We start from the raw sequence: 111,665 nt of genomic DNA, 5'->3' as shown, positions 1-111,665 counted from the left end.
TCGCTGGCCGGCGCCGGCTCCTCCTTGATCACCTCTACCACCTCCTCCGGCTGCGAGTTGTGGTTGAACAGGCTGCTGATGCCCTGCGCCAGCAACACACCACCCGCCACACCGGCTGCAGTCTGCATTGCGCCGCCGAGGAAGCTGCTGGCACCACTGCGTGCCGGTGCAGCGCCAAAGCCAGGCTGCTGCGCTTGTGGCTGGGAAAAGCCCGGCGCCGAGGGCTCACGCCAGCCCCCGCCAGATGCCACGGGGGCTGCAGCGGGACGCTGCGGTTGCACGGCCGGGGCCGCATTGCGCCCAGACGAACCAAAGATGCTGGACAGGAAACCACCACCGCCATTGCTCGGCGCGCTGCCGGCACGGGCGGCCTCGGCCTGGGCATGGGCCTGCTTCAGTTCGGCTTCCAGTTGCTTGTTCTGCTCGTCGAGGCGCTTGATCGCTGCCTCCTGCACCAGGATCGCCTGGGCCATGTAATAAGGCGCCGCCGGCTGCTGACGCACATGTTCCTCGATGCATGCCTGGGCCTGCGCATCACGTGGCTGGCTCGGGTCCTCGGCTTGCTTGAGGCGGCCGAACAGGCCGTCGATCAGGGTTTGTTCTTCAGTATTCATGGGGCGACCTCGTGGGGTAGCGGACAACGGACAGCGTCAAAGATGGGGCGTACAGGCGTGGGATTCAATCACCGGCGGCGTGAAACTTTTTTCAGCAAGTGACAGCCCCAGGCCTGCTTTGGGCTAAAGTTATGCCCCTGTTTTTACTGCCATGCGATGTAGACCGATGAACCCGCTGAGCGTCCTGCGCGACTCCCTGTACTTCTTCCGCCGCCACCTGCCGAACATCCTCCAGCTGTGCCTGCCGCTGGTGGTGCTGGAAGCCTTGCTCACCCAGCTGCTGTACCGGCAGATGGGCGATCAGGCATCGCCGGCCTACGGCATGCTGGTCAGCCTGCTGTTCTACCCGCTGTACAGCGCCGCGCTGATCCTGTACCTCGACACCCGCAGCAACGGCCAGGATATCGCCAAGCGCGACCTGTTCGCCCGCGCCCTGCAACTGTGGCCACAGCTGGCCCTGCTGATCCTGATCAGCTCGCTGCTGATCATGGCCGGCCTGGCGCTGTTCATCTTCCCGGGCGTGTGGATCATGATCAACCTGGTGTTCGCCGAGTACCTCCTGGTACTGCGCGGCCGGCCGGTGGTGCAGTCGATGCGCGACAGCGCAAGCATGACCACCGGGCACTTCATGCGCATCATGATCTGTGTCGTAGGTGTGCTGGCACCGATCTGGCTGATCGACGGCCTGCTGCTGATGGCCTTCCCAGAGCCATCGCCCGGTATGGAGCTGGCCATGGACAGCCTCAGCGGCTTCCTGCAATTGTTCAGCACCGTGGTGCTGTACCGCCTGTTCATGTTGCTGGAAGGCGAAGCCGGGGCGTGATGCCCAGGCTCATCGCTTGACCGGAAAACGCTGTTGTCACGTCCCTCGAGGCTTGGCCCGAGCGGTGGCTTCGGCCACAAGCGGATCATCCGGCCAGTAATGCTTCGGATAACGCCCCTTCAGATCCTTCTTCACCTCGGCATAGGTCGTACGCCAGAAGTTGGCCAGGTCCTGGGTCACCTGCACCGGGCGGCGTGCCGGTGACAGCAGGTGCAGCTTGACCTGCTGGCGGCCATTGGCGATGCGTGGAGTGTCGGCCAGGCCGAACAGCTCTTGCAGGCGCACCGCGAGGATCGGCGGGTTTTCGCTGTAATCCAGGCGGATGTTCGAGCCGGACGGCACCGCCAGGTGCGCGGGGGCCTGCTCTTCCAGGCGCTGCGGCAGCGGCCAGGGCAACAGGTTGCGCAGCATCGACGGCAAGTCCAGTGCGGCGAAATGGCTGAGGCGCGACACCTTGCCCAGGTAGGGCTGCAACCAGTCTTCCAGGCTGGCGAGCAAGGCCTCGTCAGCCAGGTCGGGCCATTCGCTGTGGCCGTCCTTGGCCAGGTCCAGCTGACGCAGCAAGGCCACGCGCGCCTGCCATTGCCGCAGCTCGGGGGTCCAGGTCAGCAGGTTCAGGCCTTTGCGCCGGACCAGCCCAAGCAGAGCGCGAGCCCGCGCTTCGTCATCCAGGCCGGGCAGCGGTTCGCGGCTGAGCACCAGCTCGCCGACCTTGGTCTGGCGCTCGGCGCGCAACACCTGCTCGCGTTCGTCCCAATCGAGGATATCGACCCGCTCGACCTGCTCGGCCAGCACGCCCTCAAGCAGAGCCGGGTCGAACTCGGCGGCCAGATAGATGCGTTCTTCGCGCTGGCCCTGGCGGCTGCCCAGGTCGGCGATCACCAGCCACGGGCACTTCATCAGTGCATCGACTTCGGCAAACAGCGCCGCACGGCCGTTGGCCAGCCGGTATTCCGCACCGCCTTCGCGGCGCTGCTGGGCGACGCGGTCGGGGTAGGCCAGCGCCAGCAGCGCGCCCAGCCAGCGCGGGTGATCGGGGTCCGCAACCGGCGCGCCTGGTTTGCCACGCAGCAGGCCACGGTACTGGCGAGCCAGTTGGCGCGCACGCTGCACCCCGCCGTGGCTGCCACGGGCAGCTTTGCTTTCGCCACTGACCAGCGCCAGCCGGCTGTGCAAATCGGCACCACCACCGCGCTGGATATCCCGCTCGCCCAACAGCGCAGCCACATCGCAGGCCATCTGTGCCAGGCCCAGGTCCTGGCCGCGCAACAGCAGATGCGCGATACGCGGATGCGCCGGCAACTCGGCCATGGCCTGGCCGTGTTCGCTGAGGTTGTCACGGCTGCCGGGCTTGAAAGCGTTGAGCCGCGCCAGCAGGTCCTGGGCCTGGGCGAAGGCGGCCGTGGGAGGCTGGTCGAGCCAGCGCAACTGCTCGGGCGTCACACCCCAGCGCGCCAGTTGCAGGGCCAGACCGGCCAGGTCGGCCTGCATGATCTCGGCGCTGCCGTGTGCGGCCAGCTGGTCATGCTGGGCCTCGGACCACAGGCGGTAACACACGCCGGGCTCCAGGCGGCCGGCACGGCCGGCGCGCTGAGTGGCACTGGCGCGAGAGATGCGTTGGGTGTCCAGACGAGTCATGCCGCTGCCAGGGTCGAAACGCGGTACCCGGGTCAGGCCTGCGTCGATCACCACGCGCACGCCGTCGATGGTCAGGCTGGTCTCGGCGATGTTGGTGGCCAGCACCACTTTGCGCAGGCCCTTGGGCGCCGGGTCGATGGCCGCACGCTGGGCGTCGAGATCGAGCTCGCCATGCAGCGGGCAAAGCAGGACCTCGGGGCGCTCGCCCAGCGCTTCCTGCAGGCTCTGGTGCACCCGGCGGATCTCGGCCTGACCTGGCAGGAATACCAGCACACTGCCAGTCTGGTCAGCCAGTGCCTGCAACACGCTATCCACTACCCGTGGCTCGATGAACTCACCCGGCTGGAAAGGCCGCCCCCAACGGATGTCGACGGGGTGCATGCGGCCTTCGCTGCTGACCACCGGGGCATCATCCAGCAGCCGCGAAAGGCGCTCGCCCTCCAGGGTCGCGGACATCAGCAAAACCTTCAGTGGCGGGTCGTCCCGCAGCAACTCCCGGCCATTCAGGCTCAATGCCAGGGCCAGGTCGGCATCAAGGCTGCGCTCGTGAAATTCGTCGAAGATCACCAGCCCCACCCCCTCCAGCGCCGGGTCGGCCTGCAGGCGGCGGGTGAGGATGCCTTCGGTCACTACCTCGATGCGGGTTTTCGGCCCGACCTTGCTGTCCAGGCGGATGCGATAGCCCACGGTTTCGCCGACCTTTTCGCCCAGCTCGCTGGCCAGGCGCTCGGCCGCAGCCCGCGCTGCCAGGCGCCGGGGTTCGAGCATGAGAATGCTCTGCCCAGCCAGCCACGGCTCATTGAGCAGCGCCAGCGGCACGCGGGTGGTCTTGCCGGCGCCAGGTGGCGCCTCGAGCACCGCTTCGTCACGGTTTTCCAGGGCCTGGCGCAGGGCGGGCAAGACAGCATCGATCGGTAATGAAATCATGGTGGTCCTCGAACAGTCCCGCGAGTATAACGGCGAACCCAGCCTGCTCTATCATGGTCTTAGCTTCAGGTGCAGGCGCTTCGCTTGCCCTGCTGGATACCTTTTCGGAGATTTACATGCGCATCCCAACCCGCGTCATCGGTGGCGCCCTCATCGTCACCTTGCTGACCCAACTGACCGCCTGCGGCACCATTCTCTACCCGGAACGGCGCGGCCAGATCGGCGGCAAGATTGACCCTGTGGTTGCCGCAATGGATGCCATCGGCATCCTGTTCTACGTGATCCCGGGGCTGATCGCCTTCGGTATCGACTTCGCCACGGGCGCCATTTATTACTCAGGCGGGCGATCCGCTCAGGTCGACCCGGTCAAACTGCGCGAGGCCGTGAGCCCCGATGGCAAGGTCGACAACCTGAAGTTGCAGGCCATTCTGGAAAGCGAACTGGGCCAGCGCCTGCCGCTGAACGACCCACGGCTGATCCAGCATCGCGGCAGCATCGAGCAGTTGGCCAGCCTGGGCCTGGTACCTGCAGCCTGAAGTACAAGGACACTACCCACGGATGATGACCACCCCGGCTGAACACCAGCGCCTGCTACGCCTGGCCACTCGCGCATCGCTGGCGGTAGCCAGCATCCTGGTCCTGAGCAAGGCGCTGGCCTGGTGGCTGAGCGGCTCGGTCAGCCTGCTGGCCGGGCTGACCGACTCGGCACTGGATGCCGTTGCCTCGTTCCTCAACCTGCTCGCCGTGCACTACGCCCTGCGCCCGGCCGACAACGACCACCGTTTCGGCCATGGCAAGGCCGAGGCCCTGGCCGGTATGGCGCAGGCGCTGTTCATCGGGGTCAGTGCGGTGCTGATCGGGGTGCAGGCGGTTGAACGCCTGCACACCCCGCAACCCTTGGGCGATACCGCCGTCGGTATCGGGGTAATGCTGCTGTCGCTGGTGCTGACCCTTGCCCTGCTGGCACTGCAACACAAGGTCATCCGCCTGACCGGCTCCACGGCGGTGCGGGCCGACTCCCTGCACTACCGCTCGGACCTGCTGCTCAACGGCAGCATCCTGCTGGCCCTGCTGCTGGCACGCTTTGGCTGGCCGCAGCTGGATGCGCTGTTCGGCCTGGGCATCGCTGTCTATATCCTCTGGAGCGCGCTGCAGATTGCCCGGGAGAGTACGGCCATCCTGATGGACCAGGAACTGCCCGGCGATGTTGGCGAGGACATGGCTGCGCTGGTGCTGGCCATTCCCGGGGTCAAAGGCGTGCACGACCTGCGTACGCGGGTGTCGGGCAACCAGTGGTTCGTGCAGTTGCATCTGGAGATGCCGGGGCAATTGCCGCTAAATGAAGCGCATGCCTTGTGCGTGGAGGCCTCGAGGGTGATCCGCCAGCGTTATCCACAGGCGGATGTGATGGTGCATGCGGATCCGGTGTGAACCTGCAAGGGCCCTATCGCCGGCAAGCCAGCTCCCACAGGCACTACACATGACTTCAGGCCGGTGCGGTTCCTGTGGGAGCTGGCTTGCCGGCGATAGGGCCGGGACAGGCAGCACATCTGGCTCAGTTGATACTGTAGCCTCGGCCACTGAAGCACGCGCCCAGCGCCCGCCGGTAGTTGTCCGCCACATTGGCCGGCGGCGCATAAGTCGCTGTCGCCGGGTCGAACCCTGACTGGCTCACCGCCCAGCGGTGGCACTGGTAACGGTCCTGGTCCTGCTGTTCCTGCCCTTGTCCATACATCGGGTAGGCCACCACGTCATACCCACCGCCTACAGGTGCCGGCGCGGCAACCGGCGGGTTGACCACCACGTACTCGCGGCTGTCGGCCAGGTACTGGTAATAGGTATCTGCCACCAGGAAGAACAGCGCCCCGCCCAGCCAGACTTCCCGCGCATAGGGCGGCAGGTAGTCGACCCGCACGCCTTGGGGTGGGGTCACCACGACATAGCGGCCACCATGGGGGCGATACCAGTAACCACCGGAGTAGAAGTAGTCATCGCCGCGGTAGGGTACTTTCCAGTAGCGGTCCGGGAAATGATCGATGGTGTGCCCCGGGCGATACTGCGGCCCCGGCCCCCAGCCATTGCCATGACCATCCGGGCGCCCCTGCCAGTCACCGCCAGGCCGTTGCCCCGGGCCACCGGCTTCCCAATGGCGGTTATCGCCATGGCGGCGGGGAATGTCCTGGTAATAGCCCTGGCGTGGCGGCTGGGTCTGCTGCACTTCGTCACGCGAATTGAGCGAGCGGCCCGGCGCCCCCTCGCCCGGCCCTTCGGCCATGGCCCCGAGGCTGATGCTCAACCCCAACACACCAACACCTGCCAACTGCCAGATGCGCGACTTCATGCTGTTCCTCTCGGTAGAAAATACGGCAACCACAGCCAGTCTACCGCGCCTGTCACGCACGCCAATTAAATTTCCGGACATGAAAAAAGGGAGGCCGCTGGGCCTCCCTTCAGGAATTGTCGTCCGTGCTCGGCACTTGTGGCGCCGGCTCACCTCACACCGTCTTCTGGAAGGTGTGTAGCCCGGGGGCCTGCAGATCCTGTTGGATGGCTGGCCGCGACCGCCCGCCTAGGGCGCGTCGCCGTGGACTGATGTCCGGGCAGTGATTCTGTGGATAAAGATACCGGACAGGTTGCGGCAGATGATTGCGAAGATTGCTCGGATAAATAGCACTTGCGCAATTTTTCACCCTGGATTGATAATTCACCGCAATCCGAACAGAAAAGGCATAAACCATGAGCAAACTTGACCGCTACGACCTGAGCATCCTCGCCGAATTGCAGCGCGATGCGCGCATTTCCAACCAGGAACTGGCCGAACGCATCGGCCTGTCGCCTTCGCCATGCTCGCGTCGGGTCAAGCAACTGGAGGACGATGGCTACATCTCGCGCCAGGTGGCCCTGCTCGACCGCAAGAAGCTGGGCCTGAGCCTGACTGCCTATGTGCTGATCGGCATGGACCGCCACACCCCGGAGCGTTTCGAAACCTTCGAGGCGGCCATCCGCAACCTGCCACAGGTGCTCGAATGCAGCCTGGTCACCGGCATGGATGCCGACTACCAGCTGAAGGTGGTGGTGCCCGACATGGACCACTACCAGAAACTGCTGCTAGGCAGCCTGACCCGCATTGAAGGCGTCACCAGCGTACGTTCGAGCTTCGTGCTGAACCAGGTGCTGGCCAGCACCGAGCTGCCCTTGACCCACCTGCGTTAATTGCCTGCGCCAGCAAGCGTATAATCGGACGCTCAACCCGCCTGGAGAACACCGATGGATCCCGCCGTATTCGAAGAGTGGATGATGATCATCCTGGTCACCGTGTTGATCGGTTTCATGGGTTTCATCGTCTGGGACCTGGCGAAAAAGTCCAAGGCCGGGCGGTTCGGGACGCTGATCCTGTTCTTCGTGCTGGGGCTGGGGGTGTTGGCCTTTATCATCAAGAGCGTGGTGGTGGGGTTTCTCGAAGGGGTGTAGAAAATTCAGGGCCATTCGCGGGCACGCCCGCTCCCACAGGTCTGGCGCTGCACTTGAGGGCTGCACTATACCTGTGGGAGCGGGCGTGCCCGCGAATGGCCCTTGAACTGGACTAAAGCTTGGCGGCCACTTCGCGCCAGCCCCCCTGCTCCAACCCATCCAGCGCCCAGTCGCCAATCCGCACCCGCACCAGGCGCAAGGTCGGCAACCCCACCGCCGCCGTCATCCGCCGCACCTGGCGGTTACGCCCTTCGCGAATCACCAGCTCCAGCCAGTTGGTCGGCACGCTCTTGCGAAAACGCACCGGCGGGTTGCGCGGCCACAGCGCCGGCTCGTCCAGGCGCCGCGCCTCGGCCGGCAAGGTCGGCCCATCGTTCAGTTCCACGCCATCGCGCAAGCGCTGCAACTGCTCCTCGCTCGGCTCCCCCTCCACCTGAACCCAGTAAGTCTTGGCCAGCTTGTGCTTCGGGTCGGCAATGCGCGCCTGCAGGCCGCCATCGTTGGTCAGCAGCAACAGGCCTTCACTGTCGCGGTCCAGCCGCCCGGCCGGGTACACGCCGGGGATGTCGATGTAGTCCTTGAGCGTCGCGCGCCCGTCGCCGTCGCTGAACTGGGTCAGCACGTCGAACGGTTTGTTGAACAGGATCAGGCGCGGCTCGGCCGGTGGCGCCTTGGGCTGGCGACGCGGGCCGGTGGCAGGCCGCGCCTGGGGGCGGCGCGGCTTGGAACGGGTTGGCAGTGACATGGATCCTCAGCGGAACGGCGGCTCATCAAAGCTGCGCAGTTTACGCGAGTGCAGCGAGTTGAGCTCGGTGCGCAGCAGGTCCAGGGCGGCAATGCCGATCTTCAGATGCTGGCTGACCGCCCGGTTATAGAAGGCGTTGGCCGAACCCGGGAGTTTGATCTCGCTGTGCAGCGGCTTGTCGGACACACACAGCAAGGTGCCGTACGGCACGCGCAAGCGGTAACCCTGGGCGGCAATGGTACCGCTTTCCATGTCCACCGCCACGGCACGCGAGAGGTTGATCAGCGGCCGCTCCTGGGCCCAGCGCAGCTCCCAGTTGCGGTCGTCGTAGGTCAGCACAGTGCCGGTGCGCAGGCGCTTCTTCAGCTGTTCACCACGCTCGCCGGTGACCTGCGCAGCGGCTTCCTGCAAGGCCAACTGCACCTCGGCCAGGGCCGGAATCGGAATGTTCGGCGGCACTACCCGGTCGAGAATACCGTCACGGCGCATGTAGGCGTGTGCCAGCACATAATCGCCGATAGTCTGCGACTGCCGCAGGCCGCCGCAGTGGCCGATCATCAGCCAGCAGTGCGGGCGCAGCACGGCCAGGTGGTCGGTGATGTTCTTGGCATTGGACGGGCCGACACCGATGTTGACCAGCGTGACGCCGTCGCCGTCGGCGGCGATCAGGTGATAAGCCGGCATCTGGTAGCGGTGCCAGACCACGCTGGCCACCAGGGCCTGGGTTTCACCGTGGTCCATGCCCTTTTCGATCACCACATTGCCTGGCAGGACCATGCGCACGAAGCGAGGGTCGTCACGCAATTGGTCGAGGCCGTGGCTGATGAACTGGTCGACATAGCGATGGTAGTTGGTCAGCAGGATCCACGGCTGTACATGGCGCCAGTCGCTGCCGGTGTAGTGCACCAGACGGCGCAGCGAGAAGTCGACCCGCGCGGCATCGAACAGCGCCAGCGGCAGAGTCTCGGCACTGCCCCAGTCATACAGGCCGTCGGCGATGTTGTCGGTCGCAGCCGACAGGTCGGTGCTGGGGAACACCCGCGCCAGCTGCGCGGCGGTGATGCCGCTGCCGGCCAGTTCGTCGCCCTGGTCGACCACGTAGGGGTAAGGGATGTTCTGTTCACTGACGCCGACCTCTACAGTGACGGTGTAGTCGTGCATCAGCGGGCGCAGTTGCTCCAGCAGGTAGCCACGAAAAGCAGCCGGCTGGGTGATGGTGACGCTGTAGGTACCTGCCACCTGAACCTTGGCGTAGGCCCGCGTGGTGGCGGCGACTTCACCATGGCTGTAATAGGTCAGGCGCAGCGCCGGGTAGCGGAACAGGTCGCGCTCTTCGGCGCCCGGCTCGGTACGGTCCTTCAGGTAACGCTTGAGGGCCTGGCTAAGGGCCCCGGTGGCCTGGTCATGCAGGGCCGCCAGACGGTCGACGGCCTGTTCGGGGGTATCAACGACTACAAAAGCTTGGCTCACACTGTGCTTCCTGTCTGGACATGCATGTGAACCATCTTGCCTGCCTTCTTGGCTAAATACACCCCCATTGATCGGTGTTGCATCCATTCGCGGGCACGCCCGCTACCACAGGATCTTCACTGCCCTCAAGCACGACGCAGTACCTGTGGGAGCGGGCGTGCCCGCGAAGAAGCCAGCTCAGTTCGCCCAGGCTGGCGTAGCCCTGGCCACCAATGCCTCCACATCCACACCCCGCGGCAACGCCCCGTACACGCGCCCGCCCCCCGTCAAGCGGCTGTCGATAAACGCATCACTGACCACCGCATTGCCCGCCTCCAGCAATAGTTTGGCCTGCAGCGCCAGGGCAATATCCTCGGTCAGCTGCCGCGCGCGGTACTGCATGTCGCCAGTGTCGGCAAACGCCCCCTTGAGGTTGCCGATGTGCGCCGCCAGGCGCGGGTCCCCGTGCCCATCGCCCAGCTCGGCAAACAGCGCATCGAGCACCCCCGGCTCCTTGGACAAGGCCCGCAGCACGTCCAGGCACTGCACATTGCCCGAGCCTTCCCAGGTGGAGTTGACCGGCGCTTCGCGGTACAGCCGTGGCAGGATGCTGTCTTCCACATAACCCGCCCCGCCCAGGCACTCGGCGGCCTCGTTGATCATGGCCGGGGCGCGCTTGCAGATCCAGTACTTGCCCACCGCCGTGACCAGCCGGGCGAAATGCGCCTGCTGCGGGTCTTCCAGCTGCTCCAGCGCCTGCCCCATGCGCAGGCTCAGGGCCAGCGCGGCCTCGCTTTCCAACGCCAGGTCGGCCAGCACGTTCTGCATCAACGGCTGCTCGCTCAGCAGCCGCCCGCCGACCTTGCGGTGCGCGCAATGGTGGGCCGCCTGGGTCAGCGCCTGGCGCATCAGGGCGCTGGAGCCGACCATGCAGTCGAAGCGGGTCATGGCCACCATTTCGATGATGGTCGGCACGCCCCGCCCTTCTTCCCCGACCATCCATGCCAGGGCACCGCGGAATTCCACCTCGCTGGAGGCGTTGGAACTGTTGCCCAGCTTGTTCTTCAGGCGCTGGATATAGAACTGGTTGCGACTGTCATCCGGGCGGTGACGCGGCAGCAGGAAGCAGCTCAGGCCTTTTTCGGTCTGGGCCAGGGTCAGAAAAGCATCGCACATGGGCGCCGAGCAGAACCACTTGTGCCCGACCAGTTCGTAGGGCTGCCCCGGGCCCGCGGCGCCGACTGGATAAGCCCGGGTAGTGTTGGCCCGTACATCGGTGCCGCCCTGCTTCTCGGTCATGGCCATGCCCAAGGTGACCCCGGCCTTGTGACGGTCGCCGACGTTACGCGGGTCGTACTCGCAGGCGAGGATTTTCGGCAGCCAGTATTCGGCCAGTTCGGGTTGCAGCCGCAGCGCTGGCACAGCGGCGAAGGTCATGGTCAGCGGGCAGCCGGTACCGGCCTCGGCCTGGCTGTGCAGGTAGGTCATCGAAGCCCGAGCCACATGGGCGCCTGGGCGGGGTTCGGCCCATGGCAGCGAAGGCAGGCCGTGCTCGACGGCGGTGCGCATCAGTTCGTGGTAGGCGGGGTGGAACTCGACCAGGTCGATGCGATGGCCGTAGCGGTCGTGGCTGCTGAACTCCGGCTTGTGCGCATTGGCCAGGAAGCCCGCCTGCATCAGCGGGCCGCCGGCCAGGGCACCGTAGGCATCGATCCGCGATTCGGCCCAACCCGCACCGAAACGCCGCGACCATTCCTGTAGCGGCAGGTCGAGGCGGTAAAGGTTGGCACCGTCGAGGGGCGGTGGCTGGTTGGTGACTTCGTGGGTTTCAGCGTACTGGTGCAGGTTCATCGGGGGACTCCTGGATCCGGGTAGGCTTGAGAGACCCAGTGAAGCACTCCCTGTGAGTCAGTCAAAGTGACATTAATGACTAAACATGTGGTGGGGGGCGCATATGTTGAGGATGCAGCGGGGATGAGAGGTGTTTGCCACAACCAAATGCCATGCCTTCACAGCGACTGCCGCGCCTGCAGTATGTGCGGGCTCATCTGCACCTGCGCAATAGCCATGTTCAAACTCAACTCGAAGCGGCTGCCCAACCCCCGCGTCGACTCATGCGACAACTTCGCCCCCAGCAACTCCCCCATCTGCCGACAAATCGACAAACCAATCCCCAGCCCGCCATAACGCCGGGTCATCGAGCCATCGACCTGGAAGAAGCGCTGGTACAGGGTCGCCTGATCGAGGTCATCGAAGCCGATACCGCTGTCGCTGACCATGAAGGTCAGCGACAGGTCGTCAGGCCCCACCCGGCGCCCGCGCACCTGGATCATCACCCCGCCCTGGTGGGTGAACTTCAAACCGTTGTCCACCAGACACCCCAGGCAGCGGGCCAGCTTCTGAGCATCGCCCAGCAACCCGTCCGGCACATCGGCCGGGATGTCCAGGCTCAGGTACAAGCCTTTGCCCAAAGCCTGCCCGGCATAACCGGCACGTACGCCCTGCAGCAGGTCACGCAGGCTGAATGGCGCCGGCTGCGCGCGCAGGCGGCCGGCCTGCAGTTCGGACAGGGTCAGGATGGCATCGACCATATCCATCATGCCCTGGGCCGAGCCCACCGCCGTGCGGTGGTACTGGGCCATCTCGGCCTCCATCGGCAGGGTATGCATCAGCTCCAGCGAGCCGATCACGCCATTCATCGGTGTGCGCAGTTCATGGGTCACGCTGGCCAGGAATTCATCTTTCAGCCGGTTGCTCCTGGCCAGTTGCAGGTTCAGTTGTTCAAGCGTGCGCCCGGTGTCGCGCAAGGTCTGCGCCTGCTGCTCGCGCAGGCTGTTGATGCGGTCGGCCAGCGCCAGCGACAACAAGGCCACCTCCAGCGCCGACCCCAGCTGGCTGGCATACATGGTGATGAACACGTTAGGCAGGTAGCCCAGCACCATCAGGGTGTTGACCAGGCCACCGAGCAGGAATGCCGTCCAGGCGATGATGAACCAGCGAGCCACGCGCAAGCCACGCCACCAGGCGTACAGCCCGGCAGCGAAGATGCTCACGGTAAACAGCAACGCCAGCACGGTGGCCATGCGCAGGGCGACGCCGTAGGGCATGCTCACCGCCAGCACCATGACCAGCGCGCCACCCAGCATCAGCAGCTGCAGCAGCCGGTCGAAACCACGGCTGATGCTGCCCAGTTGCAGGAAGTGCCGGGCGAACTGGCAGCCGAACAGGCCAGCTGCCCCGATGAACAACGGCGTCGAAGCATTCGCCCACCACGGGCTGTCCGGCCAGAAGTAGGCCACACCGGCGCCATTCACCGACACCTGGTAAAAGCCGAACGAGGCGATATAGAGGATGTAGTAGAGGTAGCTGACGTCGCGCACGCTGAGGTAGATGAACAGGTTGTACACCAGCATCACCAACAGCACGCCGTAGATCATCCCCAGCACATACAGGCGCGTGGGCTGCTCCTCCATGTAGGCCTGGGCGGACCACAGCGCCAGCGGCGCCTGCACCGAACCCTGGCTGTGCAGACGCAGGTAGGCGGTGGTCACCTGGCCAGGCGGCAGCTGCAGTTCGAACAGGTAGTTGTTCTGCAGGATCTGCCGGCTTTGGTAGGGCAAGGCGTCGCCGGTGCGCCGGGCCAGGCGGTAACTGCCACTGCTGTCGGGCAGGTACAGCTCGAGGTGGTCCAGCGGCGGATAGGCCAGTTCCAGCAGCCATTGCCGTGGGGCGGCGCCGGGAGCGGCGATAGGGCGCAGTTCGACCTTGAGCCAGAACACCGAGGTGGAATAACCGGCGTTCAGCACGTCTTCGTGGTGGGGGCGAAAATGCTTGGCGAACCCAGGGGCACTGACCTGGGCGATGCTGGCGCTGCCATCGAGGTCTTCATAAACCTGCATGGCCTTGCCCAGCGGAAGATGCCGCGTAGCGTCGTCGAAATCGACCGCCCCGGCCAGCACGGGCAGCAAGCCCAGAAGCACAATCAGCAAATAGCGCATACAGCCCCAGCATGGCCTGTCCGGTCGAGTCGCGGTTGCCTCCCATCCGTTTGAGACGACACGATCCGGCAGAACCCGTTTGTAGAGTTATCCGAGCACTCTAGCATAGCTTCGCAACCTGGCAATCGACCATATCCAATCACAAAGAAAAGGCTCTAAATCAATGCTTTCAGAAATTAAACCAGCAAAAAACTGACCTTACGATCAACAAAACTCGTTTGTAGGACGATCCGCCCAAACAGGATTGGTGGTAAGCTCGCCGACCATGAATACCTACAGCTCCCGCCCCGTTGTCCTCTGTCTCTCCGGCCACGACCCCAGTGGCGGCGCCGGCCTGCAGGCAGATATCGAAGCCCTGATCGCCCAAGGCTGTCACGCAGCGCCCGCAGTGACCGCCCTGACCGTGCAGGATACCGTCAACGTTTCCGACTTCCGCGTGCTCGACCGCGAGTGGGTGCTGGCCCAGGCCAACGCCGTGCTGGCCGACTCCACGGTGGCCGCCGTCAAGCTCGGCATGCTCGGTTCGATCGAAATGGTCGACACCGTCGCCGAACTGCTGGCCGCCCACCCGCACCTGCCACTGGTCTGCGACCCGGTGCTGCGTGCCGGTGGTGGTGGCCGCCTGGGCAAGGACGAAGTGGGCTACGCCCTGCGCGAACGCCTGCTGCCGCTGGCGACCATCGCCACGCCGAACCTGCCCGAAGCCCGCATCCTTGCCGAATTGCCCGAAGGCACCGCCGACGAGTGTGCCGAGAAACTGTTGCCGTTCTGTAGACACCTGCTGATTACCGGCGGTCACGGCGACGAAGACGAAATTCACAACCGCCTGTACAGCCGCGACGGCCAGCACCACACCTGGACCTGCCAGCGCCTGCCGGGCAGCTACCACGGCTCGGGCTGCACCCTGGCCAGCGCCCTGGCCGGCCGCCTGGCCCTCGGCGAGCAGCTGGAAAGCGCCGTCCGCAGCGCCCTGGACTACACCTGGCGCACCCTGCGTGACGCCGAACAGCTGGGCAAGGGCCAGTTCGTGCCGCGCCGCCTGCCGCTGGATTTCTGCTCCTGACACGAGGCCTCCAATGAAGCTACGCGGTCTGTACGCCATCACCGACAGCCAGCTGCTCGCTGGCCGTTTCCTGTCCCATGTCGAGGCGGCACTGGAAGGCGGCGTATGCCTGCTGCAGTACCGCGACAAAAGTGACGACGCGGCACGCCGCCTGCGCGAAGCTGAAGGGCTGATGCAGCTCTGCGAGCGCTACGGCACTCAGCTGATCATCAACGACGACGCCGAACTGGCCGCGCGCCTGGGCGTCGGCGTGCACCTGGGCCAGACCGACGGCCCGCTGACCCCGGCCCGCGCATTGCTCGGACGCCAGGCAATCATCGGCTCCACCTGCCACGCCAGCCTCGAGCTGGCCGCGCAGGCTGCCAGCGAAGGCGCCAGCTACGTGGCCTTTGGCCGCTTCTTCAATTCTGTCACCAAGCCGGGTGCACCCGCTGCCAACATCGAATTGCTGGAGCAGGCCCGCGCCCAGGTGAAACTGCCGATCGCGGTGATCGGCGGCATTACCCTCGACAACGCCGCCCCGCTGGTCGCCCATGGCGCCGACTTGCTGGCGGTGATCCACGGCCTGTTCGGTGCCGACAGCGCTCAGGAAGTCACCCGCCGCGCCCGCGCCTTCAACGCCTTGTTCGCATCCTGATTCGAGAGAACCCCCATGTCCCGTTCCGAAGCCCTGTTCGCCCAAGCCCAGAAGCACATCCCCGGTGGCGTCAACTCACCGGTCCGCGCTTTCAAGAGCGTTGGCGGCACGCCGCTGTTCTTCAAGCATGCCGAAGGCGCCTACGTCGTTGACGAGGATGACAAGCGCTACGTCGACTACGTCGGCTCCTGGGGCCCGATGATCCTCGGCCACGGCCACCCGGAGGTACTGGACTCGGTACGCAGGCAGCTGGAGCACGGCCTGTCCTATGGCGCCCCGACCGCCATGGAAACCGAGATGGCCGACCTGGTCTGCTCGCTGGTGCCATCCATGGAGATGGTGCGCATGGTCAGCTCGGGCACCGAAGCCACCATGAGCGCCATCCGCCTGGCCCGTGGCTACACCGGCCGTGACGCCATCATCAAGTTCGAAGGCTGCTACCACGGCCACTCCGACAGCCTGCTGGTAAAAGCAGGCTCCGGCCTGCTGACCCAGGGTGTGCCGAGCTCGGCGGGCGTGCCGGCGGACTTCGCCAAACACACTCTGACCCTGCCGTTCAACGACATCGCCGCCGTCGAGAAGACCCTGGCCGAAGTCGGCCAGACCGTAGCCTGCATCATCGTCGAGCCGGTAGCCGGCAACATGAACTGCGTACCGCCGGCGCCAGGCTTCCTCGAAGGCCTGCGCGAGCAGTGCGACAAGCACGGCGTGGTGTTGATCTTCGACGAAGTGATGACCGGTTTCCGCGTTTCGCTCGGCGGCGCCCAGGGCCACTACGGCATCAAGCCGGACCTGTCGACCTTCGGCAAGATCGTCGGTGGCGGCATGCCGGTCGGCTGCTTCGGCGGCAAGCGTGAAATCATGGGCTGCATCGCCCCGCTCGGCCCGGTCTACCAGGCCGGTACCCTGTCGGGTAACCCGCTGGCCATGGCCGCCGGCCTGACCACCCTGAAGCTGATCAGCCGCCCGGGCTTCCACGCCGAGCTGACCGACTACACCAGCCGCATGCTCGACGGCCTGCAACAGCGCGCCGATGCCGCTGGCGTGCCGTTCGTCACCACCCAGGCCGGTGCCATGTTCGGCCTGTACTTCAGCGGCGCCGACGACATCGTCACCTTCGAAGACGTGATGGCCAGCGATGCCGAGCGCTTCAAGCGCTTCTTCCACCTGATGCTCGATGGTGGCGTGTACCTGGCGCCGAGCGCGTTCGAGGCCGGCTTTACCTCCATCGCCCATGGGGACAAGGAGCTGCAGATCACCCTGGATGCGGCTGAAAAGGCTTTTGCAGCCCTGAAGTAATTGTCAGCCTGTCCCGGCCCTTTCGCGGGCACGCCCGCTCCCACAGGTTCTGCACCAACCTTGAAAATGGTGCGATCCCTGTGGGGGCGGGCGTGCCCGCGAAGAGGCCGGGACAGGCAACAAAAGACCCTGCACAATCAGCTGACTTCCCCAACCAAGCAGAAATTCGAGTAAAACTTTGTAAGGTTGGCGCTGCTTATCCCATAATGTGCCACCAGAGACATTGGCCGCAGCTTTGCAGAGGTAAGTCGATCCCCATGAACCGCACCGGCCGCGCCCTGACCCTGGGCTGCCTGTTGCTTCTTCAGCCCCTGCTGGCTCTGGCGGAGGGCGGTAACTCGTTGCTGATTCCGGCGACGGGCCGCTGCACCTTGAATGTCCAGCCTGAAGACCTGGCAAACGCCCTCAAGGCTTGTGAGCAGACGGCAACGGCGGGGGATGCCCAGGCGCAATTCGAACTGGGCGAGTACTACTACACGCAAACGCCGAAAAACCTGGGCAAAGCCCTGAACTGGTTCGAAAAGGCCTCGCTGCAAGGCCATGCAGAGGCCCAGTACCGCCTGGGCGCCATGTTCTTCCGTGGCGAAGGGGTCAAGGCCAACAATGTGCAGGCCTACATCCTGCTGAAGATGGCCGCGGTCAACGGCGCCGAGGATGCGCTGGACATGGCCGACGAAGTGACCGAGCAAATGCCCCGCGACGAACTGGAGCATGCCACCCAGGTGCTCGGCCAGATCTTCCGCAAGTACCTGCTGGAACTACAGAACGCCGAAGGGCGCACGCCGTTCTCGCCACTCCCCTGAGGGTTACTTTTCCGGCATCGGCATGGGGAACGGCATCACGTTGCCGCCGCCCTTGGCTTCGCTGATCTTCGCCGTGCCCAGGCGCTCCACCTCGTCGATGCGCACGATCGAGTGCATCGGCACGAAGCTGCGGATCACCCCATCGAACTGGCTCTTGAGCTTCTCCTCGCTCGGGTCCACCACCAGCTGCGAACGCTCGCCGAACACGAACTCCTCGATTTCCAGGAACCCCCACAGGTCGCTCTGGTAGATCTGCTTGGCATACATCTCGAAGACCTGCCCCTGGTTGAGGAAGATCACTTTATAGATGGCAGGTTCGCGTTTGCTCATGTTCGTCGGGATAACACATGCGTAAGAAAAGGCGGGCATCATACCTGTACCGGCCCCTTCGCGGGCAAGCCCGCTCCCACAGGTATTGCGCCCACCTTCGAAGCGGTGCGGTACCTGTGGGAGCGGGCGTGCCCGCGAAGAGGCCGGAACAGGCCATACATACCGTTGAACGTTTCAGTGCTTTCGCCACTGCCATTCAAGGGTTATTCTTGAGTTCACATCCATTGCCGTCGAGCGGCTAAAAACGACCTTGAACGCACCCATACAACCCCATCGCTTCATCCTCGAACCCTTCGAGGCCCACCGTTTCGCCAACTTGTGCGGCCAGTTCGACGAGCACCTGCGCCTGATCGAACAGCGCCTGGCCATCGAGATCCGCAACCGCGGCAATCAGTTCGAACTGATCGGCGAACCCAAGACCACCTCCGCTGCCGAACAACTGCTGCGCCGTCTCTACCGCGAGACAAAGGCCAGCGACCTGTCGCCGGAAACCGTGCATCTGTACCTGCAGGAATCGACCGTCGAGAACATCGACAACCCGGCCGTCAACGAGGTCAGCGTGTCGCTGCGCACGCGAAAGGGCAACATCCGCCCGCGCGGGGTTAACCAGCAACGCTACGTCAAGGAAATCCTGGCCAACGACATCAACTTCGGCATCGGCCCGGCCGGTACCGGCAAGACCTACCTGGCCGTGGCCTGCGCCGTGGACGCGCTGGAACGCGAACAGGTGCGCCGGATCCTGCTGGTGCGACCTGCGGTAGAGGCGGGCGAAAAGCTCGGCTTCCTGCCCGGCGACCTGGCCCAGAAGATCGACCCGTACCTGCGCCCGCTGTACGACGCCCTGTACGAAATGCTCGGCTTCGAACATGTGGCCAAGCTGATCGAGCGCCAGGTGATCGAGATCGCGCCGCTGGCCTACATGCGTGGCCGCACCCTGAACAACAGCTTCATCATCCTCGACGAGAGCCAGAACACCACGCTGGAACAGATGAAGATGTTCCTTACCCGTATCGGCTTTGGCTCCACCGCGGTCATCACCGGTGACATCACCCAGGTTGACCTGCCCCGCGGCACCAAGTCAGGTCTGGCACACGTCATCGAGGTGCTGAAGGACGTTCCGGGTATCAGCTTCACCCACTTCCAACCCAAAGATGTGGTTCGTCACCCACTGGTGCAGCGCATTGTCGAGGCCTACGACCGCTTCGATGCCCGCCAGGCCAAGCCCGAGGCGCCCGGCAAAGATGCTTGAACTCGATATTCAACGGGCCACGGATGCTGCCGCCCCGGATGACAACGCCTTTCGCCGCTGGTGCGAACTGGCCCTGCGCCAGCGCAGCGCCGATTCGGAAATGACCATTCGCCTGGTCGACGAAGCCGAAGGCCGCGAGCTGAACCACACCTACCGGCACAAGGACTACGCGACCAATGTGCTGTCGTTCCCGGCCGACGTCCCCGACGACCTGCTCGATATCCCGTTGCTGGGCGACCTGGTGATCTGCGTGCCAGTGGTCGAGCGCGAAGCCGCCGATCAAGGCAAGTCGCTGGAAGCGCACTGGGCACACCTGGTCATACACGGTTGCCTGCACCTGCTCGGCTACGACCACATCGAGGATGAGGAAGCCGAGGAAATGGAAGGCCTGGAACGGGAATTGCTGGCAGAACTGGGTCATCCCGACCCGTACGCCGACGATGAAACCGACACCATCACACACTGAAACACGAAGGATCACGAGAACCGCCATGAGCGAAGATCGATCGAGCAACGGGCAGAAGTCCTGGCTGGGTAAACTGACCCAGGCTTTTGCCCATGAGCCGAAAAACCGCCAGCAACTCCTTGAACTGCTGCGCGAAGCCCATCAGAACAAACTGCTGGACAGCGAAGCGCTGACCATCGTCGAAGGCGCCATCCAGGTGGCCGACCTGCAGGTTCGCGACATCATGGTGCCGCGTTCGCAGATGATCAGCATCAAGGCCAGCCAGTCGCCCCGCGAGTTCCTGCCGGCGGTGATCGACGCCGCGCACTCGCGCTACCCGGTGATCGGCGAAAGCCACGACGATGTGCTCGGGATCCTGCTCGCCAAGGACCTGCTGCCGCTGATCCTCAAGGAGAATGGCGACAGCTTCAACATCAAGGACCTGCTGCGCCCGGCCACTTTCGTGCCCGAGTCCAAGCGCCTGAACGTGCTGCTGCGCGAGTTCCGCGCCAACCATAACCACATGGCCATCGTCATCGACGAGTACGGCGGCGTGGCCGGCCTGGTCACCATCGAGGACGTGCTGGAGCAGATCGTCGGCGACATCGAGGACGAGCACGACGTCGAGGAAGACAGCTACATCAAACCGCTGCCCAGCGGTGACTTCCTGGTCAAGGCGCTTACCCCGATCGAAAACTTCAACGAGTTCTTCGACAGCGAATTCTCCGATGACGAGTTCGACACTGTCGGCGGCCTGGTAATGAGCGCCTTCGGTCACCTGCCCAAGCGCAACGAGACCACCGAGATCGGCCCTTACAAGTTCCGTATTCTCAATGCCGACAGCCGGCGGATACACTTGCTGCGCCTGACACCGATCACCCGTTAAGGACAAACATGCGTTGGATCACCCGCCCCGGCTGGCCCGGTAACCTGCTGGCCCTGGCGGCCGGTGCCTCCACCCTCCTGGCCCTGGCGCCTTTCGACATCTGGCCCTTGGCCGTATTGTCCATCGCCCTGCTCTACCTCGGCCTGCGCGAGCTCAGCCCGCGCCAGGCCATGTGGCGCGGCTGGTGGTTCGGCTTCGGCCTGTACGGTGCCGGTACCTGGTGGATCTACGTCAGCATGAACACCTACGGCGGCGCCTCGCCGCTGCTGGCGATCCTGCTGCTGCTGGCCTTCTTCGCCGCCCTGGCCTGGTTCTTCGCCCTGCCCACCTGGCTGTGGGCACGCTGGCTGCGCCGCACCGAAGCACCACTGGCCGACGCCTTGTGCTTTGCCGCCCTGTGGCTGCTGCAAGAGGCCTTCCGCGGCTGGTTCCTGACCGGCTTCCCCTGGCTCTACGCCGGCTACAGCCAGCTGGACGGCCCGCTGGCCGGCCTGGCACCGCTGGGTGGCGTGTGGCTGATTTCCTTCGCACTGGCCCTGACCGCTGCCCTGTTGTGCAACGTGCACCGCCTGCGCGCCCGCCCCTCGTTCCTCGCGGTGGGCTGTCTGCTGTTGCTGGCCCCGTGGGTGCTGGGCCTGGCGCTCAAGGGCCATGCCTGGACCAAGCCGGCGGGCGACCCACTGAAAGTGGCGGCCATCCAGGGCAACGTCGAGCAGGACCTGAAATGGGACCCGGCGCACATCGATGCGCAACTGGCGCTGTACCGTGACCTGAGCTTCAGCTCCAGGCCGGTAGACCTGCTGGTGTGGCCGGAAACCGCGGTCCCGGTGCTCAAGGACCAGGCCCAAGGCTATATCGACGTGATGGGCCGGTTTGCCGCCGAGCGGCATTCGGCGCTGATTACCGGCGTGCCGGTGCGTGAAGTGGTGCATCACCAGCGCCGCTACTACAACGGCATCACCGTCACCGGTGAAGGCGATGGCACCTACCTCAAGCAGAAGCTGGTGCCGTTTGGCGAGTATGTGCCGCTGCAGGACATGCTGCGCGGCCTGATCGAGTTCTTCAACCTGCCCATGTCGGACTTCGCCCGCGGGCCGGAAGACCAGCCGCTGCTGCAGGCCAAGGGCTACCAGATTGCGCCTTACATCTGCTACGAAGTGGTCTACCCCGAATTCGCCGCTGGCCTGGCGGCCCGCAGCGACCTGCTGCTGACCATCAGCAACGACACCTGGTTCGGCACCTCGATCGGCCCGTTGCAGCACCTGCAGATGGCGCAGATGCGCGCGCTGGAAGCCGGCCGCTGGATGATCCGCGCCACCAACAACGGCGTGACCGCGCTGATCGACCCGTTTGGCCGCATTACCACGCAGGTACCGCAGTTCCAGCAGGCGGTGCTGTATGGCGAAGTGGTGCCGATGCAGAAACTGACCCCGTACCTGCAATGGCGGTCGTGGCCGCTGGCGATAGTCTGTGCATTGCTGCTGGGTTGGGCGTTGCTGGCCGGGCGCATTGCCAAAACTGTCTAACCAGGTGACACAGATCGCTGTAGGAGCGGCCTTGTGTCGCGATAGGGCCGCAAAGCGGCCCCGGCATTCCCGGCATAGAAGCTGAAATCTGGGGCTGCCATGCAGCCCATCGCGACACAAGGCCGCTCCTACAAGGGATCACGTAAGCCGGTAAATCAGTAGAACAGCCGATACCCCACCAGCCCCGCCACTTCATTGAGCAACTGCCCGCTCTGCCACATCGCCCGGCTCTCCGGCAGCAACCCGCCGAACGGCCGCGCATGATCGCGCCCGAGGAACCCGACTGGCGCCGGCACCACCTCGAACCCCGCCTGCTCGAAGCTCCAGCGCGAGCGCTGCATGTGCCAGGCCTGGGTCACCACGACCACCCGGCGAATCCCCAACGGCTGCAGCACCTTGGCCGTCAGCCGGGCATTTTCCCAGGTCGTGCGGCTGCCCTCCTCTCGCCATTTCACCTCGACACCGAAATCTTCACGCAGGCGATCAGCCATCAACTGCGCCTCGCTCGGCGGCGAGCCATAGTGCAACCCGCCACTGGTCAACACCGGCAAGCCAGAAGCCTTGGCCAGCCGTGCGGCAAAGCGCATGCGCTCCAGCGCCGTGGCTGTGGGCTGGTCGCCACCACCCCAGGCCGGGTCACCCCGCTCACGCCCCGCGCCCAGTACCACAATGGCATCTGCCCGGCTTGCCAGGCCTGTCCAATCGCTTACCGCCAGTGGCGCTTCTGTCTCGAGCACACGAGCGATTTCCTGCACCACCAGCGGCAGGCTCATCAGCCACAGGCCACCAAGGCCCACGGCAAAGCACAGCGCTGCCAGCCTGGGCCGGCGGCGACGCAGCCACCACGCCACAAGCAGCAGCAGGAACAGGACGCCTGGCGGCATCAGCCATTGTTTGACGAAGAATCGGATCGGCATTGGCCACACCTCCTTGGCAGGCGTGCAGCCTAGAAGGATCGACGCCGGTCAACAAGGGTGCGGCCGGCGCCGATCGTGAGCTGTGCAAAATTTAAGAACCGGCGCGCGATAGCCTGCGCCTGGCGTCCTGAACGGCTAGCGATGTGGCAGCGTCCTGGATCTCGCCGTGCTGGCGGGGCGTTTCTTGTCCTTGAGCCAGATGATCTTGGCCGATGTCGGCTCCGCTTGTGGGTAACTGCCGACACAGGCATTGTGGCGCTCCGGGAGGGAATCCAGGTAGGCCTTGATCAGTTCGAACTCTGCGTGGCTCAGGCCACGCAACTCCAGCTCGGCTGGCATTTCGTCGCGCAATCGCACCGAGGTCCTGGCCACTTCCAGCGCCAGGCCAAGCCGGTCGATCAGGCGTTCGTATAGCTCCGGTCTGATTGCGGGTAGCTGCGTCTCTCCCATCCGTTCACCTCATTGAAGATAAGAATATCTCCCCCCACACCTGAGCTTAGCGTCGTTGAAAAAAGCAGCCGTGTGCCGCGACCAGCGGGCATTCGCAACGAAGGTTTCCCACGATGCGCGGCGCTGCTGTATGCTACGGCGTTCACTCTAAACGACACCGGAGTGCCGGACGCAGCGAGGTTCCGCTGCCTGGAACAAGGTCTCTTCCCTCTCAGCAAAAAGTAGCCATGCACGAACAATACACGCCCCGTGATATCGAAGCCGCCGCCCAGAAGTTCTGGGACGAGCAACAATCGTTCGCTGTTACCGAACAGCCAGGCAAGGACACCTACTACTGCCTGTCGATGTTCCCGTACCCGAGCGGCAAGCTACACATGGGCCACGTGCGCAACTACACCATCGGTGACGTGATTGCCCGCTACCAGCGCATGCTGGGCAAGAACGTCCTGCAGCCGATGGGCTGGGACGCATTCGGTATGCCCGCGGAAAACGCGGCGATGAAGAACAACGTCGCCCCGGCCAAGTGGACGTACGAAAACATCGACTACATGAAGACCCAGCTCAAGAGCCTGGGCCTGGCCATCGACTGGGCACGTGAAGTCACCACCTGCAAGCCCGACTACTACCGTTGGGAGCAGTGGCTGTTCACCCGCCTGTTCGAGAAAGGCATCATCTACCGCAAGAACGGTACCGTGAACTGGGACCCGGCGGACCAGACCGTACTGGCCAACGAGCAGGTCATCGACGGCCGTGGCTGGCGTTCGGGCGCGCTGATCGAGAAGCGCGAAATCCCGATGTACTATTTCCGCATCACCGACTACGCAGACGAGCTGCTGGAAAGCCTGGACGAGCTGCCGGGCTGGCCTGAGCAGGTCAAGACCATGCAGCGCAACTGGATCGGCAAGTCGCGCGGCATGGAAGTGCAGTTCCCGTTCGACCTGGCCAGCATCGGCCACGAAGGCACCCTCAAGGTCTTCACCACCCGTCCCGACACGTTGATGGGCGCCACCTACGTCGCCGTCGCCGCCGAACACCCGCTGGCCACCCAGGCCGCCCAGGGCAACCCGGCGCTGCAGGCGTTCATCGACGAGTGCAAGAGCGGCAGCGTTGCCGAAGCCGACATGGCCACCCAGGAGAAGAAGGGCATGGCCACTTCCCTGCTGGTCGAGCACCCGCTGACCGGCGAGAAGCTGCCGGTATGGGTCGCCAACTACGTGCTGATGCACTACGGCGATGGCGCCGTCATGGCCGTGCCGGCCCACGACGAGCGCGACTTCGAGTTCGCCCACAAGTACAACCTGCCGGTCAAGGCGGTGGTGCGCACCAGCGCTGGCGATGAAGTCGGCAACGAGTGGCTGGCCGCCTATGGCGAGCACGGCCAGCTGATCAACTCCGGCGAATTCGACGGCCTGGACTTCGCCGGTGCCTTCGACGCCATCGAAGCCGCCCTGATCCGCAAGGAGCTGGGCAAATCGCGTACCCAGTTCCGCCTGCGTGACTGGGGTATCAGCCGCCAGCGCTACTGGGGCTGCCCGATCCCGATCATCCACTGCCCGTCCTGCGGCGACGTACCGGTGCCGGAAGACCAGCTGCCGGTCACCCTGCCGGAGAACGTGGTGCCGGACGGTGCCGGTTCGCCACTGGCGCGCATGCCTGAATTCTACGAGTGCAGCTGCCCGAAATGCGGCACCGCGGCCAAGCGCGAAACCGACACCATGGACACCTTCGTCGAGTCGTCCTGGTACTTCGCCCGCTACGCCTCGCCGAACTACGAAGGTGGCATGGTCGACCCGAAAGCGGCCAACCACTGGCTGCCGGTCGACCAGTACATCGGCGGTATCGAGCACGCCATCCTGCACCTGCTGTACGCGCGCTTCTTCCACAAGCTGATGCGTGACGAAGGCCTGGTCACCTCGAACGAGCCGTTCAAGAACCTGCTGACCCAGGGCATGGTGGTCGCCGAAACCTACTACCGTGTGGCCAGCAACGGCGGCAAGGACTGGTTCAACCCGGCCGATGTCGAAGTCGAGCGCGATGCCAAGGCCAAGATCATTGGCGCCCGCCTGAAGACCGATGGCCTGCCGGTGGAAATCGGTGGCACCGAGAAGATGTCGAAGTCGAAGAACAACGGCGTCGACCCGCAATCGATGATCGACCAGTACGGCGCCGACACCTGCCGCCTGTTCATGATGTTCGCCTCGCCGCCCGACATGAGCCTGGAATGGTCCGACTCCGGCGTCGAAGGCGCCAGCCGCTTCCTGCGCCGCGTCTGGCGCCTGGCCCAGGCCCACGTGGCCCAAGGCCTGCCGGGCAAGCTGGATGTCGCCGCCCTGGACGACGCGCAAAAGGTCATCCGCCGCGCCATCCACGCCGCCATCAAGCAGGCCAGCACCGACGTGGGCCAGTTCCACAAGTTCAACACCGCCATCGCCCAGGTGATGACCGTGATGAACGTGCTGGAAAAAGCCCCACAGGCCACTGAGCAGGACCGTGCCCTGCTGCAGGAAGGCCTCGAGGCCGTTACCCTGCTGCTGGCTCCGATCACCCCGCACATCTCCCACGAGCTGTGGCAACAGCTGGGCCACCAGCAAGCAGTCATCGACGCCAACTGGCCAGCCGTCGACGAGGCAGCCTTGGTACAGGACACCGTCACCCTGGTGGTGCAGGTCAACGGCAAGCTGCGTGGACAGGTCGAAATGCCGGCCGCCGCCAGCCGCGAAGAAATCGAAGCCGCGGCGCGCAGCAACGAGAACGTCCTGCGCTTCATCGATGGCCTGACCATCCGCAAGGTCATCGTGGTTCCGGGCAAGCTGGTCAACATCGTCGCCAACTGATGGCAACGCCCGCCCGCAGGCACTGCGGGCGGGCGAACAGGCCCACAAGGGAGCAACAACATGATCAAACGCAATTTGCTGGTAATTGGCCTGGCGGTCATGCTCAGCGCCTGCGGTTTCCAGCTGCGCGGCACCGGCTCTACCGAACTGAGCGTGAAGGAAATGGACGTAAGCGCACGCAACGCCTACGGCCCGACCGTGGTCCAGCTGCGTGAAGTACTGCAGCGTAGCGGTGTCAACGTGCACGCTGGCGCACCGTACCGCCTGGTGCTGACCAACGAGCAGGAGCGCGAGCGCTCGGCGACCTACAACAGTGGCAACCGTACCGCCGAGTACGAGCTGACCACCGTGCTGAACTACAGCATCCAGGGCCTGAACAACCTGGAGCTGATGAGCGACAAGCTGGAAGTGCGCAAGATCTACTTGCGTGACGGCTCGAACATCACCGGCTCCGAGCAGGAAGCCGTCCGCGCCCGCGAAGAAATGCGTCGCGCCCTGGTCAACGCCATGGTCGTTCGCCTGCAGTTGCTGACCCCGTCCCAGCTGGACGAGCTGCAGCGTCAAGCCGACGAACGTGCCAAGGCCGAAGCCGCTGCGCTGGAGGCCGCTCGCCGCCAGCAGGCCGAAACGCCTCAGCAGTCGCCACTGGAAGTACCGGGCAACTAAGCCCGAGCGGGGTGCCTTCGGGTGCCCCGCCTGTTTCCCATGAAGCTCGCCCCCGCCCAACTCAACAAGCACCTGCAAGGCGCCCTGGCACCGGTCTACGTGGTCAGCGGCGACGACCCGCTGCTGTGCCAGGAAGCCGCCGACGCCATCCGCAACGCCGCGCGCCAGCAGGGCTTCGACGAACGCCAGGTATTCAGTGCCGACGCCAATTTCGACTGGGGCACCCTGCTCCAGGCTGGCGCCAGCCTGTCCCTGTTCGCCCAGCGCCGCCTGCTGGAATTGCGCCTGCCCTCGGGCAAGCCCGGTGACAAGGGCGCTGCTGCGCTGATGGAATACTGCGCCAACCCTGCCGAAGACACCCTGCTGCTGGTCAGCCTGCCCAAGCTCGACGGCAGTGCACAGAAGACCAAGTGGGGCAAGGCGCTGATCGAAGGCGCCCACTGCCAGTTCATCCAGATCTGGCCGGTGGATGTGCACCAGCTGCCGCAGTGGATCAACCAGCGCCTGCAGCAGGCCGGCCTGTCGGCACAGCGTGACGCCGTCGACCTGATCGCCGCACGCGTTGAAGGCAACCTGCTGGCTGCAGCGCAGGAAATCGAAAAGCTCAAGCTGCTTGCCGAAGGTAACCAGATCACCGTGGAGACCGTGCAGGCCGCCGTCGCCGACAGCGCCCGCTTCGATGTCTTCGGCCTGGTCGATGCCATTCTCAACGGCGAAGCCGCGCATGCCTTGCGCATGCTCGAAGGCTTGCGCGGTGAAGGCGTTGAGCCACCAGTGATTCTCTGGGCCCTGGCCCGTGAGCTGCGCCAGCTGGCCGGGCTGGCCCAGCAGTTCAGCCAAGGTGTACCGCTGGACAAGGCCTTCAGCCAGGCCCGCCCGCCGATCTGGGACAAACGCCGGCCACTGGTCAGCAAGGCCCTGCAGCGCCTGTCGGCGCAGCGCTGGGCGCAGTTGCTGCAAGATGCCCAGCGTATCGATGCACAGATCAAGGGCCAGGCCGAGGGCTCGCCGTGGACCGGCCTGGCGCGCTTGTCGCTGCTGATGGCCGGCCAGCGCCTGGCACTGCCTCCCGAGTAACTGGGGCCGCTGTGGGAGCGGGCATGCCCGCGAATCAGGCGACACGGTGGATGGCACCGGCTTCGCCGGTGTTCGCGGGCACGCCCGCTCCCACAGGGCTGCAATGCCCCAGCATCTCGACCATAAACACAATCAATTGGCCCCACCCTGCCCCAAGCCCTACAGTGCGCCGCGAAACCCACCCAACCCGGGAACCCCGCCATGAGCAAAAAGCCGAAAAAGCACGGCCCCAACAAGGCCAAGTCGATCATCGCCCAACCGCTGTTCCGCTGCCGCCAGGAACAGCCGAACAAGGGCAAAGGCAGCTACCGCCGCGAAGCCTTCCAATCGAGAGATTGGGAGGCTTCCTACTTTTTGGCTGCATGAAAGCATCGAAAGCGCAGGCATGGTATGGTCATCACCTGACCTGCAATTCTGGATCTGTGAATGCTCCTCAGTCTTCTCCCCCGCTGGAAAACCCGTCAGCTGATCGCGGCCTCCAGTTTCATCCTGCTCGTGGCCTGCGCAGAAAAGCCCACCGCCGCAGATGCCTTGCCGCTGGCCCCCGCCCCGCCCACCCCTGTGGTGACCCTGCCCGGCACGACGCCCGACACCAGCACTGAAATCCAGCCTCTGCAAACCTTCGCGCAATGGCAAGCAGGCTTTCGCCAGCAAGCCCTGCAAGCCGGCATTTCGCAGGATACGTTCGACCGCGCCTTCCTCGGCGTCACCCCCGACATGGACGTGATCAAGGCCGATCGCAGCCAGCCGGAGTTCACCCGCCCCGTATGGGAATACCTCGAAGGCGCCCTGTCGCCTCTGCGCGTGCGCAACGGCAAGAAGCTGCTGGAGCAGAACGCCGAACTGCTGACCCGCATCGAGCAAAGCTATGGTGTCGATCGCCAGGTGCTGGTCGCGGTATGGGGCATGGAAAGCAACTTCGGCCAGTTTCAGGGCAACAAGTCGGTGATCCGCTCGTTGGCTACCCTGGCCTATGAGGGCCGACGCCCGCAGTTCGCCCAGGACCAGCTGATCGCCGCGCTGCAGATCATTCAGCACGGCGACATCCAGCCTGAGGCCATGCGTGGTTCGTGGGCCGGTGCCATGGGCCAGACCCAGTTCATCCCGACCACCTACAACACCCATGCCGTGGACTTCGACGGCGATGGCCGACGCGACATCTGGAACAGCACGCCAGACGCCCTGGCCTCGACCGCGCACTATCTGCAGAGCTCGGGCTGGAAACGTGGCCAGCCGTGGGGCTTCGAGGTCCAGGTGCCGCCTGGCTTCGATTACTGGCAGGCCGATGGCGCCCTGCGCAAGCCGGTGAGCGAGTGGCTGGCGATGGGCGTGAAACTGCCTGCCGGTACCCAGCTGCCAGTGGGCAGCAACCAGCTGTCTGCCGCCCTGCTGCTGCCAGCGGGCGCGCGTGGCCCGGCGTTCCTGGTGCTGGACAACTTCCGCGCCATCCTCAAGTACAACAACTCGTCATCCTACGCGCTGGCGGTAAGCCTGCTGGGTGATCGCTTCACGGGCTGGGGCTTCATTGCCGGCAGCTGGCCGAAAGAAGACCTGCCGCTCAGCCGCAGCGAGCGCATGGAGCTGCAGAACCTGCTGAACAGCAATGGGCACGAAGCCGGCAATGCCGATGGCATCATTGGCGCCAATACCCGCAAGGCGATCCGCAATGCCCAGCAGGGGCTGGGGTGGCCGGCGGATGGGTATCCGACGCACAAGCTGCTCGAGAGCCTGCGTCAGCAGTGAGCATTTTGGGGCCGCTGCGCGGCCCATCGCGACACAAGGCCGCTCCTACAAGCGATCGCGAACCATCGGGGTAACGCGGTCTCCTGTAGGAGCGGCCTTGTGTCGCGATGGGCTGCAAAGCAGCCCCGACAATCTCAAGCCTGGAAAAGATCCTGCTCCAGCACCAGTGTCTGCTGAATACTGTCCAGCCTTACGCGAGCCCCCAAAGGCAAGCACACATTCGGGTCACAATGCCCACTGCGCCACCCGGCCAGCACCGGCACACCCAGCGGCGCGAAGATGTCCTCCAGCAGGGGCGTCAACGCCGCAGTGGTAATCCCGGCAAAGTCCCCCACCAGCACACCCTTCACCCCCTCCAGCTTGCCCGCCAGGCGCAGTTGGGTCAGCAAGCGATCCACCCGGTACAGCGGCTCGTTGACGTCCTCGATGAACAGGATGCAACCCTGCGTATCCAGCTCGGCAATCGTCCCCAGCGTCGCGCCCAGCATCGACAGGTTGCCGCCCAGCAGCGGCCCGCTGGCCACCCCATGCAGCACGCTGCTCAGGGCGAAGTCAGCAGGGTGCACGATCTGCTCCCCTGCCCGCACATGCCCACCCAGCTGCGCCAGCAACGAAGTCTCGGTTGGCGGCAACTTGGCCCCCAGCAGGTCGGCATTGAGCATCCCGCCATGGAAGGTGAGCAGCCCGGTATGCCGGTAGATCGCCGTGTGCAGCGCGGTGATGTCGCTGTAGCCGATCAGCGGCTTGGGGTTGCGCCGGATCAGTTCGAAATCGAGCTGGTCGAGCAGGCGCATGCTGCCGTACCCCCCACGCATGCACAGAATGGCATCGATGGCCGGGTCGGCAAAGGCATCATGCAGGTCCTGTAACCGCTGCCGGTCCGGCCCCGCCAGATAGCCCTGGGCCTGAAGGGCACCCGGGTAGATGCGGCAACTGTAGCCTCGATCAACGAACCACTGGTTGACCTTGTGCGTATCCAGCCGCGCCGCGCCCGCCGGGGCGACAATGGCAAAACAGGCATCACGCGGCAGCGCGGCGGGCAGGCTGGGTTGGAAGGTTTCGGCGCAATTCATCGCGGCTCCTTGCAGCGCGTGTGGCATAAACAAAAATGCCGATGCGGCCCTTCGGCGCGCATCGGCATACGTGGCTCTGTGCTTGGCTCAGAGCTTGATCTTGGCTTCGTGAGCCTGCTGGTCAGCGTGGTACGAAGAACGCACCAGCGGGCCGGAAGCGACGTTCTTGAAGCCCATCTTGTAACCTTCCTCGGCGAACCAGGCGAAGGTGTCCGGGTGGACGAAACGCTGCACCGGCAGGTGGCTGCGCGACGGCTGAAGGTACTGGCCGAGGGTGAGCATGTCGATGTCATGCTCGCGCATGCGGTGCATCACTTCGATCACTTCCTCGTCGGTTTCGCCCAGGCCGAGCATCAGGCCCGACTTGGTCGGTACGTGCGGCACCAGCTGCTTGAACTTCTGCAGCAGGTCCAGCGACCAGTCGTAGTCCGAACCCGGGCGTGCGGCCTTGTACAGGCGCGGTACGGTCTCGAGGTTGTGGTTGAACACATCCGGCGGCTCTTGCGCGGTGATCTCCAGGGCAATATCCATGCGCCCACGGTAGTCCGGCACCAGGGTTTCCAGCTGTACGCCCGGCGACAGCGCACGGATTTCGCGGATGCAGTCGGCAAAGTGCTGGGCACCACCGTCACGCAGGTCGTCGCGGTCCACCGAGGTGATCACCACGTACTTCAGGCGCAGGTCGGCGATGGCGATGGCCAGGTTCTTCGGCTCGTCCAGGTCCAGCGGTTTCGGCCGGCCGTGGCCAACGTCGCAGAACGGGCAACGACGGGTGCAGATGTCACCCATGATCATGAAGGTGGCGGTACCACCGGAGAAGCACTCGCCCAGGTTCGGGCAGGATGCCTCCTCGCATACGCTGTGCAGCTTGTGCTTGCGCAGCAACTGCTTGATGCGGTCTACCTCGGGCGACACCGGGATACGCACGCGGATCCAGTCGGGCTTCTTCGGCAGCTCTTCGGTGGGGATGATCTTCACCGGAATGCGCGCCACCTTTTCGGCACCACGCAGCTTGACCCCGGCTTCCACCTTCTTCGGCGCTGGGCGCGGGGTGGCATCCTGGGTAGGTATCAGGTTCGGCACGGCTTCTTGCACAGTTGTCATATTCAGTCGATTCCGCCCGTGAGGGTCGTCTGCTCAGCGTAGTCGAGGTGCTTGACCAGCTGTCCGCGCAGCCTTGTCCTGACCTCGTCGAGTTCGATCGGACCTGCCAGGTCGCGCAGCTGGGTCATCGCCAGCCCCGCATAGCCGCAGGGGTTGATTCGGCGGAATGGCGCGAGGTCCATGTCCACGTTCAGGGCAAGGCCGTGGAACGAACGGCCGTTGCGGATTCGCAGGCCGAGGGAGGCGATTTTCGCTCCGTCGACATAGACGCCCGGGGCATCGGGCTTGGCCGCGGCCTGGACATCGTAACTGGCGAGCAGGTCGATGAGGGTCTGCTCGATACGGCTGACCAGCTCACGCACGCCAAAGCCCAGCCGGCGCACATCCAGCAGCAGGTAGGCCACCAGCTGCCCGGGGCCATGGTAGGTCACCTGGCCACCGCGATCGGTCTGCACCACCGGGATGTCGCCCGGCACCAGCAGGTGCTCGGCCTTGCCGGCCTGGCCCTGGGTGAAGACCGCGGGGTGCTCGACCAGCCAGACTTCATCCTGGCTGTCCGTGCTGCGCTGCTCGGTGAAGCGACGCATGGCCTCCAGCACCGGTTCGTAGGGCTGCAGGCCAAGCTCGCGAAAACCGAGGCAGGCGGACATCAGAGCACCATTTTCACGATGCCGGTAGCGCGCAGGGCGCTGTTGATATCGTGAAGCTGGTTCTCGCTTTCGGCAACGATGTGCAATTGCACGGTGGTGTACTTGCCTTCCTTGCTCTGGCGCTCGGCCAGGGTGGAAAGGTCGACCTTGGCGTGCTTGCTCAGGATCTCGATCACCGTGTCCTTGAAGCCGACAACGGTGTCACCGATGACCTTGATCGGGTAATCGTCGCAGGGGAATTCGATCTTGTGCGACTTGACGTCTGGTTCGCTCATGGCGGAAACGGCCTCGTAAGCCGTGGCAACAACAACGCCCCCGCAGGATACGCGGGGGCATGCAGGTCACGTATCAGTTGAACAACCCGTAGAAGAATAGACGGATGCTATCCCACATACGGCGGAAGAAACCACCTTCCTCGACGCCATCGAGGGCGATCAGGTCGGCACTGTGAACCACTTTCTCGTCCAGTTTGACTTCCACTTTGCCGATCACGTCACCTTTGGCGATTGGCGCGGTGAGCTGCGGGTTCATGGTCATCGAAGCCTGAAGGCGCTTCAATTGGCCTTTAGGCATAGTCAGGGTCAGGTCGTTGGCCAGGCCGGCTTTCACTTCGCCAGTCGCGCCCTTCCAGACCGGCGACTTGGTCAGCTCGGTACCCTTCTGGTAGAAGGTCTGGGTTTCGAAGAAGCGGAAGCCGTAGGTCAGCAGCTTCTGGGTCTCGGCAGCACGCGACTGCTCGCTGTTGGTGCCGAACACCACGGCGATCAGGCGCTGGCCATCGCGAACGGCCGAAGCCACCATGCAGTAGCCGGCTTCGTCGGTGTGGCCGGTCTTCAGGCCGTCGACGGTCTTGTCACGCCACAGCAGCAGGTTGCGGTTTGGCTGCTTGATGTTGTTCCAGAAGAACTCTTTCTGCGAGTAGATGGCGTAGTGGGCCGGGTCGACGTTGATGATCGCACGGGCCAGGGTAGCCATGTCGTGGGCCGACGAGTAGTGCTCCGGGTGCGGCAGGCCGGTCGGGTTCATGAAGTGGCTGTTGCCCATGCCCAGGTCGGCAGCGGTCTTGTTCATCATGTCGGCGAAGGCGTCTTCGCTGCCGGCGATGTGCTCGGCCAGGGCGACCGAGGCGTCGTTGCCGGACTGGATGATGATGCCGTGCAGCAGGTCGCTGACGGTCACCTGGCTGCCCACCTTGATGAACATGCGCGAACCGCCGGTACGCCAGGCGTTTTCGCTGACGGTAACCGGGTCGTTTTCACCGATCTGGCCGCGACGGATGTCCAGGGTGGCGATGTAGGCCGTCATCAGCTTGGTCAGGCTGGCTGGCGGCAGGCGCTCGTCACCGTTGTTCTCGACCAGCACGTTGCCGCTGGACGCATCCATGAGTACGTAGGACTTGGCTGCCAGTTGCGGTGGCGCCGGCGTCATCTGCTCAGCCGCGAAGGCGGCAGGCGTGATCATCAGCAGTACGGGCAGGCAAAGTCGTTTGGCAAGGTTGGTGATGTTCATCCGTCTCTCGAAAATCGCTAATGGTCTGATGTTCCCTGGGCAAGATCATGTGCCCAGCGCCAGTCAGTCTAGTTTTTGTGGCCGTAGGCCAGGCTCGCAAAGTGCGGCTTTATGTCGCTGCGAGCAAAAGCCGACATTGTACATGCCCGCGCCCGGCAATTCATGACAAAACCGACAGTTTAACGGTTGCCTTGAATGGGAACGCGGTCATTGTAGGAGCGGCCTTGTGTCGCGATCGGGCTGCAAAGCAGCCCCAGCCACTTTTGCATTCATGCAGAAATCCTGGGGCCGCTGCGCGGCCCTCTCGCGACACAAGGCCGCTCCTACAGAAAGCGCATCAAGGCTGGAGCTCCACTGTCAGTCAGCTGTGACCAGCTTGGCCTGCCCAAGGTTCGCCAGGCGGATGCTGTCCTGCGCTTGCTGGATCTCGCCCTGGCTGTTGATCGGCCCAAGGCGCACGCGGTGCAGGGTCTGCTGGTTGCGCACGATCGAGCTGATGAACACTGGCGCGCTGACCATGCTGCTGAGCTTGGAGCGCAGCAGTTCGGCGGCGTCCGGGTTGGCGAAGGCGCCCACCTGCAGGAAGCTGCCGCCACTGCCGGCCGGCACGTTGTTGCCAGCCACCTGCACCGGCACCACCGGCGCCGCATGCTGCTGGGGCGGCGGGGTCCATTGCTCGACGCGCCCGGTACTGGCCGGGATTGCCTGGGTCTGGGCCACCTGCGGCTCTTTCAGCACCATCGGCGGCGTCTGGCCACGCTGGGCCCACCATTGCTGCGGGTCGATGCCTTCGACGCGCACGTGCGCGGTACCGATCTCGGCATAACCGAGCTTTTTCGCCGCGGCATAGGACAGGTCGATGATGCGGTCCGAATAGAACGGCCCACGGTCGTTCACCCGCAGGATCACGCTGCGGCCGTTGGCCAGGTTGGTCACCCGCACGTAGGCCGGCAGCGGCAGGGTCTTGTGCGCCGCGCTCATGCCGTACAGGTCATACAGCTCGCCGTTGGCGGTGTTCTGGCCGTGGAACTTGGTGCCGTACCACGACGCGGTGCCCTCCGCGCGATAGTTGCGCGAGTCCTGCATCGGGTAGTAGGTCTTGCCCAGCACCGTGTACGGGTTGGCCTTGTAGTTGCCGGTGTGCACGGTTGGCGTGGCGTCGGGGATCTTGTTCACATCCACATCCCACCACGGCGCGCCGTCCTTGTGCGCCCGGTTGATGTCCAGGCCCGGCTGGGTGCGCACCACGTTGCCACTGCTTTGCTGGGACGGGCGGTTGGACGAACAGCTGGCCAGCACCACGCCGACGGCAAGGCAGGTGAGCAGCTTGAAAGAGTTGCCAGAGAAGATTGCGCGCATTACTTGACGCCCCGTGCTTGAACCAGCTGTTCCGATAGCTGATGCACCGCCATGGCATACATCACGCTGCGGTTGTAGCGAGTGATCGCGTAGAAGTTCTTCAGGCCCATCCAGTACTCGGGGCCATTGTCGCCCTCGAGACGGAAGGCGGTAACCGGCAGATCATCGCGCAGCGAATCATGGACCGACCAGCCAAGCGTGCGCAACTCCCCAACGGTTTTTACCGGTTCGATGCCGGTAGTCAGGCCTTCGTCGGCGCGCCCACCGTCCACCCAGGCGCGGCTGACCACACCTTCGCCGGCCACCCAGCCGTGGCGCTTGAAGTAGCTGGCCACGCTGCCGATGGCATCGTCCGGGTTGTTCCAGATATTGATGTGGCCGTCGCCGTCGAAGTCCACCGCGAAGTTGCGGAAGCTGCTCGGCATGAACTGCGGCAGGCCCATGGCGCCGGCGTAAGAGCCCTTGAGCGTCAGCGGGTCGAGCTGCTCCTCACGGGCCAGCAGCAGGAACTCGCGCAGCTCCTTGCGGAAGAATTCGGCCCGTGGCGGGTAGTCGAAGCCCAGTGTCGACAAGGCATCGATCACCCGGTAGTTGCCGGTGTTGCGGCCAAAGAAGGTTTCCACGCCGATGATGGCGACGATGTACTGCGCCGGTACGCCGTATTCCTGCTCGGCACGGGCCAGCACCGCCTCGTGCTGGCGCCAGAAGTCCACACCGCGGGCGATGCGCGCGTCGGTGATGAACATCGGCCGGTATTCCTTCCACGGCTTTACCCGTTCGGCCGGGCGCGAAATGGCGTCGAGGATCGACTGTTTGCGCTGCACCTCACTGAACACACCCATCAGCTGCTCAGGGGCAAAGCCATGGTCGCGGCTCATTTCGCCAACGAACTGGGCCACCTGGGGCGAGCCTTGGTAATCGCCGGCATGGGCCAGCTGTACAGCGCCGAACAGGCCCACCGCGCCGATCCACGGCGCACAACGGGCAGCCCAGTTACGCACTGCTTGCATGAAATTCTTCACCTTATTCAAACCTGAGCGATCCATTTGCGGTGCGTGTGGATCGACATCAGAACGCCAAACGCTGACAGCAGCGTCACCAACGAAGTTCCGCCATAGCTGATGAAGGGCAGCGGCACGCCCACCACGGGCAGAAGGCCGCTGACCATACCGATATTGACGAACACGTATACAAAGAAGGTCATGGTCAGGCTGCCCGCCAGCAGCTTGCCGAACAGGGTCTGCGCCTGGGCGGTGATCATCAGGCCACGGCCGATCAGCAGCAGGTAGACGATCAGCAGCAGGCAGATGCCGACCAGGCCGAATTCCTCGCCGAGCACGGCAATGATGAAGTCGGTGTGGCTTTCCGGCAGGAAGTCCAGGTGCGACTGGGTGCCGAGCAGCCAGCCCTTGCCGAACACACCGCCCGAGCCGATCGCCGCCTTCGACTGGATGATGTTCCAGCCAGTGCCCAACGGGTCGCTTTCCGGGTCGAGGAAGGTCAGTACCCGCTGCTTCTGGTAGTCGTGCATGACGAAGAACCACATCGCCACCGCCACTGGCACCGCAGCCGCCAGCACGCTGAGGATCCAGCGCCAGCGCAGGCCGCCCATGAACAGCACGAAAGCCCCGGAGGCGAGGATTAGCAGCGCCGTGCCCAGGTCGGGCTGGCGCACGATCAGGATGAACGGCACACCGATCAGCACCAGGCTGATCGCCACATGCTTCAGATGCGGCGGCAACGTGCGCTTGGACAGGTACCAGGCGATGGTCGCCGGCATGATGATCTTCATGAACTCCGAGGGCTGGAAGCGGATCACCCCGGGGATGTTGATCCAGCGCGTGGCGCCCATGGCGTTGTGGCCCATCACGTCCACCACCACCAGCAACAGCACCCCGGCCAGGTAGGCCAGCGGCACCCAACGGGCCATGAAGCGCGGCTCCAGCTGGGCGATGATGAACATCGACACCAGGCCGATGCCGAACGAGGTGGCCTGCTTGAGCAGCAGGTCCCAGTTCTTGCCACTGGCCGAGTACAGGACAAACAGGCTGCCGGCCGCGAGGGTCAGCAGAATGATCAGCAAAGGGCCGTCGACGTGGATGCGCTGCAGAAAGCTGGCGCGCCGACGCATCACATCCTCGCTGGAGAGCATGCGATCGAAATTGTTCATCACAGGGCTGATTCCTGGGTAACGGTGGCAGGCGCGAACTCGGGCTTGAGCCGGCCGTTTTCGTCAAGCAGCCAGGCGTCCATCACCTGACGCACCACCGGGGCGGCGACGCCCGAGCCGGACTCACCGTTCTCGACCATCACCGAAACCACGATCTTCGGGTCCTCGGCCGGGGCGAAGGCGACGAACAGGGCGTGGTCGCGGTGGCGCTCCTGGAGCTTGTTGCGGTCGTACTTCTCGCCCTGCTTGATCGCCACCACCTGGGCGGTACCGCTCTTGCCGGCAATGCGGTACTGCGAGCCGATGGCCGCCTTGCGTGCGGTACCGCGGGCGTTGTGCATCACCTGCTCCATGCCATGGGTGACCTTGGCCCAGTCGGACTTGTCACGCAGCACGATGTTTTCCATGGGGTTGTCGTCTACCGGCGGCTGGCCTTCGATGGTCTTGGCCAGGTGCGGGCGGTTCCACACGCCCTTGTTGGCGATCAGCGCAGTGGCCTGGGCCAGTTGCAGCGGCGTGGTCTGCATGTAGCCCTGGCCGATGCCGAGGATCAGGGTTTCGCCGGGGAACCAGGCCTGGCGGCGAGTGGCGCGCTTCCATTCGCGCGACGGCATCAACCCGGCAGACTCCTCGAACATGTCGAGGGAAACCCGCTGGCCGATGCCGAACTTGTTCATGTAGCTGGACAGCCGATCGATGCCCATCTTGTGGGCAAGGTCGTAGAAGTAGGTGTCGTTGGAGCGCATGATCGCGGTGTCCAGGTCGACCCAGCCATCGCCCGAGCGGTTCCAGTTACGGTATTTGTGGTCATAGTTGGGCAGCTGGTAGTAGCCCGGGTCGAACACCCGGCTGCCGGCATTGACCACGCCGCTGTCCAGGCCGGCGATGGCCACCGCCGGCTTGATGGTCGAACCTGGCGGGTACAGGCCGCGCAGCACGCGGTTGAACAGCGGTCGGTCGATCGAGTCGCGCAGTTCGGCATAGGCCTTGAAGCCGATGCCGGTGACGAACAGGTTGGGGTCGAAGCTGGGCTGGCTGACCATCGCCAGCACCTCGCCGGTACGCGGGTCGAGCGCCACCACCGCGCCACGCCGGCCACCCAGGGCGGCCTCGGCGGCCTCCTGCAGCTTGATGTCCAGGCTCAGCACGATGTCCTTGCCCGGTTTCGGGTCGGTACGCTTGAGCACCCGCAGCACACGGCCACGGGCGTTGGTCTCGACTTCCTCGTAGCCCACCTGGCCATGCAGGTCGGCTTCGTAGAAGCGTTCGATGCCGGTCTTGCCGATGTGGTGGGTGCCGCTGTAGTTCACCGGGTCGAGGGTTTTCAGCTCTTTCTCGTTGATCCGCCCCACATACCCCACCGAATGGGCGAAGTGTGCGCCCTGCGGGTAATGGCGCACCAATTGGGCCACCACTTCCACGCCCGGCAGGCGGAACTGGTTCACCGCCACGCGGGCGATCTGCTCTTCGTTGAGTTCGAACAGGATCGGCACCGGCTCGAACGGCCGGCGGCCCTGGCGCATGCGCTTCTCGAACAGGGCGCGGTCGTCGGGCGTCAGTTCCAGCACTTCGACGATGGTATCCAGCACTTCCTGCCAGTTACCCGCACGTTCGCGGGTCATCGAAAGGCTGAAGCTGGGCCGGTTGTCGGCGACGATCACCCCGTTGCGGTCGAAGATCAGCCCGCGGGTCGGCGGGATCGGCTGCACATGCACCCGGTTGTTCTCCGACAGCGTCGAGTGATAGTCGTGCTGGATGACCTGCAGGTAGTACAGCCGCGCGATCAGCACGCAAATGAGCAGCATGATCGCCACTGCGCCGACCACGACGCGGTTGCGCACCAGGCGGGCGTCTTTCTCGTGGTCCTTGAGACGGATCGGCTGCGACATCGGACTGCTTACAGGCTCATTTATGGTAAGGATGCCCGGACAACACGGTCCAGGCGCGGTAGATCTGCTCGCCGATGAGTATCCTTACCAATGGGTGCGGCAAGGTCAGCGGCGACAGCGACCAGCGTTGCTCGGCGCGCGCACAGACCTCGGGCGCCAGGCCTTCCGGGCCGCCCACCATCAAATTCACCGTGCGCGCATCCAGGCGCCAGCGGTCCAGCTCGGTCGCCAGTTGCTCGGTACTCCAGGGCTTGCCATGGACCTCGAGGGTGACGATGCGTTCCCCTGGCTGAACCTTGCTCAGCATGGCCTCGCCCTCCTGACGGATCAGGCGGGCGACGTCGGCATTCTTGCCACGAGTGTTCAGCGGGATTTCCACCAGCTCCAGCGACAGCTCGGCAGGCAGGCGCTTGGCATATTCATGCCAGCCTTCCTCGACCCACTTCGGCATGCGCGAGCCGACCGCGATCAGGCGCAGACGCACAGCGCTTCCTTATTCCCGGTCCTTGAGCTTGTCGGAGTACTCGTGGGCATGGTCCGGGCTGTGGTGCTTGCCATCGGCAGCACGGCTTTGCTCGGCACCCTGCCACAGGCGCTCCAGGTCGTAGAACTGGCGGGCAGCGGCGGTCATCATGTGCACGATGACGTCGTTCAGGTCCAGCAGCACCCAGTCGCTGTCGCCCTTGCCTTCTTCGCCCAGTGGCTGGGCACCCTTGGCCTTGACCGCTTCGCGGACCTTTTCCAGCATCGCGTTGATCTGGCGGTTGGAGGTACCGGTGGCAATGATCATGTAGTCGGTCAGGCTGTGCTTTTCGCGCACGTCGATGACCTGGATGTCCTGGGCCTTGACGTCTTCCAGCGCTGCCTTGGTCAGGGCGACCAGTTCTTCGCCGTGGATTTTCTGCTTGGTCATATAAAACTCGTTCAACTCGTTGGATGAGGCGCCAGAGGCACCGTCAGTTAGGTGCACGATACAGTTCGTGCGCCTCGATGTAGGCCAGTACGGCGTCCGGCACCAGGAACCTCACCGATTTGCCGCTGGCCAGCAGCTGTCGGATCTGTGTAGCCGACACCGCAAGCGGCGTCTGCCAGACGAACGAAATGTTTCCCGCCGGGCCGGACATGGCGGTGGGATCGCTCTCCGAGCGCGCAGCCAGCAGGTTGCGCAGCTCGTCAGGGGGTTCTACGTCGGCATCCGGGCGTTGCAGCACCAGGATGTGACAGTGTTGCAGCAATTCTTCCCAGCGGTGCCAGCCGGGCAAGCCACAGAAGGCATCCCAGCCCAGCACCAGGAACAGCTGGTCGTTGGCGCCCAGTTCGGTGCGGATCGATTCCAGCGTGTCGATGGTGTACGACGGCTTGTCGCGCGCCAGTTCGCGGGCATCCACGCTCAGGCAGGGCACGCCCTGCACGGCGCCCTGCACCATGGCCAGGCGGTCCTTCGCGGCCACCTGCGGGGTGTCGCGGTGTGGCGGCCGGGCGTTGGGCAGCAGGCGCAGCTCATCCAGCCCCATGAACTCGGCCACTTCCAGCGCGCTGCGCAGGTGGCCGATGTGCACGGGGTCGAAGGTGCCGCCAAGAATGCCGATGCGCCGGACTGCCTGGGCCTTGCTCAACTCAGCAGGACTCCTGGCCGCGCAGCTGGCCGTCGCCGATCACTACGTACTTCTCGCAAGTCAGGCCTTCCAGGCCGACCGGGCCACGGGCATGCAGCTTGTCGGTGGAAATGCCGATTTCCGCACCCAGGCCGTACTCGAAGCCGTCGGCGAAGCAGGTCGGGGTATTGAGCATGACCGACGCCGAGTCGACCTCGGCCATGAACTGGCGGGCTTCACCCTGGTGTTCGCTGATGATCGAATCGGTGTGGTGCGAGCCATAGTGGTTGATGTGCTCGATGGCCTGGTCCAGACCGTCGACCACACGGATCGACAGGATCGCATCGAGGTACTCGGTGTGCCAGTCGGCCTCGGTGGCCGGCTTGGCGTCGATGATCGCCCGGGTGCGCTCGCAGCCACGCAATTCGACGCCCTTCTCCTGGAAGCGGCGGGCCATTTCCGGCAGGAAGCGCTCGGCCACCTGCTGGTCGACCAGCAGCGTTTCCATGGCGCCACAGATGCCGTAGCGGTAGGTCTTGGCGTTGAACGCCACGCGCCAGGCCTTGTCCAGGTCGGCGTGCTGGCTGACGTAGACGTGGCAGATACCGTCCAGGTGCTTGATCACCGGCACGCGGGCATCGCGGCTGATGCGTTCGATCAGGCCACGGCCACCGCGCGGCACGATGACGTCGACGAATTCCGGCATGCTGATCAGCGCGCCCACGGCTTCGCGGTCGGTAGTCTCGACCACCTGCACCACGGCTGCCGGCAGGCCGGCGGCGGCCAGGCCACGCTGGATGCAGGTGGCGATGGCGCGGTTGGAGTGGATGGCTTCGGAGCCGCCACGCAGGATAGTCGCGTTACCCGACTTCAGGCACAGGCTGGCGGCATCGATGGTCACGTTCGGGCGCGACTCGTAGATGATCCCGATCACCCCCAGCGGCGTGCGCATCTTGCCAACCTGGATACCGGATGGGCGGTAGCTCATGTCGCGGATGGCACCGACCGGGTCCGGCAGGCTGGCCACCTGGCGCAGCCCGGTGATCATGCCGTCGATACGCGCCGGGGTCAGCGCCAGGCGGTCGAGCAGCGCCGGTTCCAGGCCGTTGGCACGGCCGGCGGCTAGGTCCAGCTCGTTGGCAGCGGTCAGCTCGGCACGAGCGGCGTCCAGTGCATCGGCGGCAGCTTGCAGGGCGCGGTTCTTCTGCGCGGTGCTGGCACGACCGATCACCCGGGAAGCCTCACGGGCAGCGCGACCCAGGCGGGTCATATAGTCAAGAACGGACTCAGTCATGGGTTCGGTGTCTTGGCGAAGGGGAAATCGGCTGATTATAACTGCCGCGCAGGTGTACGCCCAGCGGCGGGTGGCGGATGGTAGAAAATGGCTGTGGGCATTGTGTAGGAAAGATGTAACCGGGGTTATCGAAACTTCTATCTCCTGTCAGGGCCCTTTCGCGGGCAAACCCGCTCCTACAGGGATTGCACAAGGCCTGGGACCTCCAAGGTACCTGTGGGAGCGGGCGAGCCAGCGAAAGGGCCGACACTGCCAACATCCCACCCGATTCAGCCTAGATTAAGCCATTCATTGTTATCATCCCCGCCTTCCCAACCGCGAACCGCCCGCATGCCAGCCTTGCCCGACAGCTTTTTCGACCGCGACGCCCAGACCCTGGCCAAGGCCCTGCTGGGCAAGGTCATCCGCCATCGCCACGGCGACCTGTGGCTGGCCGCGCGCATCATCGAGACCGAGGCCTACTACCTCACCGACAAGGGCAGCCACGCCTCGCTCGGCTACACCGAAAAACGCAAGGCGTTGTTCCTCGATGGCGGGCACATCTATATGTACTACGCGCGCGGCGGCGACTCGCTGAACTTCAGCGCCCACGGGCCGGGCAACGCGGTGCTGATCAAGTCGGCCTATCCTTGGCAGGACGCCCGCTCGGGGCCGAACAGCCTGGCGCAGATGCAACTGAACAACCCCGATGCCAGCGGCAACCTCCGCCCGGCCGAGCGCCTGTGCGCCGGCCAGACCTTGCTGTGCCGGGCCCTGGGCCTGAAGGTGCCGCACTGGGACGCCCGGCGTTTCGACGCCGAGCGCCTGTACGTGGAGGATTGCGGCAACGCCGTGCCACGGGTGATCCAGGCCGCCCGCCTGGGCATCCCGCATGGCCGCGACGAGCATCTACCCTACCGTTTCGTCGATGCCGAATACGCCCGTTTCTGCACGCGGAACCCGTTACGTCGTGGCCAAGTCGAAGGCCGCGACTTCTTCATTCTCGAACAAGGAAGCTGAACCATGGGCCAATGGCTCGACAGCCTGACCGGCTGGCTCAGCGCCAACCCGCAGTGGCTTGGCCTGGCAATTTTCCTGGTGGCCTGCATCGAGTGCCTGGCCATTGCCGGCATCATCGTGCCAGGCACCGTGCTGCTGTTCGCGGTCGCGGTACTGGCCGGCAGCGGCGCCTTCAGCCTGGGCGAAACGCTGCTGCTGGGCTTTCTCGGCGGCCTGGTGGGCGATGCCTTGTCGTACACGGTGGGCAAGTACTTCCACCAGAATATCCGTCGCCTGCCCCTGCTGCGCCACCATCCGGAATGGATCGGCAGTGCCGAGGCCTACTTCCAGCGCTACGGCATCGCCAGCCTGCTGGTAGGGCGCTTCATCGGGCCGCTGCGGCCAATGCTGCCGATGGTCGCCGGCATGTTCGACATGCCACTGCCGCGCTTCATCGCCGTCAGCCTTGTGGCCGGTGCCGGCTGGGCGGTGGCCTACCTGCTGCCCGGCTGGGCCACCGGCGCGGCCATGCGCCTGCCCTTGCCGGAAGGCTTCTGGCTGGATGCCGGGATCATCGCCGGCACCCTGGCAGTCATCATCGGGCTGAGCCTGAACACCAGCATTCGCGATCAACGCCACGGCACCCGGCTGATCGCCGGCATGAGTTTCCTGGCCTTGGCCGGGGTCTTCCTCGGCTGGCCCTACCTGCACGAATTCGACCAGGGCGTGATGACACTGGTGCAGGAACACCGCAGCCAGGCCATCGATGGAGCCGTGGTGCTGGTGACCCGGCTGGGCGATTTCCGCACCCAGTTGTTCCTCGGCGGCCTGCTGACGGGCCTGCTGCTGCTTGCCCGGCAGTGGCGGCATGCCATGTTCGCTGCGGGCGCGCTGATGGGTACTGCGCTTGCCAACGGCACGCTGAAGTGGCTGTTCGCCCGGGCCCGCCCGGAAGTGCTGAGTGACCCGCTGACCAGCTACAGCATGCCCAGCGGGCACAGTTCGGCGTCGTTTGCGTTCTTTCTGGTGATGGCGGTGCTGGCCGGGCGCGGGCAACCGCCGCGGATGCGCCTGACCTGGGTGATGCTGGGCTGTATTCCAGCGCTGGCGATTGCCCTGTCACGGGTGTACCTGGGGGCGCACTGGCCGACCGACATCCTCGCCGGGGCCTTGCTGGCGTGCTGTGTGTGCGCGCTCAGCCTGGCACTGGTGCAGCGTCACCAGACCCTGCCGGCCTTGCCGCTGCGGGTGTGGTGGCTGGTGTTGCCGGCGTGTGTCGCGTTGCTGGCGTTCTTTGCCATGCATGCGCTGCCGCAGGCTTTGCTGCGGTATCAATATTGATACCGCCTGTACCGGCCTCTTCGCGGGTAAACCCGCTCCCACAGGTACTGCATCAAGCCTTAGAACGGCGCTATCTCTGTGGGAGCGGGTTTACCCGCGAAAAGGCCGGCACTGGCAACCCATCACTATCAGGCAAACAATTCACCCTGAATCCGCTCCAGCAGCTTCTGGATTTCCCCCAACCGCTCCTGTGGCGAGTCGAGGGTCAGCAAATCCAGCTTGTCCTCTTCCATGAACGGCAGCAGGTACGCCAGCTGGTTGGCCAGCGCCTGGCGCCCGTCAACCGGGCGCGGCATGTCCAGGGCTTCGACCATCGGGTGTTCGCCCAGGGCCACCAGCAATGCCAGCAGGTCTTCGTCCGCCTCGAGCAACGGGCTGTCCGCCTGCTCCGGCAGCCATTGCACCTGCCCCACCAGCAACTGGTCCTTCTGCACCTCGGTACTGTCCAGGTTGAAGCGCCGCACACCTTCGACGCGGATCCCCAGCAAGCCGTTATCCTGCTGCACGAAGTCACGGATCACCGCCTCGCAGCCGATCGAGGCAACCACCGGCGGCGCCTTGCCGACCTGCTCGCCTTCCAGGATGCACACCACACCAAAACCTTCGCCCCGTTTCATGCAGCGCCCGATCATGTCCAGGTAGCGTGCCTCGAAAATCTGCAAATCGAGGAAACAACCAGGAAACAGCACGGTATTGAGGGGAAACAGCGGTAGCGTCATCACAAGTCCTCAAGCCACCAGGCTGACCGCCAGCGGCAGGAACACCGCCGTGGCCACCCCCATCAGGCTCATCGCCAGCGCGGCAAAGGCGCCGCATTCGTCACTTTCCTGCAGGGCCACCGAAGTGCCCACCGCGTGCGCGGTCACGCCCAGAGACATGCCGCGCGCCTCGGGGCTATGCACGCCAAAACGGCTCAGCAGCGCCGGGCCGAAGATTGCCCCGATCACCCCGGTAATCAGCACGAACACTGCCGCCAGGGCCGCCACGCCGCCAATCTGCTCGGCCACCAGCATGGCGATCGGTGAGGTCACCGATTTCGGCGCCATGGTCATCAGGATCATGTGCTCGGCACCGAACCACCAGCCCAGCAACAGGCAGCACAACGTGGCGAACAGGCCTCCGACTACCAGCGTAGTAAATGTGGGCCAGAACAGCTGACGGATACGCCGCAGGTTGAGGTAGAGCGGTACGGCCAGGGCCACGGTGGCGGGCCCCAGCAGGATGTTCATGATTTCGGTGCTCTTGCGGTATTCGCTGTAGTCGATGCCGCATACCAGCAACACGCCGATCACCAGCAGCATCGACACCAGTACCGGCTGCAGGAAGATCCAGCGGGTCTTCTCGTAGGCCGCCAGCACCACCTGGTAGGCCCCAAGCGTGATGCCGATACCGAACAAGGGATGATGAACGACCGCATTCAGTGCGCCTTGCCAGTCGAGCATCATGGCTGCTCCTCGCGCCGGCCCTGGCGGTGGATGAGCTTTTGCATCAACACGCCGACGAACACCAGGGTCACCAGGCAGGAGATCAGCAAGGCACCGGCAATGGCCCAGAAGTCCGCGGCGATATCCCTGGCATACACCATCACCCCCACCGCAGGCGGCACCAGCAACAGCGGCAGGTAGCGCAGCAGGCTGCTGGCGGCCTCGTTCAGCGGCTTGCCCACCTCACCACGGGCCATGAGGAAGAACAACAGCAGCAACAGGCCGATGATCGGCCCCGGCAAAAACGGCACCAACAGGTGGTTGATTGCCGTCCCCAGCAGCTGGAACAGCACCAGCCAGGTCAAACCACGCAACAGCATAAGCATCTCCCTCGGGCATGGCCGCCATTATAAGCACGTGCCGCCATATACCGATATTCGTCGAAAAGCGCGCAACTTGACTGAAACGGTTCGCCGTGCTGATCTTGCACTTTCGTACCAACTGACAACCTGGAGAGTCCGCGATGCCCCATGTACCGGTTACAGAGCTTTCGCAGTACGTTGGTAAGGAACTGGGCCGCTCGGCCTGGCTGAAGATCGACCAGCAGCGCATCAACCTGTTCGCCGAAGCCACGGGCGATTTCCAGTTCATCCATGTCGACCCGGAAAAGGCGGCGAAAACCCCGTTTGGCAGCACGATCGCCCACGGTTTCCTGACGTTGTCGCTGATTCCCAAGCTGATCGAGGACATCCTGGTCCTGCCGGAAGGGCTGAAGATGGTGGTGAACTACGGACTGGACAGCGTGCGGTTCATCCAGCCGGTCAAGGTCGATAGCCAGGTGCGGCTGAAGGTGGACCTGGCCGAGGTGACCGAGAAGAAGCCGGGGCAATGGTTGCTCAAGGCGATTGCCACGCTGGAGATCGAGGGAGAAGAGAAACCTGCTTATATAGCTGAGTCGCTTTCACTCTGTTTTGTCTGATGCACCACAGTTTCTGTGGGAGCGGGCAAGCCCGCGAAGCAAGCACCGCGGTGGATGGCACGGGCTTCGCCCGTGTTCGCGGGCGCGCCCGCTCCCACAGGGTGCATGCCAGGATTTCAATGTTGTGCAAGGCAGTAGCCCCAACGATGTCCGTGCCTGGCCTCCTCTACAAACCCACCGCACTCGCGTAAACTGCCAGCCTTCGTGCAGCCTAGGGCTGCCCCTGTCGATTTACCAAAGGTGCCCGCCATGCCCTGGCTGCAAGTACGCCTGGCCATCAGCCCGGAACAAGCCGAAACCTACGAAGATGCCCTGCTCGAAGTGGGTGCCGTCTCGGTCACGTTCATGGACGCCGAGGATCAACCGATCTTCGAGCCAGACCTCAACACCACCCCGCTGTGGTCGCACACCCACCTGCTGGCCCTGTTCGAGGCCGATGCCGACCCTGAGCAGGTATTCGCCCACCTGCGCCTGCTGACCGGCGCCGAGCTGCCCGAGCACCAGGCCGAGGTGATCGAGGACCAGGACTGGGAACGCAGCTGGATGGACAACTTCCAGCCGATGCGCTTCGGCCGCCGCCTGTGGATCGTGCCCAGCTGGCACGAGGCCCCGGAACAGGACGCGGTGAACCTGCTGCTCGACCCGGGCCTGGCATTCGGCACCGGCACCCACCCGACCACCGCCCTGTGCCTGGAATGGCTCGACGGTCAGCAACTCGAAGGCACCCAGGTGCTGGACTTCGGCTGCGGCTCGGGCATTCTGGCCATCGCCGCGCTGCTGCTGGGCGCCCGTGAGGCGGTCGGTACCGACATCGACGTGCAGGCCATCGAGGCTTCGCGCGACAACGCCCAGCGCAACGGCATCGCCGATGAGAAGCTGGCGCTGTACCTGCCCGAGCACATGCCGGCCATGCAGGCCGACGTGCTGGTCGCCAACATCCTCGCTGGCCCGCTGGTGTCGCTGGCACCGCAACTGTCCGGCCTGGTCCGCCCAGGTGGCCTGCTGGCGCTGTCGGGCATCCTCGCCGAGCAGGGTGAGGAAGTGGCCGCGGCCTATGCCGCCGACTTCGAGCTGGACCCGATCGTCGTGCGCGACGGCTGGGTGCGCATCAGTGGTCGCCGCCGTTAAGCGGGCCTAGAATACTTTTCTGCACAGCTCCCGGATTGCCGCATGACCGACAGTTTCGTCACCCAGTGCCCGCATTGCCAGACCAGCTTTCGCGTCACCCACCACCAGTTGAGCGTGGCCCGCGGTGTAGTGCGCTGCGGCCACTGCCTGCAGGTGTTCAACGCCGCCAAGCAGCTGCTGGAGCAGAACCGCGCCGGCGGAGCCAGCGCACCTGCGGTGCCGGCACCGATGCCTGCCGCCCCTGCCGAGCCGCTGGCCGAACCGGTGATCGCACCCGAGCCTGTCGCCAGCGAACCCGGCACCACCCCGGACGAGGACTGGGCGCTCACCAACCAGGCGTTGGACGCGCTCGACCTCGACATGGAACTGGAGCGCCTGGAGCGCCGCGGCCAACCGGCCACGGCTCGCCCGGCCAGCCAGGATGACGGTCTGCAGGCGCGGCGTGACGAACTGCACCCGGACGAACATGCCGACGACCTGTTCGGTACGGCTACCGATGAACCGTTCGAACCGCAACCGGCGATAGAAACCGCGCCCGTGCTGCGGGAGCCGGAGCCCTTGGAGCTGGACCTGGAGCCCGCCCCGGGCGAGCGTACCGAGCCGACGTTAGGCGGCAATCTGGACCTGGACATCGACGACGAGCCACCGGTACACCGTGCCGTCGAAATCGATGACCACCCCGAATTCAACGAACCGCTGCGTGCCAGCGATGATGAAGCCCCGGTACAGGGCCTGAGCGCCCGCGACGACGAGCCGCTGGAGCTGCACCTGTCTGCGCGCGATGACGAGCCTGTCGAGCCGCTGCCCGGCGAACGCCTGGAACCAGGCCTTGCCGGCAAAGCCGAGCGCCCGGCGCGCAAGGAGCCGCTGGTCGACGTCGTCGACGACCCGCTGCAACTGGGCTGGGAAAAGCCCGCACCCAACTGGGGCAAGCGCCTGCTGTGGGGCTTCCTGACCCTGCTGGCCGCTGGCTTGCTGGCGTTCCAGTACGTGTGGTTCCACTTCGACGAAATGGCCCGCCAGGACCAGTACCGGCCGCTCTTCCAGCAAGTCTGCCCGTTGGTCGGCTGCGAAGTGCCGACCCGCGTCGATATCGCCCGAATCAAGAGCAGCAACCTGGTGGTACGCAGCCACCCGGACTTCAAGGGCGCACTGATCGTCGATGCGATCATCTACAACCGCGCGCCGTTCGCCCAGCCGTTCCCGCTGCTGGAACTGCGCTTCGCCGACCTCAATGGCCAGCTGATCGCCAGCCGGCGCTTCAAGCCCAGCGAATACCTGTCCGGCGAACTGGCCGGGCGCGGCGAAATGCCCAGCCAGACCCCGATCCACATCGCCCTGGACATCCTCGATCCGGGGCCGAAGGCCGTTAACTACAGCCTGAGCTTCCGCTCGCCGGAATAACTACCAACCCTGTGGGAGCGGGCGTGCCCGCGATCACGGGCGAAGCCCGTGCCATCCATTGCGCCGCCTGCTTCGCGGGCCCGCCCGCTCCCACAGGGGCCGCGCAAGGTCCTGGATCCTCCCCCCATACCAAATGTCATAAGCCGACAACTGTTCAGATTTTATCCAAATCCATCTTTATCCGGTCACCGAGAGCGGGTATCATGCCAACCCTTTTTCGAACTCCAAGATTCGGCCCCACAACAGGGATCACCTATGTCGGCGGTACGCATCGGCCCATACACACTACGTAACAACCTGATCCTCGCGCCCATGGCCGGGGTCACGGACCAGCCTTTCCGTACACTTTGCCAGCGCCTGGGCGCCGGCATGGTGGTGTCGGAAATGGTCTCCAGCGACATGAGCCTCTGGAACAGCCGCAAGTCGAGCCTGCGCCGCATCCATGAAGGTGATCCCGAACCACGCTCGGTACAGATCGCCGGTGGTGATGCGCAGATGATGGCAGCGGCGGCAAAGGCCAACGTCGAAGCTGGCGCCCAGATCATTGATATCAACATGGGCTGCCCGGCAAAAAAAGTCTGCAACAAAGCCGCAGGCTCTGCTTTATTGAGAGATGAAGCCTTGGTCAGCGAGATTCTCCACGCCGTGGTCGGCGCCGTGGACGTCCCGGTGACCCTGAAGATCCGCACCGGCTGGGACCGGGCGAACAAGAACGGCCTGAACGTGGCGAGGATCGCCGAGCAGGCCGGCATCCAGGCGCTGGCGGTGCATGGCCGCACACGCGCCGACCTGTACACCGGCGAAGCCGAATACGACACCATCGCTGCCATCAAGCAGGCGGTGTCGATCCCGGTTTTTGCCAACGGCGATATCACCTCGCCAGAAAAGGCCCGGGCGGTGCTGGACGCCACCGGGGTAGACGGCCTGTTGATCGGCCGGGCCGCCCAGGGGCGGCCATGGATCTTTCGCGAGATCGAGCATTACCTGCGCACTGGCGAACACCTGCCAGCGCCGCAGCTGGACGAAGTGGAACGCATCCTGCTGGAGCACCTGGCCGCGCTGCATGCCTTCTATGGCGATGTGATGGGCGTACGTATCGCCCGCAAGCACGTTGGCTGGTACCTGGCAACACGACCCGGCGGCAAGGAGTTTCGCTCCCGGTTCAACGCTTTGGAAGACACACAAGCGCAGTGCGCCAACGTTCGCGCGTTTTTCAGCGAACGTCGACAGAGCCTTGAGACAGAGGACGGACAAGGGGTGGCCGCATGACGATGATGACCGAGACATTTGTGAGTGGAACAACGCCCGTGAGCGACAACGCCAACCTGAAACAGCACCTCAACACGCCGAGCGAAGAGGGCCAGACCCTTCGCGACAGCGTCGAGAAGGCGCTGCACAACTACTTCGCCCACCTGGAAGGCGCGACCGTGACGGACGTGTACAACCTGGTGCTCTCCGAAGTCGAGGCGCCCCTGCTCGAAAGCGTGATGAACTACGTGAAGGGCAACCAGACCAAGGCCAGCGAGATGCTCGGGCTGAACCGAGGCACCCTGCGCAAGAAGCTCAAGCAGTACGACTTGTTGTAAGCCAGAATCCCAACCAGAAAAGGCGGCTCCCTGAACAGAGGCGCCTTTTTTGCTGACTCCACCGCGTTATTGGAACCCGAAATGACCGACCAGACTACCCGCCTGCCAGTCCGCCGCGCCCTGATCAGCGTCTCCGACAAGACCGGTATCCTCGAATTCGCCCGTGAGCTGCAGCAGCTCGGTGTCGAGATCCTGTCCACCGGCGGCACCTACAAGCTGCTCAAGGACAACGGCGTCAACGCGGTGGAAGTGGCCGACTACACCGGCTTCGCCGAAATGATGGATGGCCGGGTCAAGACCCTGCACCCGAAAATCCACGGTGGCATCCTCGGCCGTCGCGGCACCGACGACGCCATCATGAACGAGCACGGCATCAAGCCGATCGACCTGGTAGCAGTCAACCTGTACCCGTTCGAAGCCACCATTTCCAAGCCTGGCTGTGATCTGCCGACCGCCATCGAGAACATCGACATCGGCGGCCCGACCATGGTCCGTTCGGCTGCCAAGAATCACAAGGACGTGGCCATCGTGGTCAACGCCAGCGACTACGCCGGCATCGTCGAAGGCCTCAAGGCCGGTGGCCTGACCTACGCCCAGCGCTTCGACCTGATGCTCAAGGCGTTCGAACACACCGCCGCCTACGACGGCATGATCGCCAACTACATGGGCACCATCGACCAGGCCAAAGAGACCCTGAGCACTGAAGGCCGCAGCGAATTCCCGCGCACCTTCAACAGCCAGTTCGTCAAGGCCCAGGAAATGCGCTACGGCGAGAACCCGCACCAGAGCGCGGCGTTCTACGTGGAAGCGAAAAAAGGCGAAGCCAGCGTTTCCACCGCCATCCAGCTGCAGGGCAAGGAACTGTCGTTCAACAACGTGGCCGACACCGACGCCGCACTGGAGTGCGTGAAGAGCTTCGTCAAGCCGGCCTGCGTCATCGTCAAGCACGCCAACCCATGCGGCGTGGCCGTGGTACCTGAAGACGAAGGCGGCATCCGCAAGGCCTACGACCTGGCCTATGCCACCGACACCGAGTCGGCGTTCGGCGGCATCATCGCCTTCAACCGCGAGCTGGACGGCGAAACCGCCAAGGCCATCGTCGACCGCCAGTTCGTCGAAGTGATCATCGCGCCGAAAATCTCCCAGGCTGCCCGCGACGTGGTTGCCGCCAAGCAGAACGTACGCCTGCTGGAATGCGGCGAGTGGCCAGCCGAGCGCGCTGCCGGTTGGGACTTCAAGCGCGTCAACGGTGGCCTGCTGGTGCAGAGCCGCGATATCGGCATGATCACTGCCGATGACCTGAAGATCGTCACCAAGCGCGCGCCGACCGAGCAAGAGATTCACGACCTGGTGTTCGCCTGGAAAGTGGCCAAGTTCGTCAAGTCCAACGCCATTGTCTACGCCAAGCAGCGCCAGACCATCGGCGTCGGCGCCGGCCAGATGAGCCGCGTCAACTCCGCGCGCATTGCTGCAATCAAGGCCGAGCATGCCGGCCTGCAGGTGCAGGGCGCAGTCATGGCGTCGGACGCGTTCTTCCCGTTCCGTGACGGCATCGACAATGCGGCTAAAGTGGGTATCAGCGCCGTGATCCAGCCGGGTGGTTCGATGCGTGATGCCGAGGTGATTGCTGCCGCTGACGAAGCCGGCATCGCCATGGTCTTCACCGGTATGCGCCACTTCCGCCACTAAACAGATGCAGGGCCGATCGCCGGCCCTTGTAGGAGCGGCCTTGTGTCGCGATAGGGCCGCAAGGCGGCCCCGGCAATTTCTGCTGCGAAGCTGAAAACCTGGGGCCGCTACGCGCCCCTTTCGCGACACAAGGCCGCTCCTACAGGAAGCGGGATCGGCCAGACAGAATTCGAGGTTTTGACATGAAAGTTTTGATCATCGGCAGCGGCGGCCGTGAGCACGCCCTGGCCTGGAAAGTCGCCCAGGACCCACGCGTGGAGAAAGTCTTCGTTGCCCCGGGCAACGCCGGCACCGCCATTGAAGCCAAGTGCGAGAACGTCGCCATCGACGTGTGCGCCCTGGAGCAACTGGCTGACTTCGCCGAGAAGAACGTCGACCTGACCATCGTCGGCCCGGAAGCACCGCTGGTCATCGGCGTGGTCGACCTGTTCCGCAGCCGCGGCCTGGACTGCTTCGGTCCGACCAAGGGCGCAGCCCAGCTGGAAGGCTCCAAGGCCTTCACCAAGGACTTCCTGGCGCGTCACAAGATCCCGACCGCCGACTACCAGAACTTCACCGAAATCGAACCGGCGCTGGCCTACCTGCAGGAAAAAGGCGCGCCGATCGTGATCAAGGCCGACGGCCTGGCCGCGGGCAAGGGCGTGATCGTCGCCATGACCCTGGAAGAAGCCGAAGCCGCCGTGCGTGACATGCTGGCCGGCAACGCCTTCGGCGATGCGGGCTCCCGCGTGGTGATCGAGGAGTTCCTCGACGGCGAGGAAGCCAGCTTCATCGTCATGGTCGACGGCCAGAACGTGCTGCCCATGGCCACCAGCCAGGACCACAAGCGCGTCGGCGACCAGGACACCGGCCCGAACACCGGCGGCATGGGTGCCTACTCCCCTGCCCCGGTGGTCACCGCCGAAGTGCACCAGCGCGTGATGGACCAGGTGATCTGGCCGACCGTGCGCGGCATGGCCGAGGAAGGCAACGTCTACACCGGCTTCCTCTACGCCGGCCTGATGATCGACAAGGCGGGCAACCCCAAGGTCATCGAGTTCAACTGCCGCTTCGGCGACCCTGAGACCCAGCCAGTCATGCTGCGCCTGGAGTCGAGCCTGGTGCTGCTGGTCGAGGCCGCATTCGCCAAGGCGCTGGACAAGGTCGAAGCACAGTGGGACCCGCGCCCGAGCCTGGGCGTGGTACTGGCTGCCGGCGGCTACCCGGGCGACTACGCCAAGGGTGACGTGATCAATGGACTGGACGCTGCCGCGAAGATCGAAGGCAAGGTGTTCCACGCCGGTACTGCGCTCAAGGATGGCAAGGTGACCACCAACGGCGGCCGCGTGCTGTGTGCCACCGCCATGGGCAGCACCGTTGCCGACGCGCAGCAGCAGGCTTACCGCCTGGCCAAGGAAGTAAGCTGGAACGGCAGCTTCTACCGCACCGACATCGGCTACCGGGCCATCGCCCGCGAGCGCGGTGAGCACCAGCAGTAAGTTGTACCGGGCTGCCGCAGCGCGCTCCAGCACCTTGCGCCTGCGGCATCCGGCTCGTCGACAGGGCCCCGAGGGGCCTTGCCTTCGACTTGGCGCGCCGCGCATAGTTAATACCCGGCACCTTGGCTAAGAAGGGATTTCGTAGTGCGTCGGCTTCGGATTGCCTCAGCTCTGATCGTCAGCTTGCTGACCTTGCTCTGCATGTTCCCGGCTGCGGCCGAACATGACGGAGGCTGGGCCGTTCTGCTCGACGAACAGGCCAACCTGCAACTGAGCGACGTGCGCTCCGAGCGTTACCGCAACCAGTTCAGCCCGCTGGTACTCGCCGACCTGGATGCCGCCCCCGCGGAACAGGCCCTGTGGCTGCACTACCGCCTGGAGCCCGGCGAGCAGGAACAACTGCTGCGGGTTTTCGCCCCAGACCTTTCTGGCCTGGACCTCTACGCCCTCGAGGGCGACCAGCTTCTGCGTCAGCTGCACCACGGGCGCCAGGCCGGCAATGCCAGCCCGACCCTGCGTGGCAGCGACCATGTACTGCCCCTGCCCAACAGCAAGCAACCCCTGGATATCTACCTGCGCCTGGTTTCCGAGCACCAGCTGCGCCCGGCCATCAGCCTGGAGCCTGCGGCCGTGGCAGCCTCCGACCAGCGCCAGCCACTGCTGTTCGGCATGCTGTTCGGCGGCCTGGTGATGCTGATCATGCACAACCTGATCCGCTTCCTCTACAGCCGCTCCAGCACCACCCTGATCCTGGCGCTGTACCACGGCCTGATGCTGCTCAGCGGCCTGATCCTGCTGAACCTCAGCGGCCCCTGGTGGCACGTGTGGCACAGCGCGCAGACGCCCGCCGCATACCTGACGCTGGTCCTGGCCGGCCTGGCCGGGCTGTGTTTCACCCAGCATTTCTTCTCGCCATGCAACTCGCCACGGCTCAACCGCCTGCTGCAGGGCGAGATGCTGGTGGTCGGGTTGAGCGGGTTGGTGCTGCTGTTCGTCGACACCCTGCCCCTGAACCTGATGACCTACGCCCTGATGGCCCTGGGCAGCGTGAGCATGCTGCTGGTCAGCAGCTACCACTGGTACAAGGGCTATGCCCCCGCACGCCTGTTCAGCCTGGCCATGGTGGTGTTCAACCTCGGTGGGCTGGTGCTGCTGCCAGCGCTGCTGGGCCTGACCCGTACTTCGACGCCCTGGCTGCTGTGCATCCTGCTGGGGCTGACCGTGGCCAGCGGCCTGCTGCTCAACCTGGCAGTCAGCGAACGCCTGCGGCGCATGAGTGAAGAGCGCTTCAGCGCCAGCCGCGCCCTGGCTGCCAGCGATGCCGAAATCAACGCCAAGGCCGAGTTCCTGGCCAAGATCAGCCACGAAATCCGCACCCCCATGAACGGTGTGCTGGGCATGACCGAGCTGCTGCTGGGCACGCCGCTGTCGGTCAAGCAGCGCGACTACGTGCAGACCATTCACAGCGCCGGCAACGAACTGCTCACGCTGATCAACGAGATTCTCGACATTTCCAAGCTGGAATCCCGGCAGATCGAACTCGATGACGTGCAGTTCGACCTCAACGCGCTGATCGAAGATTGCCTGAACATCTTCCGTGCCAAGGCCGAACAGCAGAACATCGAACTGATCAGCTTCACCCAGCCGCAGGTACCACGGGTGATCAGCGGCGACCCGACGCGCCTGCGCCAGGCCTTGTCGAGCCTGCTGGAGAATGCCCTGAAAAACACCGACCAGGGCGAGATCCTGCTGGTAGTGGCGCTGGACCAGCGCGGCGAGGTACCGCGCCTGCGCATCGCCGTGCAGGACAGCGGCGAACCGTTGCCCGCCGCTGACCGCGAAGCCCTGCTGCAGGCCGAGTTGCACAGCCACCACTTCCTGTCCAGCAACAAGCTGGGCGGCCACCTGGGGCTGGTCATCGCCAAGCAGCTGATCGGCCTGATGCAGGGTGAGTTCGGCATCAAGAGCAGCACCGGCATGGGCAACACCCTGTGGCTGACGCTGCCGCTGGACCCTTCGCGCCTGGAACAGCCACCGGCCGACCTGGACAGCCCGCTGCGCGATGCTCGCGTACTGGTGGTGGACGACAACGACACCTGCCGCAAGGTGCTGGTACAGCAGTGCAGTGCCTGGGGCATGAACGTCAGCGCGGTCCCGTCGGGCAAGGAAGCGCTGGCCCTGCTGCGCACCAAGGCCCACCTGCGCGACTACTTCGATGCCGTGCTGCTGGACCAGAACATGCCAGGCATGACCGGCATGCAGCTGGCCGCCAAGATCAAGGAAGACCCGAGCCTGAACCACGACATCCTGGTGGTGATGCTCACGGGCATCAGCAACGCGCCGAGCAAGGTCATTGCGCGCAACGCCGGGGTCAAGCGGATCCTCGCCAAGCCGGTGGCCGGCTACACGCTGAAAACCACCCTGGCCGAAGAACTGGCCCAGCGCGGCCGCGAGCAAGCCATACCAGCCAGTTTGCCCGGCATCCCCCAGGCACTGGACCTGCCCGGCGATTTCCGCGTGCTGGTCGCCGAGGACAACAGCATCTCGACCAAGGTGATCCGCGGCATGCTCGGCAAGCTCAACCTCGAGCCCGACACCGCCAGCAATGGCGAAGAGGCCTTGCAGGCGATGAAGGCGCAGCGCTATGACCTGGTGCTGATGGACTGCGAAATGCCGATACTGGACGGCTTCTCGGCCACCCAGCAGCTGCGCGCCTGGGAAGCGGCCAACCAGCGCCAGCGCACCCCGGTGGTGGCGCTGACCGCGCACATACTTGCCGAACACAAGGAACGCGCCCGCCTGGCGGGCATGGACGGGCACATGGCCAAACCGGTGGAACTGTCGCAGTTGCGAGAGCTGATCCAGTACTGGGCCAATCACCGGGAAGCCAAGGTGGATCCGGTGCATAGTTCCTGATCTGAGGCGCCTGTGCCGGCCTCTTCGCGGGTGAACCCGCTCCCACAGGGATAGCATTGCCTTCAGGCCTTATGCATTACCTGTGGGAGCGGGCTCACCCGCGAAGAGGTCGGTACAGGCTATCAACAGAATCTGCTGATAAACTCTGCCCAGCCATAACTGCCTGGACTAGCCCCCATGCTCCATGAGTTGTTCAGCGTCTACCTGAAAATGCTCGTGCTCTACAGCCCGTTCTTCGTGCTGTCGTGCTTCATCAGCCTGACCCGCGGACACTCCAGCAAGGAGCGCAAGCAGCTGGCATGGAAGGTGGCCATCGCCGCGCTGATCGCCAGTGTCCTGCTGTACCTGTTCGGACGGGCGATCTTCGGCATCTTCGGCATCACCGCCGACGCCTTCCGCATCGGCGCCGGCAGCGTGCTGTTCATCTCGGCACTGGGCATGGCCCAAGGCAAGTCCGCGGTACAGGCCGACAACGTGCAGCAGGATGTCACCATCGTGCCGCTGACCATCCCGCTCACCGTCGGCCCCGGCACCATCGGTGCACTGCTGGTGATGGGCGTCGGCCACCCGCACTGGGACGACAAGCTGTTGGCCATCATCAGCATCGCCCTGGCCAGCTTTACCGTCGGCCTGGTGCTGTACCTGTCACACCGTATCGAGCGCATCCTCGGTGACCAGGGCCTGCAGATCGTCAGCCGGCTGATGGGGCTGTTCGTCTGCGCCCTGGCTGCACAAATCATCTTTACCGGTATCAAAGGCTACCTGGCGCCCTGACCATCGCCGCATTGAGGTCGAACCGATACTCCCCCTGCGCATCCTTGGTTTTCATCAATGCCTGCAGTTCATCTCGCTGGTGTTGGAAGCGCCCGTTATCCAGCTGCAAGGAAACGCCATTGAACCCGGCTTCGCCCTCCAGCGCCTTTTCGACCAACAGCATGTCCTGAGAGATGCCGGCGATCGGCTTGTCGAATTGCAGGGTGATACTGCAAAGGTCGAGCGCCGGCCCCGGCTTGAGCAGGCCAAGCTCGATCACCAGCTGCGAACCCTGCGTGCTGAACTTCAGCTGGTGGCGAAAACCTTCGATCGATCGGCCCAGGCCGCTTCTTACTGCAGCCAGCACGGCTTCATGACGGATCGAGCGCATCTTCAGCCACGCCTCGAGCGGCTGTATCTGCGCGCTGCGCGCGGGTTGCCCCAACTGTTTCAGGTCATGCGTACTGGCCAGCTTGATCCAGCCCAGTTGCCGATATGCCTCGCGATAGGCGTCATACCAGGCTTCATAGTTGTCAAAGCGTGACCCCGCATTCCTGTTGGCCACCAACTGGGCGTAAAGGATGGAGTCGAAGGCAGCCTGGCGTTGAATCTGGCCAGTGTCCGCGCGATACAGTAATGCCGTCCCGCCAATCAACATCAGTTGTTCAGCTGTTCTGTCCATTGCGTTGCCTCGTCACAAAGAGCCGAACAAGGCGGCGTTGCAACAACGCCGCCCTGCAATCAGATGTCGTACTGGAGAACGTTCTCGACGCTGCGCACGCCGAGTTTGTTTTCCACGGTTTCGCGGACCTTGTCGTAGACGAAAGTGTTGAGGGTGAGCACAGCCATGCCGGCGTAGTACTCGGTCTTTTCCAGCTTCCACTGGATACCCAGGATGTCATCATCCAGTTGTGGGGCAGACGCCTGGATGCAGTTCACCACCATGACCACATCGTTGTTGTCGGTTTCGACGCAGGCGGCCATCCCGACCATGCCCCTGACCTTGTTCTTGCGCTTGTGATCGACCACCTTGAGGTCATTTTCGACGGTGGTGAGTTTGTCGAAGGCCGCCTTGGCCAGCACACCCAACTTGGTACCACCCAGCACCGCATTACCGACCGCACCAATCGCCCGTACAGCGACAGCACCTATGGTGACAGACAGCTCGGCAGAGGTTTCCAGCTCGAAGGTGCGACGAGGGATGGTAAAACCAAGATCACGCATGACATCGATGAACCGGTCATACCACTCCCTGCTCTGTTTTTCGGCATCGAAGGACTTGTCAGCCACCAAGGTGGCAAAGTGGAAGGCATTCTTCACATCGTGGCGGCTTTGCGCCGACATGCCTGCGCCGCAGGCCAGCAGGTTACCTTCAACCAGGATGGCTGTGTCAGTTGCAGTGACTTGTGTTTCTGTGGACATGTGGAAACTCCTAGATGGTTACCCCTCGAGTGAGGGGCAACCAACTTAGCCAGCGCGCCCAGGATGCAACGCGCTGAAGGGTTTCCGGTGCAACTAGTCGGCCGACGGGTACCAACGCGGCGTGTAGGCCCACACCCCACCCGAGAGGCGAGGAAACACGCAGGTTGTAGATGAGCCGACCAGCACCATGGTGCGCATGTCGACCATTTCCGGCAGCAGCTCGGCCAATGTGACGACCTTCAGCGTCTGCCCCGGCCTACCGATGTCACGGCCAAGGACTACAGGCGTGTTCCCCTCGCGGTGCCGACGCACGACCTCCAGCGCTACCCCGAGCTGGTGCGGCCTTGCCTTGGAAATCGGGTTGTAGAACGCCAGCACCAGGTCGGCCTGGGCCGCCAGGTCCAAGCGCTTTTCAATGATCGACCACGGCTTGAGGTTGTCCGACAGCGACATCACGCAGAAGTCATGCCCCAGCGGCGCGCCCGCCTGGGCGGCGGTCGCGAGCGAGGCCGACACCCCCGGCAGGATCTCGAGATCCACCCGGTGCCAGGCCGGGTCAGTGGACTCGTGCAACGCTTCAAGTACCGCAGCTGCCATGGCGAACACACCCGGGTCGCCCGACGACACCACCACAACCGAACGGCCCTGGGCTGCCAGTTCGAAAGCATGCCGGGCACGCTGCATCTCTTCACGGTTGTCGGTGCAGTGCAGCACTTGGTCGTCACGGAACGGGCCGGCCATGCGCACGTAGGTTTCGTAACCGAGCACATCTTCGGCCCGCGCAAGCTCGGCCTTGACCGCCGGCACCATCAGCTCGGCTGCACCCGGCCCCAGGCCGATGACCGCCAGACGACCCCGACGACGACCGATCTGCGCCACCTCGACCGGGGCAGGCGCCACCGCGATGACCACGTCTGCCACCTCGATCAGCTGCGCAGCAGGCAATGCCGCAGCAACCATCCCGGCCAGATCATGCGTCTTGGCAGCAAAGCGCAAGGCAATCCCCAGGGCCTGTGCGGCCTCGTGCAGGGCATTGTCGGCCATGGCTTGCTCGTCGGCCAGCAGGCAGGCCACTGCAGGCTCGGCGATGCCGGCCTGCTGCAATGCCGCACGGATACTGGCCAGGCTGCCGCCAGCAACACCCACTACCACCGAACGCGGGTGGATCAGCAGCTCGTCGCGGCTGGCCGGGCGGGCCTGGTGCCCCACATGGATGGTACGCCGAGCCGCCTCGCTGGCAGGCAACTGTGCCTGTTGCAGCCACGGCGCGTCACCTTCGATGCGCACCGCCTCGCCAGCCAGCAGGTCGGAGACAAAGCGCTTGCCTTGCTCGATATCCGCCAGCGCATAGCCCTGTGGCGGGTTCAGCAGACAGGTGCCGAAACGCAGCTCGCCGCTGGTGGTGATGGCCGCAGCAACGCCCAGTGCTTCAGCGATTTCGCGCGCCATCACGTTCACACCGCCAAGGCCACCAAGCAACGGCACTACGGCACTGCCGTCTTCGGCCACGGCCAGTACCGGTGGCTCGACACCTTTCTCGCTGAGCAGGCTGGCCAGGCTGCGGATGACGATACCCGCCGCGCACAGGGCGATGATCGGCGTGTTCTGCTGGTACAGCCCACGCAGGGTATCGCCGAACGCGGTGTAGCAAAGGTCGGCACCCTCGACCCGGCCTTCCAGGCCATGGATCGATGCTTGTGGATAACGCTGCTGGATACGCTGCGCCGTGGCCAGGCTGCCCTGGCCAAGGATGACGATCGCCGGTGCCTGGTGCATGTTCAGCCCTGCCATTTTTCACCCGGCACGATGATCAGCGAGAAGTACGGCGACGACTGTGGGTCGACCTGGTCCAGCGGCACGATCTTCTGGTTGGCCATGGTCGCCCGCTCCACATACAGCGCGCGCCCGTCCAGGCCCAGTTCGGCCAGCACTTCGCGCACCTTGGGGAAGTTGCGCCCAAGCTTCATGATCACCGCCGCGTCGGCGTCGGCCAGGCGACGCTTGAGCTCCTCGGCCGGCAACACGCCAGACAGCACCGACAGGCTCTGGTTGCGGTACACCAGCGGCGCGCCCAGTACCGAGGCACCACCGAGCATCGAGCAGACGCCGGGGATCACTTCGGCCTCGTAGCGCTGCGCCAGGCGGTCGTGCAGGTACATGTAGGAACCATAGAAGAACGGGTCGCCTTCACAGATCACCGCCACGTCGCGGCCGGCATCCAGATGCTCGGCTACCTGCACGCTGGCCTCGTCGTAGAAGTCGCTGATCACCTGTTCATAGGACAGCGGCGCTGGCAGCGCTTCGGTGGTTACCGGGTAGACCAGCGGCAGCAAGGTCTGCTCGGGCTGCAGGTGCGCCTCGATGATGCCGAAGGCGTTGCCGCGCTTGCCCTTGGCCACGAAGTAGCCGACCACGGGCGCTTCACGCAGCAGGCGCAGGGCCTTGAGGGTAATCAGTTCAGGGTCGCCAGGGCCCACGCCCAGGCCCAGCAGACGTCCACGCGGCGCCATCATTCCACCTCCGTGGCGAGGGCGTTGACCGCAGCGGCGGCCATCGCGCTGCCGCCCAGGCGGCCTTGCATGATCACGAACGGCACGCCACGGCTGTCGGCGGCGAGCATCGCCTTGGACTCGGCGGCACCGACGAAGCCGACCGGGAAGCCGAGGATCAGTGCTGGTTTCGGGGCGCCGGCGTCGAGCATTTCCAGCAGGTAGAACAGCGCGGTAGGCGCGTTGCCGATCACCACCACACTGCCTTCCAGGTACGGTCGCCACAACTCCAGGGCCACGGCGGAACGGGTGTTGCCGGCGTCTTTCGCCAGGCCCGGTACGCTCGGGTCGCGCAGGGTGCAGATGACCTTGTTGTCGGCGGGCAGGCGGGCGCGGGTAATGCCCTCGGCGACCATGTGCGCATCGCACAGGATCGGCGCGCCGTTCAGCAACGCCTCGCGCCCGGCCCGGCCGGCGCCTTCGGAGAACTGCAGGCCATCGATGGCGTCGACCATGCCACAGGCGTGGATCACGCGCACGGCGAGCTTTTCGAGGTCTGCGGGGATCCGCTCGAGTCGGGCTTCCTCGCGGATGATCCGGAAGGAATTGCGATAGATCTCCTGACCATCGCGGATGTAGTCAATCATCAAGGTGCTCCGTCGGCAGGTCGAGCATGGCGCCTGCTTCATTCAAGGTAAGGTCGGTGGCGCGCAGGGCGCCGAAGCCCGGCAGGCGCGCATCACGCAGGTACAGGTCGTAACGGCCCGGCGCACGGGCCAGCAGGGTGGCCGGGGCAACATGGGCCATGGCGCAGGATCGGGGGCAACCGGACAAGTGCACGCTACCGGGCACGCCAGGGCCGAGCAGTGCAGCCAGGGTGACGGCGTCGGCCTTGGTCTCGCCCAGAGCCTTGGCACAGCCACTGGCGCCGGTACAGGCGCTTATGCGTGCCAGTGGCTCATGGTCGTGGCATAGCAGGCCCAGTGCGGACAATCCGGCCTGGGCGTGATCGATGTGTTGCGCTTGCAGGTTGGTCAGCACCAGGCTTTGCCAGGGGCTCAGGCGCAGGCTGCCATCGCCATGTTCACGGGCAACGCGCGCAGCGCCACGCAGCATGGCCGGGGTCAGGCGCCCCTGCGGCGGGGCAACGCCCAAGGCGACGCCCTGCACCTGGGGCAGAACGCCCAGCCACGAGACGTTGCAGGGTGCACGCCGCCATGCGAGCACGGCGGCATCGCGGCGGATGGCCAGGCCGAGCCCGTCGATGAAATCGGTTGCCGAACACACCTCGAGCAACTGGCGCATGCGCGACTGTGCCGGGGTGGCCAGGTCGAGGAAGCGCTCCAGCACCGCACGCACCAGTGCCAGGCCTTGTTCCGCCGGCACCGCGCCGAGCACCTGGCCGTCTGCCGGGCAACCCGCCAGGCCGAACGCCAGCCAGGTCTGCTGCTCCAGGCGCAGGGTCGACAGCCACAGGTCATGGGGGTGTTCGAGCATGGCCAGGTTTTCGCCGGCATCCAGCTGCACGGCGAACTTGGCCGACAACTGGTGAAAACGCGGGGTGCCTTCCAGCAGGTCGAGGATCTGCCCGGCCAGCGGCCGAGCGTCCAGCAGCATCGCCGGGTCATGCCCGGCCAGCGGGCTGAGCATCAGGTTGCGCACATCGTCACCGGCGGCATCACGTGGGCCCAGGCCGGCTGCGAGCAGTGTCTCGACCAGGCCGCGATGCTCGCTGCCGATGCCGCGAATCTGCAGGTTGCCGCGGTTGGTGGCCTCGATCACGCCACCGGCGAAACGCTCGGCAGCCGCCGCCACTGCGTCGGCCTGGTCGGCCAGCAGCAGGCCGCCCGGCAGCTTGATGCGGCAGATGCCGCCATCACGGGCACTGACGATGCGCCACAACCCCGGGCAGGCCGAGGGACGGGGCGATACATGGGAGGCATGGGCCTGGGTCAAAGGGGCGTCCGGCAATCTGTGAAAATGCGCTTGAGTGTAGAAGGCGCGGTATTATGCCTGCTTTGTCCGGCGGCATGAAAAGCCGGTGGTCGAGCATCATCGACGATCGAGTAGAAATTCAGGACCGCGTCGCCTTCTTCGCGGGCATGCCCGCTCCCACAGGATCACCGCTGCCCTCAACGGCTGCGCTGTACCTGTAGGAGCGGGCGAGCCCGCGAAGGGGCGCGCAGCGGCCCCAAAAATGGCGGAATGAAATACATGGCACCCTGGCTGACAGTTGTAGGTATCGGCGAAGACGGCTTCAGCGGCCTGGGCAAGCAGGCCCGGCGCGCGCTGCTGGGCGCTGCGCGGATCTTCGGCAGCCCGCGCCAGCTGGCCTTGCTGCCACGCTGCGTGGCCGGCGAACGGCTGGGCTGGCCAAGCCCGTTCTCGCTGGCCCCGGTACTGGCCCTGCGCGGCCAGCCGGTATGCGTGCTGGCCAGCGGCGACCCGATGTTCTACGGCGTCGGCGCCAGCCTGGCGCGCCAACTGCCCGCCGCTGAAATACGCGTGCTGTCGATGCCCTCCTCCTGCGCCCTGGCCGCAGCCCGCCTGGGCTGGCCACTGCAGGACGTGCAGGTGGTATCGCTGGTCGCTCGGCCCCTGGCAGCGCTCAATGCCCACCTGCACAGCGGCGTGCGCCTGCTGGTGCTGAGCAACGACGGCGACAGCCCGGCAGCAATTGCCACGCAGCTGCGCGAGCGGGGCTTCGGGCCAAGCCGCCTGCGGGTCTTCGAACACTTGGGTGGCGTGGACGAACGTGAGTTGGCCGGCACCGCCCAGGACTGGCCGCACAGCGACGTCGCCGCGCTCAACCTGGTAGCCATCGAGTGCCTGGCCACACCCGAGGCGCCGCGCCTGCACCGGCTGGCCGGGTTGCCGGACAGCGCCTTCCGGCATGACGGCCAGCTGACCAAACGCGATGTCCGCGCCATCACCCTGGCCCGCCTGGCACCACAGCCCGGCGAGTTGCTGTGGGACGTGGGTGCCGGCTGCGGCTCGATCGGCATCGAATGGATGCGCGCCCACCCGGCCTGCCGCGCCTTGGCCATCGAGGCCGACGAAGGCCGCCAGGGCTTCATCGAACACAACCGTGATGCGCTGGGTGTACCCGGCCTGCAACTGGTCCGGGGCAAGGCACCGGCGGCGCTGGAGGGCCTGGAGCAACCGGATGCTGTCTTCATCGGTGGCGGCGTCACCCGCGAAGGTGTGCTTGACCTGTGCTGGGCAAACCTGCGCCCCGGCGGCCGGCTGGTAGCCAATGCGGTGACCCTGCAAAGCGAACTGGCCCTGGCGCATTTCCGTGAACGCCATGGCGGCGAGCTGACCCGCATCCATGTCGCCCATGCCCAGCCATTGGGCGCGTTCGACACTTGGCGCCAGGCGCTGCCGATCACCTTGCTGGACGTGGTGAAACCCGCCGATGCGTGAAGAAACCCGCGAACAGCCCGCCCCCCTGCGCAGCGGCCTGACCACCGGCAGCTGCGCCACCGCCACCAGCCTGGCGGCAGCACGCTTGCTGCTCGGTGGCGAGAGCAACGACGCCGTCAGCATAACCCTGCCCAAAGGCAAGGTGGTGCAGATGCGCCTGGAGTTCTGCCGCCTCACCGGCCAAGGTGCCGAAGCGGGCACGCTCAAGGACGCCGGCGACGACCCGGACGTGACCCATGGCGCCCTGCTCTATAGCCAGGTGCGCCTGCTGGCCGAACCGGGCATCCGTTTTGTCGCCGGCACCGGCGTCGGCACCGTGACCCGCCCGGGGCTGGTGCTGGCGGTGGGTGAGCCGGCCATCAACCCGGTGCCACGGCGCATGATCAGCGAACACCTGCAACGCCTGGCGGACGAATGCAGCTACTCCGGTGGCTTCGAGGTCACGGTCAATGTGCAGGGCGGCGAGCAACTGGCCCTGAAGACCATGAACCCGCGCCTGGGCATTCTCGGCGGGCTGTCGATCCTCGGCACCAGCGGCATCGTGCGGCCGTTTTCCTGCGCGGCCTACATCGCCTCGATCCACCAGGGCATCGACGTCGCCCACACCAACGGCTACACGCATATCGCCGCATGCACCGGCAACGCCAGCGAAGACACCATGCGCCGCGTCTATGGCCTGCCGGAAATAGCCCTGATCGAAATGGGCGACTTCGTCGGTGCGGTGCTCAAGCACCTGCGCAAGGTGCCGGTGCCACGCCTGACCCTGTGCGGCGGTTTCGGCAAGATCAGCAAACTGGCTGCCGGGCACATGGACCTGCATAGCCGCCACTCCAGCATCGACCTGCCGCAACTGGCCGGCTGGGCAGCGGACATCGGCGCCGACGAGGCGCTGCAAGCATCGATCATTACTGCCAACACCAGCCAGCAGGCCCTGGCACTGGCCCATGCAGCCGGCATCCCCTTGGGTGACGCGGTGTGCGCCCACGCCCTGGCCTTCGCCCGCAGCGTGGTGCCAGCGCAGGTGCAGGTGGAAGTGTTCGCCATCGACCGCCAGGGTGGCATCGTCGGCCGGGCGGGTGTGCAATGAACGGGCGCATCCTGCTGCTGGGCGGCGTCACTGAAGCCCTGGCCATCGCTCGCCGCCTGGGCCCGCAGCACGTCTACAGCCTGGCAGGCATCGGCCGGGTGCCGCAGGACCTGCAATGCCAGGTTCGGGTCGGCGGCTTTGGCGGTGCCGAAGGGCTGGCCAGCTACCTGCACGAGGCAGGCATCACGTTGCTGATCGATGCTACCCATCCCTATGCCGCACAGATCAGCCGCAATGCGGCCAACGCCGCACGCATGGCCGGTATCCCGTGCTGGGCCTTGCGCCGCCCGGCCTGGCAGGCGCAAACGGGGGACGACTGGCGCGAGGTCGAGGACTGGGCGGGGTTGATCGAGGCACTCAAGCCGTTTCGCAGGCCATTGTTCACGCTGGGGCGTGAGCCGCTGCAACATCTGGACGAGATACCGCCGGAGCAGTTCTGGACCTTGCGTGCGCTGGAGGCGTGCCCTGGCAATGATCGCTGCGAAGTGATTGGCGCACGCGGGCCGTTCCATATCGAGGATGAGCGGGCGTTGTTCCAGCGCCGCAAGATCGATGTACTGATCAGCAAGAACAGCGGCAGCGTGGCGACCGAACCGAAGCTGGACGTGGCGCGGGAGCTGGGGATACCCGTGCTGATCCTGAAGCGACCGGCTTTGCCGGATGTGGACCGGGCATTCGACTCGCCAGCCGACCTGGCTGCGGCACTCGACCTGCGCGGATAACAAATTCCGAAAGCGCACCGCAGATCCCTGTGGGAGCGGGTTTACCCGCGAAGAAATCAACGCTGTGCATGGCACCGGCTTCGCCGGTGTTCGCGGGTGAACCCGCTCCCACAGGGGACGCGGCAACTTTCATGTATTTGCACAAGATAGTTGCTCCTACAGCCATTTCGGACTTTTCTTGCAAACCATGAAGTGGCCATGTGCCGCACTGCTACCTTAAACTCGGCACTCCCTCCCGGAAGGCGCTACCCATATGGAAATGCAATGGTGGATCTGGCTGGTCTTCGGCATCGCGCTGATCCTGCTCGAACTGGTCCTGCCGACGTTTTTCATCCTCTGGTTCGGCATCGGCGCCGTGCTGGTGTCGCTCATTTCGCTGGCCGCCCCCAGCCTGCAACTGGACATGCAGGTGCTGCTGTGGGTGCTGATGTCGTCAGTTACCACGGCACTGTGGTTCAAGCTGTTCCGGCGCAAGCAACCAGACGTGCGCTGGACCGCCGAAAGCGTGATCGGTGAAGTAGGGCTGCTGACTGCTGGTGTTTCGGAGTTCCAGAAAGGCCGTGTGCGCTTCCAGAAGCCTATCCTCGGCAGCGAGGAATGGACCTGCGTCGCCAACAGCGAGATCGCGGCCGGCGAGCGGGTACGCCTGACCGCCATCGAAGGGAACACCGCCCGGGTCATCCGGGCCTGAATCCGCACTAAAAGGAATTTCGCATCATGACCAGCCTCATCGTCGTCGTCGCCATCGCCCTGTTCGTCCTGATCACCGTGTTCAAGGGGGTGCGCATCGTGCCCCAGGGCGAGGAATGGGTCGTCGAGCGCCTGGGCCGCTACCAAAGCACCCTCAAGCCCGGCCTGAACATCGTCATCCCGTACATGGACGTGGTCGCCTACCGCCTGCCGACCAAGGACATCATCCTCGATGTGCAGCAGCAGGAAATCATCACCCGGGACAACGCGGTGATCGTCGCCAACGCCCTGTGCTTCGCCAAGGTGGTCGACCCGCAGAAGGCCTCCTATGGCGTGCAGGACTTCTCGTTCGCCGTCACCAGCCTGACCATGACCTCGCTGCGCGCCATCGTCGGCGCCATGGACCTGGACGAAGCGCTGTCCAGCCGCGAGCAGATCAAGGCACGCCTGCGCGAGGCGATGTCCGAGCAGACCGAAGACTGGGGCGTGACCGTACGCTCGGTGGAAATCCAGGACATCAAGCCCTCGGAGAACATGCAACTGGCCATGGAGCGCCAGGCGGCAGCAGAGCGTGAGCGCAAGGCCGACGTGACCCGAGCCGAAGGGGCCAAGCAGGCGGCGATCCTGGAAGCAGAAGCACGCTTGCAGGCTGCCAGGCTGGATGCCGAAGCGCAGATCAGCCTGGCCGAGGCCTCGGCGCGGGCGATTACGCTGGTCAAGGACGCGGTCGGCAACGAGACCGTGCCGGCGATGTACCTGCTGGGCGAGCGCTATGTGGGGGCGATGGAGAACCTGGCGGGCAGCAGCAATGCCAAGGTGGTGGTGCTGCCGGCGGACCTGCAGGAGACCGTGCGTGGGCTGATGGGCCGCAACAAGGCTTGATAATGCTGGGGGCGCTTTGCGCCCCATCGCGACACAAGGCCGCTCCTACAGGTTACCCGCTGCCCCTGGGCCGGTGATAATCCTGTGGGAGCGGGCGTGCCCGCGAAGCAGGCGACACCGCTTCAACAGCATGCCTGCGTCACTTCACCGCACCCCGCCATTTTTACCTATACTCCGCCTTACAATACCCACCACGATTCCTGACCGGATCTCTCCATGCCCCCACGTCGGCACATCGCCTGGATAGCCTGCCTTGCAGTGCTGTTCAACCTGCTGGCCATGCCGCTGTCTTCCGCCGCGCCCAAGGGCCCGGCCGAGCAGCTGCTGTGGGGGGCCTTCTGTTCCAGCATGGCCAACAAGGCCAAGGTCGACGTCCAGGCCCTGGCCAAGATCGACCTCGGCCCGCAAACCGACGACAGCGCCAGCATGATGAATTGCTGGTGCTGCTCCGGTGCCGCGCCACTGCTGGCCCTGCCCGGTTACCCGCCGCAGCTGCACAACCCGCCGATACTGCTCGCCGGCCTGCTGCCGCCACCCGCCGACTACCACGCCACGCCGCGCCAACTCTGGCCGGCGCTCAATCCCCGTGCCTCTCCGCTGGCCTGAGTTCTTCACACTGTCTGCCTGAACCTGAACAGAAACGGAGATTCACCATGCTCAAGCACGCCCTCGTCATGGCCGCCCTGCTGCTGCCCGGCGCCTTTGCCAATGCCCACGAATACAGCGTGGGTGACCTGCACATCGCCCACCCCTGGTCACTGCAGCTGCCCCCCAACGCCCCCAACGTCGCGGCGTATTTCGTGGTGCACAACAACGGCCAGGCCGACGACCGCCTGCTCGGTGTCGACAGCCCCATCAGCGATGACGCACAACTGCACGAGCATGCCATGAGCGCCAGCGGTGCCATGAAGATGCAGCAGGTGCCCAGCGTGGTGGTGCCCGCAGGCAAGGACCTGACCTTCGCCCCCAGCGCCTACCATGTGATGCTGATGCAGCCCAAGGACCGCAGCCTGCTCAGCGACGGCAAGCGCTTCCCGTTGACCCTGCACTTCGAAAAGGCCGGCGATATCACCGTCGATGTGGCCGTGCAGAAGCAGGCGCCGACGGACCAGCCGCAAGCCCACGAACACGCGCACTGATCACTCGCTGAAAGGCACTCGCCATGAGCCTGCCGCGCAACAGCATCAGCCGTACCACCCGCCCTGACCGCAGGCGCGCCGGTGGCGGATGGCTGAGCCTGTTCGCCATGTGGATGATCTTCATCGGCCCGCTGATTTCCCAGTCGATGCCGATGGACCACCACGCCGGCATGAGCATGCCGATGAACATGCCGATGGCCACCGCCCATCAGCATGGCGGCGACCCCCATCACGGCCAGGCTGGCGATGGCCAGCTGCATGTGATGTGGGAAAAGTGCGGTTACTGCAGCCTGTTGTTCAACTGCCCGGCCCTGCCCCAGGCCCTCAGCCCGCTCAGTGCCGGCAGCGTCGTACCCACCACCCACCTGTTCGCACCCACGCGCCAGGGCCATGCCCGGCAGGCTGTATTCCCCGGCGCGCGCAGCCGCGCCCCACCTTCCTCGATCAACGTCTGAACCCACATTTTTTGCGCACGGAGCCAGGAGGCTTCGCGCTGACTCATGACTGATCGACTGGAATCATTATGTCCGGCTGCACCCCTGTTTTTGCCTTGTCCCTGCGTGGGACCATCGCCGCCGTGTGCGGCTCGCTGCTCGCGCCCGTGGCCCTGGCCGCCGACCCAGGCCATGAAGGCCATGCACACGATGCCCCCGAGCTGAGCCCGACGGTGATCACCGCGGTGGCCCCGAGCTCGCCGCTGACCGTGGTCACCAACCCGAAAGACCCGCGCCAGCCGGTGCCGGCCAGCGATGGCGCCGACTACCTGAAGACCATCCCCGGCTTCTCGGCCATCCGCGCCGGCGGCACCAACGGCGACCCGGTACTGCGCGGCATGTTCGGCTCGCGCCTGAACATCCTCACCAATGGCGGCCTGATGCTGGGCGCCTGTCCCAACCGCATGGACGCCCCCACGTCGTACATTTCGCCGGAAACCTACGACCGCCTGACCGTCATCAAAGGCCCGCAAAGCGTGATCTGGGGCCCGGGCGGCTCGGCGGGCACCATCCTCTTCGAGCGCGAGCCGGAAAAGTTCGGCACCCTCGGCAGCCGGGTCAATGCCAGCCTGCTGGCCGGCTCCAACGGCCGCTTCGACAAGGTGCTGGACACTGCCGTCGGCAACGACCAGGCCTACGCCCGCTTCGTCGGCAACCAGTCGCGCTCGGACGACTACCACGACGGCGGTGACAACACCGTGCCGTCACGCTGGGACAAGTGGAACGGCGATGTCGCTCTCGGCTGGACCCCCGACCAGGACACCCTGCTGGAACTCACCGCCGGCAAGGGCGATGGCGAGGCCCGCTATGCCGGCCGCGGCATGGACGGCTCGCAGTTCAAGCGCGAAAGCCTGGGCCTGCGTTTCGAGAAGTCCAACCTCGGCGAGGTGCTCGACAAGGTCGAGGCGCAGGTCTACTACAACTACGCCGACCACGTGATGGACAACTACAGCCTGCGCACGCCTTCGGGCAGCGGCATGATGGGCATGCCGATGGTCAGCAACGTCGACCGCCGCACCATGGGCGCACGCATCAAGGCCACCTGGCGCTGGGCTGATGTTCAACTGATCGGCGGCATCGACGCGCAGACCAACGAACATCGCAAGCGCGGTGGCATGGGTGTGGACGCGCACAAGGGCAAGGCCTGGACCAAGGACGCCGATTTCCACAACTACGGTGCCTTTGGCGAGCTGACCTGGTACGTCAGCGGCGAGGACCGGTTGATCAGCGGTGCCCGCCTGGACCGCGCCTCGGCCCGCGACTTCCGCGCGACCAGCGCCACCAACGGCAACACCCGCGCCGACACCCTGCCCAGCGGTTTCATGCGCTACGAGCACGACCTGGCTGCGCTGCCAGCCACCACCTACATCGGCCTCGGCCATGCGCAACGCTTCCCCGACTACTGGGAGCTGTTCTCGGCGGGCGGCCCCACCGGCTCGGTCAATGCCTTCGACAGCATCAAGCCGGAGAAAACCACCCAGCTCGACTTCGGTGTCCAGTACCGCGACGAGCGCATGGAAGCCTGGGCTTCCGGCTACGTGGGGCAGATCCGCGACTACATCCTGTTCGACTACCAGGGGATGAGCTCCCGGGCCCGCAATATCGACGCCCGCATCATGGGCGGCGAACTGGGCGCGGCCTACCAACTGACGGAAAACTGGAAGGCCGATGCCACGCTGGCCTACGCCTGGGGCAAGAACAGCAGTGACGGAACAGCACTACCGCAAATGCCGCCCCTGGAAAGCCGCCTGGGCCTGACCTACAGCCGCGATGTGTGGAGCGTCGGCGCACTGTGGCGGCTGGTGGCGGCGCAGAACCGCATCGCCGAGAACCAGGGCAACGTGGTCGGCAAGGACTACGACAAGAGCGCCGGCTTCGGCGTGTTCTCGCTCAATGGCGCCTACAAGGTAAGCAACCACCTCAAGCTCAGCGCAGGGGTCGACAACCTGTTCGACAAGACCTACGCCGAGCACTTGAACCTGGCCGGGAACGCCGGGTTCGGCTACCCGGCTACCGATCCACAGCCGGTCAACGAGCCAGGCAGGACCTTCTGGACCAAGGTCGACTTCAGCTTCTGACAACAACAACGGGCGCGGCGCAGGTCGCGCCCATCTGCTGGTCAAACAGGAGGTTCCCATGAGAGGAACACGCATCAATTTCTACAACCTGGCCTGGCGTTGGCACTTCTATGCGGGGCTGTTCGTGGCCCCGTTCATGATCCTGCTGGCAATCACCGGGATCATCTACCTGTTCAAGCCGCAGCTCGACCCGCTGCTGTACCGCGAGCTGATGGTGGTCGAAGCCGGCCACCACCGACAGGGCGCGGACACGATGCTGGCCGAGGTGCGCAAGGCCTACCCCAAGGGCCACGTTGGCCAGTACCTGCCGCCGCTAGACGCCGAACGCAGCGCACAATTCGTGGTGCATGACGCCGGGCGTGAACTGAACGTGTTCGTCGACCCCTATAGCGGCAAAGTCCTCGGCGAACAGGATGGCAAGCAGAACCTGCAGGCCATCGCCCGCGCCCTGCATGGTGAACTGATGGTCGGCACGGTCGGTGACCGCCTGGTAGAACTGGCCGCGGGCTGGGGCATCGTGCTGGTGGTGTCGGGCCTGTACTTGTGGTGGCCACGCGGGCGCAATGGTGCTGGCGTGCTGTGGCCACGGCTGTCGGCACGCGGCCGACTGTTCTGGCGCGACCTGCATGCGGTGACCGGTTTCTGGGGCTCGGCCTTGTTGCTGCTGATGCTGGTCAGCGGCATGACCTGGACCGGCCTGTGGGGCAAGCAGTACGCCGACTTGTGGAACCGCTTTCCGGCAGCCATGTGGAACGACGTGCCCAAGTCGGACCAACAGGCGGGTGAACTCAACAGCGCGCACCGCCAGACCGTGCCCTGGGCGATGGAAAACACGCCGATGCCGCAGTCTGGTGCACACGCCGAACATGCCGGGCATCACATGATGTCGAGCGCGCCGGCAGCGCCACAGATAAGCCTGCAGCAGGTCGAAGACATCGCTACCGCGCGCCAGGTCGAACCGGGTTACAGCATCACCGCGCCGACCACGGCCGATGGGGTGTTCACCATCGCCGTATTCGCCGACGACCCGCGCAACGACGCCACCCTGCATGTCGACCAGTACACCGGCAAGGTGCTGGCCGATGTGCGCTGGCAGGACTACAGCCCGGTCGCCCGTGCCACCGAGCTGGGTGTGATGCTGCATGAAGGCAAGATGTTCGGGGCGTTCAACCAGATCATCATCCTGCTGGTGTGCCTGATGATCTTGCTGGGCTCGGTGAGCGGGCTGGTGATGTGGTGGAAGCGCAGGCCGGCCGGCGGGCTGGGTGTGCCGCCGCTGCGCCATGACCTGCCGCGCTGGAAAGTAGCGGTGGGGGTGATGCTGGTGCTGGGGTTGATGTTCCCGCTGGTGGGGGTGTCGATGGTGGTGATGTGGCTGGTGGATAGCCTGGTGGTGAGGCGCGGCCGGGTGCTGGCCAGCGCTTGAGCCTTGCTTCGTCTGTGCCGGCCCCTTCGCGGATAAACCCGCTCCCACAGTTTCTGCGCCAAGCCTGAGGGCAGCGCGGTCCCTGTGGGAGCGGGTTCACCCGCGAAGAGGCCCGCACAGGCACAACACTGCTCCCCAAAAGTCGAGTCGATCTGTCGCGCCCCGAACTGGAACGCGCGTGTTAGCCTAGCCGGCTACCTCTGACAAGACGACCGACTGTCCAACGGAATGCAGCCTATGACGCAAACCTCACCCACAGCGCCAGATGAACAGCATCTGCAGCGCAACCTGACCAACCGCCACATCCAGCTGATCGCCATCGGTGGCGCGATCGGTACCGGCCTGTTCATGGGCTCGGGCAAGACCATCAGCCTGGCCGGGCCGTCGATCATCTTCGTCTACATGATCATCGGCTTCATGCTGTTCTTCGTCATGCGCGCCATGGGCGAACTGCTGCTGTCGAACCTCAACTACAAGTCCTTCATCGATTTCTCCGCCGACCTGCTCGGCCCCTGGGCGGGCTACTTCACCGGCTGGACCTACTGGTTCTGCTGGGTAGTCACTGGCATCGCCGATGTGGTCGCGATCGCGGCCTATACGCAGTTCTGGTTCCCCGAACTGCCGCAGTGGATACCGGCGCTGACCTGCGTAGGGCTGCTGCTGTCGCTGAACCTGGTGACGGTGAAGATGTTCGGTGAAATGGAGTTCTGGTTCGCCCTGATCAAGATCGTCGCCATCATCGGCCTGGTCGTCACCGGCCTGTACATGGTCATCACCGGCTTCACCTCGCCCAGCGGGCGCACCGCGCAACTGGCCAACCTGTGGAATGACGGTGGCATGTTCCCCAATGGCCTGATGGGCTTCTTCGCCGGCTTCCAGATCGCCGTGTTCGCCTTCGTCGGCATCGAGCTGGTAGGCACCACCGCCGCCGAAGCGAAGAACCCGGAACGCACCCTGCCACGGGCGATCAACTCGATCCCGGTACGGATCATCGTGTTCTACGTGCTGGCGCTGATCGCGATCATGGCCGTGACCCCATGGCGCGACGTGGTGCCAGGCAAGAGCCCGTTCGTGGAGCTGTTCGTGCTGGCCGGCCTGCCTGCGGCGGCGAGCATCATCAACTTCGTGGTGCTGACCTCGGCGGCCTCGTCGGCCAACAGCGGCGTGTTCTCCACCAGCCGCATGCTCTACGGCCTGAGCCAGGAGGGTGACGCACCCAAGGCCTTCGAGAAACTGTCGAGCCGCTCGGTACCAGCCAACGGCCTGTACTTCTCCTGCACCTGCCTGCTGCTGGGCGCAGTGCTGATCTACCTGGTGCCGAACGTGGTCGAGGCATTCACCCTGGTCACCACCGTTTCGGCGGTGCTGTTCATGTTCGTCTGGACACTGATCCTGCTGTCGTACCTGAAGTACCGCAAACACCGCGCGGCACTGCACCAGGCCTCGAAGTACAAGATGCCGGGCGGGCGCTTCATGTGCTACGTGTGCCTGGTGTTCTTTGCCTTCATCCTGGTGTTGCTGAGCCTGGAGGACGATACCCGTGCGGCGTTGCTGGTGACGCCGATCTGGTTCGTGCTGCTGGCGGTGACCTATCAGGGTGTGCGCAGCAAGCGCCATCCGCGCACGGCTGTGCGTAACGGCTGATGGCCTCGGGGGCTGCTTTGCGGCCCCAATCCTGTGCACACAAATCCATCAGGCACCAACCTGGATCCAACCAACGCCCCAACACCTCGCACAACCCCTCTATTGCGCACCTTCCGCCGTTAGGCACACCCCTTGCAACGCCCCTCCCCGCTTGCCCAACACATAAAAACTCAGCGGAGAGAGCACATGAAGCGACGCAGTCTGATCAAGGCCTTCACCCTTAGCGCATCGATTGCCGCAATGGGCCTGAGCTGGAGCATCCAGGCCGCCGAAACCATCAAGGTCGGCATCCTGCATTCGCTGTCGGGGACCATGGCCATTTCCGAGACTTCGCTCAAGGACATGGCGCTGATGACCATCGAGCAGATCAACGCCAAGGGCGGCGTGAACGGCAAGCTGCTCGAACCGGTGGTGGTCGACCCGGCCTCCAACTGGCCGCTGTTCGCTGAAAAGAGCCGACAGCTGCTGACCCAGGACAAGGTGGCAGTGGTGTTCGGCTGCTGGACCTCGGTATCGCGCAAGTCGGTACTGCCAGTGTTCGAGGAACTGAACGGCCTGCTGTTCTACCCGGTGCAGTACGAAGGTGAAGAGATGTCGCCAAACGTGTTCTACACCGGCGCCGCGCCCAACCAGCAGGCCATCCCGGCCGTGGAGTACCTGATGAGCGAGGACGGCGGCAGCGCCAAGCGCTTCTTCCTGCTGGGCACCGACTACGTCTACCCGCGCACCACCAACAAGATCCTGCGTGCGTTCCTGCACAGCAAGGGCGTGGCCGACAAGGACATCGAAGAGGTGTACACGCCGTTCGGCCACAGCGATTACCAGACCATCGTCGCCAACATCAAGAAGTTCTCCGCCGGCGGCAAGACCGCGGTCATCTCCACGGTCAACGGCGACTCCAACGTGCCGTTCTACAAGGAGCTGGCCAACCAGGGCCTGAAGGCCACCGACGTGCCGGTGGTGGCGTTCTCGGTGGGCGAAGAAGAACTGCGCGGCATCGACACCAAGCCGCTGGTGGGCCATCTGGCGGCGTGGAACTACTTCGAGTCGGTGGATAACCCGGTCAACCAGAAATTCGTCGCCGACTGGAAGGCCTACGCCAAGGCCAAGGGCCTGCCAGGCGCGGACAAGGCGGTGACCAACGACCCGATGGAGGCCACCTACGTGGGCATCCACATGTGGGCGCAGGCGGTGGAGAAAGCCAAGTCCACCGATGTCGACAAGGTGCGCGAGGCACTGGCCGGGCAAAGCTTCGAGGCGCCGTCCGGTTTCACCCTGACCATGGACAAGACCAACCACCACCTGCACAAGCCGGTGATGATCGGCGAGATCCAGGATGACGGGCAGTTCAGCGTGGTGTGGGAAACCGAGCAACCGCTACGGGCGCAGCCATGGAGCCCTTTCATTCCCGGCAACGACAAGCGCCCTGATTACGCCGTGAAAGGTAACTGAGTGCACTGGGGCTGCTTTGCAGCCCATTCGCGGGTGAACCCGCTCCCACAAATTCGGTGCAAGGTTCGAAACCTGTGCGATCCCTGTGGGAGCGGGTTTACCCGCGAAGAATCCACCGCTGTATTCCAGGACTGCTCGCATGCTTAGACTCCTGTTAACCCTTCTCCTGCTGATGCCCTTGGCAACCCAGGCCAGCGAGGGCGAATTCTTCCTCGCTGCCAAGCCCGCCGAACAAGCCCGCCTGCTCGAAGGCTGGGCCGCGCAACCCGATGCCGCCCGCCTGCCGCTGCTGGACAACCTGCGCCAAGGCCGCATCGCCGGCGACGACACGCGCAAGGTGCGCCTGAACAACCGCCTGCGTGGCCTGATCGACAATGCCCTGGCCAGCCACCAGTTGCTCAGCGACAACAGCGACATCCGCCTGGCCGCTGCCCAACAACTACAGAAAAGCGCGCAACCGGCGCAAATGGCCTTCCTCGACCGGCGCTTCGCCAGCGAACCGGATGCCGCCGTGCACGCCGCCCTCGGCCTGGCCCTGGCCAACCTGCAACTGGGCGCCAGCGAACCAGCGGTACGCCTGGCTGCCGTGCGCCTGCTCGGCGAAACCGGTGACCCGCTGGCCCGCACCCGCCTCGAAGCCTTGCTGCAACCCAACGCGGAAACCGACCCGGGCGTGCGCACCGCCGCCGAAACCAGCCTGGCCCAGGTGCAGCGCAAGCTGCTGGTGGGCGAACTGCTCGGCCAGGCCTTCAGCGGCCTGTCGCTGGGCTCGATCCTGCTGCTGGCAGCCCTTGGCCTGGCCATCACCTTCGGCCTGCTCGGGGTGATCAACATGGCCCACGGCGAGATGCTGATGCTCGGCGCCTACAGCAGCTACATGGTCCAGGTACTGCTGCAGCGCTACGCCCCCGGCGCCATCGAGTTCTACCCGCTGATCGCCCTGCCGGTGGCGTTCATCATCAGTGCCGGGGTCGGCATGGCGTTGGAGCGCACGGTAATCCGCCACCTGTATGGCCGCCCACTGGAAACCCTGCTGGCGACCTGGGGCATCAGCCTGATCCTGATCCAGGCCATCCGCCTGCTGTTCGGCGCGCAGAACGTCGAAGTCAGCAACCCGGCCTGGCTGTCGGGGGGCATCCAGTTGCTGCCCAACCTGGTGCTGCCATACAACCGCCTGGTGATCATCGGCTTCGCCCTGGCCGTGGTACTGCTCACCTGGCTGCTGCTCAACCGCACACGGCTGGGCCTGAACGTGCGCGCGGTCACCCAGAACCGCAACATGGCCGCCTGCTGCGGCGTGTCCACCGGGCGCGTAGACATGCTCGCCTTCGGCCTCGGCTCGGGCATCGCCGGGCTAGGCGGCGTGGCCCTGAGCCAGGTCGGCAACGTCGGCCCGGACCTGGGCCAGAGCTACATCATCGACTCGTTCCTGGTGGTGGTGCTTGGCGGCGTCGGCCAGTTGGCCGGCAGCCTGTGGGCAGCCTTCGGCCTTGGCATCGCCAACAAGCTGCTGGAGCCGCAGATCGGCGCCGTGCTCGGCAAGATCCTCATCCTTGCGTTGATCATTCTGTTCATCCAGAAGCGCCCGCAAGGCCTGTTCGCCCTCAAGGGACGGGTAATCGACTGATGAACCAGCCACTGCTTGTCACCGCTACGCAAAAGGCCGGGCCACGCCTGACCCTGGCCATCGGCGCCGTCGTCGTCCTGCTGCTGGTGGCCCTGCCGCTGCTGTCGCTGCTGCCGGCGGACCATGCCCTGCAAGTGTCGGCCTACACCCTGACCCTGGTCGGCAAGATCCTCTGCTACGCCATCGTCGCGCTGGCCCTGGACCTGGTCTGGGGCTACGCCGGGCTGCTGTCGCTGGGCCACGGGCTGTTCTTCGCCCTCGGTGGCTACGCCATGGGCATGTACCTGATGCGCCAGGCCGCCGGTGACGGCCTGCCAGGGTTCATGACCTTCCTGTCGTGGAGCGAGCTGCCCTGGTACTGGGCCGGTACCCAGCATTTCGCCTGGGCCCTGTGCCTGGTGGTGCTGGCGCCCGGATTGCTGGCGCTGGTGTTCGGCTGGTTCGCCTTCCGCTCGCGGATCAAGGGCGTGTACTTCTCGATCATGACCCAGGCGCTGACCTTCGCCGGCATGTTGCTGTTCTTCCGCAACGAAACCGGCTTTGGTGGCAACAACGGCTTTACCAGCTTCCGCACCATCCTTGGCTTCGACATCGCAGCCCAAGGCACCCGCGCAGTGCTGTTCCTGCTCACCGTCGGCCTGCTGCTGGCCAGCCTGTACCTGTGCTGGCGCCTCACCCGCAGCAAGTTCGGCCGTTTGCTCACCGCCGTGCGCGACGCCGAAAACCGCCTGATGTTCTGTGGCTACGACCCGCGTGGTTTCAAGTTGCTGGTGTGGGTGCTAAGCGCCGTACTGTGCGGCCTGGCCGGTGCGCTGTACGTACCGCAGGTGGGCATCATCAATCCCAGCGAGATGTCGCCGACCAACTCCATCGAAGCCGCCGTGTGGGTGGCCCTGGGCGGGCGCGGCACCTTGATCGGCCCGCTGCTCGGCGCCGGCCTGGTGAATGGCATGAAAAGCTGGTTCACCGTGGCCTTCCCGGAGTTCTGGCTGTTCTTCCTCGGCGCGTTGTTCATCCTCGTCACCCTGTACCTGCCCAAGGGCGTGGTCGGCCTGTTGAAGAAAAGGAGCCAGCCATGAGAGGCGTGCCCCCGGTCCACCCGGAATTCATGCTCGAACCGGTGTTCGACAACCTCGGCGCCGGCCGCGACGCCATCGGCCTGGGCCACAGCCGCAAGGCCGGCCTCGATACCCGCCATGGCACGGTGCTGAGCCTGGAAGACATCAGCGTCAGCTTCGATGGCTTCAAGGCGCTGAACGCGCTGAACCTGTACATCGGCGTGGGCGAACTGCGTTGCATCATCGGCCCCAACGGGGCCGGCAAGACCACGATGATGGATGTGATCACCGGCAAGACCCGGCCCGACAGCGGTACGGCCTATTTCGGTGACACCCTCGACCTGACCCGCATGAGCGAATACCAGATCGCCCAGGCCGGCATAGGCCGCAAGTTCCAGAAGCCCACGGTGTTCGAGGCGCTGACGGTGTTCGAAAACCTGGAGCTGGCGCTGAAGACCGACAAGTCGGTATGGGCCAGCCTGGCAGCGCGCCTGGGTGGTGAGCAGCGCCAGCGCATCGAGGAGGTGCTGGGCACCTTGCGCCTGCTGCCGCTGGCCCAGCGCCAGGCGGGCTTGCTGTCGCATGGGCAGAAGCAGTTCCTGGAGATCGGCATGCTACTGGTGCAGGAGCCGCAACTGCTGTTGCTGGACGAGCCGGTGGCGGGCATGACCGATGCCGAGACCGAGTTCACTGCCGAGCTGTTCAAGGGGTTGGCTGGCAAGCATTCGCTGATGGTGGTGGAGCATGACATGGGGTTTGTCGGCAGCATTGCCGACCATGTGACCGTGCTGCACCAGGGCAGCGTGCTGGCGGAAGGGTCGCTGGAGCAGGTGCAGGCGGATGAGCGGGTGGTCGAGGTGTATCTGGGCCGCTAGACATTGAAACCTGTGCCGGCCTCTTCGCGGGTAAACCCGCTCCCACAGGTACGGCACAGGCCTGAAGAGCTGCGCGGTCCTTGTGGGAGCGGGTTTACCCGCGAAAGGGCCGGCACAGGCAAAGCAGATTTCCCAGGAACCACACATGCTGAAAATCGACACCCTGCACCAGTACTACGGCGGCAGCCATATCCTCCGGGGCCTGTCCTTCGAAGCCAAGGTCGGCGAAGTCACCTGCCTGCTGGGCCGCAACGGCGTGGGCAAGACCACCCTGCTGCGCTGCCTGATGGGCCTGGTTCCGGCGCGCGACGGCAACATCGAATGGGAAGGCAAGCCGATCACCAACCTCAAGCCCCAGCAACGGGTCCACGCCGGCATCGCCTACGTGCCCCAGGGCCGCGAGATCTTCCCGCGCCTCACCGTCGAGGAAAACCTGCTGATGGGCCTTTCGCGCTTCCCCGCCCGTGAAGCTCGGGAAGTACCGCCCTTCATCTACGAACTGTTCCCCGTGCTGGAACAGATGAAACAACGCCGTGGCGGTGACCTGTCCGGCGGCCAGCAGCAACAGCTGGCGATCGGCCGCGCCCTGGCCAGCCGCCCGCGCCTGCTGATCCTCGACGAGCCCACCGAGGGCATCCAGCCTTCGGTGATCAAGGAGATCGGCGCAGTCATCCGCCGCCTGGCCGAGCGTGGCGACATGGCAATCCTGCTGGTGGAGCAGTTCTACGACTTCGCCGAGGATCTGGCCGACCAGTATCTGGTGATGGCCCGTGGCGAGATCATCCAGCGGGGCCTCGGTGAAAACATGCAGGCCGAAGGTGTGCGCGGGCTGGTAACCATTTAATCTGCAAGCAACAACCCTGCGAGACGCTGTCATGAGTCATGAAATCCGCGACGCCCTGCCTATCGACGTGCCGGGCATCCTCGACATCTACAACGACGCGGTGCGCAACACCACGGCGATCTGGAACGAAACCCCAGTGGACCTGGCCAACCGCCAGGCCTGGTTCGATGCACGTGCGCAGCAGGGTTACCCGATCCTGGTGGCGGTGGATGAGAGCGGGGTGCTGGGCTATGCGTCGTTTGGCGACTGGCGGCCGTTCGAGGGCTTTCGCAACACCGTGGAACATTCGGTTTATATCCGTAGCGATCAGCGTGGCAAGGGGCTGGGGCCGGTGCTGATGGCGGCGCTGGTCGAGCGTGCGCGCGCGTGTGGCAAGCATGTGATGGTGGCGGCCATCGAGAGCGGCAATGCAGCGTCGGTGCGCCTGCACGAGCGGCTGGGCTTCGTGGTGACCGGGCAGATGCCGCAGGTGGGGGTGAAGTTTGGCCGGTGGCTGGACTTGACCTTCATGCAGCTGGTGCTGAACCCGGGGGCAGAACCAAGCTGAATTTGATTTTGCCTGTACTGGCCTCTTCGCGGGTAAACCCGCTCCCACAGGTACTGCACACATCTCAGGAATCGTGCGATCCCTGTGGGAGCGGGTTCACCCGCGAAGAGGCCGGGCCTGCAAACCTCACATCTGGGTAAACCTGCCCAACCGCTGCCTCAGCATGTTGTTCTCGCTGCGCAGCTGCTGCACTTCCTGCAGCAGCTCCAGCGCCAGCGCCACCCCTTCCCACTCCAGTTCCAGCTCCTGATGCAGCTTCGCCGCACGTTTGGCCAACAACGGCGCCTGATCGTCGAACAACCAGTCCTCCGGCGTTCGGCCGGAAGGTTCGACAATGCCGTGCTCGACGATTTCGATCACGCAGTCAGCCGTGATATCGGCCTCCTGACACAAGGTACGCATGTCCAGTTGAACGATCAGGGTGCTGCTCATGATCACTTACTCCATTGTGTCCTCGGGTTGAACGCAGCCTTCTCGGAAAGCTTGGTCCACAATTCGCGGGCAGACTCGTCGGATGCTGGCGGCATGACCACTTTCAGCTGCGCGTAAAGGTTGCCGCGCTCGCCACTCTTGTTGGCCAGGCCCTTGCCCGGCACGCGCAGGCGCTGGCCGCTCTGGCTGTCGGGGCGGATGGTGAGGTTGATCTTGCCGTCCAGGGTCGGCACGGCCACCTTGGCGCCCAGTGCTGCCTCCCACGGTGCCAGCGGCACGGTGATGATCAGGTCATGACCTTCGACATCGAACAGCGGGTGCGGTGCCATGCGAATGGTCAGGAACAGGTCGCCATTGGCCCCGCCACCACTGCCCGGCGCGCCCTGGCCCTTGAGGCGGATGCGCTCGCCGTCGGTCACCCCTGCCGGGATCTTCACGTTCAGGGTCTTGGTAGTGAAGCCGGTGCGCTGGCCCATGGCATTGGTCTGCGGCACCTGGAAGCTGATCTGCTTGGACTCCTTGCTCAGGGTCTCTTCAAGGAATACCGCCAGTTCTAGCTCCACGTCCTGCCCCCGCCTGCCGGCGCTGCGTTGCTGCTGCCGGGCACCACCGAACGGGTTGCCACCCCGGCCACCAAAGATCGAGCTGAAAAAGTCGGAAAAATCACCGCCTTCGAAACCACCGCCACCGCCGCGGCTTTCCCAGCCCGGTGGTGCCTGGAACGGCCGGCCATGCTGGCCGCCGTACTTGCGGATTTCGTCGAATTCGGCACGTTTCTGCGCGTCGCCCAGCACTTCGTAGGCCTCGTTGGCCTCCTTGAATTTTTCCTCGGCGTCGCGCTCCTTGCTGACATCGGGGTGATACTTGCGCGCCAGCTTGCGGTACGCGGCCTTGATCGCCTTGTCGTCCGCCGTGGGCTCTACGCCGAGTATCTTGTAATAGTCTTTGAAGTCCATCTATGGATCACCAATGTGAATGTGCGTGTTGCAAAAGAAGATAGGGGTCAAGCATAGCCTTTCAAGACCGCCTTGGGTTTGCTCCATGGCAGACGACCGGTCTTGATTCTGTAGCCAACTGGCATACACTGCGCGGCCGTTTTGCCTCCGGAAGCTCATTCCCCATGTCTGACGTATCCCCGGCCCGCGCCCTGGGCATCGACTTTGGCACCTCCAACTCCACGGTCGGCTGGCACCGCCCCGGCGTCGAGTCGCTGATTGCCCTGGAAGACGGCAAGATCACCTTGCCCTCGGTGGTGTTCTTCAACATCGAGGAGCGTCGCCCGGTATATGGCCGCCTGGCACTGCACGAGTACCTGGAAGGCTACGAAGGCCGCCTGATGCGTTCGCTGAAAAGCCTGCTGGGTTCCAAGCTGATCAAGCACGACACCAGCGTGCTGGGCAGCGCCCTGCCATTCAAGGACCTGCTGGGCATGTTCATCGGCGAGCTGAAAAAACGCGCCGAGGCCGCTGCCGGGCGCGAGTTCGAGCAGGTGGTGCTGGGCCGCCCGGTGTTCTTCGTCGACGAAGACCCGGCCGCCGACCAGGAGGCCGAGGACACCCTGGCCGAAGTGGCGCGCAAGATCGGCTTCAAGGATGTGTCGTTCCAGTACGAGCCGATTGCCGCGGCCTTCGACTACGAGTCGAGCATCAGCCGCGAAGAGCTGGTGCTGATCGTCGACATTGGCGGGGGTACCTCGGACTTCACCCTGATCCGCCTGTCGCCCGAGCGCCACCTGGTGGCCGAGCGCCAGAGCGACATCCTCGCCACCGGCGGCGTGCACATTGGCGGTACCGACTTCGACAAGCAGCTGAGCCTGCAGGGCGTGATGCCGCTGTTCGGCTACGGCAGCCGCATGAAGAGCGGCGCGCTGATGCCGACCAGCTATCACCTCAATCTCGCCACCTGGCACACCATCAACGCCCTGTACTCGCAGAAGTCGCAGCTGGCGCTGGGCAGCATGCGCTATGACATCGAGGACACGCTGGGCATCGACCGCCTGTTCAAGCTGATCGAAGAGCGTGCCGGGCACTGGCTGGCGATGGAAGTGGAGGCCAGCAAGATCGAGCTGACCGAGCAGCAGAACCGCCACGTCGACCTCAGCCGCATCGAGCGCGAGCTGGGCGTGGACCTGTCACGGGCGCTGTTCGAGGGAGCTATCGAAGGGTTGCTGGAGCGGGTGCGTGGTAGCGTGAGCGAACTGCTGGCCAAGGCTGGAGTGAGCGAAACACAGGTCGATACGGTGTTCTTCACCGGCGGTTCCAGCGGGATTCCGGCGCTGCGCAACAGCGTGTCGGCGATGCTGCCGAATGCGCGGCATGTGGAAGGCAACATCTTTGGCAGCATTGGTAGCGGGCTGGCCATCGAGGCGCGCAAGCGTTACGGCGTAGCCTGAGCCATCCCTTTCACCTGTGCCGGCCTCTTCGCGGGTAAACCCGCTCCCACAGGGTCCCCGCAAGTCTTGAGAGAAGTGGCGAACCTGTGGGAGCGGGTTTACCCGCGAAGAGGCCGGTACTGGTCAATAAAGAATCAGACCAGTTCGGCCCGCTTCAGCTCACTCTTCAGGTAGGCATAGTAGATCGGCCCCGCCACCACCCCCGGCAGCCCGAACGCCGCTTCGAACACCAGCATCGCCAGCAGCAATTCCCACGACTTGGCACTGATCTGCCCGCCCACGATCCGTGCGTTGAGGAAGTACTCGACCTTGTGGATGACGATCAGGTAACCCAGCGCCGCCGCCGCCACCCAGATCGACAGCGACAGGCCGACGATGGTGATCAGGGTATTCGACATCAGATTGCCGATCACCGGCAGCAGGCCCAGCAGGAAGGTCAGCACGATCAGCGTCTTGGTCAGCGGCAGGTGCACATCGAACATCGGCAGCACCACGGCCAGGAAGATGCCGGTGAAGGTGGTGTTGAGCAGCGAAATCTTGATCTGCGCGAAGACGATGTTGCGAAACGCCTGCACCAGCAGGCTCAGGCGCTCGAACAGCGCCGCCGCCAGCGGCTTGCGCCGGGAGATGTCGGGGATGCGCTGCAAGGCGACGATGGCGCCCAGGATCATGCCGATCAACAGGGTGACGAACATGTGCGCCATGCCCTTGCCCACCAGCTGCAGGTCGCTCAGGTGGCTCTTGATCCAGTCACCGATGGCCACCTTGAACTCCGCCGCACTGGCCGGCAGGTAGCCTTCGATGAACGGCGGCAGCTGCCCGCGGGCGCGCTCCACCAGGGCCATGAACTTGTCCAGCGAAGCCCCGGGGTTTTCCGCCTCGTGCAGCAAAAAGCTGAAAGCACCGGCAAACAGCAGGGTCAGGGTGCTGACCACCAGCGTGCCGAGCAGCGCTACAGCCAACCAGCGGGCGCGCTGCCCGGCAATCAGCGGCTGCAGCCGCGGCGTGAGCATGTTGACCAGCTCGAACACCAGCAGGCCGGCCAGCAGGCTCGGCAGCAATTTCAGGGGCAACGCCAGCAACAGGCCGGCAAACACGATGATCCAGCTGGCCAGGGTGACCTGGCGGGGGGTGAAGGTCATACAGCCTCAACGGCAGACAACGGGAAAGACCCGCAGTCTGCCAGCCTTACGTCTGCAGGCATAGGCGCAGGTCATTTCTTCTTCAGGCAGTCGCTCATGAACGCTTTGCGCTCGTCACCCTTCAGGGCCTTGGTGGTGGCGTCGGCGTTGCAGGTTTTCATCTTTTCTTGCTGGGATTGCGGCACATCCTTCTTCAGGCAGGTGCTCATGAAGGCTTTGCGCTCATCGCCCTTGAGGGCCTTGGCGGTGGCGTCGGCGTTGCAGGTTTTCATCTTTTCCTGCTGCGCGGTATTGGCGGCGAAGCCTTGGGCGCTGAACAACACCGCCAACACCAGTAAGGGGATTTGCAGCACTTTCATGGAGTAGTCTCCTTGGCTCCGCGCCCGATGCACGGGGGTCGAGCTGAGTGTAGCCAAGAATTTCAACGCCCTGCCCGTGCCTGGCGGCGGTATTGCTCGGGCGTGCACTGGGCCTGGCGCTGGAACATGGCGATGAACGCCGAGGCGCTGCTGTAGCCCAGGTCGAAGGCGATGGCCTGGATCGGCTGGCCGGCCTCCAGCGCTTCGATGGCGCGCAGAAAGCGCAGGCGCAGGCGCCATTCGCCAAAACTGATGCCCAGTTCACGCAGGAACTGGCGGGCCAGGGTACGTTCGCTGACATGCACCTTGGCGGCCCAGTCGGCTAGCGGGCGGTTGTCGCCCGGCTCGGCACCGAGGGCATCGAGCACCTGGCGCAAGCCTTCGCTGTGGGCAAACGGCAGGTAGCAGGCCTGGGTGGGCGCCAGCAGCAACTGGTCGAGCAGCACTTGCACCAGGCGCTGGTCGCGCTCGCCCTCGGCCACCCGCAGGTCGCGCCGGGCGAAGTCGGCGAGGATGGCCTTGAGGATGTCGCTGATCATCAGGCTGCACGGTTGCTGCGGCAGTGCGGCGCACAGGCTGCGGTCCAGGTAGACCGAACGGTAGACGATGGCCTGCGGGTTGTAGCAGCCATGCTCGGTGTCGGGCGGCACCCACACGGCGTATTGCGGCGGCGACAGGAAGTGCTGGCCAGCGACCTCCAGGTGCATCACGCCGTGGGCGGTGTAGTTGAGCTGGCCCCAGGCGTGGCGATGCAGGGCGCTGCGGGTGTCGGCACCGAACTCGTCGTGGCGGAAGTACACCGGGGCCGGGAGCCGGGTGAATTGGGGAATGTCGAGGTATTTGCGCGGCATGCTGTCTGCTTTGCGGGGTGGGTTGTCTGGATAGGAGTATAGGCTTGTTGACAGACAGTTGATAATGGCTGCCATCGGGGCCTGCTGCGCAGGCCTTCGCGACACAAGGCCGCTCCTACAGGGACCCGCGTTGTCTTCCGGGCCTGCGCGATACCTGTAGGAGCGGCCTTGTATCGCGATGGGCTGCAAAGCAGCCCCAATCCAAGCCCCAACGAGTAACCTGCTACATGAACTACCTGTTCCCCCTGACCGCCATCCTGATATGGGCCGGCAACACCGTGGTCACCAAGATGTCCGCCGGCGCCATCCACCCCGCCGAAATCGGCTTCTACCGCTGGCTGCTGGCCGCGCTGTTGTTCACCCCGTTCCTGCTGCCCGCCGTGTGGCGCAATCGCGCGGCCATTCGCCCGCACCTGGGCAAGGTTTTCGTGCTGGGCATGCTGGGCATGGCGCTGTACCAGAGCCTGGCCTACTTCGCCGCCGGCATCACCAGCGCCACCAACATGGGCATCATCCTCTCGCTGATGCCACTGATGTCTCTGGCACTGTCCATCGCCTGGCTGGGCCAGCGCCTGAGCTACGGCGCCCTGCTGGGCGCGCTGGTGTCATTTTTCGGCGTGCTTGAAGTGGTCAGCGCCGGCCACCCCGCCAGCCTGTTGCAACAAGGCCTGAACAGCGGCGACCTGCTGATGCTGGTGGCCACACTGGCCTACGCGCTGTACAGCTTCCTGCTGAAGAAATGGCAGCTGCGCCTGCCGCCGATGCAGCTGCTGTACCTGCAGGTGCTGGTAGCCATCGTCGTGCTGCTGCCGCTGTTCGTGCTGTCGGACAAGACTGGCCTGAACAGCCGCAACATCGGCCTGGTGCTGTACGCCTGCGTGCTGGCCTCGATGATCGCGCCCCTGGTATGGATGCAGGCCGTGCACCGCCTGGGGCCCAGCCGCACCACGCTGTTCTTCAACCTGCTGCCGCTGGTCACGGCACTGATCGCCGCCGTGATGCTCGACGAGCAGCTGGCCCGCTATCACCTGGTCGGCGGCCTGCTGACCCTGGCGGGCGTGGTGCTGGCCGAGCGCTGGACCACACCGATCCGTCGTTAGAGCCCTGCCGCCTTGAGCCGGGCGGCATGTTCGGTGAACAGTCGCACCGGTTCGGCACCCTTGCCCACCGCACCAAGCGACTGGTTGACGATATCCAGGTGGTCGAGCGGGTAATCGTCGCCGATCACCTGCCCCAGGTGCGAACTGAAGCGCCCGACCATACCGTCGCAATGGCCCTTTTCCTTGACGAAACTGCGCGCGAACAGGCGGCAGAAGTGGCTGCTGCCGTCGAAACGGTTGCGCCGCTGGTCGGTCAGGCCGGGCTGCAAGGTGCCTGACCAGGAGTAATAGCGCACGCCATCGACCTCATAGGCCCCTTCCCCACCCCAGGTGTCTGGCAACCCCTGTGGATAAGCCTGGTTGAACAGCGCCACCCCGGCGCTGGTCAACGACTGGTGCGAGGCGTGTACATCCACCGGCAGCGGGTCGCGGCGCCAGCCGGTTTCCAGCCACACCAGCAGCACGGCCAAGCCATGCAGCACAGCCTTCAGGATGCGCCCCTGCGGGGAATCGCCCGGTGCCGTACGCTCCAGGTAGTCGGCCAGTTCCGAGCCATGGTTGGGCCCCGCCACCGAGGTGACCGAAGCCACCCGACCGGGCCGCCTGGCAGCCGCGTAGCGCGCGCTCAGGGCACCCTGGCTGTGGCCGATGAGGTTGACCTTTTCCGCTCCGGTGCGCAGGCAGATGTCTTCGATGATGGCCAGCAACTGCTCGCCGCGCACCTCGCTGGAATGCAGTGGCGAAACCTGCACCGGGAACACCTGCGCCCCGCCCTTGCGCAGGGCCGGCACGATGCCGAACCAGTAGGGGTAGAGCACTACCCGGACAAAACCGAGCATGCCCGGCACCAGCACCAACGGGTATCGCGTGGCCAATTCCTGCTGCATTGCCCCAGCCCCTTTCCGTGGACGACCGGCCAACACTACAGCGGCCTTGATGACCATCGCAATCGAACTCCCGGCGCGCGCTGCGGTTCCAAACCACACATACCCTTTGCAAGGAGCGGGACCATGTACAAGCAGACCCTGGCAATCCTTCTGGCAAGCGCCACCCTCGCCGCCTGCGGCAGCCGCCCGGAAAACCCGGTGGACTACGTCACCTACCGCGACGAGCCGCTGGTCAAGCAGGTGGAAAAAGGCATGACCATGCAGAAAGTCATCGCCATCGGCGGCAGCCCGTCCAACGTGATCGACCTCCCCCATGGCGGCACCTGCAACGACTACATCCTCAACCACGATGGCCACCAGCAGCCCTACTACGTGCGCTTCGACGCCACCGGCCATGTCGACGCCAAGGGCTTCAAGACTTGCAAACAACGCGAAGAAGACAGCGACGCCGTCCACGGCGCCTGAGCCTTCCAGGCCATATCCATGACCACCCTGATGTTCCAGGAGATGAACATGAATGCGACTGAACTGACCGATGTGCAAACCCTGCGCGAACGTGCCCGCCAGCATGTCGAGCAAGGTGCGGTGACCGAGGGTTACGATGCTGATCGCCAACAGATCCTGCGCCTGCTCAATGATTCACTGGCCACCGAACTGGTCTGCGTGCTGCGCTACAAGCGTCACTACTTCATGGCCAGCGGCATCAAGGCCAGCGTGGCTGCCGATGAATTCCTCGAGCATGCCAACCAGGAAGCCGAGCACGCCGACAAGCTTGCCGAACGGATCGTGCAGTTGGGTGGAGAGCCGGATTTCAACCCGGACAACCTGAGCAAGCGGTCTCATGCCCAATATGTGGCGGGCACTTCATTGAAGGAGATGGTGCTGGAAGACCTGGTGGCGGAGCGGATCGCCATCGATAGCTATCGCGAGATCATTCGGTACATTGGGGATAAAGATCCGACTACGCGGCGGATTTTTGAAGACATCCTCGCGCAGGAAGAAGAGCACGCGGACGATATGTCCGACCTGTTGCAAGGCTTGTGATTGCTGGGGGCGCTTTGCGCCCCATCGCGACACAAGGCCGCTCCTACAGAGGGATCGCGTCTCGGCAGATTTGCGCGATTCCCTGTAGGAGCGGCCTTGTGTCGCGATGGGCTGCGAAGCGGCCCCCTGCTATTTCCTCTCTTTTACCACCGCCGGCGCCTTGCCCGCCTTCATCTGCTGCAACAGCGGCGTGCACTGGTTGGGATCATCCCCGCTGCTAGGCGCAATCAGCGCCAGCAACCCCGCCGCCGGCCCGGCCACCACACCCAACGCCACCATCCCCGCCCCGCGCAACGCCAGCGGCACCGCCTGCACCCCGGCACTGGGCTTGGCGAACGGCCCGCGCACATACAGCGGCGAGCGCAGCGAGAACAGCCGCAGCCCTTTCGATTCAGGAGTAATTTTCAGGTCCAGCTGCTCCGTGGCGAAATTGGCCGTGCCGTTGATGTAGATGATCGCGTTCTCGGTATCGAAGATGAACAGGCGCGTGGTCGCCAGGCCATCCTTGATGCCCACGTCAGCCGCTGCACAGTTGATCTTCACATCCTCATCACCAAACAGCTTGCCGACCACATAGTTGCCCACGTTCAACCCGGCAATCTCCATCAGGCTGCGGCTGATGGCGCCATCGTTGATCAACATGCGCAGGTCGCCATTGGCCGTGCCCAGCAAGGCGGCTACCGAGTTGCCCCGGCCGGCGATATCGGCATCGCCATTCAACTCACCGAAGCTGGTCTGCATCGGCGCAAAGGATGGGAACAACTGCTTGAGCTTGAAGCCCCGCGCCGTCAGCCGGGCACGCCCCTGCAACGGCACGTTGCGGCCATCCAGGCGGATTCTGGAAGCGAGGTTGCCGCCAGCCACGCCAAAACGCAGGGGCTCCAGGCGCAGCAGGCCGTCCTCCAGTATCACGTGGGCCGACAGGTCGTTGAACGGCAGTTGTGCGCTGTGCACGATGCGCTTGCCGGCGAAGGTGACGTCGGCGTCCATCGTGCGCCAGCGCTCGGTGCGGAACTCTTCCACCGGCAGCACCTTGCCCGCCGGCTGCTTGCTGGCACCCCCGCGGGCCTTCTGCTCGGCGTTGGAGTCGGCGCCGATCAGCGGCGCCAGGTCCTTGAACAGCAACTGGTTGGACACCAGGTTGCCGGACAGCTTGGGCCGTGGCTGGCTGGCAACGAAGGCCAGGTCGCCGTGGATATCGCTGTCACCGATCTTGCCGTTGAAACCTTGGTAGTTGAAGGTCGCCCCTTGCGCCGCGTGCAGGTTGGCGCTGAGGTGGCCGTCGGTGGAATAGGCCGGGGTGTCGGGCAGGGTTACGCCGGTCAGCGGGTAGAGGTTGCCCAGGCTGGCCCCGGACAGGCGCAGGCGCAGGTCGAGGGCGCCGAGGTTGCGCGGGTCGGTCAGGGTGCCGGCGAGTACCACATGGGTGTCGGCGATGTGCACGTCAGCCTGCAGCGGGAACGGCTGGCTGGCGTCCTGCAGGGCCAGCAGGCCGCCGATCTTGCCGGTGCCGGACACTGGCTGGCCTTTGTAGCGGCCCTGGGCCTTGAGCCCGAAGGCGTAGTCCTGCGCGGCACCGGCCTTCTCGGCGCTGGCCTTGCCGACGATGTCGCTGAACGGGACAGGCTTGCCCAGCGGGTCGATCTGCACCTTCATGCTGGTTTTCAGGGTTTGGTCATCGAAGCTGACATTGCCCTGGTCGAAGCCGATGGCGCCAATGTCCAGCTGCCATTTGGAAGGCTCTGCGTTTTCATCCTTGGGGCCGAAGTCGAAGATCCAGTTGGCGCGGCCATCGGCCAGGCGGGTGAGGCTGGCTGTGGGCTTGGTCAGGTCGATGCGCGGGATGCTGATCTGCTGGAACAGCAGCGGCAGCGGCGCCAGGCGGAACGCCACGCGCTCCAGGCCGACCATCTTCGGTTCCTTGAGCCACTCGGGGTTGCCCAGGGTCAGGTCTTCGGCAATGAAGTGCGGCCAGGGCACCCAGGCACGCCAGCCCCCCTCTTCTGGTTCGGTGCGCCAGTCCACGGCAAGGTTGCCATTGATCGCGAAGGGCCGCTGCAGGGCCTCGGATACTTTCTCGTTGAGCAGGGGCTTGACGCGGTTCCAGTCGAAGGTGGCGATCACCACCACCAGGATCGCCAGCAGGGTCAGCAGGCTGGTGAAGGTCCAGAGGAGGATTCTGGCGGGACGCGTCATTGCGTGATTCTCCTTGCGGTATGGCACAGAACAGGTGCAGCGGTGGCACTCAATATCTCGGACTGATGAAAACCCGTGGGGTTTTATCGATGGCGCCATGATAGCGAAGTTTTTCCTGGCCTTTTGCTCAGCAATTCGTCGCGCCAGACCATACGTGTTACCCGCAAACATCGCCATCAAATTGCCACCCTCCGGCCTGGAAAGTGCTTTCTAGAGCAGCTTGCAACCTCTATCAATACGGTCGATTGTTACCATTACCCGTATGAACTTCTCTCTGGCGTTACCCGGCGTAGCATTGGCTCCGTACCCACTTTCCAGCCCCCGAGAGGAGCACCGAAATCATGAAACGCCATCTGCTGACCCTGACCCTGTCCATCCTGGCCGCCAACGCTTTTGCCCTGCCGGCCGACGAGCAACACCTGACCGCCGAATCGCGCTCCAGCGCTGCCGAAATCGCCCAGCCGCTGAAAACCGTTGCCGAAGGTGGTGCTGATCGCCTGATCGAACGTAGTGGCCGTGTTGCCGAAGGTGGTTCCGATCGCCTGATCGAACGTAGTGGCCGCGTCGCCGAAGGTGGCTCCGATCGCCTGATCGAACGTAGTGGCCGTGTTGCCGAAGGTGGCTCCGATCGCCTGATCGAACGTAGTGGCCGCGTCGCCGAAGGTGGCTCCGATCGCCTGATCGAACGTAGTGGCCGTGTTGCCGAAGGTGGCTCGGATCGCCTGATCGAACGTAGTGGCCGTGTTGCCGAAGGTGGTTCCGATCGCCTGATCGAACGTAGTGGCCGTGTTGCCGAAGGCGGCTCGGATCGCCTGATCGAACGTAGTGGCCGTGTTGCCGAAGGTGGCTCCGATCGCCTGGTTGAACTCAGCCGTGTGAGCTGATCACCATGGCCGAAAAGAACAACCTCTGTCACAACGCTTGCTCCCCTCCAGGCCCGGTCCATTGACCGGGCTTTGTTTTTTTAACTAGAGTGCCCAGCCTTACCGCCACAGAAGCCCGCACCATGCTGCCGCGCGCCGAACAGAAGCTACAGACCCGCCAGGCCCTGCTCGATGCCGCCTGCCAGCTCATGGAGAGTGGCCGTGGTTTCGGCAGTATCAGCCTGCGCGAAGTGGCGAAGACAGCCGGCATCGTACCCACCGGCTTCTACCGGCATTTTTCCGACATGGACGCCCTGGGCCTGGCCCTGGTTGCCGAGGTCGACACTACCTTCCGCCAGACCATCCGCCTGGTGCGCCAGAACGAATTCGAACTGGGCGGCATCACCGACGCATCGGTGCGCATCTTCCTCGACGTGGTCGCCGCCCACCGTGCGCAGTTCCTGTTCCTCGCCCGTGAGCAGTACGGCGGTTCGCAGGCCGTACGCCAGGCCATTGCCCGCCTGCGCCAGGACATCAGCGACGACCTGGCCACCGACCTGGCGCGGATGAAGCGCTGGCAGCACCTGGATAGCGCCGCGCTGGCGGTGATGGCCGACCTGGTGGTGAAAACCGTGTTCGCCACCCTGCCAGAGCTTATCGACAGCCCCGAAGCGGGTTATCCACAGGCGTTGACGCCGCAGGAAAAGATCACCCAGCAGTTGCGTTTCATCTTCGTGGGGGCGCGGCATTGGCAGGGGCTTGGCAACCCGAGCTGATCGGTAGCCTGTGCCGGCCTCTTCGCGGGCATGCCCGCTCCCACAGGTACCCCGCATTGCTCGAACCTTGTGGTGATCCTGTGGGAGCGGGCGTGCCCGCGAAGAGGCCGGCACAGACTACCCACAACCCCAGTTCTGCTACCATGGCGCCCTGCCCGACAGCGACGAGCGCCGAAATGTCCGACCCCCGCCCCACCCTGCCCGAACTGGCCCGCTTCAACCAGCACTTCGCCGAACGCATCGTGCCGTTGTGGCAAGGCCCGGGCTGGAACGCCGACATGGCCCTGCCCTACGAGGCCCTGGACGCCCAGCACCAGCCATTGCCGGTGCAGCGCTACCGGGCCATGGCCTGCGCGCGTCAGCTGTACCTGTTCAGCAGCCGCATCGGGCAACCGGGCGCAGCCGAGCGTGCGGCCGCCTTGTTCCGCTCGCTGCAGAAGCACTTCCACGACGCCGAACACGGAGGCTGGTTCTACAGCATCGACGCCCAGGGCAAACCGCTGGACCGGCGCAAGGACCTCTATACCCACGCCTTCATCGTCTTCGCCTGTGCACATTACTGGGGCAAGGTGCGTGAAAACCTGGTGGAGTCCACGCTGAACGCCGCGCTGGACATCATCGACCAGCAGTTCGCCCGCGACGATGGCCTGTACGAAGCCAGCCTCGCTGAAGACTGGGCCGACCTTGGCAGTGGCCCGCTGCAGAACCCGCAGATGCACCTGGCCGAAGCCTTCCTGCAGGTGCTGGCGGTGCGTGACGACGAGCATGCCCAGCAGTCGTTGCTGCACCTGTGCGAGGCGCTGCAGGAACACTTCATCGACCCCGCCCACGGCCTGATGCTGGAAAAGCCACGCGGCACTGTGGATAACTGGTTCGAGCCGGGGCACCAGTTCGAGTGGTTCTACCTGCTGCATACCTCGCCACTGCTGCGTGATACGCCGCTGCATGCGTCCATCGACCGGGCTTTCGGCTACGCCGAGCAGTACGGGGTGAAGGACACCGCGGTACTGGCGATGCTGGATGTGGATGGCCAGGTGCTCGACGCCACCCAGCGGATCTGGGCGCAGGCGGAATACCTGCGGGCGCTGGTGTTGCGGGCGGGGGGCGAGGCGAAGCTGGCCGGGCAGTTGCAGGCGCTGGAAGCGCGGTTCCTGCGTGAGGCGGGCTGGTATGAGTGCCGGGATGGGCAAGGTAGTGTCAGCCGGCATGATATGCCTTCTACTACGCCCTATCACTTGGCGACTTGCCTGGAAGGGTTGCAGCGCCTGAGCTGACGTATTCGCGGGCACGCCCGCTCCCTCAGGTAATGCACAACACTTGAAATGTGCACTTATCCTGTAGGAGCGGCCTTGTGTCGCGAAAGGGCTGCAAAGCAGCCCCGGCAATTTGTTTATCTGCCCTGAAACCTAGCCCTTGGTGGAGCGGTCGATCGAGAACCCTGCCCAGTCCTGGCTCACCGGCATCAGCTCGAGGCTGTTGATGTTGATATGCGCCGGCTGGTTGAGGATCCAGAAGATGGTCTCGGCAATGTCCTGCGGCTGGATCGGCTCGGCACCGGCATAGGTGGCGTCGTATTTGGCCTGGTCACCGCCGAAGCGCACCAGCGAGAACTCGCTCTCGCACAGGCCCGGCTCGATGTTGCTCACGCGCACGCCCGTACCCCGCAGGTCGCAGCGCAGGCTCAACGAGAACTGGCCGACGAAGGCCTTGGTGCCGCCGTACACGTTGCTGCCCGGGTACGGGTAGTTGCCCGCCACCGAACCTACGTTGAGGATCGACGCCCCACGACCGTGGGCGATCAGCCGTGGCAGCAGCAGGCGGGTGGTGTACATCAGGCCCTTGATGTTGGTGTCGACCATGGTTTCCCAGTCGTCCAGGCTGCAGTTCTGCGCCGCGTCCACACCCAGCGCCAGGCCTGCGTTGTTGACCAGGCCGCGCAGCTTGTCGAAGCCGGCCGGCAGGCTGGCGATGGCCTGCTCCATGGCCTTGCGGTCACGCACGTCGAGCACCAGGCCATGTACTTCGGTCTTGGCCGACAGTTCGGCGCACAGGGCGTCCAGGCGCTCCTTGCGGCGGCCAGTGAGCACCAGCTTCCAGCCGGCTTCGGCGAAGCGGCGGGCAGTGGCCTCGCCGAAACCGGAAGTCGCGCCAGTGATGAATACGGTGGACGTCATGCTCTGTTCCTCACGGTGGATTGTCATCGGCAGGCTTGCAGCATGCCCGCGCTGGGCGCTTGCAGCAACCCGCCCGCGGCACTGTTCATTTTTTGATCATATGCAGCAAACCCTTGCAGCAGAGGGCTCGGCACCAGCTATGCGCATGTTATCCACAAGGCTTTCCCCACGGATTGGGGGCAACTTGTCCACGGTGCGGAACCCTTTCAGCGACCTGTGGTCGGTGGATATCTTTTCGGTGATGGCGCAAGGCTTTCAAGCATGCCGTCTGCAGCGGTCTGTCCAAGGTTTTTTCACAGGGTTATCCACAGGTTTTGCGCGAGCCTTGGAATGTATGCAGGGCTTTGAAAAACCTGGGAAAATCATCCACAAGGTGCCTGTGATCAAAAAATGATCATGAAGCTGCAGGGCTTGGTATCAAAGGGCTTGAGCGAGATGCCACCATGTTTTCCACAGGCGGTTCCACATTATCCGTGGAAAAGATCGGGCCTGTGGAAACAAGGGCTTGAGATGGGATGCTGGAGTGTATGGAGGCAGGCCCGCGACAAGTTGTCCACATTTGGAATCGGGGCTGCTTTGCAGCCCATCGCGACACAAGGCCGCTCCTACAAGGGGCCGCGATGCCACATGGAATCGCAGATCGCCTGTAGGAGCGGCCTTGTGTCGCGATGGGCCGCAAAGCGGCCCCCCAGTGCAACTCAATGCCCGCCGAGATAGGCGTTGCGCACTTCCTCGTTGACCAACAGCTCCTGCCCCGTGCCGCTCATGCGAATCTGCCCGTTGACCATCACATAAGCCCGGTCCGACAGTTTCAGCGCATGGTTGGCGTTCTGCTCCACCAGGAAGATGGTCATCCCGGTCTTGGCCAATTCACGCAAGGTCGAGAAGATCTGCTTGACCACGATCGGCGCCAGCCCCAGCGATGGCTCATCCAGCAGCAGCAACTTTGGCCGGCTCATCAGCGCGCGGGCAATGGCCAGCATCTGCTGCTCGCCACCGGACATGGTCATGGCCCTCTGGTTACGCCGCTCTTTCAGGCGCGGGAACAGCTCGTACATGCGCTGCATGTCTTCGTCGGCATGCTTGTCACCGATGGGGATGGTACCCATCATCAGGTTCTCCTCGACGGTCATGTCGGGGAACACCCGGCGCCCTTCCGGCGACTGGGCGATGCCGTTGGAAGCGATGTAGTGCGACGACTTGCGAGTAATGTCGGTGCCGCGGTACACGATATGCCCCGACGCCGCCCGCGGCTGACCGAAGATCGACATCAGCAGGGTCGACTTGCCGGCACCGTTGGCGCCGATCAGGCTGACCGTCTCGCCCTCGTTGATGTGCATCGAGACCTTTTTCAGCGCCTGGATCGGGCCGTAGAACACGTCCAGGTCCTTCAGTTCGAGAATGGGTGCACTCATACCAGTTCCTCTTCATCGGCACCCAGGTAGGCGGCGATCACCGTCGGGTTGTGGCGGATATCCTGCGGCGCGCCTTCGGCAATCACGTTGCCGTGGTCGAGCACCACGATATGGTCGGAAATGCTCATGACCATGCCCATGTCGTGTTCGATCAGCACCACGGTGATGTCGTGCTCGTCGCGCAGCACGCGGATCATGCGGCTGAGAGCTTCGGTTTCCTGTGGGTTCAGGCCAGCCGCCGGTTCGTCCAGGCAGATGATCTTCGGCCGCGTGCACATGGCCCGGGCGATTTCCAGGCGGCGCTGCTGGCCGTACGACAACTCGCCAGCCAGGCGGTTGGCGCAATCGACCAGGTCGACCACCTCCAGCCAGTAGAACGCGTGGTCCAGTGCGTCACTCTCGGCCTTGCGGTAGGCCTTGGTGTTGAGCACCCCGGCCAGCAGGTTGCGGTTGACCCACATGTGCTGGGCCACCAGCAGGTTCTCCACCACCGACATTTCCTTGAACAGGCGAATGTTCTGGAAGGTGCGTGCCAGGCCGGCGCGGTTGACCAGGTGGGTACCGCCGAACATCTTGTAGTACATGCGGTTGGCAAAGCGCGCCGGCGATACGAAGTCCGCCACCTGGAAGCGCTCGCCGAGCAGCTGGATGACATTGGTGTGGCTGCCGCGCACGTTCAGCTCGATGCGCCCGCCACTGGCCTTGTAGAACCCGGTCAGGCAGTTGAACACGGTGGTCTTGCCCGCACCGTTGGGGCCGATCAGGGCGAAGATCTGGTTGCGCCGGACCTTCAGGCTGACATCGCTGAGCGCCTTGATGCCACCGAACTGCATCATCAGGTTGTCGACCGAGAGAATGATATCGTCGCTCATGGCGCCACTCCTTTACGCGGGGTCACACCGGTACGGCTGATGCGGATCAGCCCACGCGGTCGCCAGATCATCATCAGCACCATCAGCACACCGAACAGCAGCACGCGGTACTCGGAGAAGCTGCGCAGCAGCTCGGGCGCCACGGTCAGCACGAAGGCCGCGATCACCACACCTACGGTCGAGCCCATGCCACCGAGCACGACGATGGCGAGGATCAGCGCCGACTCGAAGAAGGTGAACGACGACGGGTTGACGAAGCCCTGGTAGGTGGCAAAGAACACCCCGGCCAGGCCGGCGGTGGAGGCACCCAGGGTAAACGCCGAAAGCTTGACCAGCACGTGGTTCAGGCCCATCGAGCGGCAGGCGATCTCGTCTTCGCGTAGCGCTTCCCAGGCACGGCCGACCGGCATGCGGGTCAGGCGGTGCTTGATGTACAGCACGGCCAGCACGACGGCGAACAGCACCGCGTAGATGAACACGAACTTGAGGTTGGCGTTGTATTCGAAGCCGAAGAACTCGTGGATCGGTACCCCGCCGTCCTTGGCCCGGCGGCCGAACTCCAGGCCGAAGAAGGTGGGTGCCGGTGCCGGCATGCCGTTCGGGCCGCCGGTGAACGACAACCAGTTGTTCAGCACCAGGCGGATGATCTCGCCGAAGCCCAGGGTCACGATCGCCAGGTAGTCGCCATGCATCCGCAACACCGGGAAGCCGAGTATGCACCCCGCCAGCGCCGCGGCGATGGCCGCCAGTGGCAGCACGCTCCAGAAGCCCAGGCCAAGGTACTGGTAACCCAGCGCCAGGCCGTACGCGCCGATGGCATAGAACGCCACGTAGCCCAGGTCGAGCAGGCCGGCCAGACCGACCACGATGTTCAGCCCCAGGCCCAGCAACACGTAGATCAGGCCGAGGATGACCACGGTCAGCAGGTACTTGTTGGCGAAGATCGGGAAGACGATGGCAATCACCACCAGCGCAGGGATGATATAGCGCAGCCGCGATACGTAGTTCGGCGCGCGCACATGCACGCCCGAACCACCGCTTTCGAAGCCCTGGAGCATGCGCGAGCCGGCGGCCGTCTGCAGGTACAGGCTGAGCAGGAAGCGCCCCAGCATCACCCCGCCGACCAGCCAGGCCACACGCCGCGGCTCGGCATTGAAGGTGTAGCCGTCGAGCACCACGCCGACCACAGGGCCAAACACGATGAGTGCCAGCAGGCCGGCGACGATGGTCTCCAGCAGGCTGCGTTTGATGTCGAAACTTCTGGTTTCAGTAACGGAGGCAGTTTTGGCAATGGACATGTTCACACCTTAGCCACGAGCGGGCGACCCAGCAGGCCTTGTGGGCGGAAGATAAGGATCATCACCAGCAGCGAGAAGCTGAACACATCCTTGTAGTCGGAGTTGATCAGGCCAGAGAACAGCGACTCGGAAATACCCAGGATGATCCCGCCGAGCATGGCGCCAGGCAGCGAGCCGATACCGCCGAGCACCGCGGCGGTGAACGCCTTGATGCCGATGATGAAGCCGGCGTAGAAGTCGAAGGTGCCGTAGTTCATGGTGATCAGCACGCCGGCCAGGGCGGCCATCACCGCACCGATGACGAACACGTAGGAGATCACCCGGTCGGTGTTGATGCCCAGGATCGAGGCCATCTTGCGGTCTTGCTGGGTGGCACGGCACATGCGGCCGAGCTTGGTGTACTTGATCACGTAGGTGAGCAGGCCCATGCCAACGAAGGCTGCCACCAGGATGAAGATCTTGGTGTAGGTCAGTTGCACGAAGCCGGTGCCCACTTCGACACGCCAGGCACCTTCCAGCAGGGTTGGCACGCCTTGCTGGCGGGCGCCCTGGCTGATCTGTGCGTAGTTCTGCAGGATCAGCGAGATGCCGATGGCACTGATCAGCGGTGCCAGGCGGGTGGAGTTGCGCAGGGGTTTGTAGGCGATGCGTTCGATGGTGAAGCCGTACACGCCGGTGACGACGATGGTGAACAACAGGGTGCCCAGCATCAACAGGGGGAACGACTCGATACCGAAATAAGCCAGCAATGCCAGGCTGATCGCCGCGAGGTACGCGGAAATCATATACACCTCGCCGTGCGCGAAGTTGATCATGCCGATGATGCCATAGACCATTGTGTAGCCGATGGCGATCAGGCCATAGACCGACCCGAGGGTCAGGCCGTTGACCAGTTGCTGCAGGAAAATACCATCCATAACGCAATCTCACCTGATTGAGATTGCACGAGCGCCGACCACGGCGGGCCTGGGACAAGGCGGCCCTCGCAGCGCAGTACTGTGCAGATCTACGGATAAAGACAGGTACCGCGGGGCTTTGGCCCGGGGCTGACGCGCCCGGGCCGTGGGCCGTTGTTATTTTTGTTTTTCCAGCTGGTGGTACTTGCCTTGGGCATCCCACTGGTAGACCACATAGTCGGACACGGTCAGGTCACCCTTCTTGTCCCACTTTTTCTCGCCCATGACGGTCTGCACCGGGTTGGCCTTGAGCCACTCGGCAGCCGCTTCGCCCTTGTTCGACTTGGCGCCGTTGAACGCGGCAGCCAGGGCCTGCAGCGAGGCATAGGCGTACAGGGTGTAGCCTTCAGGTTCGGTACCAGCCTTGCGGAACTCCTCCACCACCGCCTTGCTGTCCGGCAGCAGGCGCGGGTCGGCGCCGAAGGTCATGTACACACCATCGACGTACTGCGCGCCGCCGGCGGTGGACACCAGTTCGTCGGTGACGATGCCGTCATCGGACATGAACTTGACGTCTTTCAGGCCCTGCTCGCGCAGCTGGCGTACCAGCGGGCCGGCTTCCGGGTGCAGGCCGCCGAAGTAGACCACGTCGGCACCGGTGGAACGGATCTTGGTGACGACGGCGCTGAAGTCCTTCTCGCCGCGGGTCAGGCCTTCGTACAGCACCGGCTTGACGCCGCGTTTCTCCAGCTGTGCCTTGGTCGCGTCGGCCAGGCCCTGGCCGTAGGTGTCCTTGTCGTGCAGCACCGCGACTTTCTTGCCCTTGAGCACGTCGACGATGTAATCGCCGGCGACGATGCCCTGCTGGTCGTCACGGCCGCACATGCGGAACATGGCGCCCAGGCCGCGCTCGGTGACTTGTGGGTTGGTGGAGCCCGGGGTGATGGCGATGACGCCAGCCTCGTCATACACCTCGGAGGCCGGGATGGTGTTGGAGGAACAGAAGTGGCCGACCACGCCGATCACCTTGTCCTGGTCGACCAGGCGGTTGGCCACGGCCACGGCCTGCTTCGGCTCGCAGGCGTCATCGCCTTTGACCAGCACGATTTTCTCGCCGTTCACGCCACCGGCGGCGTTGATCTTGTCGGCCGCTGCCTGCGCACCTTTCATGTACTGCTCGCCAAACGCTGCGTTAGCCCCGGTCATCGGGCCCGCTACACCGATCTTGACGTCGGCCTGAACATACGAAGAAACACCCAGTGCCGTAGCTACGGCCAGAGCCAGGAAACCTTTCTTGTAAAACGTCTGCGACATGAGGTGGTGCTCCTAGAGTTTTTTTTGGTTGGCACTACAACTTCTCAGCCCTGTGCTCTGAGCAAGGGCCGTGCCATAGGTTTTGTCTTCCGGGAAAACACACTATGCAGGTTGCCGGCAGGCGACCGACGGCCTTTTCTTTATTGAGCGTGCAACCGTCTGCCACGCGGCAGGCGCCACCACACGTACAGACAAGGAGCAACCATCGAGTGCCATCATTGCAACCCTGGCAAGTGTTTACGTGCAACCGCCCTGTAACAGCGGACGTCACCGAACTGCACACAGCTGGTGCGCGACTGCTACAGGCGGCACCGTTTCAAGGCTAGCTGGTGCACGAAAAAACACCTCTGTTTTGGCAGTTCCGGCCCTATCGCCGGCAAGCCAGCTCCCACAGGAACACTGCAAATTCCGGCCCTGTGGGTTACTTGTGGGAGCTGGCTTGCCGGCGATAGGGCCGCAACAGGCACAACAAGGCCGAAAAGGCTGGCACAATGTCCGCCATTCGCCGCTTCCGGAGCCCCATTGATGAGCGAGAGCGCATTCGCCGAGCGCATCGTGCACAACCTGCTCGACACCGACTTCTACAAACTCACCATGATGCAGGGCGTGCTGCACAACTACCCGGACGCCGACGTCGAGTGGGAATTCCGCTGCCGCAACGGCGAGGACCTGCGCCCCTACCTCGGCGAGATCCGCAACCAGCTCGAACTGCTCAGCGACCTCACCCTGGATGACGGCCAGCTGGCCTTCCTCGAACGTATCAGCTTCCTCAAGCCTGACTTCCTGCGCTTTCTGCGCCTGTTCCGCTTCAACCTGCGCTACGTACGCCTGGGGATAGAAAACGACCAGCTGTTCCTGCGCCTGAAAGGCCCGTGGCTGCATGTGATCCTGTTCGAAGTGCCGCTCCTGGCGATCATCAGCGAAGTGCGCAACCGCCATCTGCACCCGCGCATGCGCCTGGCCGAGGCCCGCGACCAGCTGTACCGCAAGTTCGACTGGCTGCGCGCACATGCCAGCGACGATGAACTGGCCGAACTGCAGGTGGCCGACTTCGGCACCCGTCGGCGCTTTTCCAGCCGTGTGCAGGAAGAAGTGGTGCGTGTGCTGCGCGACGATTTCCCGGGCCGCTTCGTCGGCACCAGCAACGTCGACCTGGCATGGAAACTGGATATCAAGCCGCTGGGCACCATGGCCCATGAATGGATCATGGCCCACCAGCAACTCGGCCCGCGACTGATCGACAGCCAGATCGCCGCGCTGGACTGCTGGGTGCGCGAGTACCGCGGCCTGCTCGGTATCGCCCTGACCGATTGCATCACCATGGATGCCTTCCTCGGCGATTTCGACCTGTACTTTGCCAAGCTGTTCGATGGCCTGCGCCACGACTCGGGCGAACCGGTGGCCTGGGCGGAAAAGGCCATTGCCCATTACCAGAAACTGGGTATCGACCCGATGACCAAGACCCTGGTGTTTTCCGACGGTCTCAACCTGACCCGCTCGCTGGAAATCTTCCGTGCCCTGCGCGGTCGCATCAACGTCAGCTTTGGCATCGGCACCAACCTGACCTGTGATATCCCGGGCGTGGCCCCGATGAGCATCGTGCTTAAAATGACCGACTGCAACGGCGCGCCGGTGGCGAAGATCTCGGACGAAGCCGCCAAGACCCAATGCCGCGACGAGAACTTCGTCGCCTACATGCGCCATGTTTTCAAAGTCCCCAGCAAGGAGTAACCCATGCAAGCGGTTCAGCAAGAGATTGCCCAGGCGCTGAAGGTACAGCCGCCATTCGCCGACGCCGCCGCGCTCGAGGCCGAAGTGGCCCGGCGCGTGGCGTTCATCAAGGATTGCCTGGCCAACGCCCGGCTCAAGACCCTGGTGCTGGGCATCAGCGGCGGCGTCGACTCGCTGACCGCCGCCCTGCTAGCCCAACGCGCCATCAACGAGCTGCGCGCCGAAACCGGCGACAAGGCCTACACCTTCATCGCCGTGCGCCTGCCTTACCAGGTCCAGCATGACGAGCATGACGCCCAGGCGTGCCTGGAAGTGATCAAGGCCGACGAAGTGCACACCGTGGATATCGCACCGGCAGTACGGGCGCTGGCGGCTGAAGTGGTGGAGTTGAAGAACGGCTCGCCGACGCTGGTGGACTTCGTGGTCGGCAACGTCAAGGCGCGTACCCGCATGGTCGCCCAGTACACCATCGCCGGTGCCCGCGCGGGCCTGGTGATCGGCACCGACCACGCCGCCGAGGCGGTGATGGGGTTCTTTACCAAGTTTGGTGATGGTGCCTGCGACCTGGCGCCGCTGAGCGGGCTGGTGAAGAACCAGGTGCGGGCGATTGCGCGCAGCTTCGGTGCGCCGGAGTCACTGGTGGAAAAGGTGCCGACTGCGGACCTGGAAGACCTGGCGCCGGGCAAGCCGGACGAAGCCTCCCATGGCGTGACTTACCAGCAGATCGATGCCTTCCTGCATGGGCAGCCGGTTGACCAGGAAGCGTTCGACATTATCGTCGCCACCTACCGCAAGACCCAGCACAAGCGCGAACTGCCGTTCGCCCCTTGATAAGGCTATAGACGGACCTGTGGGAGCGGGTTCACCCGCGAATGCGATGGTGAAGCCACCGACGCATTCGCGGGTGAACCCGCTCCCACAGGATTCACCGTCAGCCTTTGATTACTTGACGACGACCTTGCCCTTCATCATCGAGATGTGGCCCGGGAAGGTGCAGAAGAAGCTGTAGTCGCCACCGGCTTCCAGCTTGGTAGCGTCGAACTTCACCTCGGTCTCCTTCTCAGGAGCACCAATCATTTTGGTGTGGGCGATGATCGCGGCGTTGTCAGCTTTGATGTAGTCCTTTTCCAGACCCTGGCTCATGCCTTCGGTGGCAATGCCCTGCATGTCGGCAGTCTTGCTGATCACCAGGTTATGGCCCATGACGTTCTTCGGCAGGTTGCCGGAATGGGTCAGTTTGACGGTGAATTCCTTGCAGCTCTTGTCGACGGTGATTTCCTTGGTGTTGTAGGACATCTGGTCGGTGGAGTCGACAGTCACCGAGCACTCGGCTGCGAAGACAGAGGCGCTGGCGAGGGTCAGCAGGGATACCGCTACAGCTTTCGCAAACATCATGAATCTCCTTGGCAGGGTTTTATCAATTGCGAGACTGCCTGAAACCGTTCAGCCCCTTGCTGATATGGGTCAAGGGGCTGTCAAGAGGCCAGCCAGTAGAATTGTTCAATGGATTGTATACAACCAATTCAAGGGCACATCATGCCCTTTTATTGGACGATGGGACAACCTCTCATTTAGGAGCAATACGAAATGACCCTTGGAAGCCTGATGAACAGCCTGCTGGCGGCCTACGCCCATGGAGCGACCGGCGCCATCTGCGAATTCTCCCGACCGGAGTGAAACCAGCCTTGGAACTGTAGGACATGGGCCTTACCCTGTCAGCCTGAGTGACTGGAGATGAGCAATGCCCGTACGTTCCGTTTGTGTGTTCTGCGGCGCCAGCATTGGTGCCAACCCTGCCTACCGTGAAGCAGCTATCGCGCTGGGTCAGGCGATTGCCCATCGCGGCCTGACCCTGGTCTATGGCGGTGGCGCGGTCGGCCTGATGGGCACCGTCGCCGACGCGGCCATGGCGGCCGGTGGCGAAGTGATCGGGATCATCCCCGAGAGCCTGATGAATGCCGAAATCGGCCACAAGGGCCTCAGCCGCCTGGAAGTGGTCGACGGCATGCACGCGCGCAAGGCACGCATGGCCGAGCTGAGCGATGCCTTCATCGCCCTGCCCGGTGGGCTGGGTACGCTGGAGGAGTTGTTCGAGGTATGGACCTGGGGCCAATTGGGCTATCACGCCAAGCCGCTGGGGCTGCTGGATGTGAACGGCTTCTACGAGAAGCTGGGCGGGTTCCTCGACCATATCGTCGAAGAAGGCTTCGTGCGGCCGCAGCATCGGGCTATGTTGCTGCTGGGGCAGCAGCCTGATGAGCTGCTGGACGGGATGGACAGCTTTGTTGCGCCGGTGGCGCCGAAGTGGGTCGACAAGAAGCCCGACTGATTTCCAGATTTCGGGGCTGCTTTGCAGCCCTTTCGCGACACAAGGCCGCTCCCACAACAGCACTTCGTACGCCGATCGATGTGGGAGCGGCCTTGTGTCGCGAAAGGACCGCAAAGCGGTCCCGATATGGATCAGTTAGCGCGGAATGATCGGCTGACGCGGCTTCTTGTTGCCCTTGCCACCCTTGGCCGCTTCCTTGCGCTCCTTGGCCGCCTGCTGGTTACGCGCAAACGCTTCGGCCTTGGCTTTTTCACGCTTGTCCCACGGCTTGCTGCCATCACTGCCACGCGGCGGCAGGCCGGTGTGCTGGGTAAGAACCTTCTGCTCCTTGCCCACCTTGTGGCTACCCGCCGGGGTCGAGTTCTTGCGGCGTGCACTCTGGTAGGTATCGGTCTGCGGCTGGTGCAGCGGGATCAGTTGGTGCTTGCCCGGCCCGATCAGGTCGGCGCGGCCCATGCGCTGCAACGCCTCACGCAGCATCGGCCAGCCCTTCGGGTCGTGGTAACGCAAGAACGCCTTGTGCAGGCGGCGCTGCTCCTCGCTCTTGACGATATCCACACCTTCGCTCTTGTAGGTCACCTTGCGCAGCGGGTTCTTGCCCGAGTGGTACATGGCCGTGGCCGAGGCCATCGGCGACGGGTAGAACGCCTGCACCTGGTCGGCACGGAAGCCGTTGCCCTTCAGCCACAGGGCCAGGTTCATCATGTCTTCGTCGGTGGTGCCCGGGTGCGCGGCGATGAAGTACGGGATCAGGTACTGCTCCTTGCCCGCCTCTTTCGAGAACTTCTCGAACATGCGCTTGAAGCGGTCATAGGTGCCGATGCCCGGCTTCATCATCTTGTCCAGCGGGCCACGCTCGGTGTGCTCCGGGGCAATCTTCAGGTAACCGCCGACATGGTGGGTGACCAGTTCCTTGACGTACTCCGGCGACTCCACCGCCAAGTCATAACGCAGGCCAGAGGCAATCAGGATCTTCTTCACACCCGGCAGGGCACGAGCCTTGCGGTACAACTCGATCAGCGAGCTGTGGTCGGTGTTGAGGTTTTCGCAGATGCCCGGGAACACGCACGACGGCTTGCGGCAGTGCTTCTCGATGTCATGGCTCTTGCAGGCGATGCGGTACATGTTGGCAGTCGGGCCGCCAAGGTCGGAGACCACGCCGGTGAAGCCCGGCACCTTGTCACGCATCTCTTCGATTTCGTGCAGGATCGACTCGTGCGAGCGGTTCTGGATGATGCGGCCTTCGTGCTCGGTGATCGAGCAGAAGGTGCAGCCACCAAAGCAGCCACGCATGATGTTCACCGAGAAGCGGATCATCTCGTAGGCCGGGATGCGCTCCTTGCCGTAGGCCGGGTGCGGCACACGGGCATAGGGCATGCCGAACACGTAGTCCATTTCCTCGGTGCTCATGGGGATGGGTGGCGGGTTGAACCACACATCCACTTCGCCATGCTTCTGCACCAGGGCGCGGGCGTTGCCCGGGTTGGTCTCCAGGTGCAGCACCCGGTTGGCATGGGCATAGAGTACCGGGTCGTTACGCACCTTCTCGAACGACGGCAGGCGGATCACCGACTTTTCCCGGGTCATGCTCGGGCTGTCGAGAATCTGCACGACCTTGGCTTCGTTCGGGTCCTCCTGGTCGCCCTTGGCCTGCTCGATGGCACAGGCCTGGGTGTCCTGGGTATTCACGTACGGGTTGATGATCTTGTCGACGCGGCCCGGGCGGTCGATGCGGGTCGAATCGATCTCGTACCAGCCCTGAGGCGTGTCACGACGCACGAAAGCAGTGCCGCGCACATCGGTGATGGTTTCGATCTTCTCGCCGTTGGACAGGCGCTGGGCCACCTCGACCACCGCGCGCTCGGCGTTGCCGAACAGCAGGATGTCGGCGCTGGCGTCGATCAGGATCGAGTGGCGGACCTTGTCCTGCCAGTAGTCGTAGTGGGCGATGCGGCGCAGCGAGGCCTCGATGCCGCCGAGCACGATCGGCACATGCTTGTAGGCTTCCTTGCAGCGCTGGCTGTACACCAGGCTGGCGCGGTCCGGACGGCTGCCGGCCAGGCCACCAGGGGTGTAGGCGTCGTCGGAACGGATCTTCTTGTCCGCTGTGTAGCGGTTGATCATCGAGTCCATGTTGCCCGCGGCCACGCCGAAGAACAGGTTCGGCTCGCCGAGCTTCATGAAGTCGTCTTTCGACTGCCAGTTCGGCTGGGCGATGATGCCCACGCGGAAGCCCTGGGCCTCCAGCAGGCGGCCGATGATGGCCATGCCGAACGACGGGTGGTCGACGTAAGCATCACCGGTCACGATGATGATGTCGCAGGAATCCCAGCCGAGCAGATCCATCTCCTCCCTGCTCATCGGCAGGAAAGGTGCTGGCCCGAAACATTCGGCCCAGTACTTGGGATAGTCGTAGAGTGGTTTGGCTGCTTGCATGTCAGTGACCGGTTCTGGTGTGCAGGGAAATCGCGGGCGCGGAATATAGCACAAATTTTGACCAAATCCGACGATGGTTGTCGGATTCATGGCTTGCCGGCGATGAGGCCGGTGGCTTATTCGTCGTCGTCGAAGTTGTACATGCCCGGCGCAAGGTTCTCGAAGCGGGTGTACTTGCCGATGAACGCCAGGCGCACGAAGCCGATGGGGCCGTTACGCTGTTTACCGATGATGATTTCCGCCACGCCCTTGTGCTCGGTCTCGGGGTGGTACACCTCGTCGCGGTACACGAACATGATCACGTCGGCGTCCTGCTCGATCGCACCGGATTCACGCAAGTCGGAGTTCACCGGGCGTTTGTTCGGGCGCTGCTCCAGGGAGCGGTTCAGCTGCGACAGGGCGATGACCGGGCAGTTGAATTCCTTGGCCAGGGCCTTGAGCGAGCGGGAGATCTCGGAAATTTCGTTGGTCCGGTTGTCGCCGGCCGAACCCGGGATCTGCATCAGCTGCAGGTAGTCGACCATGATCATGGCGATTTCGCCATGCTCACGGGCCAGGCGGCGGGTACGGGCGCGCATTTCCGAGGGGCTGATGCCGGCGGTATCGTCGATGAACAGCTTGCGGTCGTTGAGCAGATTCACCGCCGAGGTCAGGCGCGGCCAGTCGTCGTCGTCCAGCTGGCCGGAACGCACCTTGGTCTGGTCGATACGGCCCAGGGACGAGAGCATACGCATGATCAGCGATTCACCTGGCATCTCGAGGGAGAACACCAGCACCGCCTTGTCGGTACGCAGTACGGCGTTTTCCACCAGGTTCATGGCGAAGGTGGTCTTACCCATCGACGGACGGCCAGCGACGATGATCAGGTCGGCAGCCTGCAGGCCACTGGTCTTCTCGTCGAGGTCGGTAAAGCCGGTGGACACACCGGTGATGTCACTGTCGGAGTTGAACAGCGTGTCGATACGGTCGATGGCCATGGTCAACAGTTCGTTGACCCCCACCGGGCCGCCGGTTTTCGGGCGGGCCTCGGCGATCTGGAAGATCTGCCGCTCGGCGTCGTCGAGAATCTCTTCGGCGTTGCGCCCTTGCGGGTTGAACGCGTTGTCGGCGATATCGGTACTGATGCTGATCAGCTGGCGCAGGGTGGCGCGCTCGCGAATGATCGCGGCGTAGGCCTTGATGTTGGCTACCGACGGGGTGTTCTTGGCCAGCTCGGCCAGGTACGCCAACCCACCGACTTGCGAAGAAAGGCCTTCCTTGTCCAACTGCTCGTGCAGGGTCACCACGTCGAATGGCTGGTTGGCGTCGGCCAACTTGTGCACGGCACGGAAGATCAGGCGGTGGTCATGCCGGTAGAAGTCGCCATCCGATACCTGGTCCAGCACCCGCTCCCAGGCATTGTTGTCCAGCATCAGGCCACCGAGCACGGCCTGTTCGGCCTCGATGGAATGCGGCGGCACCTTCAGGGCTGCGGTTTGCAGGTCTAGCTGTTCGGAGGTGGTGATCTCGTTCATGGCCACGAAAGAATTCTGGAGGATGAAAAAGACAAAGGGCACGGCCTGTCGAAAACAGGACCGTGCCCGATGTTAACCGCCTGACCCACAAGGAGCCAGCCAGTCAGCGCAGCTTAGGCAGCTACGACGACCACGCGTACGGTGGCTTCAACATCGCTGTGCAGGTGCACGGCTACGTCGTATTCGCCAACCTGACGGATGGTGCCGTTCGGCAGACGAACTTCAGCCTTGGCCACTTCAACGCCGGAGGCGGTCAGGGCGTCAGCGATGTCGTGGGTGCCGATCGAACCGAACAGCTTGCCTTCGTCGCCAGCGGTGGCAGTGATGGTCACTTCCAGCTCGGCCAGTTGGGCAGCGCGGCTTTCAGCCGAAGCTTTCTTGTCAGCAGCTGCTTTTTCCAGCTCGGCGCGACGCTCTTCGAACGCAGCCAGGTTGGCGGCGTTGGCAACGGTGGCCTTGCCGAATGGCAGCAGGAAGTTACGGCCGTAACCAGCCTTAACTTTTACTTTGTCGCCCAGGTTGCCCAGGTTAGCGACTTTTTCCAGCAGGATCAGTTCCATTTGGTAAAACCTCTTAACTTTTAACCTTCACCGTTCGCGGAGTCATTCCCCTTGGGGGACTTGCGACCGCGAAAATCAATCAGGCTGTCGACAATGGCCAAAACCACCAGCAACGGATAAATCAGCTGCATGATCAGCGGCAACGTCACGTACATGCCCACCAGCCAGAAACCGGCCAGTCGCCCCTGCGCCACCAGCCCGTGCATCAAGGCGATGCCGGCCAGCACCAGTACCAGGCTCGAGGCCGATGCCAGGACGATGAACTGCGGCCCGATGAACGGGGCCACCACCATCACTGCCACCAAGACCGCCATGGTCTGTTTCGGCAACTTCAGGGCGCGAAACTCGCGACCGAAGCCTCCAGGGTTGTACAACGCTGCCTGCCAGTAGCGCGCCAGCACCAGGGCCAGCACACTGAACAATTGCACCGTCACTGCTGTGGAAGCGACCAGCACAGGGCGGATCAGCTCACCGGAGAGCACCGGTTGCCCCTCGATTTTCGGCATGGCTTCGGCAAACGCCTTGGCCAGCACATCGAAGGTTTGCGCCAGCGCCAGATCGAGCACGAGGCTGAAAGCCACGGCGAACACGGCACTGACCAGCAACACCCGGCTCCAGGGATGCTCGGCGCGCAACAGCGCAGCCAGGCCCAGGGCACCCGCGATCACCAGAAAGGTGATGGGATCGCCCATGACCCACACGGCCAGCCCGGCCAGCAGGCCGCCGGCGATGACCGTTGTAGCATCCTTGAACCCACGCCGCAGCAGCACAAGGCTGCCGGCAGCGGCACTCAACCAGAACAGCAGCGGCAGTACCGCGCTGATGACCACCACCAGGGTGGCCTGCACACGACCGCGCATGATGAAACTTGCTAACGCTCGCATGCTAATCCCTTACTGCTTGTCGACGACCCGGTCTCAGCGGCCGTGGCTGTCGGTGTAGGGCAGCAGGGCCAGGAAGCGGGCGCGCTTGATAGCGGTAGCCAGCTGACGCTGATAACGAGCTTTGGTACCGGTGATACGGCTTGGAACGATCTTGCCGGTTTCGGATACGTAAGCTTTCAGGGTGTTGAGATCTTTGAAGTCGATCTCTTTCACGTCTTCAGCAGTGAAGCGGCAGAATTTACGACGACGGAAGAAACGTGCCATTTAATAGGCTCCTCTAAAGGTCCGTGGATTACTCGTCAGCGTTATCGCTGGAGTCGCTGTCATTGCTGTCGTCGCCGTCGGCGGATTCAGCATGCTCAGGACGCTCACGACGCTCACGGCGCTCG

General features: G+C 64.3%; 109 protein-coding genes (2 of these 109 cut by a window edge). 57 read left to right on the top strand and 52 right to left on the bottom strand.

The window, feature by feature from the left end; translation table 11 throughout:
• Positions 1-614, bottom strand: partial view of a DUF2076 domain-containing protein gene (locus tag CAG00_RS04535; RefSeq protein WP_085663588.1) — the 5' portion only. 142 nt of this gene lie to the left of the window's left edge; only the first 614 of its 756 coding nucleotides appear in the window; the start codon lies at positions 612-614; its stop codon lies beyond the left edge, outside the window.
• Positions 615-780: 166 nt separating this feature from the next.
• On the opposite strand from CAG00_RS04535, the gene CAG00_RS04530 reads away from it, so the two are divergent.
• Positions 781-1,437 carry a YciC family protein gene (locus CAG00_RS04530; protein ID WP_085663587.1) on the top strand — a complete coding sequence of 219 codons (657 nt, stop codon included), beginning with the start codon at positions 781-783 and terminating at the stop codon, positions 1,435-1,437.
• A 36-nt stretch (positions 1,438-1,473) separates the two neighbouring features.
• On the opposite strand, the gene hrpB is transcribed toward CAG00_RS04530, so the two are convergent.
• The gene (hrpB, locus tag CAG00_RS04525; RefSeq protein ID WP_085663586.1) at positions 1,474-4,002 is read right to left on the bottom strand and encodes an ATP-dependent helicase HrpB; all 2,529 of its coding nucleotides are present in this window, start codon (positions 4,000-4,002) and stop codon (positions 1,474-1,476) included.
• Between the two features lie 116 nt (positions 4,003-4,118).
• Between hrpB and CAG00_RS04520 the strand changes: the two genes are divergently transcribed.
• Positions 4,119-4,538: a hypothetical protein gene (locus CAG00_RS04520; RefSeq protein ID WP_013974328.1), complete on the top strand. Its 420-nt coding sequence runs from the start codon at positions 4,119-4,121 to the stop codon at positions 4,536-4,538.
• A 22-nt stretch (positions 4,539-4,560) separates the two neighbouring features.
• On the top strand, positions 4,561-5,433 hold the full coding sequence (locus CAG00_RS04515; protein ID WP_085663585.1) for a cation diffusion facilitator family transporter: 873 nt from the start codon (positions 4,561-4,563) through the stop codon (positions 5,431-5,433).
• 124 nt (positions 5,434-5,557) lie between these two features.
• Here CAG00_RS04515 and CAG00_RS04510 read toward each other — a convergent pair whose 3' ends face one another.
• Positions 5,558-6,343, bottom strand: coding sequence for a DUF6515 family protein (locus CAG00_RS04510; RefSeq protein ID WP_085663584.1), 786 nt, complete (start codon positions 6,341-6,343; stop codon positions 5,558-5,560).
• Between the two features lie 395 nt (positions 6,344-6,738).
• On the opposite strand from CAG00_RS04510, the gene CAG00_RS04505 reads away from it, so the two are divergent.
• Both CAG00_RS04505 and CAG00_RS04500 read left to right on the top strand, forming a co-directional pair.
• A complete protein-coding gene (locus tag CAG00_RS04505; RefSeq protein ID WP_003249795.1) occupies positions 6,739-7,215 on the top strand; it encodes an Lrp/AsnC family transcriptional regulator in 477 nt (158 codons plus the stop codon).
• 54 nt (positions 7,216-7,269) lie between these two features.
• The gene (locus CAG00_RS04500) at positions 7,270-7,473 is read left to right on the top strand and encodes a DUF2788 domain-containing protein (RefSeq protein WP_013974331.1); all 204 of its coding nucleotides are present in this window, start codon (positions 7,270-7,272) and stop codon (positions 7,471-7,473) included.
• Positions 7,474-7,585: 112 nt separating this feature from the next.
• On the opposite strand, the gene CAG00_RS04495 is transcribed toward CAG00_RS04500, so the two are convergent.
• The 4 genes from CAG00_RS04495 to CAG00_RS04480 all read right to left on the bottom strand — a co-directional run bounded on the left by CAG00_RS04495 (position 7,586) and on the right by CAG00_RS04480 (position 13,665).
• Positions 7,586-8,218, bottom strand: coding sequence for a pseudouridine synthase (locus CAG00_RS04495; RefSeq protein ID WP_085663583.1), 633 nt, complete (start codon positions 8,216-8,218; stop codon positions 7,586-7,588).
• 6 nt (positions 8,219-8,224) lie between these two features.
• Entirely contained in the window at positions 8,225-9,688 is a 1,464-nt protein-coding gene (gene amn, locus CAG00_RS04490; RefSeq protein ID WP_015271928.1) for an AMP nucleosidase, read from the bottom strand.
• 177 nt (positions 9,689-9,865) lie between these two features.
• Positions 9,866-11,518, bottom strand: a complete 1,653-nt coding sequence (locus CAG00_RS04485; protein WP_085663582.1) for an acyl-CoA dehydrogenase family protein — start codon at positions 11,516-11,518, stop codon at positions 9,866-9,868.
• Positions 11,519-11,676: 158 nt separating this feature from the next.
• Positions 11,677-13,665 carry a hybrid sensor histidine kinase/response regulator gene (locus CAG00_RS04480; protein WP_085663581.1) on the bottom strand — a complete coding sequence of 663 codons (1,989 nt, stop codon included), beginning with the start codon at positions 13,663-13,665 and terminating at the stop codon, positions 11,677-11,679.
• 265 nt (positions 13,666-13,930) lie between these two features.
• On the opposite strand from CAG00_RS04480, the gene CAG00_RS04475 reads away from it, so the two are divergent.
• The 4 genes from CAG00_RS04475 (at position 13,931) to CAG00_RS04460 (ending at position 17,467) form a co-directional block, all read left to right on the top strand.
• Entirely contained in the window at positions 13,931-14,728 is a 798-nt protein-coding gene (locus CAG00_RS04475) for a hydroxymethylpyrimidine/phosphomethylpyrimidine kinase (RefSeq protein ID WP_061550648.1), read from the top strand.
• Between the two features lie 13 nt (positions 14,729-14,741).
• The gene (gene thiE, locus CAG00_RS04470; RefSeq protein ID WP_003257589.1) at positions 14,742-15,365 is read left to right on the top strand and encodes a thiamine phosphate synthase; all 624 of its coding nucleotides are present in this window, start codon (positions 14,742-14,744) and stop codon (positions 15,363-15,365) included.
• Between the two features lie 15 nt (positions 15,366-15,380).
• On the top strand, positions 15,381-16,664 hold the full coding sequence (gene hemL, locus CAG00_RS04465) for a glutamate-1-semialdehyde 2,1-aminomutase (protein ID WP_013974339.1): 1,284 nt from the start codon (positions 15,381-15,383) through the stop codon (positions 16,662-16,664).
• Positions 16,665-16,921: 257 nt separating this feature from the next.
• The gene (locus CAG00_RS04460) at positions 16,922-17,467 is read left to right on the top strand and encodes a tetratricopeptide repeat protein (protein WP_003257587.1); all 546 of its coding nucleotides are present in this window, start codon (positions 16,922-16,924) and stop codon (positions 17,465-17,467) included.
• Positions 17,468-17,470: 3 nt separating this feature from the next.
• Here the strand turns inward: CAG00_RS04460 and CAG00_RS04455 are convergent, their stop codons facing one another.
• Positions 17,471-17,797: a DUF1820 family protein gene (locus CAG00_RS04455; protein ID WP_013974341.1), complete on the bottom strand. Its 327-nt coding sequence runs from the start codon at positions 17,795-17,797 to the stop codon at positions 17,471-17,473.
• A 250-nt stretch (positions 17,798-18,047) separates the two neighbouring features.
• Here CAG00_RS04455 and CAG00_RS04450 point away from each other — a divergent pair, with 250 nt between their 5' ends.
• Genes CAG00_RS04450 through lnt form a run of 4 tightly spaced genes read left to right on the top strand, consistent with a single transcriptional unit; the run spans position 18,048 to position 21,903 of the window.
• Positions 18,048-19,046: a PhoH family protein gene (locus tag CAG00_RS04450; RefSeq protein ID WP_013974342.1), complete on the top strand. Its 999-nt coding sequence runs from the start codon at positions 18,048-18,050 to the stop codon at positions 19,044-19,046.
• The gene (gene ybeY, locus CAG00_RS04445) at positions 19,039-19,512 is read left to right on the top strand and encodes an rRNA maturation RNase YbeY (RefSeq protein WP_085663580.1); all 474 of its coding nucleotides are present in this window, start codon (positions 19,039-19,041) and stop codon (positions 19,510-19,512) included. The genes CAG00_RS04450 and ybeY overlap by 8 nt, the downstream gene beginning before the upstream one ends.
• A gap of 25 nt (positions 19,513-19,537) precedes the next feature.
• Positions 19,538-20,377: an HlyC/CorC family transporter gene (locus tag CAG00_RS04440; protein WP_003257584.1), complete on the top strand. Its 840-nt coding sequence runs from the start codon at positions 19,538-19,540 to the stop codon at positions 20,375-20,377.
• An 8-nt stretch (positions 20,378-20,385) separates the two neighbouring features.
• Positions 20,386-21,903 (top strand): apolipoprotein N-acyltransferase, encoded by a 1,518-nt coding sequence (gene lnt / locus CAG00_RS04435; protein ID WP_013974344.1) that lies wholly within the window; start codon positions 20,386-20,388, stop codon positions 21,901-21,903.
• 155 nt (positions 21,904-22,058) lie between these two features.
• On the opposite strand, the gene CAG00_RS04430 is transcribed toward lnt, so the two are convergent.
• Both CAG00_RS04430 and CAG00_RS04425 read right to left on the bottom strand, forming a co-directional pair.
• Positions 22,059-22,820, bottom strand: coding sequence for a YdcF family protein (locus tag CAG00_RS04430; RefSeq protein WP_085663579.1), 762 nt, complete (start codon positions 22,818-22,820; stop codon positions 22,059-22,061).
• A gap of 135 nt (positions 22,821-22,955) precedes the next feature.
• Positions 22,956-23,270 carry a hypothetical protein gene (locus CAG00_RS04425; RefSeq protein ID WP_003257582.1) on the bottom strand — a complete coding sequence of 105 codons (315 nt, stop codon included), beginning with the start codon at positions 23,268-23,270 and terminating at the stop codon, positions 22,956-22,958.
• Between the two features lie 227 nt (positions 23,271-23,497).
• On the opposite strand from CAG00_RS04425, the gene leuS reads away from it, so the two are divergent.
• The 5 genes from leuS (at position 23,498) to CAG00_RS04400 (ending at position 29,590) form a co-directional block, all read left to right on the top strand.
• Positions 23,498-26,104, top strand: coding sequence for a leucine--tRNA ligase (leuS, locus tag CAG00_RS04420; protein WP_085663578.1), 2,607 nt, complete (start codon positions 23,498-23,500; stop codon positions 26,102-26,104).
• Positions 26,105-26,164: 60 nt separating this feature from the next.
• Positions 26,165-26,770, top strand: coding sequence for an LPS assembly lipoprotein LptE (gene lptE, locus CAG00_RS04415; RefSeq protein ID WP_085663577.1), 606 nt, complete (start codon positions 26,165-26,167; stop codon positions 26,768-26,770).
• Between the two features lie 39 nt (positions 26,771-26,809).
• On the top strand, positions 26,810-27,847 hold the full coding sequence (gene holA / locus CAG00_RS04410; RefSeq protein WP_085663576.1) for a DNA polymerase III subunit delta: 1,038 nt from the start codon (positions 26,810-26,812) through the stop codon (positions 27,845-27,847).
• A 201-nt stretch (positions 27,848-28,048) separates the two neighbouring features.
• Positions 28,049-28,213, top strand: coding sequence for an alternative ribosome rescue factor ArfA (arfA, locus tag CAG00_RS04405; protein WP_003257578.1), 165 nt, complete (start codon positions 28,049-28,051; stop codon positions 28,211-28,213).
• A 60-nt stretch (positions 28,214-28,273) separates the two neighbouring features.
• Positions 28,274-29,590, top strand: coding sequence for a lytic murein transglycosylase (locus CAG00_RS04400; protein WP_085663575.1), 1,317 nt, complete (start codon positions 28,274-28,276; stop codon positions 29,588-29,590).
• A gap of 134 nt (positions 29,591-29,724) precedes the next feature.
• Here the strand turns inward: CAG00_RS04400 and CAG00_RS04395 are convergent, their stop codons facing one another.
• From CAG00_RS04395 to CAG00_RS04335, 13 genes are all read right to left on the bottom strand, one after another.
• Positions 29,725-30,663, bottom strand: a complete 939-nt coding sequence (locus tag CAG00_RS04395; RefSeq protein WP_085663574.1) for an LD-carboxypeptidase — start codon at positions 30,661-30,663, stop codon at positions 29,725-29,727.
• 87 nt (positions 30,664-30,750) lie between these two features.
• A complete protein-coding gene (gene lipA, locus CAG00_RS04390) occupies positions 30,751-31,767 on the bottom strand; it encodes a lipoyl synthase (protein WP_003257574.1) in 1,017 nt (338 codons plus the stop codon).
• A gap of 2 nt (positions 31,768-31,769) precedes the next feature.
• Positions 31,770-32,417 carry a lipoyl(octanoyl) transferase LipB gene (gene lipB / locus CAG00_RS04385; protein WP_085663573.1) on the bottom strand — a complete coding sequence of 216 codons (648 nt, stop codon included), beginning with the start codon at positions 32,415-32,417 and terminating at the stop codon, positions 31,770-31,772.
• Entirely contained in the window at positions 32,417-32,692 is a 276-nt protein-coding gene (locus tag CAG00_RS04380; RefSeq protein WP_003249736.1) for a DUF493 domain-containing protein, read from the bottom strand. The genes lipB and CAG00_RS04380 overlap by 1 nt, the downstream gene beginning before the upstream one ends.
• 73 nt (positions 32,693-32,765) lie before the next feature.
• The gene (locus tag CAG00_RS04375; RefSeq protein ID WP_025340765.1) at positions 32,766-33,926 is read right to left on the bottom strand and encodes a D-alanyl-D-alanine carboxypeptidase family protein; all 1,161 of its coding nucleotides are present in this window, start codon (positions 33,924-33,926) and stop codon (positions 32,766-32,768) included.
• A 357-nt stretch (positions 33,927-34,283) separates the two neighbouring features.
• Positions 34,284-35,285, bottom strand: coding sequence for a septal ring lytic transglycosylase RlpA family protein (locus CAG00_RS04370; protein ID WP_046613225.1), 1,002 nt, complete (start codon positions 35,283-35,285; stop codon positions 34,284-34,286).
• A complete protein-coding gene (mltB, locus tag CAG00_RS04365; protein ID WP_085663631.1) occupies positions 35,285-36,295 on the bottom strand; it encodes a lytic murein transglycosylase B in 1,011 nt (336 codons plus the stop codon). The genes CAG00_RS04370 and mltB overlap by 1 nt, the downstream gene beginning before the upstream one ends.
• A gap of 17 nt (positions 36,296-36,312) precedes the next feature.
• Positions 36,313-37,416, bottom strand: coding sequence for a rod shape-determining protein RodA (rodA, locus tag CAG00_RS04360; RefSeq protein ID WP_015271941.1), 1,104 nt, complete (start codon positions 37,414-37,416; stop codon positions 36,313-36,315).
• Positions 37,417-37,454: 38 nt separating this feature from the next.
• Positions 37,455-39,344: a penicillin-binding protein 2 gene (mrdA, locus tag CAG00_RS04355; protein ID WP_025340768.1), complete on the bottom strand. Its 1,890-nt coding sequence runs from the start codon at positions 39,342-39,344 to the stop codon at positions 37,455-37,457.
• Positions 39,345-39,360: 16 nt separating this feature from the next.
• Positions 39,361-39,828, bottom strand: coding sequence for a 23S rRNA (pseudouridine(1915)-N(3))-methyltransferase RlmH (gene rlmH, locus CAG00_RS04350; RefSeq protein WP_003249722.1), 468 nt, complete (start codon positions 39,826-39,828; stop codon positions 39,361-39,363).
• A 9-nt stretch (positions 39,829-39,837) separates the two neighbouring features.
• Positions 39,838-40,257, bottom strand: a complete 420-nt coding sequence (rsfS, locus tag CAG00_RS04345; protein WP_013974359.1) for a ribosome silencing factor — start codon at positions 40,255-40,257, stop codon at positions 39,838-39,840.
• A gap of 43 nt (positions 40,258-40,300) precedes the next feature.
• Complete coding sequence (gene nadD / locus CAG00_RS04340) at positions 40,301-40,960, bottom strand: nicotinate-nucleotide adenylyltransferase (RefSeq protein ID WP_085663572.1); 660 nt, start codon at positions 40,958-40,960, stop codon at positions 40,301-40,303.
• 1 nt (position 40,961) lies between these two features.
• Positions 40,962-42,233 carry a glutamate-5-semialdehyde dehydrogenase gene (locus tag CAG00_RS04335; RefSeq protein ID WP_025340770.1) on the bottom strand — a complete coding sequence of 424 codons (1,272 nt, stop codon included), beginning with the start codon at positions 42,231-42,233 and terminating at the stop codon, positions 40,962-40,964.
• 330 nt (positions 42,234-42,563) lie between these two features.
• On the opposite strand from CAG00_RS04335, the gene CAG00_RS04325 reads away from it, so the two are divergent.
• On the top strand, positions 42,564-43,232 hold the full coding sequence (locus tag CAG00_RS04325; protein ID WP_085663571.1) for a DNA-3-methyladenine glycosylase: 669 nt from the start codon (positions 42,564-42,566) through the stop codon (positions 43,230-43,232).
• Positions 43,233-43,235: 3 nt separating this feature from the next.
• The gene (locus tag CAG00_RS04320; protein ID WP_025340772.1) at positions 43,236-44,552 is read left to right on the top strand and encodes a bifunctional DedA family/phosphatase PAP2 family protein; all 1,317 of its coding nucleotides are present in this window, start codon (positions 43,236-43,238) and stop codon (positions 44,550-44,552) included.
• Positions 44,553-44,680: 128 nt separating this feature from the next.
• Here CAG00_RS04320 and CAG00_RS04315 read toward each other — a convergent pair whose 3' ends face one another.
• Genes CAG00_RS04315 through CAG00_RS04305 form a run of 3 tightly spaced genes read right to left on the bottom strand, consistent with a single transcriptional unit; the run spans position 44,681 to position 46,356 of the window.
• Positions 44,681-45,271, bottom strand: coding sequence for an LON peptidase substrate-binding domain-containing protein (locus CAG00_RS04315; RefSeq protein WP_075046485.1), 591 nt, complete (start codon positions 45,269-45,271; stop codon positions 44,681-44,683).
• Between the two features lie 9 nt (positions 45,272-45,280).
• Complete coding sequence (locus CAG00_RS04310) at positions 45,281-45,997, bottom strand: LrgB family protein (RefSeq protein WP_085663570.1); 717 nt, start codon at positions 45,995-45,997, stop codon at positions 45,281-45,283.
• Positions 45,994-46,356, bottom strand: coding sequence for a CidA/LrgA family protein (locus tag CAG00_RS04305; protein ID WP_084785276.1), 363 nt, complete (start codon positions 46,354-46,356; stop codon positions 45,994-45,996). The genes CAG00_RS04310 and CAG00_RS04305 overlap by 4 nt, the downstream gene beginning before the upstream one ends.
• 143 nt (positions 46,357-46,499) lie before the next feature.
• Here CAG00_RS04305 and CAG00_RS04300 point away from each other — a divergent pair, with 143 nt between their 5' ends.
• The 9 genes from CAG00_RS04300 to CAG00_RS04260 all read left to right on the top strand — a co-directional run bounded on the left by CAG00_RS04300 (position 46,500) and on the right by CAG00_RS04260 (position 57,930).
• Positions 46,500-46,955, top strand: coding sequence for a MaoC family dehydratase (locus tag CAG00_RS04300; protein WP_054573589.1), 456 nt, complete (start codon positions 46,500-46,502; stop codon positions 46,953-46,955).
• A 249-nt stretch (positions 46,956-47,204) separates the two neighbouring features.
• A complete protein-coding gene (gene prmA / locus CAG00_RS04295; RefSeq protein WP_025340777.1) occupies positions 47,205-48,083 on the top strand; it encodes a 50S ribosomal protein L11 methyltransferase in 879 nt (292 codons plus the stop codon).
• A 42-nt stretch (positions 48,084-48,125) separates the two neighbouring features.
• Positions 48,126-49,487 (top strand): DUF3426 domain-containing protein, encoded by a 1,362-nt coding sequence (locus CAG00_RS04290; protein ID WP_085663569.1) that lies wholly within the window; start codon positions 48,126-48,128, stop codon positions 49,485-49,487.
• A gap of 255 nt (positions 49,488-49,742) precedes the next feature.
• Positions 49,743-50,756: a tRNA dihydrouridine synthase DusB gene (gene dusB / locus CAG00_RS04285; protein WP_046613238.1), complete on the top strand. Its 1,014-nt coding sequence runs from the start codon at positions 49,743-49,745 to the stop codon at positions 50,754-50,756.
• Positions 50,753-51,073 carry a DNA-binding transcriptional regulator Fis gene (fis, locus tag CAG00_RS04280; RefSeq protein ID WP_012274390.1) on the top strand — a complete coding sequence of 107 codons (321 nt, stop codon included), beginning with the start codon at positions 50,753-50,755 and terminating at the stop codon, positions 51,071-51,073. Before dusB ends, fis begins: the two co-directional genes overlap by 4 nt.
• Positions 51,074-51,154: 81 nt before the next feature.
• On the top strand, positions 51,155-52,762 hold the full coding sequence (gene purH, locus CAG00_RS04275) for a bifunctional phosphoribosylaminoimidazolecarboxamide formyltransferase/IMP cyclohydrolase (protein ID WP_063911866.1): 1,608 nt from the start codon (positions 51,155-51,157) through the stop codon (positions 52,760-52,762).
• 182 nt (positions 52,763-52,944) lie between these two features.
• Complete coding sequence (gene purD, locus CAG00_RS04270) at positions 52,945-54,240, top strand: phosphoribosylamine--glycine ligase (RefSeq protein ID WP_075046492.1); 1,296 nt, start codon at positions 52,945-52,947, stop codon at positions 54,238-54,240.
• 144 nt (positions 54,241-54,384) lie between these two features.
• Positions 54,385-57,156 (top strand): hybrid sensor histidine kinase/response regulator, encoded by a 2,772-nt coding sequence (locus CAG00_RS04265; RefSeq protein WP_025340782.1) that lies wholly within the window; start codon positions 54,385-54,387, stop codon positions 57,154-57,156.
• 177 nt (positions 57,157-57,333) lie between these two features.
• Entirely contained in the window at positions 57,334-57,930 is a 597-nt protein-coding gene (locus CAG00_RS04260; RefSeq protein WP_013974374.1) for a MarC family protein, read from the top strand.
• Here the strand turns inward: CAG00_RS04260 and CAG00_RS04255 are convergent.
• The 6 genes from CAG00_RS04255 to cobG form a co-directional block, all read right to left on the bottom strand.
• Positions 57,908-58,591: a hypothetical protein gene (locus CAG00_RS04255; protein WP_238066973.1), complete on the bottom strand. Its 684-nt coding sequence runs from the start codon at positions 58,589-58,591 to the stop codon at positions 57,908-57,910. The two genes, CAG00_RS04260 and CAG00_RS04255, sit on opposite strands and share 23 nt — an antisense overlap.
• 59 nt (positions 58,592-58,650) lie before the next feature.
• Positions 58,651-59,331: a hypothetical protein gene (locus CAG00_RS04250; RefSeq protein WP_085663567.1), complete on the bottom strand. Its 681-nt coding sequence runs from the start codon at positions 59,329-59,331 to the stop codon at positions 58,651-58,653.
• A gap of 93 nt (positions 59,332-59,424) precedes the next feature.
• Complete coding sequence (cobJ, locus tag CAG00_RS04245) at positions 59,425-61,107, bottom strand: precorrin-3B C(17)-methyltransferase (protein ID WP_085663566.1); 1,683 nt, start codon at positions 61,105-61,107, stop codon at positions 59,425-59,427.
• Between the two features lie 2 nt (positions 61,108-61,109).
• Complete coding sequence (locus CAG00_RS04240; RefSeq protein ID WP_016712210.1) at positions 61,110-61,844, bottom strand: precorrin-2 C(20)-methyltransferase; 735 nt, start codon at positions 61,842-61,844, stop codon at positions 61,110-61,112.
• Positions 61,841-62,467, bottom strand: a complete 627-nt coding sequence (locus tag CAG00_RS04235) for a precorrin-8X methylmutase (RefSeq protein ID WP_039613543.1) — start codon at positions 62,465-62,467, stop codon at positions 61,841-61,843. Before CAG00_RS04235 ends, CAG00_RS04240 begins: the two co-directional genes overlap by 4 nt.
• Positions 62,460-63,791, bottom strand: coding sequence for a precorrin-3B synthase (gene cobG, locus CAG00_RS04230; protein WP_176240852.1), 1,332 nt, complete (start codon positions 63,789-63,791; stop codon positions 62,460-62,462). Before cobG ends, CAG00_RS04235 begins: the two co-directional genes overlap by 8 nt.
• Positions 63,792-64,034: 243 nt before the next feature.
• Between cobG and cbiE the strand changes: the two genes are divergently transcribed.
• The 17 genes from cbiE to CAG00_RS04140 all read left to right on the top strand — a co-directional run bounded on the left by cbiE (position 64,035) and on the right by CAG00_RS04140 (position 81,811).
• Positions 64,035-65,246, top strand: a complete 1,212-nt coding sequence (cbiE, locus tag CAG00_RS04225; RefSeq protein WP_085663564.1) for a precorrin-6y C5,15-methyltransferase (decarboxylating) subunit CbiE — start codon at positions 64,035-64,037, stop codon at positions 65,244-65,246.
• Positions 65,239-66,333 (top strand): cobalt-precorrin-5B (C(1))-methyltransferase, encoded by a 1,095-nt coding sequence (locus CAG00_RS04220; protein ID WP_025340790.1) that lies wholly within the window; start codon positions 65,239-65,241, stop codon positions 66,331-66,333. The genes cbiE and CAG00_RS04220 overlap by 8 nt, the downstream gene beginning before the upstream one ends.
• Positions 66,330-67,055 carry a cobalt-precorrin-6A reductase gene (locus CAG00_RS04215; protein ID WP_085663563.1) on the top strand — a complete coding sequence of 242 codons (726 nt, stop codon included), beginning with the start codon at positions 66,330-66,332 and terminating at the stop codon, positions 67,053-67,055. The genes CAG00_RS04220 and CAG00_RS04215 overlap by 4 nt, the downstream gene beginning before the upstream one ends.
• 253 nt (positions 67,056-67,308) lie before the next feature.
• The gene (locus tag CAG00_RS04205) at positions 67,309-67,746 is read left to right on the top strand and encodes an NfeD family protein (RefSeq protein WP_085663562.1); all 438 of its coding nucleotides are present in this window, start codon (positions 67,309-67,311) and stop codon (positions 67,744-67,746) included.
• A 26-nt stretch (positions 67,747-67,772) separates the two neighbouring features.
• Complete coding sequence (locus CAG00_RS04200; RefSeq protein WP_061550630.1) at positions 67,773-68,627, top strand: SPFH domain-containing protein; 855 nt, start codon at positions 67,773-67,775, stop codon at positions 68,625-68,627.
• A 216-nt stretch (positions 68,628-68,843) separates the two neighbouring features.
• A complete protein-coding gene (locus CAG00_RS04195; protein WP_085663561.1) occupies positions 68,844-69,233 on the top strand; it encodes a DUF2946 domain-containing protein in 390 nt (129 codons plus the stop codon).
• Positions 69,234-69,280: 47 nt separating this feature from the next.
• Positions 69,281-69,766, top strand: coding sequence for a copper chaperone PCu(A)C (locus CAG00_RS04190; protein ID WP_003257539.1), 486 nt, complete (start codon positions 69,281-69,283; stop codon positions 69,764-69,766).
• Positions 69,767-69,789: 23 nt separating this feature from the next.
• On the top strand, positions 69,790-70,221 hold the full coding sequence (locus tag CAG00_RS04185) for a DUF2946 domain-containing protein (protein WP_085663560.1): 432 nt from the start codon (positions 69,790-69,792) through the stop codon (positions 70,219-70,221).
• A gap of 68 nt (positions 70,222-70,289) precedes the next feature.
• A complete protein-coding gene (locus tag CAG00_RS04180; protein WP_085663559.1) occupies positions 70,290-72,338 on the top strand; it encodes a TonB-dependent copper receptor in 2,049 nt (682 codons plus the stop codon).
• Between the two features lie 58 nt (positions 72,339-72,396).
• Positions 72,397-73,764, top strand: a complete 1,368-nt coding sequence (locus tag CAG00_RS04175; protein WP_075046503.1) for a PepSY domain-containing protein — start codon at positions 72,397-72,399, stop codon at positions 73,762-73,764.
• A gap of 237 nt (positions 73,765-74,001) precedes the next feature.
• The gene (gene cycA / locus CAG00_RS04170) at positions 74,002-75,408 is read left to right on the top strand and encodes a D-serine/D-alanine/glycine transporter (protein ID WP_025340798.1); all 1,407 of its coding nucleotides are present in this window, start codon (positions 74,002-74,004) and stop codon (positions 75,406-75,408) included.
• Positions 75,409-75,594: 186 nt separating this feature from the next.
• Positions 75,595-76,860, top strand: a complete 1,266-nt coding sequence (gene urtA / locus CAG00_RS04165) for an urea ABC transporter substrate-binding protein (RefSeq protein ID WP_013974390.1) — start codon at positions 75,595-75,597, stop codon at positions 76,858-76,860.
• Positions 76,861-76,999: 139 nt separating this feature from the next.
• Positions 77,000-78,487, top strand: a complete 1,488-nt coding sequence (gene urtB, locus CAG00_RS04160; RefSeq protein WP_085663558.1) for an urea ABC transporter permease subunit UrtB — start codon at positions 77,000-77,002, stop codon at positions 78,485-78,487.
• A complete protein-coding gene (gene urtC, locus CAG00_RS04155) occupies positions 78,487-79,566 on the top strand; it encodes an urea ABC transporter permease subunit UrtC (RefSeq protein ID WP_025340800.1) in 1,080 nt (359 codons plus the stop codon). Before urtB ends, urtC begins: the two co-directional genes overlap by 1 nt.
• Positions 79,563-80,420 carry an urea ABC transporter ATP-binding protein UrtD gene (gene urtD / locus CAG00_RS04150; protein WP_176240851.1) on the top strand — a complete coding sequence of 286 codons (858 nt, stop codon included), beginning with the start codon at positions 79,563-79,565 and terminating at the stop codon, positions 80,418-80,420. Before urtC ends, urtD begins: the two co-directional genes overlap by 4 nt.
• Before the next feature lie 145 nt (positions 80,421-80,565).
• The gene (gene urtE, locus CAG00_RS04145) at positions 80,566-81,264 is read left to right on the top strand and encodes an urea ABC transporter ATP-binding subunit UrtE (protein ID WP_085663557.1); all 699 of its coding nucleotides are present in this window, start codon (positions 80,566-80,568) and stop codon (positions 81,262-81,264) included.
• Positions 81,265-81,295: 31 nt separating this feature from the next.
• Positions 81,296-81,811 (top strand): GNAT family N-acetyltransferase, encoded by a 516-nt coding sequence (locus CAG00_RS04140; RefSeq protein WP_085663556.1) that lies wholly within the window; start codon positions 81,296-81,298, stop codon positions 81,809-81,811.
• Positions 81,812-81,937: 126 nt separating this feature from the next.
• On the opposite strand, the gene CAG00_RS04135 is transcribed toward CAG00_RS04140, so the two are convergent.
• Together CAG00_RS04135 and cbpA are read right to left on the bottom strand one after the other, a co-directional pair.
• Positions 81,938-82,243, bottom strand: a complete 306-nt coding sequence (locus tag CAG00_RS04135) for a chaperone modulator CbpM (protein ID WP_025340803.1) — start codon at positions 82,241-82,243, stop codon at positions 81,938-81,940.
• A 2-nt stretch (positions 82,244-82,245) separates the two neighbouring features.
• On the bottom strand, positions 82,246-83,199 hold the full coding sequence (cbpA, locus tag CAG00_RS04130; RefSeq protein WP_025340804.1) for a curved DNA-binding protein: 954 nt from the start codon (positions 83,197-83,199) through the stop codon (positions 82,246-82,248).
• 164 nt (positions 83,200-83,363) lie between these two features.
• Between cbpA and CAG00_RS04125 the strand changes: the two genes are divergently transcribed.
• The gene (locus CAG00_RS04125) at positions 83,364-84,635 is read left to right on the top strand and encodes an Hsp70 family protein (protein WP_085663555.1); all 1,272 of its coding nucleotides are present in this window, start codon (positions 83,364-83,366) and stop codon (positions 84,633-84,635) included.
• A 134-nt stretch (positions 84,636-84,769) separates the two neighbouring features.
• On the opposite strand, the gene CAG00_RS04120 is transcribed toward CAG00_RS04125, so the two are convergent.
• The 3 genes from CAG00_RS04120 to CAG00_RS04110 form a co-directional block, all read right to left on the bottom strand.
• The gene (locus CAG00_RS04120) at positions 84,770-85,777 is read right to left on the bottom strand and encodes an AI-2E family transporter (RefSeq protein ID WP_025340806.1); all 1,008 of its coding nucleotides are present in this window, start codon (positions 85,775-85,777) and stop codon (positions 84,770-84,772) included.
• 71 nt (positions 85,778-85,848) lie between these two features.
• Entirely contained in the window at positions 85,849-86,136 is a 288-nt protein-coding gene (locus tag CAG00_RS04115; protein WP_085663554.1) for a PsiF family protein, read from the bottom strand.
• A 62-nt stretch (positions 86,137-86,198) separates the two neighbouring features.
• Complete coding sequence (locus CAG00_RS04110) at positions 86,199-86,987, bottom strand: helix-turn-helix domain-containing protein (RefSeq protein WP_025340807.1); 789 nt, start codon at positions 86,985-86,987, stop codon at positions 86,199-86,201.
• 227 nt (positions 86,988-87,214) lie between these two features.
• Here CAG00_RS04110 and CAG00_RS04105 point away from each other — a divergent pair, with 227 nt between their 5' ends.
• Positions 87,215-88,087: a DMT family transporter gene (locus CAG00_RS04105; protein WP_085663553.1), complete on the top strand. Its 873-nt coding sequence runs from the start codon at positions 87,215-87,217 to the stop codon at positions 88,085-88,087.
• Here CAG00_RS04105 and CAG00_RS04100 read toward each other — a convergent pair.
• On the bottom strand, positions 88,084-88,974 hold the full coding sequence (locus CAG00_RS04100; protein ID WP_085663552.1) for a triacylglycerol lipase: 891 nt from the start codon (positions 88,972-88,974) through the stop codon (positions 88,084-88,086). The genes CAG00_RS04105 and CAG00_RS04100 overlap by 4 nt on opposite strands.
• Before the next feature lie 123 nt (positions 88,975-89,097).
• Between CAG00_RS04100 and osmE the strand changes: the two genes are divergently transcribed.
• Positions 89,098-89,439, top strand: coding sequence for an osmotically-inducible lipoprotein OsmE (gene osmE, locus CAG00_RS04095; RefSeq protein ID WP_015271980.1), 342 nt, complete (start codon positions 89,098-89,100; stop codon positions 89,437-89,439).
• 48 nt (positions 89,440-89,487) lie between these two features.
• Complete coding sequence (locus CAG00_RS04090) at positions 89,488-90,018, top strand: bacterioferritin (RefSeq protein WP_025340810.1); 531 nt, start codon at positions 89,488-89,490, stop codon at positions 90,016-90,018.
• A gap of 129 nt (positions 90,019-90,147) precedes the next feature.
• On the opposite strand, the gene CAG00_RS04085 is transcribed toward CAG00_RS04090, so the two are convergent.
• The gene (locus CAG00_RS04085; protein WP_085663551.1) at positions 90,148-92,214 is read right to left on the bottom strand and encodes an AsmA family protein; all 2,067 of its coding nucleotides are present in this window, start codon (positions 92,212-92,214) and stop codon (positions 90,148-90,150) included.
• A 341-nt stretch (positions 92,215-92,555) separates the two neighbouring features.
• On the opposite strand from CAG00_RS04085, the gene CAG00_RS04080 reads away from it, so the two are divergent.
• The 3 genes from CAG00_RS04080 (at position 92,556) to CAG00_RS04065 (ending at position 95,127) form a co-directional block, all read left to right on the top strand.
• A complete protein-coding gene (locus CAG00_RS04080) occupies positions 92,556-93,098 on the top strand; it encodes a phage infection protein (RefSeq protein ID WP_085599702.1) in 543 nt (180 codons plus the stop codon).
• A 122-nt stretch (positions 93,099-93,220) separates the two neighbouring features.
• The gene (gene fabR / locus CAG00_RS04075; protein WP_003259042.1) at positions 93,221-93,853 is read left to right on the top strand and encodes an HTH-type transcriptional repressor FabR; all 633 of its coding nucleotides are present in this window, start codon (positions 93,221-93,223) and stop codon (positions 93,851-93,853) included.
• Between the two features lie 176 nt (positions 93,854-94,029).
• Positions 94,030-95,127, top strand: coding sequence for an AGE family epimerase/isomerase (locus CAG00_RS04065; RefSeq protein ID WP_085663550.1), 1,098 nt, complete (start codon positions 94,030-94,032; stop codon positions 95,125-95,127).
• 132 nt (positions 95,128-95,259) lie between these two features.
• Here the strand turns inward: CAG00_RS04065 and CAG00_RS04060 are convergent, their stop codons facing one another.
• Positions 95,260-96,027 carry an SDR family oxidoreductase gene (locus CAG00_RS04060; RefSeq protein WP_085663549.1) on the bottom strand — a complete coding sequence of 256 codons (768 nt, stop codon included), beginning with the start codon at positions 96,025-96,027 and terminating at the stop codon, positions 95,260-95,262.
• On the opposite strand from CAG00_RS04060, the gene CAG00_RS27600 reads away from it, so the two are divergent.
• Entirely contained in the window at positions 96,008-96,421 is a 414-nt protein-coding gene (locus CAG00_RS27600; RefSeq protein WP_139832724.1) for a hypothetical protein, read from the top strand. The genes CAG00_RS04060 and CAG00_RS27600 overlap by 20 nt on opposite strands.
• A gap of 304 nt (positions 96,422-96,725) precedes the next feature.
• On the opposite strand, the gene CAG00_RS04055 is transcribed toward CAG00_RS27600, so the two are convergent.
• The 5 genes from CAG00_RS04055 to CAG00_RS04035 all read right to left on the bottom strand — a co-directional run bounded on the left by CAG00_RS04055 (position 96,726) and on the right by CAG00_RS04035 (position 101,822).
• Positions 96,726-97,442 (bottom strand): ABC transporter ATP-binding protein, encoded by a 717-nt coding sequence (locus CAG00_RS04055; protein WP_015271986.1) that lies wholly within the window; start codon positions 97,440-97,442, stop codon positions 96,726-96,728.
• Entirely contained in the window at positions 97,439-98,314 is an 876-nt protein-coding gene (locus CAG00_RS04050) for an ATP-binding cassette domain-containing protein (RefSeq protein WP_025340815.1), read from the bottom strand. Before CAG00_RS04050 ends, CAG00_RS04055 begins: the two co-directional genes overlap by 4 nt.
• Complete coding sequence (gene livM / locus CAG00_RS04045) at positions 98,311-99,612, bottom strand: high-affinity branched-chain amino acid ABC transporter permease LivM (RefSeq protein WP_085663548.1); 1,302 nt, start codon at positions 99,610-99,612, stop codon at positions 98,311-98,313. The genes CAG00_RS04050 and livM overlap by 4 nt, the downstream gene beginning before the upstream one ends.
• Before the next feature lie 2 nt (positions 99,613-99,614).
• Positions 99,615-100,529, bottom strand: a complete 915-nt coding sequence (locus CAG00_RS04040; protein ID WP_013974411.1) for a branched-chain amino acid ABC transporter permease — start codon at positions 100,527-100,529, stop codon at positions 99,615-99,617.
• A 156-nt stretch (positions 100,530-100,685) separates the two neighbouring features.
• On the bottom strand, positions 100,686-101,822 hold the full coding sequence (locus tag CAG00_RS04035; protein ID WP_075046518.1) for a branched-chain amino acid ABC transporter substrate-binding protein: 1,137 nt from the start codon (positions 101,820-101,822) through the stop codon (positions 100,686-100,688).
• A 525-nt stretch (positions 101,823-102,347) separates the two neighbouring features.
• On the opposite strand from CAG00_RS04035, the gene pncB reads away from it, so the two are divergent.
• Positions 102,348-103,553, top strand: a complete 1,206-nt coding sequence (gene pncB / locus CAG00_RS04030) for a nicotinate phosphoribosyltransferase (protein ID WP_025340817.1) — start codon at positions 102,348-102,350, stop codon at positions 103,551-103,553.
• A 3-nt stretch (positions 103,554-103,556) separates the two neighbouring features.
• Positions 103,557-104,384: an ammonia-dependent NAD(+) synthetase gene (nadE, locus tag CAG00_RS04025; RefSeq protein WP_013974414.1), complete on the top strand. Its 828-nt coding sequence runs from the start codon at positions 103,557-103,559 to the stop codon at positions 104,382-104,384.
• Between the two features lie 111 nt (positions 104,385-104,495).
• On the opposite strand, the gene azu is transcribed toward nadE, so the two are convergent.
• Positions 104,496-104,945, bottom strand: coding sequence for an azurin (gene azu, locus CAG00_RS04020; RefSeq protein WP_015271990.1), 450 nt, complete (start codon positions 104,943-104,945; stop codon positions 104,496-104,498).
• A 349-nt stretch (positions 104,946-105,294) separates the two neighbouring features.
• Between azu and CAG00_RS04015 the strand changes: the two genes are divergently transcribed.
• Positions 105,295-105,882, top strand: coding sequence for a TIGR00730 family Rossman fold protein (locus CAG00_RS04015; protein WP_085663547.1), 588 nt, complete (start codon positions 105,295-105,297; stop codon positions 105,880-105,882).
• Between the two features lie 135 nt (positions 105,883-106,017).
• Here CAG00_RS04015 and CAG00_RS04010 read toward each other — a convergent pair whose 3' ends face one another.
• The 6 genes from CAG00_RS04010 to rpsF form a co-directional block, all read right to left on the bottom strand.
• Positions 106,018-108,318: a YgiQ family radical SAM protein gene (locus tag CAG00_RS04010; protein WP_085663546.1), complete on the bottom strand. Its 2,301-nt coding sequence runs from the start codon at positions 108,316-108,318 to the stop codon at positions 106,018-106,020.
• Positions 108,319-108,434: 116 nt separating this feature from the next.
• On the bottom strand, positions 108,435-109,832 hold the full coding sequence (gene dnaB, locus CAG00_RS04005; RefSeq protein ID WP_009681285.1) for a replicative DNA helicase: 1,398 nt from the start codon (positions 109,830-109,832) through the stop codon (positions 108,435-108,437).
• Positions 109,833-109,945: 113 nt separating this feature from the next.
• The gene (rplI, locus tag CAG00_RS04000; RefSeq protein WP_003249568.1) at positions 109,946-110,392 is read right to left on the bottom strand and encodes a 50S ribosomal protein L9; all 447 of its coding nucleotides are present in this window, start codon (positions 110,390-110,392) and stop codon (positions 109,946-109,948) included.
• Positions 110,393-110,412: 20 nt separating this feature from the next.
• Positions 110,413-111,276, bottom strand: a complete 864-nt coding sequence (locus CAG00_RS03995) for a hypothetical protein (RefSeq protein WP_003259010.1) — start codon at positions 111,274-111,276, stop codon at positions 110,413-110,415.
• Between the two features lie 33 nt (positions 111,277-111,309).
• Positions 111,310-111,540, bottom strand: a complete 231-nt coding sequence (gene rpsR / locus CAG00_RS03990; RefSeq protein WP_003249563.1) for a 30S ribosomal protein S18 — start codon at positions 111,538-111,540, stop codon at positions 111,310-111,312.
• A gap of 28 nt (positions 111,541-111,568) precedes the next feature.
• Positions 111,569-111,665: the final stretch of a 30S ribosomal protein S6 gene (rpsF, locus tag CAG00_RS03985; protein WP_013974420.1), read on the bottom strand. Its footprint extends 329 nt past the window's final position; the window shows 97 of its 426 coding nt (coding positions 330-426); the start codon falls outside the window, past its right edge — the gene reads right to left on this strand; the stop codon is at positions 111,569-111,571.

Origin of the sequence: Pseudomonas sp. B5(2017) (genome assembly GCF_002112825.1) — a bacterium.
In the GTDB taxonomy this organism is placed as follows: domain Bacteria; phylum Pseudomonadota; class Gammaproteobacteria; order Pseudomonadales; family Pseudomonadaceae; genus Aquipseudomonas; species Aquipseudomonas putida_Z.
Note: the sequence above shows the minus strand (reverse complement) of the source record. Positions and strands in the feature narration are given on the sequence as shown.

What these genes read in the sequence shown, in the direction of transcription:
- CAG00_RS04530 (WP_085663587.1), top strand. Translation starts at nt 781, where the DNA reads ATGAACCCGCTGAGCGTCCTGCGCGACTCCCTGTACTTCTTCCGCCGC.
- hrpB (WP_085663586.1), bottom strand. Translation starts at nt 4,002, where the DNA reads ATGATTTCATTACCGATCGATGCTGTCTTGCCCGCCCTGCGCCAGGCC.
- CAG00_RS04520 (WP_013974328.1), top strand. Translation starts at nt 4,119, where the DNA reads ATGCGCATCCCAACCCGCGTCATCGGTGGCGCCCTCATCGTCACCTTG.
- CAG00_RS04515 (WP_085663585.1), top strand. Translation starts at nt 4,561, where the DNA reads ATGATGACCACCCCGGCTGAACACCAGCGCCTGCTACGCCTGGCCACT.
- CAG00_RS04510 (WP_085663584.1), bottom strand. Translation starts at nt 6,343, where the DNA reads ATGAAGTCGCGCATCTGGCAGTTGGCAGGTGTTGGTGTGTTGGGGTTG.
- CAG00_RS04505 (WP_003249795.1), top strand. Translation starts at nt 6,739, where the DNA reads ATGAGCAAACTTGACCGCTACGACCTGAGCATCCTCGCCGAATTGCAG.
- CAG00_RS04500 (WP_013974331.1), top strand. Translation starts at nt 7,270, where the DNA reads ATGGATCCCGCCGTATTCGAAGAGTGGATGATGATCATCCTGGTCACC.
- CAG00_RS04495 (WP_085663583.1), bottom strand. Translation starts at nt 8,218, where the DNA reads ATGTCACTGCCAACCCGTTCCAAGCCGCGCCGCCCCCAGGCGCGGCCT.
- CAG00_RS04485 (WP_085663582.1), bottom strand. Translation starts at nt 11,518, where the DNA reads ATGAACCTGCACCAGTACGCTGAAACCCACGAAGTCACCAACCAGCCA.
- CAG00_RS04480 (WP_085663581.1), bottom strand. Translation starts at nt 13,665, where the DNA reads ATGCGCTATTTGCTGATTGTGCTTCTGGGCTTGCTGCCCGTGCTGGCC.
- CAG00_RS04475 (WP_061550648.1), top strand. Translation starts at nt 13,931, where the DNA reads ATGAATACCTACAGCTCCCGCCCCGTTGTCCTCTGTCTCTCCGGCCAC.
- thiE (WP_003257589.1), top strand. Translation starts at nt 14,742, where the DNA reads ATGAAGCTACGCGGTCTGTACGCCATCACCGACAGCCAGCTGCTCGCT.
- hemL (WP_013974339.1), top strand. Translation starts at nt 15,381, where the DNA reads ATGTCCCGTTCCGAAGCCCTGTTCGCCCAAGCCCAGAAGCACATCCCC.
- CAG00_RS04460 (WP_003257587.1), top strand. Translation starts at nt 16,922, where the DNA reads ATGAACCGCACCGGCCGCGCCCTGACCCTGGGCTGCCTGTTGCTTCTT.
- CAG00_RS04455 (WP_013974341.1), bottom strand. Translation starts at nt 17,797, where the DNA reads ATGAGCAAACGCGAACCTGCCATCTATAAAGTGATCTTCCTCAACCAG.
- ybeY (WP_085663580.1), top strand. Translation starts at nt 19,039, where the DNA reads ATGCTTGAACTCGATATTCAACGGGCCACGGATGCTGCCGCCCCGGAT.
- CAG00_RS04440 (WP_003257584.1), top strand. Translation starts at nt 19,538, where the DNA reads ATGAGCGAAGATCGATCGAGCAACGGGCAGAAGTCCTGGCTGGGTAAA.
- lnt (WP_013974344.1), top strand. Translation starts at nt 20,386, where the DNA reads ATGCGTTGGATCACCCGCCCCGGCTGGCCCGGTAACCTGCTGGCCCTG.
- CAG00_RS04430 (WP_085663579.1), bottom strand. Translation starts at nt 22,820, where the DNA reads ATGCCGATCCGATTCTTCGTCAAACAATGGCTGATGCCGCCAGGCGTC.
- CAG00_RS04425 (WP_003257582.1), bottom strand. Translation starts at nt 23,270, where the DNA reads ATGGGAGAGACGCAGCTACCCGCAATCAGACCGGAGCTATACGAACGC.
- leuS (WP_085663578.1), top strand. Translation starts at nt 23,498, where the DNA reads ATGCACGAACAATACACGCCCCGTGATATCGAAGCCGCCGCCCAGAAG.
- lptE (WP_085663577.1), top strand. Translation starts at nt 26,165, where the DNA reads ATGATCAAACGCAATTTGCTGGTAATTGGCCTGGCGGTCATGCTCAGC.
- holA (WP_085663576.1), top strand. Translation starts at nt 26,810, where the DNA reads ATGAAGCTCGCCCCCGCCCAACTCAACAAGCACCTGCAAGGCGCCCTG.
- arfA (WP_003257578.1), top strand. Translation starts at nt 28,049, where the DNA reads ATGAGCAAAAAGCCGAAAAAGCACGGCCCCAACAAGGCCAAGTCGATC.
- CAG00_RS04400 (WP_085663575.1), top strand. Translation starts at nt 28,274, where the DNA reads ATGCTCCTCAGTCTTCTCCCCCGCTGGAAAACCCGTCAGCTGATCGCG.
- CAG00_RS04395 (WP_085663574.1), bottom strand. Translation starts at nt 30,663, where the DNA reads ATGAATTGCGCCGAAACCTTCCAACCCAGCCTGCCCGCCGCGCTGCCG.
- lipA (WP_003257574.1), bottom strand. Translation starts at nt 31,767, where the DNA reads ATGACAACTGTGCAAGAAGCCGTGCCGAACCTGATACCTACCCAGGAT.
- lipB (WP_085663573.1), bottom strand. Translation starts at nt 32,417, where the DNA reads ATGTCCGCCTGCCTCGGTTTTCGCGAGCTTGGCCTGCAGCCCTACGAA.
- CAG00_RS04380 (WP_003249736.1), bottom strand. Translation starts at nt 32,692, where the DNA reads ATGAGCGAACCAGACGTCAAGTCGCACAAGATCGAATTCCCCTGCGAC.
- CAG00_RS04375 (WP_025340765.1), bottom strand. Translation starts at nt 33,926, where the DNA reads ATGAACATCACCAACCTTGCCAAACGACTTTGCCTGCCCGTACTGCTG.
- CAG00_RS04370 (WP_046613225.1), bottom strand. Translation starts at nt 35,285, where the DNA reads ATGCGCGCAATCTTCTCTGGCAACTCTTTCAAGCTGCTCACCTGCCTT.
- mltB (WP_085663631.1), bottom strand. Translation starts at nt 36,295, where the DNA reads ATGCAAGCAGTGCGTAACTGGGCTGCCCGTTGTGCGCCGTGGATCGGC.
- rodA (WP_015271941.1), bottom strand. Translation starts at nt 37,416, where the DNA reads ATGCGTCGGCGCGCCAGCTTTCTGCAGCGCATCCACGTCGACGGCCCT.
- mrdA (WP_025340768.1), bottom strand. Translation starts at nt 39,344, where the DNA reads ATGTCGCAGCCGATCCGTCTCAAGGACCACGAGAAAGACGCCCGCCTG.
- rsfS (WP_013974359.1), bottom strand. Translation starts at nt 40,257, where the DNA reads ATGACCAAGCAGAAAATCCACGGCGAAGAACTGGTCGCCCTGACCAAG.
- CAG00_RS04335 (WP_025340770.1), bottom strand. Translation starts at nt 42,233, where the DNA reads ATGACTGAGTCCGTTCTTGACTATATGACCCGCCTGGGTCGCGCTGCC.
- CAG00_RS04325 (WP_085663571.1), top strand. Translation starts at nt 42,564, where the DNA reads ATGCCAGCCTTGCCCGACAGCTTTTTCGACCGCGACGCCCAGACCCTG.
- CAG00_RS04320 (WP_025340772.1), top strand. Translation starts at nt 43,236, where the DNA reads ATGGGCCAATGGCTCGACAGCCTGACCGGCTGGCTCAGCGCCAACCCG.
- CAG00_RS04315 (WP_075046485.1), bottom strand. Translation starts at nt 45,271, where the DNA reads ATGACGCTACCGCTGTTTCCCCTCAATACCGTGCTGTTTCCTGGTTGT.
- CAG00_RS04310 (WP_085663570.1), bottom strand. Translation starts at nt 45,997, where the DNA reads ATGATGCTCGACTGGCAAGGCGCACTGAATGCGGTCGTTCATCATCCC.
- CAG00_RS04305 (WP_084785276.1), bottom strand. Translation starts at nt 46,356, where the DNA reads ATGCTGTTGCGTGGTTTGACCTGGCTGGTGCTGTTCCAGCTGCTGGGG.
- CAG00_RS04300 (WP_054573589.1), top strand. Translation starts at nt 46,500, where the DNA reads ATGCCCCATGTACCGGTTACAGAGCTTTCGCAGTACGTTGGTAAGGAA.
- prmA (WP_025340777.1), top strand. Translation starts at nt 47,205, where the DNA reads ATGCCCTGGCTGCAAGTACGCCTGGCCATCAGCCCGGAACAAGCCGAA.
- CAG00_RS04290 (WP_085663569.1), top strand. Translation starts at nt 48,126, where the DNA reads ATGACCGACAGTTTCGTCACCCAGTGCCCGCATTGCCAGACCAGCTTT.
- dusB (WP_046613238.1), top strand. Translation starts at nt 49,743, where the DNA reads ATGTCGGCGGTACGCATCGGCCCATACACACTACGTAACAACCTGATC.
- fis (WP_012274390.1), top strand. Translation starts at nt 50,753, where the DNA reads ATGACGATGATGACCGAGACATTTGTGAGTGGAACAACGCCCGTGAGC.
- purH (WP_063911866.1), top strand. Translation starts at nt 51,155, where the DNA reads ATGACCGACCAGACTACCCGCCTGCCAGTCCGCCGCGCCCTGATCAGC.
- purD (WP_075046492.1), top strand. Translation starts at nt 52,945, where the DNA reads ATGAAAGTTTTGATCATCGGCAGCGGCGGCCGTGAGCACGCCCTGGCC.
- CAG00_RS04260 (WP_013974374.1), top strand. Translation starts at nt 57,334, where the DNA reads ATGCTCCATGAGTTGTTCAGCGTCTACCTGAAAATGCTCGTGCTCTAC.
- CAG00_RS04255 (WP_238066973.1), bottom strand. Translation starts at nt 58,591, where the DNA reads ATGGACAGAACAGCTGAACAACTGATGTTGATTGGCGGGACGGCATTA.
- CAG00_RS04250 (WP_085663567.1), bottom strand. Translation starts at nt 59,331, where the DNA reads ATGTCCACAGAAACACAAGTCACTGCAACTGACACAGCCATCCTGGTT.
- cobJ (WP_085663566.1), bottom strand. Translation starts at nt 61,107, where the DNA reads ATGCACCAGGCACCGGCGATCGTCATCCTTGGCCAGGGCAGCCTGGCC.
- CAG00_RS04240 (WP_016712210.1), bottom strand. Translation starts at nt 61,844, where the DNA reads ATGATGGCGCCGCGTGGACGTCTGCTGGGCCTGGGCGTGGGCCCTGGC.
- CAG00_RS04235 (WP_039613543.1), bottom strand. Translation starts at nt 62,467, where the DNA reads ATGATTGACTACATCCGCGATGGTCAGGAGATCTATCGCAATTCCTTC.
- cbiE (WP_085663564.1), top strand. Translation starts at nt 64,035, where the DNA reads ATGGCACCCTGGCTGACAGTTGTAGGTATCGGCGAAGACGGCTTCAGC.
- CAG00_RS04220 (WP_025340790.1), top strand. Translation starts at nt 65,239, where the DNA reads ATGCGTGAAGAAACCCGCGAACAGCCCGCCCCCCTGCGCAGCGGCCTG.
- CAG00_RS04215 (WP_085663563.1), top strand. Translation starts at nt 66,330, where the DNA reads ATGAACGGGCGCATCCTGCTGCTGGGCGGCGTCACTGAAGCCCTGGCC.
- CAG00_RS04205 (WP_085663562.1), top strand. Translation starts at nt 67,309, where the DNA reads ATGGAAATGCAATGGTGGATCTGGCTGGTCTTCGGCATCGCGCTGATC.
- CAG00_RS04200 (WP_061550630.1), top strand. Translation starts at nt 67,773, where the DNA reads ATGACCAGCCTCATCGTCGTCGTCGCCATCGCCCTGTTCGTCCTGATC.
- CAG00_RS04195 (WP_085663561.1), top strand. Translation starts at nt 68,844, where the DNA reads ATGCCCCCACGTCGGCACATCGCCTGGATAGCCTGCCTTGCAGTGCTG.
- CAG00_RS04190 (WP_003257539.1), top strand. Translation starts at nt 69,281, where the DNA reads ATGCTCAAGCACGCCCTCGTCATGGCCGCCCTGCTGCTGCCCGGCGCC.
- CAG00_RS04185 (WP_085663560.1), top strand. Translation starts at nt 69,790, where the DNA reads ATGAGCCTGCCGCGCAACAGCATCAGCCGTACCACCCGCCCTGACCGC.
- CAG00_RS04180 (WP_085663559.1), top strand. Translation starts at nt 70,290, where the DNA reads ATGTCCGGCTGCACCCCTGTTTTTGCCTTGTCCCTGCGTGGGACCATC.
- CAG00_RS04175 (WP_075046503.1), top strand. Translation starts at nt 72,397, where the DNA reads ATGAGAGGAACACGCATCAATTTCTACAACCTGGCCTGGCGTTGGCAC.
- cycA (WP_025340798.1), top strand. Translation starts at nt 74,002, where the DNA reads ATGACGCAAACCTCACCCACAGCGCCAGATGAACAGCATCTGCAGCGC.
- urtA (WP_013974390.1), top strand. Translation starts at nt 75,595, where the DNA reads ATGAAGCGACGCAGTCTGATCAAGGCCTTCACCCTTAGCGCATCGATT.
- urtB (WP_085663558.1), top strand. Translation starts at nt 77,000, where the DNA reads ATGCTTAGACTCCTGTTAACCCTTCTCCTGCTGATGCCCTTGGCAACC.
- urtC (WP_025340800.1), top strand. Translation starts at nt 78,487, where the DNA reads ATGAACCAGCCACTGCTTGTCACCGCTACGCAAAAGGCCGGGCCACGC.
- urtD (WP_176240851.1), top strand. Translation starts at nt 79,563, where the DNA reads ATGAGAGGCGTGCCCCCGGTCCACCCGGAATTCATGCTCGAACCGGTG.
- urtE (WP_085663557.1), top strand. Translation starts at nt 80,566, where the DNA reads ATGCTGAAAATCGACACCCTGCACCAGTACTACGGCGGCAGCCATATC.
- CAG00_RS04140 (WP_085663556.1), top strand. Translation starts at nt 81,296, where the DNA reads ATGAGTCATGAAATCCGCGACGCCCTGCCTATCGACGTGCCGGGCATC.
- CAG00_RS04135 (WP_025340803.1), bottom strand. Translation starts at nt 82,243, where the DNA reads ATGAGCAGCACCCTGATCGTTCAACTGGACATGCGTACCTTGTGTCAG.
- cbpA (WP_025340804.1), bottom strand. Translation starts at nt 83,199, where the DNA reads ATGGACTTCAAAGACTATTACAAGATACTCGGCGTAGAGCCCACGGCG.
- CAG00_RS04125 (WP_085663555.1), top strand. Translation starts at nt 83,364, where the DNA reads ATGTCTGACGTATCCCCGGCCCGCGCCCTGGGCATCGACTTTGGCACC.
- CAG00_RS04120 (WP_025340806.1), bottom strand. Translation starts at nt 85,777, where the DNA reads ATGACCTTCACCCCCCGCCAGGTCACCCTGGCCAGCTGGATCATCGTG.
- CAG00_RS04115 (WP_085663554.1), bottom strand. Translation starts at nt 86,136, where the DNA reads ATGAAAGTGCTGCAAATCCCCTTACTGGTGTTGGCGGTGTTGTTCAGC.
- CAG00_RS04110 (WP_025340807.1), bottom strand. Translation starts at nt 86,987, where the DNA reads ATGCCGCGCAAATACCTCGACATTCCCCAATTCACCCGGCTCCCGGCC.
- CAG00_RS04105 (WP_085663553.1), top strand. Translation starts at nt 87,215, where the DNA reads ATGAACTACCTGTTCCCCCTGACCGCCATCCTGATATGGGCCGGCAAC.
- CAG00_RS04100 (WP_085663552.1), bottom strand. Translation starts at nt 88,974, where the DNA reads ATGCAGCAGGAATTGGCCACGCGATACCCGTTGGTGCTGGTGCCGGGC.
- osmE (WP_015271980.1), top strand. Translation starts at nt 89,098, where the DNA reads ATGTACAAGCAGACCCTGGCAATCCTTCTGGCAAGCGCCACCCTCGCC.
- CAG00_RS04090 (WP_025340810.1), top strand. Translation starts at nt 89,488, where the DNA reads ATGAATGCGACTGAACTGACCGATGTGCAAACCCTGCGCGAACGTGCC.
- CAG00_RS04085 (WP_085663551.1), bottom strand. Translation starts at nt 92,214, where the DNA reads ATGACGCGTCCCGCCAGAATCCTCCTCTGGACCTTCACCAGCCTGCTG.
- CAG00_RS04080 (WP_085599702.1), top strand. Translation starts at nt 92,556, where the DNA reads ATGAAACGCCATCTGCTGACCCTGACCCTGTCCATCCTGGCCGCCAAC.
- fabR (WP_003259042.1), top strand. Translation starts at nt 93,221, where the DNA reads ATGCTGCCGCGCGCCGAACAGAAGCTACAGACCCGCCAGGCCCTGCTC.
- CAG00_RS04065 (WP_085663550.1), top strand. Translation starts at nt 94,030, where the DNA reads ATGTCCGACCCCCGCCCCACCCTGCCCGAACTGGCCCGCTTCAACCAG.
- CAG00_RS27600 (WP_139832724.1), top strand. Translation starts at nt 96,008, where the DNA reads ATGAATACGGTGGACGTCATGCTCTGTTCCTCACGGTGGATTGTCATC.
- CAG00_RS04060 (WP_085663549.1), bottom strand. Translation starts at nt 96,027, where the DNA reads ATGACGTCCACCGTATTCATCACTGGCGCGACTTCCGGTTTCGGCGAG.
- CAG00_RS04055 (WP_015271986.1), bottom strand. Translation starts at nt 97,442, where the DNA reads ATGAGTGCACCCATTCTCGAACTGAAGGACCTGGACGTGTTCTACGGC.
- CAG00_RS04050 (WP_025340815.1), bottom strand. Translation starts at nt 98,314, where the DNA reads ATGAGCGACGATATCATTCTCTCGGTCGACAACCTGATGATGCAGTTC.
- livM (WP_085663548.1), bottom strand. Translation starts at nt 99,612, where the DNA reads ATGTCCATTGCCAAAACTGCCTCCGTTACTGAAACCAGAAGTTTCGAC.
- CAG00_RS04040 (WP_013974411.1), bottom strand. Translation starts at nt 100,529, where the DNA reads ATGGATGGTATTTTCCTGCAGCAACTGGTCAACGGCCTGACCCTCGGG.
- CAG00_RS04035 (WP_075046518.1), bottom strand. Translation starts at nt 101,822, where the DNA reads ATGTCGCAGACGTTTTACAAGAAAGGTTTCCTGGCTCTGGCCGTAGCT.
- pncB (WP_025340817.1), top strand. Translation starts at nt 102,348, where the DNA reads ATGAGCGAGAGCGCATTCGCCGAGCGCATCGTGCACAACCTGCTCGAC.
- nadE (WP_013974414.1), top strand. Translation starts at nt 103,557, where the DNA reads ATGCAAGCGGTTCAGCAAGAGATTGCCCAGGCGCTGAAGGTACAGCCG.
- azu (WP_015271990.1), bottom strand. Translation starts at nt 104,945, where the DNA reads ATGTTTGCGAAAGCTGTAGCGGTATCCCTGCTGACCCTCGCCAGCGCC.
- CAG00_RS04015 (WP_085663547.1), top strand. Translation starts at nt 105,295, where the DNA reads ATGCCCGTACGTTCCGTTTGTGTGTTCTGCGGCGCCAGCATTGGTGCC.
- CAG00_RS04010 (WP_085663546.1), bottom strand. Translation starts at nt 108,318, where the DNA reads ATGCAAGCAGCCAAACCACTCTACGACTATCCCAAGTACTGGGCCGAA.
- dnaB (WP_009681285.1), bottom strand. Translation starts at nt 109,832, where the DNA reads ATGAACGAGATCACCACCTCCGAACAGCTAGACCTGCAAACCGCAGCC.
- rplI (WP_003249568.1), bottom strand. Translation starts at nt 110,392, where the DNA reads ATGGAACTGATCCTGCTGGAAAAAGTCGCTAACCTGGGCAACCTGGGC.
- CAG00_RS03995 (WP_003259010.1), bottom strand. Translation starts at nt 111,276, where the DNA reads ATGCGAGCGTTAGCAAGTTTCATCATGCGCGGTCGTGTGCAGGCCACC.
- rpsR (WP_003249563.1), bottom strand. Translation starts at nt 111,540, where the DNA reads ATGGCACGTTTCTTCCGTCGTCGTAAATTCTGCCGCTTCACTGCTGAA.